The 111,198-nt window shown below is 71.7% G+C and carries 100 protein-coding genes and 1 tRNA gene (1 of these 101 only partly in view); 42 read left to right on the top strand and 59 right to left on the bottom strand.

Annotation, left to right across the window (positions count from 1 at the left end; genetic code table 11):
• Positions 1-476 precede the first annotated feature (476 nt).
• Positions 477-1,910, bottom strand: coding sequence for a cation:dicarboxylate symporter family transporter (locus ACZ7LY_RS07080; protein WP_471623493.1), 1,434 nt, complete (start codon positions 1,908-1,910; stop codon positions 477-479).
• A gap of 227 nt (positions 1,911-2,137) precedes the next feature.
• Here ACZ7LY_RS07080 and ACZ7LY_RS07075 point away from each other — a divergent pair, with 227 nt between their 5' ends.
• From ACZ7LY_RS07075 to ACZ7LY_RS07065, 3 genes are all read left to right on the top strand, one after another.
• Positions 2,138-3,874, top strand: a complete 1,737-nt coding sequence (locus ACZ7LY_RS07075) for a sensor histidine kinase (protein WP_471623492.1) — start codon at positions 2,138-2,140, stop codon at positions 3,872-3,874.
• Entirely contained in the window at positions 3,871-4,560 is a 690-nt protein-coding gene (locus tag ACZ7LY_RS07070) for a response regulator (RefSeq protein ID WP_471623491.1), read from the top strand. Before ACZ7LY_RS07075 ends, ACZ7LY_RS07070 begins: the two co-directional genes overlap by 4 nt.
• Before the next feature lie 157 nt (positions 4,561-4,717).
• Positions 4,718-5,422, top strand: coding sequence for a helix-turn-helix domain-containing protein (locus tag ACZ7LY_RS07065; RefSeq protein ID WP_471623490.1), 705 nt, complete (start codon positions 4,718-4,720; stop codon positions 5,420-5,422).
• Positions 5,423-5,914: 492 nt separating this feature from the next.
• Here the strand turns inward: ACZ7LY_RS07065 and ACZ7LY_RS07060 are convergent, their stop codons facing one another.
• Positions 5,915-6,940 carry a 6-phosphofructokinase gene (locus ACZ7LY_RS07060; protein WP_471623489.1) on the bottom strand — a complete coding sequence of 342 codons (1,026 nt, stop codon included), beginning with the start codon at positions 6,938-6,940 and terminating at the stop codon, positions 5,915-5,917.
• Positions 6,941-7,231: 291 nt separating this feature from the next.
• Between ACZ7LY_RS07060 and pta the strand changes: the two genes are divergently transcribed.
• From pta to pyk, 3 genes are all read left to right on the top strand, one after another.
• Entirely contained in the window at positions 7,232-9,307 is a 2,076-nt protein-coding gene (pta, locus tag ACZ7LY_RS07055; protein ID WP_471623488.1) for a phosphate acetyltransferase, read from the top strand.
• Positions 9,308-9,338: 31 nt separating this feature from the next.
• Positions 9,339-10,553: an acetate kinase gene (locus tag ACZ7LY_RS07050; protein ID WP_471623487.1), complete on the top strand. Its 1,215-nt coding sequence runs from the start codon at positions 9,339-9,341 to the stop codon at positions 10,551-10,553.
• A gap of 74 nt (positions 10,554-10,627) precedes the next feature.
• Entirely contained in the window at positions 10,628-12,058 is a 1,431-nt protein-coding gene (gene pyk / locus ACZ7LY_RS07045; RefSeq protein ID WP_471623486.1) for a pyruvate kinase, read from the top strand.
• A gap of 91 nt (positions 12,059-12,149) precedes the next feature.
• Here the strand turns inward: pyk and ACZ7LY_RS07040 are convergent, their stop codons facing one another.
• From ACZ7LY_RS07040 to ACZ7LY_RS07025, 4 genes are all read right to left on the bottom strand, one after another.
• Positions 12,150-13,376 (bottom strand): hypothetical protein, encoded by a 1,227-nt coding sequence (locus tag ACZ7LY_RS07040; protein WP_471623485.1) that lies wholly within the window; start codon positions 13,374-13,376, stop codon positions 12,150-12,152.
• A gap of 94 nt (positions 13,377-13,470) precedes the next feature.
• Positions 13,471-14,031, bottom strand: a complete 561-nt coding sequence (locus ACZ7LY_RS07035) for a DUF6114 domain-containing protein (protein WP_471623484.1) — start codon at positions 14,029-14,031, stop codon at positions 13,471-13,473.
• A gap of 156 nt (positions 14,032-14,187) precedes the next feature.
• Entirely contained in the window at positions 14,188-14,805 is a 618-nt protein-coding gene (locus tag ACZ7LY_RS07030) for a DUF6230 family protein (RefSeq protein WP_471623483.1), read from the bottom strand.
• A 645-nt stretch (positions 14,806-15,450) separates the two neighbouring features.
• A complete protein-coding gene (locus tag ACZ7LY_RS07025; protein WP_471623482.1) occupies positions 15,451-16,425 on the bottom strand; it encodes a tetratricopeptide repeat protein in 975 nt (324 codons plus the stop codon).
• A gap of 307 nt (positions 16,426-16,732) precedes the next feature.
• Here ACZ7LY_RS07025 and ACZ7LY_RS07020 point away from each other — a divergent pair, with 307 nt between their 5' ends.
• Complete coding sequence (locus ACZ7LY_RS07020) at positions 16,733-17,359, top strand: TetR/AcrR family transcriptional regulator (protein WP_471623481.1); 627 nt, start codon at positions 16,733-16,735, stop codon at positions 17,357-17,359.
• A gap of 232 nt (positions 17,360-17,591) precedes the next feature.
• Here the strand turns inward: ACZ7LY_RS07020 and ACZ7LY_RS07015 are convergent, their stop codons facing one another.
• From ACZ7LY_RS07015 to ACZ7LY_RS06995, 5 genes are all read right to left on the bottom strand, one after another.
• Positions 17,592-19,292, bottom strand: a complete 1,701-nt coding sequence (locus ACZ7LY_RS07015) for an acyl-CoA mutase large subunit family protein (RefSeq protein ID WP_471623480.1) — start codon at positions 19,290-19,292, stop codon at positions 17,592-17,594.
• 74 nt (positions 19,293-19,366) lie between these two features.
• Positions 19,367-19,702: a DUF3817 domain-containing protein gene (locus ACZ7LY_RS07010; protein ID WP_471623479.1), complete on the bottom strand. Its 336-nt coding sequence runs from the start codon at positions 19,700-19,702 to the stop codon at positions 19,367-19,369.
• 61 nt (positions 19,703-19,763) lie between these two features.
• Positions 19,764-20,276: a MarR family winged helix-turn-helix transcriptional regulator gene (locus ACZ7LY_RS07005; protein WP_471623478.1), complete on the bottom strand. Its 513-nt coding sequence runs from the start codon at positions 20,274-20,276 to the stop codon at positions 19,764-19,766.
• A gap of 336 nt (positions 20,277-20,612) precedes the next feature.
• On the bottom strand, positions 20,613-20,906 hold the full coding sequence (locus tag ACZ7LY_RS07000; protein WP_471623477.1) for an MTH1187 family thiamine-binding protein: 294 nt from the start codon (positions 20,904-20,906) through the stop codon (positions 20,613-20,615).
• Positions 20,903-21,247 (bottom strand): DUF3817 domain-containing protein, encoded by a 345-nt coding sequence (locus tag ACZ7LY_RS06995; protein ID WP_471623476.1) that lies wholly within the window; start codon positions 21,245-21,247, stop codon positions 20,903-20,905. The genes ACZ7LY_RS07000 and ACZ7LY_RS06995 overlap by 4 nt, the downstream gene beginning before the upstream one ends.
• A gap of 141 nt (positions 21,248-21,388) precedes the next feature.
• Between ACZ7LY_RS06995 and ACZ7LY_RS06990 the strand changes: the two genes are divergently transcribed.
• The 4 genes from ACZ7LY_RS06990 to ACZ7LY_RS06975 all read left to right on the top strand — a co-directional run bounded on the left by ACZ7LY_RS06990 (position 21,389) and on the right by ACZ7LY_RS06975 (position 24,016).
• Positions 21,389-22,027 carry an AIM24 family protein gene (locus tag ACZ7LY_RS06990; protein WP_471623475.1) on the top strand — a complete coding sequence of 213 codons (639 nt, stop codon included), beginning with the start codon at positions 21,389-21,391 and terminating at the stop codon, positions 22,025-22,027.
• A 1-nt stretch (position 22,028) separates the two neighbouring features.
• The gene (locus ACZ7LY_RS06985) at positions 22,029-22,685 is read left to right on the top strand and encodes an AIM24 family protein (protein WP_471623474.1); all 657 of its coding nucleotides are present in this window, start codon (positions 22,029-22,031) and stop codon (positions 22,683-22,685) included.
• Entirely contained in the window at positions 22,682-23,455 is a 774-nt protein-coding gene (locus ACZ7LY_RS06980; protein ID WP_471623473.1) for an AIM24 family protein, read from the top strand. The genes ACZ7LY_RS06985 and ACZ7LY_RS06980 overlap by 4 nt, the downstream gene beginning before the upstream one ends.
• Positions 23,456-23,539: 84 nt before the next feature.
• A complete protein-coding gene (locus tag ACZ7LY_RS06975) occupies positions 23,540-24,016 on the top strand; it encodes a MarR family winged helix-turn-helix transcriptional regulator (protein ID WP_471623472.1) in 477 nt (158 codons plus the stop codon).
• 22 nt (positions 24,017-24,038) lie between these two features.
• Here ACZ7LY_RS06975 and ACZ7LY_RS06970 read toward each other — a convergent pair whose 3' ends face one another.
• The 3 genes from ACZ7LY_RS06970 to ACZ7LY_RS06960 all read right to left on the bottom strand — a co-directional run bounded on the left by ACZ7LY_RS06970 (position 24,039) and on the right by ACZ7LY_RS06960 (position 27,699).
• The gene (locus ACZ7LY_RS06970; RefSeq protein ID WP_471623471.1) at positions 24,039-25,367 is read right to left on the bottom strand and encodes an MFS transporter; all 1,329 of its coding nucleotides are present in this window, start codon (positions 25,365-25,367) and stop codon (positions 24,039-24,041) included.
• A gap of 141 nt (positions 25,368-25,508) precedes the next feature.
• On the bottom strand, positions 25,509-26,465 hold the full coding sequence (gene meaB / locus ACZ7LY_RS06965) for a methylmalonyl Co-A mutase-associated GTPase MeaB (RefSeq protein ID WP_471623470.1): 957 nt from the start codon (positions 26,463-26,465) through the stop codon (positions 25,509-25,511).
• A 31-nt stretch (positions 26,466-26,496) separates the two neighbouring features.
• The gene (locus ACZ7LY_RS06960) at positions 26,497-27,699 is read right to left on the bottom strand and encodes an acetyl-CoA C-acetyltransferase (protein WP_471623469.1); all 1,203 of its coding nucleotides are present in this window, start codon (positions 27,697-27,699) and stop codon (positions 26,497-26,499) included.
• A 137-nt stretch (positions 27,700-27,836) separates the two neighbouring features.
• Here ACZ7LY_RS06960 and mce point away from each other — a divergent pair, with 137 nt between their 5' ends.
• The 7 genes from mce to ACZ7LY_RS06925 all read left to right on the top strand — a co-directional run bounded on the left by mce (position 27,837) and on the right by ACZ7LY_RS06925 (position 38,088).
• On the top strand, positions 27,837-28,277 hold the full coding sequence (gene mce, locus ACZ7LY_RS06955; protein ID WP_471623468.1) for a methylmalonyl-CoA epimerase: 441 nt from the start codon (positions 27,837-27,839) through the stop codon (positions 28,275-28,277).
• A gap of 280 nt (positions 28,278-28,557) precedes the next feature.
• A complete protein-coding gene (gene scy, locus ACZ7LY_RS06950) occupies positions 28,558-32,739 on the top strand; it encodes a polarized growth protein Scy (protein WP_471623467.1) in 4,182 nt (1,393 codons plus the stop codon).
• 184 nt (positions 32,740-32,923) lie between these two features.
• On the top strand, positions 32,924-33,859 hold the full coding sequence (locus tag ACZ7LY_RS06945; protein WP_471623466.1) for a cellulose-binding protein: 936 nt from the start codon (positions 32,924-32,926) through the stop codon (positions 33,857-33,859).
• Between the two features lie 79 nt (positions 33,860-33,938).
• A complete protein-coding gene (locus ACZ7LY_RS06940; protein WP_471623465.1) occupies positions 33,939-35,000 on the top strand; it encodes an ABC transporter ATP-binding protein in 1,062 nt (353 codons plus the stop codon).
• A gap of 1 nt (position 35,001) precedes the next feature.
• On the top strand, positions 35,002-35,769 hold the full coding sequence (locus ACZ7LY_RS06935) for an ABC transporter permease (RefSeq protein WP_471623464.1): 768 nt from the start codon (positions 35,002-35,004) through the stop codon (positions 35,767-35,769).
• A 184-nt stretch (positions 35,770-35,953) separates the two neighbouring features.
• Positions 35,954-37,243, top strand: coding sequence for an ABC transporter ATP-binding protein (locus tag ACZ7LY_RS06930; RefSeq protein WP_471623463.1), 1,290 nt, complete (start codon positions 35,954-35,956; stop codon positions 37,241-37,243).
• Complete coding sequence (locus ACZ7LY_RS06925; protein ID WP_471623462.1) at positions 37,240-38,088, top strand: ABC transporter permease; 849 nt, start codon at positions 37,240-37,242, stop codon at positions 38,086-38,088. The genes ACZ7LY_RS06930 and ACZ7LY_RS06925 overlap by 4 nt, the downstream gene beginning before the upstream one ends.
• 16 nt (positions 38,089-38,104) lie before the next feature.
• Here ACZ7LY_RS06925 and ACZ7LY_RS06920 read toward each other — a convergent pair whose 3' ends face one another.
• Positions 38,105-38,431 carry an ATP/GTP-binding protein gene (locus ACZ7LY_RS06920; RefSeq protein WP_471623461.1) on the bottom strand — a complete coding sequence of 109 codons (327 nt, stop codon included), beginning with the start codon at positions 38,429-38,431 and terminating at the stop codon, positions 38,105-38,107.
• Positions 38,432-38,640: 209 nt separating this feature from the next.
• Between ACZ7LY_RS06920 and ACZ7LY_RS06915 the strand changes: the two genes are divergently transcribed.
• The gene (locus ACZ7LY_RS06915; RefSeq protein WP_471623460.1) at positions 38,641-39,675 is read left to right on the top strand and encodes an LLM class flavin-dependent oxidoreductase; all 1,035 of its coding nucleotides are present in this window, start codon (positions 38,641-38,643) and stop codon (positions 39,673-39,675) included.
• Between the two features lie 107 nt (positions 39,676-39,782).
• On the opposite strand, the gene ACZ7LY_RS06910 is transcribed toward ACZ7LY_RS06915, so the two are convergent.
• The gene (locus ACZ7LY_RS06910; RefSeq protein ID WP_471623459.1) at positions 39,783-40,175 is read right to left on the bottom strand and encodes an SCO5389 family protein; all 393 of its coding nucleotides are present in this window, start codon (positions 40,173-40,175) and stop codon (positions 39,783-39,785) included.
• A 240-nt stretch (positions 40,176-40,415) separates the two neighbouring features.
• Between ACZ7LY_RS06910 and nucS the strand changes: the two genes are divergently transcribed.
• A complete protein-coding gene (gene nucS / locus ACZ7LY_RS06905; RefSeq protein ID WP_471623458.1) occupies positions 40,416-41,087 on the top strand; it encodes an endonuclease NucS in 672 nt (223 codons plus the stop codon).
• Positions 41,088-41,207: 120 nt separating this feature from the next.
• On the opposite strand, the gene ACZ7LY_RS06900 is transcribed toward nucS, so the two are convergent.
• From ACZ7LY_RS06900 to ACZ7LY_RS06885, 4 genes are all read right to left on the bottom strand, one after another.
• A complete protein-coding gene (locus ACZ7LY_RS06900) occupies positions 41,208-43,937 on the bottom strand; it encodes an ATP-binding protein (protein ID WP_471623457.1) in 2,730 nt (909 codons plus the stop codon).
• A gap of 238 nt (positions 43,938-44,175) precedes the next feature.
• Entirely contained in the window at positions 44,176-44,499 is a 324-nt protein-coding gene (locus tag ACZ7LY_RS06895; protein ID WP_471623456.1) for an STAS domain-containing protein, read from the bottom strand.
• Between the two features lie 248 nt (positions 44,500-44,747).
• Entirely contained in the window at positions 44,748-45,599 is an 852-nt protein-coding gene (locus tag ACZ7LY_RS06890; protein ID WP_471623455.1) for a 3-hydroxyacyl-CoA dehydrogenase family protein, read from the bottom strand.
• Positions 45,600-45,792: 193 nt separating this feature from the next.
• Complete coding sequence (locus tag ACZ7LY_RS06885) at positions 45,793-46,431, bottom strand: TetR/AcrR family transcriptional regulator (RefSeq protein ID WP_471623454.1); 639 nt, start codon at positions 46,429-46,431, stop codon at positions 45,793-45,795.
• 83 nt (positions 46,432-46,514) lie between these two features.
• Here ACZ7LY_RS06885 and ACZ7LY_RS06880 point away from each other — a divergent pair, with 83 nt between their 5' ends.
• Genes ACZ7LY_RS06880 through ACZ7LY_RS06870 form a run of 3 tightly spaced genes read left to right on the top strand, consistent with a single transcriptional unit; the run spans position 46,515 to position 48,713 of the window.
• Positions 46,515-47,297, top strand: coding sequence for an ABC transporter ATP-binding protein (locus ACZ7LY_RS06880; protein ID WP_471623453.1), 783 nt, complete (start codon positions 46,515-46,517; stop codon positions 47,295-47,297).
• A 56-nt stretch (positions 47,298-47,353) separates the two neighbouring features.
• The gene (locus tag ACZ7LY_RS06875) at positions 47,354-48,127 is read left to right on the top strand and encodes an ABC transporter permease (protein ID WP_471623452.1); all 774 of its coding nucleotides are present in this window, start codon (positions 47,354-47,356) and stop codon (positions 48,125-48,127) included.
• Between the two features lie 13 nt (positions 48,128-48,140).
• The gene (locus ACZ7LY_RS06870) at positions 48,141-48,713 is read left to right on the top strand and encodes a cob(I)yrinic acid a,c-diamide adenosyltransferase (protein WP_471623451.1); all 573 of its coding nucleotides are present in this window, start codon (positions 48,141-48,143) and stop codon (positions 48,711-48,713) included.
• A gap of 68 nt (positions 48,714-48,781) precedes the next feature.
• Here the strand turns inward: ACZ7LY_RS06870 and ACZ7LY_RS06865 are convergent, their stop codons facing one another.
• Positions 48,782-49,336 carry a hypothetical protein gene (locus ACZ7LY_RS06865; protein ID WP_471623450.1) on the bottom strand — a complete coding sequence of 185 codons (555 nt, stop codon included), beginning with the start codon at positions 49,334-49,336 and terminating at the stop codon, positions 48,782-48,784.
• A 162-nt stretch (positions 49,337-49,498) separates the two neighbouring features.
• Between ACZ7LY_RS06865 and ACZ7LY_RS06860 the strand changes: the two genes are divergently transcribed.
• The 3 genes from ACZ7LY_RS06860 (at position 49,499) to ACZ7LY_RS06850 (ending at position 53,514) form a co-directional block, all read left to right on the top strand.
• The gene (locus tag ACZ7LY_RS06860) at positions 49,499-50,806 is read left to right on the top strand and encodes a sensor histidine kinase (RefSeq protein WP_471623449.1); all 1,308 of its coding nucleotides are present in this window, start codon (positions 49,499-49,501) and stop codon (positions 50,804-50,806) included.
• Positions 50,803-51,447 carry a response regulator gene (locus tag ACZ7LY_RS06855; protein ID WP_471623448.1) on the top strand — a complete coding sequence of 215 codons (645 nt, stop codon included), beginning with the start codon at positions 50,803-50,805 and terminating at the stop codon, positions 51,445-51,447. The genes ACZ7LY_RS06860 and ACZ7LY_RS06855 overlap by 4 nt, the downstream gene beginning before the upstream one ends.
• Before the next feature lie 204 nt (positions 51,448-51,651).
• Positions 51,652-53,514, top strand: a complete 1,863-nt coding sequence (locus ACZ7LY_RS06850) for a glycosyl hydrolase family 18 protein (protein WP_471623447.1) — start codon at positions 51,652-51,654, stop codon at positions 53,512-53,514.
• Between the two features lie 309 nt (positions 53,515-53,823).
• Here the strand turns inward: ACZ7LY_RS06850 and ACZ7LY_RS06845 are convergent, their stop codons facing one another.
• The 25 genes from ACZ7LY_RS06845 to ACZ7LY_RS06725 form a co-directional block, all read right to left on the bottom strand.
• Entirely contained in the window at positions 53,824-54,279 is a 456-nt protein-coding gene (locus ACZ7LY_RS06845) for a DUF2550 domain-containing protein (protein ID WP_471623446.1), read from the bottom strand.
• Positions 54,280-54,425: 146 nt separating this feature from the next.
• Positions 54,426-54,800 carry a F0F1 ATP synthase subunit epsilon gene (locus ACZ7LY_RS06840; RefSeq protein WP_471623445.1) on the bottom strand — a complete coding sequence of 125 codons (375 nt, stop codon included), beginning with the start codon at positions 54,798-54,800 and terminating at the stop codon, positions 54,426-54,428.
• Between the two features lie 115 nt (positions 54,801-54,915).
• A complete protein-coding gene (gene atpD, locus ACZ7LY_RS06835) occupies positions 54,916-56,352 on the bottom strand; it encodes a F0F1 ATP synthase subunit beta (protein ID WP_471623444.1) in 1,437 nt (478 codons plus the stop codon).
• Positions 56,352-57,269 (bottom strand): F0F1 ATP synthase subunit gamma, encoded by a 918-nt coding sequence (locus ACZ7LY_RS06830; RefSeq protein WP_471623443.1) that lies wholly within the window; start codon positions 57,267-57,269, stop codon positions 56,352-56,354. Before ACZ7LY_RS06830 ends, atpD begins: the two co-directional genes overlap by 1 nt.
• A gap of 21 nt (positions 57,270-57,290) precedes the next feature.
• Positions 57,291-58,886: a F0F1 ATP synthase subunit alpha gene (atpA, locus tag ACZ7LY_RS06825; RefSeq protein WP_471623442.1), complete on the bottom strand. Its 1,596-nt coding sequence runs from the start codon at positions 58,884-58,886 to the stop codon at positions 57,291-57,293.
• A 117-nt stretch (positions 58,887-59,003) separates the two neighbouring features.
• Entirely contained in the window at positions 59,004-59,819 is an 816-nt protein-coding gene (locus ACZ7LY_RS06820) for a F0F1 ATP synthase subunit delta (protein WP_471623514.1), read from the bottom strand.
• 2 nt (positions 59,820-59,821) lie between these two features.
• Positions 59,822-60,367, bottom strand: coding sequence for a F0F1 ATP synthase subunit B (locus tag ACZ7LY_RS06815; RefSeq protein ID WP_471623441.1), 546 nt, complete (start codon positions 60,365-60,367; stop codon positions 59,822-59,824).
• A gap of 42 nt (positions 60,368-60,409) precedes the next feature.
• Complete coding sequence (gene atpE / locus ACZ7LY_RS06810; protein WP_030768902.1) at positions 60,410-60,640, bottom strand: ATP synthase F0 subunit C; 231 nt, start codon at positions 60,638-60,640, stop codon at positions 60,410-60,412.
• A gap of 74 nt (positions 60,641-60,714) precedes the next feature.
• Positions 60,715-61,536, bottom strand: coding sequence for a F0F1 ATP synthase subunit A (gene atpB / locus ACZ7LY_RS06805; protein WP_471623440.1), 822 nt, complete (start codon positions 61,534-61,536; stop codon positions 60,715-60,717).
• Between the two features lie 225 nt (positions 61,537-61,761).
• The gene (locus ACZ7LY_RS06800) at positions 61,762-62,199 is read right to left on the bottom strand and encodes a hypothetical protein (RefSeq protein WP_471623439.1); all 438 of its coding nucleotides are present in this window, start codon (positions 62,197-62,199) and stop codon (positions 61,762-61,764) included.
• A gap of 260 nt (positions 62,200-62,459) precedes the next feature.
• The gene (locus tag ACZ7LY_RS06795) at positions 62,460-63,848 is read right to left on the bottom strand and encodes an MraY family glycosyltransferase (RefSeq protein ID WP_471623438.1); all 1,389 of its coding nucleotides are present in this window, start codon (positions 63,846-63,848) and stop codon (positions 62,460-62,462) included.
• Positions 63,849-63,993: 145 nt separating this feature from the next.
• Positions 63,994-65,238: a serine hydroxymethyltransferase gene (locus ACZ7LY_RS06790; RefSeq protein ID WP_471623437.1), complete on the bottom strand. Its 1,245-nt coding sequence runs from the start codon at positions 65,236-65,238 to the stop codon at positions 63,994-63,996.
• An 85-nt stretch (positions 65,239-65,323) separates the two neighbouring features.
• Positions 65,324-65,995, bottom strand: a complete 672-nt coding sequence (locus ACZ7LY_RS06785) for an arsenate reductase/protein-tyrosine-phosphatase family protein (protein WP_471623436.1) — start codon at positions 65,993-65,995, stop codon at positions 65,324-65,326.
• Entirely contained in the window at positions 65,992-66,639 is a 648-nt protein-coding gene (locus tag ACZ7LY_RS06780; protein ID WP_471623435.1) for an L-threonylcarbamoyladenylate synthase, read from the bottom strand. Before ACZ7LY_RS06780 ends, ACZ7LY_RS06785 begins: the two co-directional genes overlap by 4 nt.
• 56 nt (positions 66,640-66,695) lie before the next feature.
• Entirely contained in the window at positions 66,696-67,535 is an 840-nt protein-coding gene (gene prmC, locus ACZ7LY_RS06775) for a peptide chain release factor N(5)-glutamine methyltransferase (RefSeq protein WP_471623513.1), read from the bottom strand.
• A gap of 94 nt (positions 67,536-67,629) precedes the next feature.
• Positions 67,630-68,706, bottom strand: a complete 1,077-nt coding sequence (gene prfA / locus ACZ7LY_RS06770) for a peptide chain release factor 1 (protein WP_471623434.1) — start codon at positions 68,704-68,706, stop codon at positions 67,630-67,632.
• 107 nt (positions 68,707-68,813) lie between these two features.
• Complete coding sequence (rpmE, locus tag ACZ7LY_RS06765; protein ID WP_471623433.1) at positions 68,814-69,035, bottom strand: 50S ribosomal protein L31; 222 nt, start codon at positions 69,033-69,035, stop codon at positions 68,814-68,816.
• 159 nt (positions 69,036-69,194) lie between these two features.
• Complete coding sequence (locus ACZ7LY_RS06760) at positions 69,195-70,295, bottom strand: LCP family protein (RefSeq protein ID WP_471623432.1); 1,101 nt, start codon at positions 70,293-70,295, stop codon at positions 69,195-69,197.
• Between the two features lie 339 nt (positions 70,296-70,634).
• Positions 70,635-72,680, bottom strand: a complete 2,046-nt coding sequence (gene rho / locus ACZ7LY_RS06755; protein ID WP_471623431.1) for a transcription termination factor Rho — start codon at positions 72,678-72,680, stop codon at positions 70,635-70,637.
• 413 nt (positions 72,681-73,093) lie between these two features.
• Positions 73,094-74,020, bottom strand: coding sequence for a homoserine kinase (thrB, locus tag ACZ7LY_RS06750; protein ID WP_471623430.1), 927 nt, complete (start codon positions 74,018-74,020; stop codon positions 73,094-73,096).
• 354 nt (positions 74,021-74,374) lie between these two features.
• Positions 74,375-75,433, bottom strand: a complete 1,059-nt coding sequence (gene thrC, locus ACZ7LY_RS06745; RefSeq protein ID WP_471623512.1) for a threonine synthase — start codon at positions 75,431-75,433, stop codon at positions 74,375-74,377.
• 14 nt (positions 75,434-75,447) lie between these two features.
• Positions 75,448-76,740: a homoserine dehydrogenase gene (locus ACZ7LY_RS06740; RefSeq protein ID WP_471623429.1), complete on the bottom strand. Its 1,293-nt coding sequence runs from the start codon at positions 76,738-76,740 to the stop codon at positions 75,448-75,450.
• A gap of 138 nt (positions 76,741-76,878) precedes the next feature.
• Positions 76,879-78,270, bottom strand: a complete 1,392-nt coding sequence (lysA, locus tag ACZ7LY_RS06735; protein ID WP_471623428.1) for a diaminopimelate decarboxylase — start codon at positions 78,268-78,270, stop codon at positions 76,879-76,881.
• 25 nt (positions 78,271-78,295) lie between these two features.
• A complete protein-coding gene (gene nrtL, locus ACZ7LY_RS06730) occupies positions 78,296-79,324 on the bottom strand; it encodes an ArgS-related anticodon-binding protein NrtL (protein ID WP_471623427.1) in 1,029 nt (342 codons plus the stop codon).
• 193 nt (positions 79,325-79,517) lie between these two features.
• On the bottom strand, positions 79,518-80,057 hold the full coding sequence (locus tag ACZ7LY_RS06725; RefSeq protein ID WP_471623426.1) for a response regulator: 540 nt from the start codon (positions 80,055-80,057) through the stop codon (positions 79,518-79,520).
• A 153-nt stretch (positions 80,058-80,210) separates the two neighbouring features.
• Between ACZ7LY_RS06725 and ACZ7LY_RS06720 the strand changes: the two genes are divergently transcribed.
• Positions 80,211-80,282, top strand: a tRNA-Arg gene (locus ACZ7LY_RS06720).
• A 703-nt stretch (positions 80,283-80,985) separates the two neighbouring features.
• Here ACZ7LY_RS06720 and ACZ7LY_RS06715 read toward each other — a convergent pair.
• The 3 genes from ACZ7LY_RS06715 to ACZ7LY_RS06705 form a co-directional block, all read right to left on the bottom strand.
• A complete protein-coding gene (locus ACZ7LY_RS06715; protein WP_471623425.1) occupies positions 80,986-82,098 on the bottom strand; it encodes a beta family protein in 1,113 nt (370 codons plus the stop codon).
• Between the two features lie 81 nt (positions 82,099-82,179).
• A complete protein-coding gene (locus tag ACZ7LY_RS06710; protein ID WP_471623424.1) occupies positions 82,180-83,118 on the bottom strand; it encodes a M56 family metallopeptidase in 939 nt (312 codons plus the stop codon).
• Between the two features lie 7 nt (positions 83,119-83,125).
• Entirely contained in the window at positions 83,126-83,479 is a 354-nt protein-coding gene (locus ACZ7LY_RS06705) for a BlaI/MecI/CopY family transcriptional regulator (protein WP_471623511.1), read from the bottom strand.
• A 512-nt stretch (positions 83,480-83,991) separates the two neighbouring features.
• Between ACZ7LY_RS06705 and ACZ7LY_RS06700 the strand changes: the two genes are divergently transcribed.
• Positions 83,992-85,068, top strand: coding sequence for an acyltransferase family protein (locus ACZ7LY_RS06700; protein ID WP_471623510.1), 1,077 nt, complete (start codon positions 83,992-83,994; stop codon positions 85,066-85,068).
• Between the two features lie 240 nt (positions 85,069-85,308).
• On the opposite strand, the gene ku is transcribed toward ACZ7LY_RS06700, so the two are convergent.
• Positions 85,309-86,385, bottom strand: coding sequence for a non-homologous end joining protein Ku (gene ku, locus ACZ7LY_RS06695; protein WP_471623423.1), 1,077 nt, complete (start codon positions 86,383-86,385; stop codon positions 85,309-85,311).
• 82 nt (positions 86,386-86,467) lie between these two features.
• Here ku and ligD point away from each other — a divergent pair, with 82 nt between their 5' ends.
• Positions 86,468-87,352 (top strand): non-homologous end-joining DNA ligase, encoded by an 885-nt coding sequence (gene ligD / locus ACZ7LY_RS06690; protein ID WP_471623422.1) that lies wholly within the window; start codon positions 86,468-86,470, stop codon positions 87,350-87,352.
• Positions 87,349-88,359 carry an ATP-dependent DNA ligase gene (locus ACZ7LY_RS06685; protein ID WP_471623421.1) on the top strand — a complete coding sequence of 337 codons (1,011 nt, stop codon included), beginning with the start codon at positions 87,349-87,351 and terminating at the stop codon, positions 88,357-88,359. The genes ligD and ACZ7LY_RS06685 overlap by 4 nt, the downstream gene beginning before the upstream one ends.
• Positions 88,360-89,197: 838 nt before the next feature.
• Here ACZ7LY_RS06685 and ACZ7LY_RS06680 read toward each other — a convergent pair.
• Positions 89,198-90,001: an NERD domain-containing protein gene (locus ACZ7LY_RS06680; RefSeq protein WP_471623420.1), complete on the bottom strand. Its 804-nt coding sequence runs from the start codon at positions 89,999-90,001 to the stop codon at positions 89,198-89,200.
• Positions 90,002-90,257: 256 nt separating this feature from the next.
• Between ACZ7LY_RS06680 and ACZ7LY_RS06675 the strand changes: the two genes are divergently transcribed.
• The 6 genes from ACZ7LY_RS06675 (at position 90,258) to ACZ7LY_RS06650 (ending at position 96,369) form a co-directional block, all read left to right on the top strand.
• Positions 90,258-90,653: a hypothetical protein gene (locus tag ACZ7LY_RS06675; protein WP_471623419.1), complete on the top strand. Its 396-nt coding sequence runs from the start codon at positions 90,258-90,260 to the stop codon at positions 90,651-90,653.
• 232 nt (positions 90,654-90,885) lie between these two features.
• On the top strand, positions 90,886-91,620 hold the full coding sequence (locus tag ACZ7LY_RS06670) for a hypothetical protein (protein WP_471623418.1): 735 nt from the start codon (positions 90,886-90,888) through the stop codon (positions 91,618-91,620).
• Complete coding sequence (locus tag ACZ7LY_RS06665) at positions 91,617-92,888, top strand: ATP-binding protein (RefSeq protein ID WP_471623417.1); 1,272 nt, start codon at positions 91,617-91,619, stop codon at positions 92,886-92,888. Before ACZ7LY_RS06670 ends, ACZ7LY_RS06665 begins: the two co-directional genes overlap by 4 nt.
• A 222-nt stretch (positions 92,889-93,110) precedes the next feature.
• Complete coding sequence (locus ACZ7LY_RS06660; RefSeq protein WP_471623416.1) at positions 93,111-93,467, top strand: SH3 domain-containing protein; 357 nt, start codon at positions 93,111-93,113, stop codon at positions 93,465-93,467.
• A 41-nt stretch (positions 93,468-93,508) separates the two neighbouring features.
• On the top strand, positions 93,509-94,900 hold the full coding sequence (locus ACZ7LY_RS06655; protein WP_471623415.1) for an FtsW/RodA/SpoVE family cell cycle protein: 1,392 nt from the start codon (positions 93,509-93,511) through the stop codon (positions 94,898-94,900).
• A complete protein-coding gene (locus ACZ7LY_RS06650) occupies positions 94,897-96,369 on the top strand; it encodes a penicillin-binding transpeptidase domain-containing protein (protein WP_471623414.1) in 1,473 nt (490 codons plus the stop codon). The genes ACZ7LY_RS06655 and ACZ7LY_RS06650 overlap by 4 nt, the downstream gene beginning before the upstream one ends.
• A gap of 361 nt (positions 96,370-96,730) precedes the next feature.
• On the opposite strand, the gene ACZ7LY_RS06645 is transcribed toward ACZ7LY_RS06650, so the two are convergent.
• Positions 96,731-97,834 (bottom strand): ferritin-like domain-containing protein, encoded by a 1,104-nt coding sequence (locus ACZ7LY_RS06645; RefSeq protein WP_471623413.1) that lies wholly within the window; start codon positions 97,832-97,834, stop codon positions 96,731-96,733.
• 126 nt (positions 97,835-97,960) lie between these two features.
• Here ACZ7LY_RS06645 and ACZ7LY_RS06640 point away from each other — a divergent pair, with 126 nt between their 5' ends.
• From ACZ7LY_RS06640 to ACZ7LY_RS06625, 4 genes are all read left to right on the top strand, one after another.
• Complete coding sequence (locus tag ACZ7LY_RS06640) at positions 97,961-98,899, top strand: AurF N-oxygenase family protein (protein WP_471623412.1); 939 nt, start codon at positions 97,961-97,963, stop codon at positions 98,897-98,899.
• A 34-nt stretch (positions 98,900-98,933) separates the two neighbouring features.
• Positions 98,934-99,662, top strand: a complete 729-nt coding sequence (locus tag ACZ7LY_RS06635) for a TetR/AcrR family transcriptional regulator (RefSeq protein ID WP_471623411.1) — start codon at positions 98,934-98,936, stop codon at positions 99,660-99,662.
• Positions 99,663-99,692: 30 nt separating this feature from the next.
• On the top strand, positions 99,693-99,968 hold the full coding sequence (locus ACZ7LY_RS06630) for a hypothetical protein (protein ID WP_471623410.1): 276 nt from the start codon (positions 99,693-99,695) through the stop codon (positions 99,966-99,968).
• Between the two features lie 140 nt (positions 99,969-100,108).
• Complete coding sequence (locus tag ACZ7LY_RS06625; RefSeq protein WP_471623409.1) at positions 100,109-101,269, top strand: C40 family peptidase; 1,161 nt, start codon at positions 100,109-100,111, stop codon at positions 101,267-101,269.
• Between the two features lie 4 nt (positions 101,270-101,273).
• Here ACZ7LY_RS06625 and ACZ7LY_RS06620 read toward each other — a convergent pair whose 3' ends face one another.
• Genes ACZ7LY_RS06620 through ACZ7LY_RS06600 form a run of 5 tightly spaced genes read right to left on the bottom strand, consistent with a single transcriptional unit; the run spans position 101,274 to position 107,094 of the window.
• Positions 101,274-102,530, bottom strand: coding sequence for a styrene monooxygenase/indole monooxygenase family protein (locus ACZ7LY_RS06620; RefSeq protein WP_471623408.1), 1,257 nt, complete (start codon positions 102,528-102,530; stop codon positions 101,274-101,276).
• 44 nt (positions 102,531-102,574) lie between these two features.
• Positions 102,575-103,201, bottom strand: a complete 627-nt coding sequence (locus ACZ7LY_RS06615; protein WP_471623407.1) for a GTP-binding protein — start codon at positions 103,199-103,201, stop codon at positions 102,575-102,577.
• Positions 103,182-103,577 (bottom strand): DUF742 domain-containing protein, encoded by a 396-nt coding sequence (locus ACZ7LY_RS06610; RefSeq protein ID WP_471623406.1) that lies wholly within the window; start codon positions 103,575-103,577, stop codon positions 103,182-103,184. Before ACZ7LY_RS06610 ends, ACZ7LY_RS06615 begins: the two co-directional genes overlap by 20 nt.
• Complete coding sequence (locus ACZ7LY_RS06605) at positions 103,574-104,065, bottom strand: roadblock/LC7 domain-containing protein (protein WP_471623405.1); 492 nt, start codon at positions 104,063-104,065, stop codon at positions 103,574-103,576. Before ACZ7LY_RS06605 ends, ACZ7LY_RS06610 begins: the two co-directional genes overlap by 4 nt.
• Positions 104,062-107,094, bottom strand: coding sequence for a sensor histidine kinase (locus ACZ7LY_RS06600; RefSeq protein WP_471623404.1), 3,033 nt, complete (start codon positions 107,092-107,094; stop codon positions 104,062-104,064). The genes ACZ7LY_RS06605 and ACZ7LY_RS06600 overlap by 4 nt, the downstream gene beginning before the upstream one ends.
• A gap of 725 nt (positions 107,095-107,819) precedes the next feature.
• Between ACZ7LY_RS06600 and ACZ7LY_RS06595 the strand changes: the two genes are divergently transcribed.
• Entirely contained in the window at positions 107,820-108,608 is a 789-nt protein-coding gene (locus ACZ7LY_RS06595; RefSeq protein WP_471623403.1) for a protein phosphatase 2C domain-containing protein, read from the top strand.
• A gap of 24 nt (positions 108,609-108,632) precedes the next feature.
• Here ACZ7LY_RS06595 and ACZ7LY_RS06590 read toward each other — a convergent pair whose 3' ends face one another.
• Complete coding sequence (locus ACZ7LY_RS06590) at positions 108,633-109,136, bottom strand: MarR family winged helix-turn-helix transcriptional regulator (protein ID WP_471623509.1); 504 nt, start codon at positions 109,134-109,136, stop codon at positions 108,633-108,635.
• Positions 109,137-109,494: 358 nt separating this feature from the next.
• On the opposite strand from ACZ7LY_RS06590, the gene ACZ7LY_RS06585 reads away from it, so the two are divergent.
• Positions 109,495-110,343 carry a lysozyme gene (locus tag ACZ7LY_RS06585; RefSeq protein ID WP_471623402.1) on the top strand — a complete coding sequence of 283 codons (849 nt, stop codon included), beginning with the start codon at positions 109,495-109,497 and terminating at the stop codon, positions 110,341-110,343.
• Between the two features lie 97 nt (positions 110,344-110,440).
• Here the strand turns inward: ACZ7LY_RS06585 and lon are convergent, their stop codons facing one another.
• Positions 110,441-111,198, bottom strand: the 3' end of a protein-coding gene (gene lon, locus ACZ7LY_RS06580; RefSeq protein ID WP_471623401.1) for an endopeptidase La. The gene runs 1,657 nt beyond the window's last position; only the last 758 of its 2,415 coding nucleotides appear in the window; its start codon lies off the right edge, out of view — the gene reads right to left on this strand; its stop codon occupies positions 110,441-110,443.

Below are 111,198 nucleotides of genomic sequence, written 5' to 3'. Positions count from 1 at the left end.
GTTGACTTTTGGCACGCTGTTGAGTTCTCAAGGAACGGACGCTTCCTTTGTACTCACCCTCTCGGGCTTTCCTCCGGGCGCTTCCCTTCGGTCTTGCTGTCTTGCGTTTCCGACTCTATCAGACCGTTTCACCGGCCGATTTCCTCGGTGTCTTTCCGGCTTTCCAGCTCATTGGCTTTCGGGCCGTTCCGACGTCCCAGACTTTAGCGGATCTTCTCGGCTTCTCCCAAATCCGGGGGCCGAGTCCGTGCGGAATTGAATTCGGACACGCCGAAATCATTCCCGCCAGGGAGATCGTGCTGAAGGTGGGTGCCGCGTGAGCGGCGGAGGTGCCGCCCTGGGCCGTGGTGGTCCGGGGCAACTCGAAGGACTCTACGCCACGATCGCCGGTAGGACAAAAGCGGGGGTGGCCGACAGGTACGGGACCTGCCTGCCACCCCCGCTCACCAGGGCGTAGGGCGTCGAAGCGCTCGCCGTCAGGCGCCCACCGGACCCTTGGTCACGCCGGTGCCCCCGGCGCCGTCCTCCCGGGGCCCCGGCACAACCGTGTCCGTACCGCCGTCCGTACCGCCGCTCGCGGCATCGTCGTCGGCGGTGTCCAGCAGCGTGCGCTCGTCGAAGGGAAGGTCACCCGCGAGGACGCGCCGGACGCGGTCGCGGTCCACCTCGCCGGTCCAGGAGCCGATGAGGAGCGTGGCGACGGCGTTGCCCGCGAAGTTCGTCAGGGCGCGGGCCTCACTCATGAAACGGTCGATGCCGATGATCAGGCCCACGCCGTCGACCAGGCCGGGCTTGTGCGACTGGAGGCCGCTGGCGAGGACGGCGATGCCGGAGCCGGAGACACCGGCCGCGCCCTTCGAGGCCAGCATCATGAACAGGAGCAGGCCGATCTGCTGGCCGATGCTCATGGGCTGGTCCATGGCGTCGGCGATGAACAGGGACGCCATCGTCAGGTAGATCATCGTGCCGTCGAGGTTGAAGGAGTACCCCGTGGGGACGGTGATGCCGACGACCGGGCGGCTGACGCCCAGGTGCTCCATCTTGGCGATGAGGCGGGGCAGCGCCGACTCCGAAGACGACGTCGACAGGATCAGCAGGAACTCGCGGCCCAGGTACTTCAGGAGCACGAAGATGTTGAACCCCGTCGCCAGGCGCAGGACAGCCGCCAGCACGATCCCGATGAACAGGGCGCAGGTGACGTAGAAGCCGATCATGATGGTGGCGAGGGCCTTGAGGGCGTCGACGCCGGTCTCGCCGATGACGGCGGCCATCGCGCCGAAGGCGCCCACGGGCGCGGCCCACATGATCATGCCGAGGACGCGGAAGACGAGCTTCTGGATGTGCTCGATGCCCCGCAGGACCGGTTCGCCGGCGCGGCCCATGGCCTGGAGGGCGAAGCCGATGAGGAGGGCGACGAGCAGGGTCTGGAGGACCTCGCCCTCGGTGAAGGCGGAGACGAGGGTCGTCGGGATGATGCCGAGGACGAAGTCGACGGGCCCCTCGGCGGCGTCCTTCGCGGCGCTCTGGCCGACGCCCTTGGTGGCCTCGGTCAGGTGCATGCCGGTGCCGGGGTCGAGGATGTTGCCGACGATCAGGCCGATGGCGAGGGCGACGCCCGACATGACGATGAAGTAGCCGAGGGCGAGGCCGCCGACCTTGCCGATCTTGGCGGCTTTGCGGACCGAGCCGACGCCGAGCACGATCGTGCAGAAGATAATGGGCGAGATCATCATCTTGATGAGGTTGACGAAGCCCGTGCCGACGGGCTTCAGCTCCTTGGCGAAGTCGGGCCAGATGAACCCGACGGCGATGCCGAGGAGCACCGCGACGATCACGGCGACGTACAGATAGTGGGTGCGGTCCCGCTTGGCGGCGGGTGTGGGCGTGGTCGGTGTCCCGGTGTCGGCCACGGTTCCTCCTGACGACGGCATCGGCGTACTGGAACGCTTCACGCGAGGGTGCGAGCGGGGCACCTCTCGGGTGGCACCTCTCAGGTGCGGGCGGGTCGTGCGGCTCACGGCCCGGCGAGTCCCGGCGACTATCTCCCGGGGCGCCGGGGGCGTCACCCTTCCGTTCATTTAGTTCGCGCTTACACGGCCGGTAGTTCGGTCTTGTACGACCAGGCAGACTGGGCCCCATGCGTCTCCCCCGCCCCCGCAGCCTCGCAGGACAGCTGTTCGCCATGCAGGTGGTGCTGGTGGCGGTGGTGGTCGCGGGGTGCGCGCTGTTCACGTACCTCAGTGACCGGCGGCAGGCCGAGGAGGCGGCGCGGCGGCAGGCGACGGCCGCGGCGACTGCGGTCGCGGACGCCGAGTCCGTACGGGAGGCGGTGACGCGGGCGCCCGATCCGACGAAGCGGCTCCAGCCGTACGCGAGTGAGGTGCAGCGGCACACCGGGGTCGACTTCGTGACGATCATGGACAGACGCGGCATCCGGTGGACGCACCCGGACGTGCGGCGGATCGGGGAGCGCTACCTCGGGCACATCGGGCCCGCTTTGCAGGGGCGGAAGTTCTCGGAGACGTACACGGGGACGCTCGGGCCCTCGGTGCGGGTGGTGGCGCCGGTGTACGGCGAGGACGGGCGCGGGGTCGTCGCCCTGGTCAGCGCGGGCATCACGATCGACGTGATCACCGAGCAGGCGCGGGGGCAGGTGCTCGCGGTGGCGGGGGTGGCGCTGGCGGCGCTGGTGCTGGGCGGCATCGGCACGTACGTGATCAACGCGCGGCTGCGGCGGCACACGCACAACATGAACGCGACGGAGCTGAGCCGGATGCACGCCTATCACCAGGCCGCGTTGCACGCGGTGCGGGAGGGTCTGGTGATGCTGGACGGGCAGCGGCGGGTGGCGTTGATCAACGACGGGGCGCGGGAGTTGCTGGGCGTCGGGGACGAGGCCGTGGGGCGTTCGGTGGCGGAGCTGGGGTTGCCGCAGGCGCTCACGGGGGCGCTGCTGGCGACGGAGTCGCGCGTGGACGAGGTGCATCTGACGGCGGACCGGGTGGTGGTCGTGAACACGTCGCCGGTGGCCAGCGGGGAGCGCAGGGGCACGGTCGTGACGTTGCGGGACCATACGGAACTGCAGGCGGTGATGGGCGAGTTGGACTCGGAGCGGGGGTTCACGCAGGCGCTGCGCTCGCAGGCGCACGAGGCGGCGAACCGGCTGCACACGGTGGTGTCGCTGATCGAGCTGGGGCGGGCCGAGGAGGCGGTGGAGTTCGCCACCGCCGAGCTGGAGCTGGCGCAGGCGCTGACCGATCAGGTGGTCGGCGCGGTGAGTGAGCCGGTGCTCGCGGCGCTGCTGCTGGGGAAGGCGGCGCAGGCCAATGAGCACGGGGTGGAGCTGGTGGTGTCGGCGGACACGCTGATCGACGACCGGCTGCTCGGGGCGCTGCCGGCGCGTGATCTGGTGACGGTGCTGGGCAATCTCGTCGACAACGCGGTGGACGCGGCGCAGGGGGCCGCGCGGGCACGGGTGACGGTGACGGCGCGGGCCGAGGGCGGGGCGCTGCTGCTGCGGGTGGCGGACACCGGGCCCGGGGTGGATCCGGCGCACACGGAGGCGGTGTTCGAGCGGGGCTGGTCGACGAAGCCGGGCGGTCCCGGCGGGCGCGGGCTCGGGCTCGCGCTGGTGCGGCAGGCGGTGCGGCGGGGCGGGGGCACGCTGGAGCTGGCGCGGGCGGAGGGGGGCGGCGCGGTGTTCTCGGTGCGGCTGCCGTTGCCGGGGGCGGAGGCCGAGGCGGGAGCGGGGGCCGAGGCCGGTGCTGGGGCGGAGGCTGCGGCGGGGGCCGGGGTTCCGGGGGCTCGGGGGGCGCTGGAGACTGGAGGGGCGCGGGAGGTGTCCGGGGCGCAGGGTGTGGAGGGAGACGTATGACGGACCAGGAGGAGCGGGCCGTCGTCCGTGTGCTGGTCGTCGAGGACGATCCGGTCGCCGCGGACGCGCACGCGATGTACGTGGACCGGGTGCCGGGGTTCCGTACGGTGGCGCGGGCGCTGTCGGCGGCGCAGGCGCGGCGGGAGCTTGAGCGTACGGCGGTGGATCTCGTCCTGCTGGATCTGCATCTGCCGGACGGCCACGGGCTGGCGCTGGCGCGGTCGTTGCGGGCGGCGGGGCATCGCGCGGACGTGATCGCGGTGACGTCGGCGCGGGATCTGGCGGTGGTGCGGGAGGGGGTCTCGCTGGGAGTGGTGCAGTACGTGCTGAAGCCGTTCACGTTCGCCACGCTGCGGGACCGGCTCGTGCGGTACGCGGAGTATCGCACGTCGAGCGGGGAGGCGGCGGGCCAGGACGAGGTGGACCGGGCGCTGGCGAACCTGCGCTCGCCCGCCCCGGCGGAGCTGCCGAAGGGGCTGAGCGCGCCGACGCTTGAACGGGTGACGGGGGCGCTGCGGGACGCGGGGCCGGCGGGGATGACGGCGGCCGCGGCGGCGGAGCGGGTGGGGATCTCGCGGATCACCGCGCGCCGGTACCTGGAGCATCTGGTGGGGGCGGGGCGCGCGCGGCGGAGTCCGCAGTACGGGCAGGTGGGGCGGCCCGAGCTGGTGTACACGTGGACGTGAGCGCGGGGCTTGCCGGGAGGCGTAGCGGGAGGCTTGCCGGGGAGCGTGGCGGGAGGCTTGCCGGGGAGCGTGCCCAGCGGGCTGTACGTTCCTACGACATGTGACGCAAGACGAACACACCGTAGCCAAGCGGCCCGTTCACCCCTACTTTGTGCCCGTGCAGCACACACCCCCGGCGGAGCAGCCCACCCCGCCGTTCAACGCCCCCGCAGCCCGCCGCCTCCGTGAGGCGCTCGGGATGCTCCCCACTCATGTCGCGCACGGGATGCGTGTCTCGTACGGACTCGCGTACGTGTCGCCGTCGACGGTGATGGCCTGGGAGAGCGGGGACGCGGCTCCGTCGGCCGGTGAACTGACCGCGCTCGCCGGGGCGTTGTGGTGTTCGCCGAGCGAACTCATCGGTGAGGCGCGGACGCTGCGCGAGCATCGGCTGGCGCGGGGGTTGCCGCCGGAGGATGTGGCGCGGGCGGTGGGGGTGGAGATCCACGCGTATCTCCGTATGGAGGAGACCGGGCAGTGGCGGGGCAACGACCGGCAGTCGGCGGCGCTCGCGCGGGTGCTGGCGCTCGGGCCGCGGGCGTTCACGACTGTCACCGGGCGGGACGATCAGCTCGCGGAGCTGTTGCGGTCGGCGGTGACGACGCGGTGGCAGGGGTATGTGCGGCCGTTGACGCGGTTGGTGCCTGTTCGGCGGCGGGAGGCGGAGGATGTGCTGCATGAGATGCATCTGGAGTATCAGGCGTTGATGGCTTCTACGCTGACGTGGGGTGGGGGGGCTTCCCGCGATGCGGGGGGTGCGGGGCGGGACTTTCTTGTGCGGGTACTCGAAGAGTTCTGGTCCCGAACGCCCCCGAGCCCCTAAGTGACCTTCACCTGCGCGCCGGTGGGGTCGTCATTCACCTTTCGCCCGGTGGCGGGCTGGCCGCGCAGTTCCCCGCGCCCCTGACGGGGCGCTGCCCCTGGGCGTGGTTCTTCAACTTTCGGCCGGTGGTGGGCTGGTCGCGCAGTTCCCCGCGCCCCTTCGGTGCGCACTTCGTGCGCTACCTCTATCGGAGGAGGGTGCGGCGAAGCCGCCTCTCCAGGGGCGCGGGGAACTGCGCGACCAGCCACGACGAAAGTCGAGGTCACCCACCGGGCGGAGCCACCCACCCACCTAGGGGCGCGGGGAACTGCGCGAGCAACCACGACGAGAGTCGAGGAAAACCACCGGCCGGAGCCACCCACCCACCTCAGGGGCGCGGGGAACTGCGCGATCAGCCACGACGAGAGTCGAGGTCACCCACCGGGCGGAGCCGGTCGGGCACCCCGGGGCGCCGGGAACCGTACGATCGGCCAGCCACCGGCGGAGCCACCGTCAGAAGACGGATTCCGCCTCGTCCATACGGTCCTTCGGGACGGTCTTGAGTTCCGTCACCGCTTCGGCAAGCGGCACCATCGTCACGTCAGTACCCCGCAGCGCCGTCATCTTCCCGAACTCGGAGCGATGCGCGGCCTCCACCGCATGCCACCCGAACCGCGTCGCCAGCACCCGGTCGTACGCGGTGGGCGTACCACCCCGCTGGACGTGCCCGAGGATGACGGGCCGCGCCTCCTTGCCGAGCCGGCGCTCCAGCTCGTACGCCAGGGCCGTGCCGATGCCCCGGAACCGCTCGTGGCCGAACTGGTCGATCTCGCCCTTGCCGTAGTCCATCGTGCCCTCGGCCGGGTGCGCGCCCTCCGCGACGCAGATGACGGCGAACTTCTTGCCGCGCGCGAAGCGCTCCTCGACCATCGTGACGAGGTCGGCGGGGTCGAAGGGCCGCTCGGGCAGGCAGATGCCGTGGGCGCCGCCGGCCATGCCGGACTCCAGGGCGATCCAGCCGGCGTGCCGGCCCATGACCTCGACGACCATGACGCGCTGGTGCGACTCGGCGGTGGTCTTGAGCCGGTCCATCGCCTCGGTGGCGACGCCGACGGCCGTGTCGAAGCCGAAGGTGCGGTCCGTGGAGGAGATGTCGTTGTCGATGGTCTTGGGGACGCCGACGACGGGCAGCCCGGCGTCCGACAGCATCCGCGCGGCGGTGAGGGTGCCCTCGCCGCCGATGGGGATGAGGACGTCGAAGCCGATCTCCTCGGCGAGCTGCTTGGCGTTGTCGCAGGCCGCGCGGAACTTGTCGCGCTCCAGGCGGGACGAGCCGAGGATGGTGCCGCCGCGGGCGAGGATGCCGCTGACCGCGTTCAGGTCGAGGGGCCGGTAGCGGCCGTCGAGGAGGCCCGCGTAGCCGTCCTCGAAACCGAGCACCTCGTCGCCGTAGTGCGTGACGGCGCGGTGCACGACCGACCGGATCACTGCGTTCAGGCCGGGGCAGTCGCCGCCTGCGGTGAGAACTCCGATGCGCATCGTGCTGTGTCTCCTGCTCGCTTCTGGTACGTGTGAGCCACGCCCGATTCTTCCACGCCGAGCGCTCCGCCGCGTGCTCTCAGGGCCGGTAGAGGAGCTTCGGCAGGGGTGAAAAGGGCACTTGGACCGTGCGGGACAGGGCCTTTGTCCGGCGGGCGACCTAGCCCTGCCCGGAGGTACTGTCAAGGGGGCACCGCTTCCATTACGGACATATTTTCGCCCTGTCGGCTGTACATCCCGCCGACGAGACCACCGCAGGACCGAGACCACCGCAGGAAAGGGAGAGCACGCGTGACGCGCAGCGTGTACGTGACCGGGATCGACCGGGGCGACGGCCGCCAGGTCGTGGAGCTGGGGGTCATGGAGCTCCTGACCCGCCGGGTCGACCGGGTGGGCGTCTTCCGCCCGCTGGTCCACGAGGGCCCGGACCGGCTGTTCGACCTGCTGCGGGCGCGTTACCGCCTGGCGCAGGACCCGGCGAGCGTCTACGGCCTCGACTACCACGAGGCGGCGGCGATCCAGGCGGAGCAGGGCACGGAGGAGCTGCTGTCGCGGCTCGTGGACCGTTTCCACGCGGTGGCCAGGGACTACGACGTGGTCCTGGTCCTCGGTACGGACTTCGCGGACACCCAGCTCCCGGACGAGCTGGCGCTGAACGCGCGCCTGGCGAACGAGTTCGGCGCGTCGGTGCTGCCGGTGGTCGGCGGCCGCAAGCAGACGGCGGAGTCGGTGCGCGCGGAGGTGCGCAACGCGTACCGCGCCTACGACGGCCTCGGCTGCGACGTGCTCGCCATGGTCGTCAACCGGGTGGCCCCGGCGGACCGCGACGAGATCCACGACCGGCTGACGAACCGGCTGACGGTCCCCTGCTACGTCCTGCCCGACGAGCCCGCGCTGTCCGCGCCGACCGTCGCGCAGGTCGCGCACGCGCTCGGCGGCACGGTGCTGCTCGGCGACGAGGCGGGCCTGGCCAGGGACGCCCTCGACTTCGTGTTCGGCGGCGCGATGCTGCCGAACCTGCTGAACGCGCTGACGCCCGGCTGCATGCTGGTCACGCCCGGCGACCGGGCGGACCTCGTGGTCGGCGCGATGGCCGCGCACAGCGCCGGCACCCCGCCGATCGCGGGTGTCGTGCTGACGCTGAACGAGCGGCCCGGCGAGGAGATCCTGCGGCTCGCGGACCGCCTCGCGCCGGGGACGCCGGTGATCGCGGTGTCCGGCGGCTCGTTCCCGACGGCGCAGGAGCTGTTCGCGCTGGAGGGCAAGCTGAACGCGGCGACGCCCCGCAAGGCGGAGACCGCGCTCGGCCTGTTCGAGCGGTACGTGGACACGTCCGGGCTGCTGAAGACGATCCAGGCGCCTTCGACCGACCGGGTCACGCCGATGATGTTCGAGCACAAGCTGCTGGAGCAGGCGCGCGCGGACCGCCGCCGGGTGGTGCTGCCGGAGGGCACCGAGGAGCGGGTGCTGCGGGCGGCGGACGTGCTGCTGCGGCGCGCGGTGTGCGATCTGACGCTGCTCGGGCCGGTGGAGCAGATCCGCAAGAAGGCCGCCGACCTCGGTGTGGACCTCGCGGACTCGCAGCTCATCGACCCGCAGACCTCCGAGCTGCGGGACCGTTTCGCCGCCGCGTACGCACAGCTTCGCGCGCACAAGGGCGTCACGGTGGAGCTGGCGTACGACGTGGTCGCCGACGTGAACTACTTCGGCACGCTGATGGTCCAGGAGGGCCTGGCCGACGGCATGGTGTCGGGCTCGGTGCACTCGACGGCGGCGACGATCCGTCCGGCGTTCGAGATCATCAAGACCAAGCCGGACGCGGCGATCGTCTCGTCCGTGTTCTTCATGTGCCTGACCGACAAGGTCCTCGTGTACGGCGACTGCGCGGTCAACCCCGACCCGAACGCGCAGCAGCTCGCCGACATCGCCGTGCAGTCCGCGCAGACCGCGCGGCGCTTCGGCGTGGAGCCGCGGATCGCCATGCTGTCGTACTCGACGGGCACCTCGGGCTCCGGCGCCGACGTGGACAAGGTGCGCGAGGCGACGGGCCTGGTGCGCGAGAACCGCCCCGACCTGCTGATCGAGGGCCCCATCCAGTACGACGCCGCCGTCGAGCCGTCCGTCGCGGCGACGAAGCTGCCCGGGTCGGCGGTGGCCGGGCAGGCGAGCGTGCTGATCTTCCCCGACCTGAACACCGGCAACAACACGTACAAGGCCGTGCAGCGCTCGGCGGGCGCCATCGCGGTCGGCCCGGTGCTCCAGGGCCTGCGCAAGCCGGTCAACGACCTGTCGCGCGGCGCGCTCGTGCAGGACATCGTGAACACCGTCGCCATCACGGCGATCCAGGCCCAGACACCGGCCAACTGACCCCCTCGTACCCGACCAAAAGGCTTACCCCGTGACTGCGCCCCATGTCCTCGTCCTCAACTCCGGCTCCTCGTCGGTGAAGTACCAACTGCTCGACATGCGCGACAGCTCGCGGCTGGCCGTGGGGCTCGTGGAGCGCATCGGCGAGGAGACCTCCCGGCTGCGGCACACCCCGTTGCTGGCCGGCGGCGAGCCCCGGGAGCAGAACGGGCCGATCGCCGACCACGAGGAGGCCCTCAAGGCGGTCGCCGCCGAGCTGGCCGAGGACGGGCTCGGTCTCGACTCGCCGGAGCTGGCCGCGATCGGGCACCGGGTGGTGCACGGCGGCAAGTTCTTCACCGAGCCCACGGTCATCGACGACGCGGTGCTCAAGGAGGTGGAGCGGCTGATCCCGGTGGCGCCGCTGCACAACCCGGCGAACCTGACGGGTATCCGTACAGCGATGGCGCTGCGGCCCGATCTGCCGCAGGTGGCGGTGTTCGACACGGCGTTCCACACGTCGATGCCTGAGGCCGCGTCGCGGTACGCGATCGACGTGAAGACGGCCGACGAGCACCGGGTGCGGCGCTACGGCTTCCACGGCACCTCGCACGCGTACGTGTCCCGCAAGACGGCCGAGCTGCTGGGGCGGGCGCCGGAGGACGTCAACGTGATCGTGCTGCACCTGGGCAACGGGGCGTCGGCGTCCGCGGTGCGCGGCGGGCGGTGCGTGGACACGTCGATGGGTCTGACGCCGCTTGAGGGCCTCGTGATGGGTACGCGTTCAGGGGATGTCGATCCGGCCGTCATCTTCCACTTGATGCGGGTGGGGAAGATGTCGGCGGACGAGATCGACGTCCTGCTGAACAAGCGCTCGGGCCTGCTGGGTCTGTGCGGTGACAACGACATGCGCGAGATCCGCCGGCGCGTCGACGAGGGTGACGAGGAGGCCGCGCTGGCCTTCGACATCTACGTGCACCGGCTGAAGAAGTACATCGGCGCGTATTACGCGGTGCTCGGCCGGGTGGACGCGGTCGCGTTCACGGCGGGGGTCGGCGAGAACGCGGCGCCGGTGCGGGAAGCTGCGGTCGCGGGCCTGGAGGAGCTGGGTCTGTCGGTGGACGGAGAGCTGAATTCCGTACGTTCCGACGAGGCGCGGATCATCTCGCCCGAGTACGCCCGGGTGGCCGTGGCCGTGGTGCCGACCGACGAGGAGCTGGAGATCGCGCAGCAGACCTACGTCCTCGTCCGCGACCGCAACGACTGAGCGGTCGCCCGCCCATTTGTAGATTCCACCAGACGGAATATTCCGTAGCGAAACAAACCGATAGGATCGCCCCCATGCGCCGTTCCAAAATCGTCTGCACGCTGGGCCCCGCCGTCGACTCCGAAGAGCAGCTCGTCTCGCTGATCGAGGCCGGCATGAACGTGGCCCGCTTCAACTTCAGCCACGGCACCCACGCCGAGCACCAGGGCCGTTACGACCGCGTCCGCGCGGCCGCCGAGAAGACGGGTCGCGCCGTGGGCGTGCTCGCCGACCTCCAAGGCCCCAAGATCCGCCTGGAGACCTTCGCCGAGGGCCCCGTCGAGCTGGTGCGCGGTGACGAGTTCACCATCACCACCGAGGACGTCCCCGGCGACAAGTCGATCTGCGGGACGACGTACAAGGGGCTCCCCGGTGACGTCTCCAAGGGCGACCCGGTCCTCATCAACGACGGCAACGTCGAGCTGAAGGTCGTCGAGGTCGAGGGCCCGCGCGTGAAGACCGTCGTCATCGAGGGCGGTGTCATCTCCGACCACAAGGGCATCAACCTGCCCGGCGCGGCCGTCAACGTACCGGCCCTGTCCGAGAAGGACATCGAGGACCTGCGCTTCGCGCTGCGGATGGGCTGCGACATGGTCGCCCTGTCCTTCGTGCGCGACGCCAACGACGTCAAGGACGTCCACAAGGTGATGGACGAGGAGGGCCGCCGGGTCCCCGTCATCGCCAAGGTGGAGAAGCCGCAGGCCGTCGCCAACATGGAGGGCGTCGTCGCGGCGTTCGACGCGGTGATGGTGGCGCGCGGCGACCTCGCGGTCGAGTACCCGCTGGAGAAGGTCCCGATGGTGCAGAAGCGCCTCGTGGAGATGTGCCGCCGCAACGCCAAGCCCGTCATCGTCGCCACCCAGATGATGGAGTCGATGATCACCAACTCGCGCCCGACGCGCGCCGAGGCGTCCGACGTCGCCAACGCGATCCTCGACGGCGCCGACGCGGTCATGCTGTCGGCCGAGTCCAGCGTGGGCGCGTACCCGATCGAGACCGTCAAGACGATGTCGAAGATCGTCCAGGCGGCCGAGGAGGAGCTGCTGTCCAAGGGGCTCCAGCCGCTCGTCCCGGGCAAGAAGCCGCGGACGCAGGGCGGTTCGGTGGCCCGTGCCGCGTGCGAGATCGCGGACTTCCTCGACGGCAAGGCGCTCATCGCGTTCACCAAGTCCGGTGACACCGCGCGCCGCCTGTCGCGCTACCGCGCCTGCCAGCCGATCCTCGCGTTCACCACGGACGCCGACACCCGCAACCAGCTCACGCTGAGCTGGGGCGTGGAGACGTACGTCGTGCCGCACGTGGACTCCACCGACGCGATGGTCGACCTGGTCGACGCCGAGCTGGTCAAGCTGAACCGGTTCAACGACGGCGACACCGTGATCATCACCGCCGGCTCGCCCCCCGGCGTCCCCGGCACCACCAACATGGTCCGGGTGCACCACCTGGGCGGCGGCGAGCGCGACTGACCCGCGCACGGCCCGCACCTGCGCCGAGGGCGCCTCCTGTACGTACAGGAGGCGCCCTCGGCGTATGGCTACGAGCGGTGGAGCGCGGCGGTCAGCTGTTCTCGACCGTCGTGTGCAGGCCGGGCACGTGCAGCGTCCCGCCGAACTGCGCGGCCTGGGTGACCTTCACGTTGGTGAAGTACAGCAGCGGCAGGTTCAGCGGCGGCGGGCTCTTCGCGTTGAACGTCATGGGGATCAGCCCGAGCAGGTTGCCGGACAGCTCCTCCGTGTACATCGTCGTCTTCCCGCCCCGGATCGTGGACGTGGAGCCCTTGTCCGCGCGGATGTGGAAGAACTTGCCGTCCGGGCCCGGGGCGATCTGGTGCAGGTCGCCGATGTCGGTCCCGTCCGAGATGACGTACTTCATGACGCGCTTGGTCGACCCGTCGGCCATCTGGACGTCTACGAGGCCCTTGTAGTCCGCGCCCTTGAGCAGGAGCGAGCTGGCCTCCAGGCGCCAGGTGGCGCTCGGCAGCCGGGCCGGGGTGTCCTCGTTGGCCCCCTTGGCGTCGGTGGCGACCGGGCAGTTGTCCGGTACCTCGGTGGCGGACGGCGAGGGCGTGGCGGACTTGGCCTCCTCGGCGGCCTTGGCGGCCTCCTCGGTCGCCTTGTCCACCGTGTCCTTGGTGTCCTTGACCGCGTCGCCGGCCTTGCCGGTGGTGTCCTTGACGGCGTCGCCGGCCTTGCCGGTGGTGTCCTTGACGGCGTCGCCGGCCTTGCCGGTGGTGTCCTTGACCGGGTCGCCCGCGTCCTTCGACGCGGACTGCGAGGGGCTCGGGGTCGGGGTGGCCGACTCCTTGTCCTTCGGGGTGAGCAGGTCGCGGAGCTTGTCGCCGACGCCCAGCGGGTCGAGCGGGTTCTTGCTCTGCGAGGGCGAGGGGGACGGCGAGGCCGTCTCCTTGTCCTGCGTCGCGCCCGATCCGGCGGTGGACGACGACGGCTTCGGGTCGGGCGTCGCGCTCTTGTCGCCGGACTTCTCGCCCGCCGTGTCGCCGCCGGCCTTGTCCTTGCTCCCGCTCGCGTCCGGGGTGGCGGACGCGGAGGGCGAGGGCGTGGCGGAGGCGTCCGGCTTCTTGTCGTCCTTCGCCTTGTCCTTGCCGTCGTCGGCCGCGGACTTGCCGTCCCGCTGCGCCTCGACGGCGTCGGCGCACGCCTTGTAGTCCTCCGCCGAGAACTTGGTGGGGTTGTCCTTGGCCGCCGCCAGCGTCGGCGTCAGACCCAGGCCCATGAGCACGGCCGTGGGCATGGCCGCGATGGCGATGGCCTTGCCCGCGGGCATGTGCAGCCGTGTGAACAGATGCTTCCTCGGTGCTGCATGCCGCGGCCCGGTTCTCGCACGGGACTCCCCCGCGGAGTCCTCGTGGTGCACCTCGTCAGCCGGCACGGTGCCTCCCGTTCGTCCCGTCATCCGGGCTCGTCCCTGACACATCGTCGTTTGCGCCCGCGACCCGATAGGTGGCTCCCGTGACCGGCGGCGGCGCGACGGCGCTCTGCGGCGCCGTGTCACCGGCCGGCGCGGCGGGTCCGTCCCCCTGCGGCCTGCCCGGTGCCCAGGAGACGCCGAGGGCGCCGCCGACGAGGGACAGCAGGAAGCCGATGACGAAACCGCCGAAGTTGGAGACCACCAGGGAGACCAGGGCGAGAAGGATCGCCGCCACCCCCGCGAACACCCGGGAGTGCGGCTGGAACCACATCGTCAGGCCGAGCACGACGAGCAGGACACCGATGATGAGCGAACCGGCGCCGGCCGTGGTGGCCATCCGGATCGTCATCGTCCCCAGCGTCAGATTCGCGTACGGGAAGTACATGATGGGGATGCCGCCGAGGATCGACAGCAGACCACCCCAGAATGGGCGCTGACCGCGCCACCCTCGGAACGATTGGCGCATGGAACCCAGCTTGCCGGCGGGTCCTGCGTGCGCTTCGGCGCTCATGTCGTACAGCTCCTCGGGAATGGCGTTGTTCTGTGGTGATGGTGGCTGTCCGGATACGGGCACGGGGACGGCCGCGAGCGTTCCCGTACGCCCCCATGCCCGGCCGATCAGCACATCAGATACCCAGCCCCGAGCCCCAGTGCGGGCCCGTGCGGACTAGTAGCACTCGTGCTTGCCCTTCTGGACCTTCATCTTGAGGCCGGAGAGCTTGAAGGTGCCGGCCGTGGTGGCCCACGCCCGCTGCTGGACCTTCTCGAAGTGCACCGAGTCGGCCTGCTGTGCGAACGAGTTCGGGTCCGCCTTGTCGCCCTGGTGGATACCGGGGCCCTTGGCCGCGGAACCCGCCGCCACACCGATGTCGATGTTCTCGAAGGTCGCGTCGGCCTTCAGGTCATCGGCGTCGATGTAGAGGGTCTTGGCCTCGACCCGGGGACCGCCCGGAGCGCCGGCCGACAGCTTCATCGACACGTCGCCGAAGACCGGGACCGGAACGACCACGGACTGGCAGAGGTTGGTGATCTCCGCCGACTTCATGCCGACGACGGCCACCGGGTGGGCGCCCGACTTACCTGCGTCGATGGCGCCGTACTGGGCGAAGCCCTTGCCATCGAGGGAGTCGGCCGTCACCTTGAACGACTGACCCGAAACGCTGAACGATGCCGCCAACGCGCCCTGGGACAGGGCCACGCCTATCGCGGCGGTCGCCGCGACGCTGGGCACCATGACTACGGCGAACCGCTTCCATCTGGTTCCGCCACGAGCCACGGACTTCATGACTGTTCCTCCTTCTCGGACGTACATCTCCGGCCCTGACTGCCCCTTGAGGCGGCTCAGCCGGGCAGGGATGGGAGAAGTGCTACGTCCTCGGGAAGGAGAGCGCCCGCATCGGAGGCGCGTATACGAGCCGCACCCTGATCACCGGCGATCACCCCCGAGCGACAACCACTGGTCGCACCTGAGCATCACGCGCAACCTGCCGGACAGGCCCAGCCAGGCGGCTGAGACCCCCCTGTCCTGAGGCCGACGGCGCTCCCCATGGTTCGCCGGCGGCCTGCTCGGTGGGGACCCACGGGCCCTTCGCGCCGACTGGCTGCCGTGCGGGGGGTGGTGGACCGAGCGTGCCCGATCGTGGTGCATTCCCGGCGTCGGCACAAGGGGGTTCGTTACTCGCGGGTAACGGACGGATAACCGCGCCGCCACCGCACGGCGTCGAACGGCGACGCAGGGTGCGGTCAAGGGGATTGCTTTTCCATGGCAATCCGGGGCAGAGCCGGGCAGAAGGAGACCCCGGTCTTACTCCAAGTAACAGCGGCCGCGATTACCAAGTTTTGGTAAAGCGCGACCGCTGTGCGCCCTTGCGGGCAGAACTTTCACCCCGGCATCACATGCCGTGACGTTTAGGAACTGGTCACCGGCGGCTCAGAAGAGAACCCGGGCCAGAGCCGTACGGGCCGTGGTCACGCGGGGATCGTCGGCGCCGACGACCTCGAACAGCTCCAGGAGCCGGACCCGCGCCGCGTCCCGGTCGTCACCGGCCGAACGCGCCACCGCGTCGACGAGCCGCCCGAACGCGTCCTCCACATGACCGCCCACCAGATCCAGGTCGGCGGCCGCGATCTGCGCCCGCACGTCCCCCGGATTCTCGGCGGCGTCCTTACGGACCTGCTGCGGGTCCGCGTCCTGCACGCGCTGGAGCAGTTCGGCCTGCGCGAGACCGAGCTTGGCCTCCGTGTTCGCCGGGTCGTCGGACAGGACGTTCTTGTACGCCCGCACCGCGCCCGCGAGGTCCCCGGCGTCCAGCGCCTGCACCGCGGCCTCCAGCAGCGCGTCGTAGGGGCCCGCGGGGGCCTCCTGTACGGGCGGCTGCGCGCCTTGCGCGTCGGGGTCGACGGCGATGCCGGTGAGCCCGAACCGCTCCTCGGCGACCTGGACCAGCTGGTCGAGGGTCTGGCGGATCTGGGCCTCGGGGGCCGCGCCCTGGAAGAGGGGCAGGGCCTGGCCGGCGACGACCGCGAACACAGCCGGGATGCCCTGCACCCCGAACTGCTGCATCAACATCTGGTTGGCGTCTACGTCGATCTTGGCGAGCAGGAAGCGGCCGTTGTACTCGGTGGCCAGCCGCTCCAGGAGCGGGCTGAGCTGCTTGCAGGGCTCGCACCACTCGGCCCAGAAGTCGATGACGACCGGGACCTCGGTGGAACGCTGCAGTACGTCGCGCTCGAAGCCCGCCTCATCGACGTCGATGACCAGGCCGGCCGGGGACACGGCGGCCGGACCGCCACCCTGCCGGGCGGCTTCGGCGCGCGCCTGCTCCGCCTTCGCCTTGGCCTCCTGGGCCGCCTTCACCGCGGCGAGATCGACGACTCCGCTCATGGACATGTTCCGTGGCTGCATGCGTACAGTCTCCCCCTTCCGCGGACGGTTGTGGGCCGGGTCCGCCTCCCTGACCCCCCGCCGGTGTGCGGGGCCGGTGGAGCGGGCTCGGCCGTGCTGCGTGGCTCCGGGTCCCCACCCGGTGCCTGTGGTTGCCGCTCGTCCGGGCGACCGGGGTGCAGAACCGGTGGCGCGGTACGAACATGAGCTTTCGCTACGCCTCGTAGCGTAACTGGCCCGTGCGGCGGGTGGGGCGCGGGTGACCTCCCTCGGGGCGTGATCTGGCTCACGGGAGGCATCGGGCCTACTCGCCGGTATGGTCGCCCTCATGCAAAGCCGCACCCCCGCCCGTACCGGACGCCAGGGACGCCCACGGTCCGCCGCGGCCGACGAGGCGATCCTGGAGGCGACGCGTGCCGGGCTCGTCGAACTGGGCTGGTCGAAGCTGACGCTGGGGGACGTGGCGACGCGGGCGGGGGTCGCCAAGACGACGCTGTACCGGCGGTGGGCCGGGAAGAACGAGCTGGTCGTGGACGCGGTCGCCGTCCTCTTCGACGAGCTGGAACTGCCCGACCGGGGGTCGCTGGCGGCCGACATCGAGGGCGTGGTGCTTCAGTTCGCGGCGATCCTGGACCGGCCGGAGACGAAGACGGCGCTGATGGCCGTCGTCGCGGAGTCCACGCGGGACGCTCCGCTGCGGGAGCGGATCCGGACGTCCATCGTGGAGCGGCAGAAGCGGCTCGTCCTCGAGGGGCGGGCGCGGGCCGAGCGGCGGGGGGAGTTGCCGGTGGCGGCGGACGCGGTGGCCGCGGCCGAGACGGCGGATCTCATCTTCGACGTCGCCGCGGGGGCGGTCGTGCACCGGACGCTTGTCTCTGCCGAGCCGGTGGACGAGAACTGGGTCCGCCGCTTCACCGCGCTGCTCTTGACCGGGCTGGCCTCAGCGTCCACCTGACCGGTGCGGGGCGGTCCCCTGAGGTAAGTGGGTGGCTCCGGCCGGTGGGTGACCTCGACATTCGTCGTGGCTGATCGCGCAGTTCCCCGCGCCCCTGAGGGAGCGGGGCTTCGCCCCAGCTCCCCAGGGGAGGAGGCGGCGACGCAGTCGCCCCGACAGGGGCGCGGGGAACTGCGCGGCCAGCCACCCACCCGGCGAAAGGTGGATGACTGCCCCGGGAACGCCGGGGGCGTCAGAAGCCAGGGGGTTCGGTGTACGTGCCCCATTCCTCGCGGAGCACCCCGCAGATCTCCCCCAGCGTCGCCTCCGCCCGCACCGCCTCCAACATCGGCCCGATCATGTTGACGCCCCCACGGGCCGCCTCCAGCATCGCGCCCAACGCCTCCCGCACGGCGCCCTCGTCCCGCCCGCTCTTGCGCCCGGCAAGAACCCGTACCTGCTCCCGCTCGACCTCGTGGCTGACCCGCAGGATCTCCAGGTCCCCGGTGACGGACCCCTCGTGGACGTTGACGCCGACGACCCGCTTGTCGCCCTTCTCCAGCGCCTGCTGATAGCGGAACGCGGACTCCGCGATCTCCCCGGTGAACCAGCCGTCCTCGATCCCGCGCAGGATGCCGGACGTGATCGGCCCGATGGGGTGCTGCCCGTCCGGGTGCGCCCGCAGGCCCCGCTCCTTGATCTGGTCGAAGATCTTCTCCGCGTCGGCCTCGATGCGGTCGGTGAGCTGCTCGATGTACCAGGAGCCGCCGAGCGGGTCGGCGACGTTGGCGACGCCGGTCTCCTCCATGAGCACCTGCTGCGTGCGCAGGGCGATCTCGGCGGCCTGCTCGCTGGGGAGCGCGAGGGTCTCGTCGAGGGCGTTGGTGTGCAGCGAGTTCGTCCCGCCGAGCACCGCGGCGAGCGCCTCCACGGCGGTGCGTACGACGTTGTTGTACGGCTGCTGCGCGGTGAGCGAGACCCCGGCGGTCTGGGTGTGGAACCGCAGCCATTGCGCCTTCTCGCTGCGCGCCCCGTACACGTCCCGCATCCAGCGCGCCCAGATGCGGCGGGCGGCGCGGAACTTGGCGATCTCCTCGAAGAAGTCGACGTGCGCGTCGAAGAAGAAGGACAGGCCGGGCGCGAACACGTCCACGTCGAGCCCGCGGCTGAGGCCCAGTTCGACGTAGCCGAAGCCGTCGGCGAGCGTGTACGCCAGTTCCTGCGCGGCCGTCGCCCCGGCCTCACGGATGTGGTAGCCGGAGACGGACAGCGGCTTGTAGGCGGGGATGGAGGCGGCGCAGTGCTCCATCAGGTCGCCGATGAGGCGCAGATGGGGCTCGGGCTGGAACAGCCACTCCTTCTGCGCGATGTACTCCTTGAAGATGTCCGTCTGGAGCGTGCCGTTGAGGACGGCGGGGTCCACGCCCTGGCGCTCGGCGGCGACGAGGTACATGCAGAAGACGGGCACGGCCGGCCCGCTGATCGTCATGGACGTGGTCACGTCACCGAGGGGGATGTCCTTGAACAGGACCTCCATGTCGGCGGCGGAGTCGATGGCGACCCCGCAGTGGCCGACCTCGCCGAGGGAGCGCGGGTCGTCGGAGTCGCGGCCCATGAGGGTCGGCATGTCGAAGGCGACGGAGAGCCCGCCGCCGCCGTTGCGCAGGATCATCTTGTAGCGCTCGTTCGTCTGCTCGGCGTTGCCGAAGCCGGCGAACTGGCGGATGGTCCAGGTCCGCCCGCGGTACCCCGTCGCGTGCAGCCCGCGGGTGTACGGGTACTCCCCCGGCCAGCCGATCCGCTCGAAGCCCTCGTACGTGTCGCCGGGGCGCGGCCCGTAGACCGGCTCGACGGAGTCTCCGGAGAGCGTGGTGAAGTCCGCGTCACGCTTGCGGGCCTTGTCGTAACGGGCCTGCCAGCGGCGGCGGCCCTCCTCGATCGCGTCAGCGTCCATACCCTCGAATTTACTAGGACGTCCAAGTAAATGTCGATGGCTGACGGCATCCGAGGGTGTCGGATGCCGTGGGATCAGGCCTTGGCCAGCTCGGTGTCGCCCGCGACCTTCGGCTCCAGCTCGGCGGAGATCTTGCGCTCGACGAAGAACGCGGCGGTCGGGATCGTGCCCGCGATCAGCACCCAGAGCTGCTTGCCGACCGGCCACTTCGCCTTGGAGCCCAGGTCGAAGGCGAAGACGAGGTAGATCACGTAGAGCCAGCCGTGCGCGATGGCGATGACGCGCGTGGCGTCGGCGGCGCCGTTCACGTCGAACACGTACTTGGCGATCATGCCGAGACACAGGAGGACCAGGAGCACACCGGTGACGTAGGCCATGATCCGGTAGCGGGTCAGCACACTTCGCTTCATGGATACGAGCGTAACCGCCCGAAAAATCCCCGCTTCGGCGGGGAGCCGGTAGCCGGACCGGTCAGTCCGTCGCCTCGAAGTCGCGGGCTGCGACGCGCAGCGGGCGGAGCATCGCGAAGATCTCCGCGCACTCCTCGGCGTCGTACGCCCCGAGGCCGAAGTCCATCGCCATCAGGTCGCGGGTGGCGGACTCGACGACCTCGCGGCCCTTGTCGGTGATGGTGGCGAGGGTGCCGCGGCCGTCGTTGGGGTTCGGGCGCTTGGCGACGAGGCCGGACCGGACGAGGCGGTCGACGGTGTTCGTCACGGACGTGGGGTGCACCATCAGGCGCTCGCCGATCTTCGACATCGGCAGTTCGCCGGCCTTCGAGAACGTGAGCAGGACGAGGGCCTCGTAGCGGGCGAAGGTGAGGCCGTACGGCTTGACCACGGCGTCGACCTCGGCGAGCAGGATCTGCTGGGCGCGCATGATCGAGGTGATCGCCACCATGGAGGGGACGGATCCCCAGCGCTGCTTCCAGAGTTCGTCCGCGCGGGCGATGGGGTCGAAGGGGAGGGAAAGGGGCTTCGGCACGGGGTTGACCTTACCGGCCGGTCATATACCGCTCAGCCCCATCTCGCCCTTCGGTCATCCCCCGCGCCTGGGCAGTCGATCACCTGCGGGCCGGTGGTGGCTGTTCGCGCAGTTCCCCGCGCCCCTGGGTAGTCGATCACCATCCGGGCGGTGGGGCTTCTCGCGCAGTTCCCCGCGCCCCTGGAGGGGCGACTGCGTCGCCACCTCCTCCCCTGAGGGAGCTGGGGCGAAGCCCCGCTCCCTCAGGGGCGCGGGGAACTGCGCGACCAGCCACGACGAATGCCGAGGCCGAAGAACCCGCCCGAAGGGGCACTCGCCCGAGTCGGGGAACAGCCGTCAGCCGGACAGATGGCGTTCTACCGTGTCCACCTTCGACGTGAGCCCGTCCGTCACCCCGGGCCGGATGTCCGCCTTGAGGACGAGGGAGACCCGAGGAGCCCGCTCCTCGACCACGGCGACGGCCCGCCGCACGACGGCCATGACCTCGTCCCACTCCCCCTCCACGGACGTGAACATCGCATCGGTCCGATTCGGCAGCCCCGACTCCCGGACCACCCGCACCGCGTCGGCCACGTACTCCCCGACGTCCTCGCCGACCCCGAGCGGAGTCACGGAGAAAGCGACGATCATGCGCCGACCACGCCTTCCTTACGGGCGCGCGACGCGATCACCGCGTCCTCCGCCTCCCGCCGCAGCCGCCGCTCGGCGAAGAACCCGCCGGTCGGCAGGACGGACAGGACGAAGTAGAGCGCCGCGGTGCCAAGGCTCCACTTCGCCCGGTTCCACGCGTCGGCCCAGAAGATCACGTACAGGACGAACAGCACGCCGTGCACCATGCCCATGACCGGCACCGCGTTGAAGTCCGTGGTCCGCTTCAGGATCGAGCAGATCAGCAGCAGGAGGAAGGAGACGGCCTCCGGGGCGGAGGCGAGGCGGAGGCGTCGGAGGGCGGAGGCGGTCTTGATGTCCACGGGTGCACCTTCGGCAGAGCGGCGGGCAGGAGGGATGGATCTTGTGAATGTACGCACAAGCGTGTCCCATTGTGGCACCAGGGCCCCGCGCCCCCGTCGGCGCCCTCCCCCGCTCGGCCCCGCGCCCGCTACCGTCGCTCCGTGGCAACGTTTCGGCTCCAGGGCGGCAAGGTGCTGGCCGTCGACATGACGGGCGACAGCGTCAAGGCGAAGAACGGCTCGATGGTCGCGTACGACGGCCGGATGACGTTCAAGAAGCTCAGCGGGGGTGGCGAGGGGATACGGGGGATGGTGACGCGCCGCATCACGGGCGAGCAGATGACCGTGATGGAGGTGAAGGGCGAGGGCACGTGCTGGTTCGCGGACCGGGCGAGCGAGATCAACCTCGTCGGGCTGCGCGGCGACAAGCTGTACGTGGAGGCGAGCAATCTGCTGTGCACGGACGCCGGCCTGCGCACGGGCACGACGTTCACGGGCATGCGCGGCGCCTCCCAGGGCAACGGCCTGTTCACGACGACCGTCGAGGGCCACGGCCAGGCGGCGATCATGAGCGACGGGCCGGCGGTGGTGCTGCGGGTGAGCCGGGACTGGCCGCTGACGGTGGACCCGGGCGCGTACATCGCGCACCAGGGGGACCTGCGGCAGTCGTTCCAGTCGGGGGTGACCTTCCGCACGTTCCTCGGGGAGGGCGGCGGCGAGGCGTTCCAGATCCTCTTCGAGGGCGACGGGCTCGTGTACGTACAGCCCAGTGAGCGGAACACGATCGCGGGGGACGTGTGAGATGACGGTCGTCTTCGACGAGGTGAACGCGAAGATGGTGCGGGCCCGGCTCGCGCCCGGGGAGCGGGTGTTCAGCCAGCGCGGCGCGATGCTCGCGTACACCGGCGAGGTGGCGTTCACGCCGAACCTCCAGGGCGGGCAGGGCGGGCTGATGTCGATGATCGGGCGGCGGGTCGCGGGCGAGGCGACGCCGCTGATGACGGTCGAGGGCAGCGGCACGGTCCTGTTCGGGCACGGCGGCCACCACGTGCAGGTGATCCATCTGTCCGGCGACACGCTGTACGTGGAGGCGGACCGGCTGCTGGCCTTCGACGGGGCGCTGCGCCAGGGCACGATGTTCATGGGCTCGCAGGGCGGGGTGATGGGCATGGTGCGCGGGCAGGTGACCGGGCAGGGCCTGTTCACGACGACGCTGGCCGGGCACGGCGCGGTCGCGGTGATGGCGCACGGCGGGGTGATCGAGGTGCCGATCACGCCGGGGCGGGCGGTGCACGTGGACCCGCAGGCGTACGTCGCCCACCATGGGGACGTACGGAACAAGCTGTCGGCGGCGCTCGGCTGGCGGGAGATGGTGGGGCGCGGCAGCGGCGAGGCGTTCCAGCTCGAACTGAGCGGGACCGGGACGGTGTTCGTGCAGGCGTCGGAGGAGAAGCTGTGAACCCGGTGGTGCACGATCCGGCGTCGCTGCCGGTGGACGACAACGTCAACGCGTACACGTTCTGTGTGGAGCTGCGCGGCGGGCAGTGGTTCCTGCAGAAGGGGAAGATGATCGCCTACTACGGGCGGATCGACTTCAACGGTGTGGGGCACGGGCGGCTCGACCGGCTGGTGCGGACCTCGTTCCACTCGCCGCTGCACGCGAGCGACTGGGTGGTCGCGGAGGGCAGTGGCAAGATGCTGCTCGCCGACCGGGCCTTCGATGTGAACTCCTACGACCTGGATGACGGCAATCTGACCATCCGGGCGGGCAATCTGCTCGCTTTTCAGCCAAGTCTCGCGCTGAAGCAGTCGATCGTGCCGGGCTTCCTGACGCTCATTGGCACGGGCAAATTCGTCGCCGCGTCGAACGGGCCCGTGGTCTTCATGGAGCCGCCCGTGCGCGTCGATCCGCAGGCGCTGGTCGGCTGGGCGGACTGCCCGTCGCCGTGCCACCACTACGACCACGGCTATCTGACGGGCGTGATCGGCGGTCTACGTGCGATGACGGGGGTCGGCGGGGCGAGCGGCGAGGAGCATCAGTTCGAGTTCGTGGGCGCGGGGACGGTCCTGTTGCAGTCGAGTGAGGCGCTGATGCCGGACCGTTCGGTGGGGCAGCCGCCTCCGCAGGCGGGCGTGCCGGGCGCCGGGGCGGGGCCCGGCGCAGGCCAGCCATCGGCACCGCGCCTTCCCGGACAGCTCGGAGACCTCCAGCGTCGCTTCGGGCTGTGAGCGGTAGTCTGCGGAGGGTGACGTCGAACGCGTGACCACCCCCACTTTCGTTCGCTTTTCAACTTCTTAGGTAGAATCGATTTCATGGAGACCGAAACGGCCACGCAGTGGCTGACCCCGGAGGAGCAGTGCGCCTGGCGCACCCACCTGGAGGTCAACAAGCTGCTCAACTACCAGCTTGAGAAAGACCTCCAGCCGTTCGGCCTGACAATGAACGACTACGAGATCCTGGTCAATCTCTCCGAGGCGGAGGACCGGAGGATGCGGATGAGCGATCTCGCCGCCGCGACCCTCCAGTCCAAGAGCCGCCTCTCGCACCAGATCACCCGCATGGAGAACGCGGGCCTGGTGCGCCGCGAGAACTGCGAGTCCGACCGGCGCGGCCTGTTCACCGTCCTGACCGACGACGGCATGGAGATGATGCGCACGGTCGCGCCGCACCACGTGGCGTCCGTGCGCCGGCACTTCGTCGATCTCGTCGAGCCACTGGAGCTGAGCAACCTCCAGGCGGCCCTGACGCCCATCGCCGAACATCTGCGTTCGCAGCGCGGCAAACCCTGACCCCGGCCTGACCCCGGTCACTTCACCCGGTTCGTCCCTCGCGCGCGGCACCCTCGGCACGGCCGGTTCCCGCCGCGCCGTCCGGGCTCGTACGCGCGTCTGCGTCCCGGCCCGTACGGGGGCCTGCCCGCCGCCCGTCGAGCAGCGGGGCGGTGAGCGCGGCGAGGGCCGGGGGCGCCGCCGCGAGCAGGAGGCAGACGCCCACCGGGGCGTGCGCGAGCAGGGCGCCCGCCCCGGCCGCGCCGAGGGAACTCCCGGCGTTCAGGGCGGTGTTGACCCAGGCCCCGGCCTGGGTGCGCAGCGCCGGATCGACCGCGCCGTCCGCGACGAGGTAGGCCGTCGTCAGCGCCGGTGCGACGAACAGGCCCGCGCAGAGTGCCGCCCCGGCCAGCGTCCCGGGCCCCGGCGCGCGGGAGGCCGCCGCGAGCGAGAGCGCCAGGCCCGCCGCGAACACCGGGAGCCGGGTGCGGGCGGTCAGGCGCCAGTCGACCGCGCCGTTGATCAGGCCGCCCGCGACACTGCCCGCCGAGAGGGCGGCCAGCGTCCAGGCGGCGGCCGAGGCCCGCCCGTGCTCCCCCGCGAACGCCACGATCAGCAGATCCAGCGCGCCGAGCGCCAGACCGACGCCCAGGGTCAGCGCCAGGGTGCGGCGCAGCGGGCCGAACACCCTGCCCCGTACGGCACGACCGGGCGCGGCGGGCTCGGCGGGCTCCTGCGGGCCGGGGACGGCGCCCTGCGGACCCGGCTCGGCGGGCTTCCGCGCGCCGGGCGCGGTGAGCGCCGGGGACGCCGTGAAGGCGAGGGTGCCGGCCGCGACGAGCGCCGCGCTCAGGGCCAGCCCCGACGCGGCGGGCGCGGCCGAGGCGAGCGCGCCGACCAGCAGCGGGCCCGTGACCAGGATCAGTTCCTCGGCGACCCCGTCGAGGCTGTAGGCCCGCTCCAGCAGGCGCGGCTCGGGCAGCAGGCGGGACCACAGCGCGCGCATGGCGGGCCCGAGCGGGGGCGTGGCCGCGCCCGCGCAGCCGGCCAGCGCCACGAGCACCGGGCCGGTGACAGCGGCGTCCCAGGTCACGGCGGCGAGCAGCGCCAGCAGGGCCGCGTACAGCAGGGCCATCGGGACGAGCGCGCGGCGCGGTCCGCGGCGGTCGACGAGGCGGGCACGGACGGGCGCCAGCAGCACGCTCGCGGCGCCGAACACGGCGGTCACCGTCCCGGCGACGGCGTAGGAGCCGGTGGCGTCGCGGGCGGCGAGGGTGAGGGAGAGGCCGACGGTGCCGTACGACAGGCGCCCGAGCAGGGCACCGGCGAAGGCCCGCGAGGCGTGCGGGGTCCGCAGGACAGCGGTGTACATGGGAGGGGTTCCTTCAGACATGCGGGAGACGTCAACGGGCCGCGTCAGCACCGGAGTTCTCTACGCACGAAGGAAGGACACACGCGTACGCTACAGCGCCGGGCCGCACGGAGCGACCCGGCGCCGGCGGGGACGTACCCGCTACTGGCCGGTGAGGCCCTCGACCAGTTCGTCGGCCGCGCGGTACGGGTCGAGGTCGCCCGTGACGATGCGCTCCGCGAGGGCGCCGAGGCGGCGGTCGCCGGAGAGGTCGCCGATGCGCTCGCGCAGCGCGGTCACGGCGATGGTCTCGACCTCGCGGGCGGCGCGGGCGGCCCGGCGCTCGGCCAGCACCCCGTGCTCCTCCATCCACGCGCGGTGCTTCTCCAGCGCCTGGACGACCTCGTCGACGCCCTCGCCGCGCGCGGCGACCGTCTTCACGATGGGCGGCCGCCAGTCGCCGGGGGCGCGGGCCTCGCCGAGCCCCAGCATGTGGTTCAGCTCGCGGGCGGTGGCGTCGGCGCCGTCCCGGTCCGCCTTGTTGACGACGTAGACGTCGCCGATCTCCAGGATGCCCGCCTTGGCGGCCTGGATGCCGTCGCCCATGCCGGGCGCGAGCAGGACGACGCTCGTGTCGGCCTGCGAGGCGATCTCCACCTCGGACTGGCCGACGCCGACGGTCTCGACCAGGACCACGTCGCAGCCGGCCGCGTCGAGGACGCGGATGGCCTGCGGCGCGGCCCAGGCGAGGCCGCCGAGGTGGCCCCGGGTCGCCATGGAGCGGATGTAGACGCCCGGGTCGGAGGCGTGCTCCGACATCCGCACCCGGTCGCCGAGCAGGGCGCCGCCGCTGAACGGCGACGACGGGTCGACGGCGAGCACGCCGACCCGCTTCCCGGCCCGCCGGTACGCGCTGACCAGCGCCGACGTGGAAGTCGACTTGCCGACACCGGGGGATCCGGTGAGGCCGACCACGTACGCGTTGCCGGTGAGCGGGGCGAGGGCGGCCATCACCTCGCGCAGTTGCGGGGACGCCCCCTCCACCAGCGAGATCAGCCGGGCGACCGCGCGCGGCCTGCCCTCCCTCGCCTGCGCGACCAGCGTGGGGACGTCCTGCATCACAGCTCCGTTCACTCGCTCCCGAAAAGGGTTACGCCTTGGGTACCCGCACGATGAGCGCGTCACCCTGACCGCCGCCGCCGCACAGCGCGGCCGCGCCGACGCCGCCGCCGCGCCGCTTCAGCTCCAGCGCGAGATGCAGCACGATACGGGCGCCGGACATCCCGATCGGGTGACCGAGGGCGATGGCGCCGCCGTTGACGTTCACCTTTTCCGAGGACACGCCGAGGTCCTTCATTGACTGCACGGCGACGGCCGCGAACGCCTCGTTGATCTCGATGAGGTCGATGTCCTCGACGCCGATGCCCTCCTTGCCGGCGGCGTGCCGGATGGCGTTGGACGGCTGCGACTGGAGCGAGTTGTCCGGGCCCGCCACGTTGCCGTGGGCGCCGATCTCGGCGATCCACTCCAGGCCCAGCTCCTGCGCCTTGGCCTTGCTCATCACGACCACGGCGGCGGCGCCGTCGGAGATCTGCGAGGAGGTGCCCGCGGTGATCGTGCCGTCCTTGGCGAAGGCCGGGCGGAGCTTCGCGAGCGACTCGGTGGTGGTCTCGGCGCGGATGCCCTCGTCCTGGCTGAACAGGACCGGCTCGCCCTTGCGCTGCGGGATCTCCACGGGCGTGATCTCGGCTTCGAACAGGCCGTTCTTCTGCGCGGCGGCGGCCCGCTGGTGCGAGAGCGCGGCGATCTCGTCCTGCTCGGGGCGGCCGATGCCGAGGCGGGTGTTGTGCTTCTCCGTGGAGGCGCCCATGGCGACGTTCTCGAAGGCGTCGGTCAGGCCGTCGTGCGCCATGGAGTCGAGCATCTCGATGGCGCCGTACTTGTGGCCCTCGCGGGACTTGGGCAGCAGGTGCGGCGCGTTCGTCATCGACTCCTGGCCGCCCGCGACGACGATGTCGAACTCGCCGGCGCGGATGAGCTGGTCGGCGAGCGCGATGGCGTCGAGGCCGGACAGACAGACCTTGTTGACGGTCAGCGCCGGCACGTTCATCGGGATGCCGGCCTTGACGGCGGCCTGGCGGGCCGGGATCTGGCCGGCGCCGGCCTGGAGCACCTGGCCCATGATCACGTACTGGACCTGGTCGCCGCCGATGCCCGCACGGTCGAGGGCGGCCTTGATGGCGAATCCGCCGAGGTCGGCTCCGGAGAAGGACTTGAGCGAGCCCAGCAGACGGCCCATGGGCGTCCGCGCGCCCGCGACGATCACTGAGGTGGTACCGGTCGTTCCAGTCATGAGGCACGGCCCCTAGCAGATGAGGAGTGAACGAGGGTTTACTCGAATGTACTGAGCGGCCCCGCGCACGTCATCGGCACAAAGGTGTGATCGCGCGCACGTTGCGTAACCACTGCGGACCGCGCTGCACTTACGGCATGCTGACGCGAATCGACCACATCGGGATCGCCTGCTTCGACCTCGACACCACTGTCGAGTTCTACCGGGCGACATACGGCTTCGAGGTCTTCCACACCGAGGTCAACGAGGAGCAGGGCGTGCGCGAGGCCATGCTCAAGATCAACGAGACCTCCGACGGCGGCGCCTCCTACCTCCAGCTGCTCGAACCGACCCGCGAGGACTCCGCGGTCGGCAAGTGGCTGGCCAAGAACGGGGAGGGCGTGCACCACATCGCGTTCGGCACGGCCGACGTGGACGGGGACGCCGCGGCCGTGCGGGACAAGGGCGTGCGGGTCCTCTACGACGAGCCCCGCCGGGGTTCGATGGGCTCGCGCATCACGTTCCTGCACCCCAAGGACTGCCACGGCGTGCTCACGGAACTGGTCACCGCCGCGCCCCAGGAGTCGTCCGACCACTGACCTCCCCATACTCGGGCCGGTAGGGTTGGGGGGCGGGCGTCTCGTGCATCGGGCGCCCGTGGGCCGGGGCCTGGGTATCGGGGGCGAGGGTCGGTGCGACAGGGCAGGCGCGCGGGTATCAGCGGGCGGCCCCGACGCGCCGCCGTGCTGGATCTGACACCATTCCCCGGGGGCCCCGTTCGGCGCAAGGACGGGGCTCGTCAGGAAGAGCTTGCGATCAGGAGTGGGGTCTCCCCTGCTCGAGCGAATTCGAGAGCTTGGGGAAGGATGGGACCGCGCAGTGCGGGGCTACGAGAGCCAGGACAGCCGTCGGCCGGCTGAGACCGACCATCTCTCGCGGTTCGAAGCCGAGATGGATCGGCTGAAGACCGAGCGGGAGAAGGCCGTCCAGCACGCCGAGGACCTCGGCTACCAAGTTGAGGTGCTGCGCGCCAAGCTGCACGAGGCGCGCCGCAACCTCGCGTCCCGTCCTGCCTACGACGGCGCCGACATCGGCTACCAGGCCGAGCAGTTGCTGCGCAACGCGCAGATCCAGGCCGAGCAGCTTCGCGCGGACGCCGAGCGGGAGCTGCGGGACGCCCGCGCCCAGACGCAGCGCATCCTCCAGGAGCACGCCGAGCAGCAGGCCCGCCTCCAGGCGGAGCTGCACACCGAGGCGGTCAACCGGCGCCAGCAGCTCGACCAGGAGCTGGCCGAGCGCCGCCGCACGGTCGAGACCCACGTCAACGAGAACGTGCAGTGGGCGGAGCAGTTGCGCGCCCGCACCGAGCAGCAGGCCCGCCGGCTGCTCGACGAGTCCCGCGCCGAGGCCGACCAGGCGCTGGCCACGGCCCGCGCGGAGGCCGAGCGGATCGCCACGGAGGCCCGCCGGCGGCTGACCGGCGAGGCCGAGGCGGCGCGTGCCGAGGCGCAGGCGCTCCTGGCCCGCGCCCGCCAGGACGCCGAGCGCCTGCTCAACGCGGCGTCGGCGCAGGCCCAGGAGGCCACCGACCACGCCGAGCAGTTGCGTACGTCGACGACGGCCGAGTCGGACGCGGCCCGCCAGAAGGCCACCGAGCTGAGCCGCGCCGCCGAGCAGCGCATGAGCGAGGCCGAGTCGGCGCTGCGTGAGGCGCGCGCCGAGGCCGACAAGGTGCTCGCGCAGGCCAAGGAGGCGGCGGCCAAGCAGCTCGCCGGCGCCGAGTCGACGAACGAGCAGCGCACCCGCACCGCCAAGGAGCAGGTCGCCCGGCTCGTGCAGGAGGCCACCAAGGAGGCAGAGGCGGCCCGCTCGGAGGCCGAGCAGGCCGTCGCGGACGCCCGCGCCGAGGCCGAGAAGCTGATCGCGGACGCCAAGGAGAAGGCCCGTACGGTCACCGCGGAGGAGACCGCGGGCGAGCTGGCGAAGGCGGCGCGCACCGCCGAGGACGTGCTCAACAAGGCGTCCCAGGAAGCGAAGTCGACGACGCGGGCGGCCACCGAGGAGGCCGAGCGGATCCGTGCCGAGGCCGAGGCCGAGGCGGACCGGCTGCGCGCGGAGGCGCACGACCTGGCCGAGGAGCTCAAGGGCGCCGCGAAGGACGACACCGAGGAGTACCGCGCCAAGACCGTCGAGCTCCAGGAGGAGGCGCGGCGGCTGCGCGGCGAGGCGGAGTCGCTGCGCGCGGAGGCCGTCGAGGAGGGCGAGCGCATCCGCGCCGAGGCCCGCCGCGAGGCCGTGCAGCAGATCGAGGAGGCGGCCAAGACCGCCGAGGAGCTGCTCGCCAAGGCGAAGGCGGACGCGGACGAGCTGCGTACGTCGGCGACGGCCGAGGCCGAGCGGGTCCGTACCGAGGCCATCGAGCGGGCCACCTCGCTGCGCAAGCAGGCCGAGGAGACGCTGGAGCGCACCCGCGCCGAGGCCGAGCGCTACCGCACGGAGGCCGAGGAGCAGGCCGAGGCCACGAAGGCGGAGGCCGAGCGGGCCGCGCAGGAGCTCAAGGAGGAGACCGAGCGCGCGCTCGACGCCCGCCAGGAGGAGGCGGCCCGCGAGCTGACCCGGCTGCACACCGAGGCCGAGGAGCGGCTGACGGCGGCGCAGACGGCCCTGGACGAGGCCCGCGCCGAGGGCGAGCGGCTGCGCCGGGAGGCGTCGGAGGAGGCGGACCGGCTGCGTGCCGAGGCCGCCGAGCGCGTACGGAGCTTGACCGAGCAGGCGGAGGCGGAGGCCGAGCGGCTGCGGACGGAGGCCGCGTCGGACGCGTCGGCGACCCGTTCCGAGGCCGAGGCGGTCGCCGTACGGCTGCGGACCGAGGCGGCGACGGAGGCGGAGCGGCTCAAGACGGAGGCGCAGGAGTCCGCCGGCCGGATGCGGGCCGAGGCGCAGACCGCCGCCGAGCGGATCTCCGCGGAGGCCGCCGAGACGCTGGCCGCCGCGACCGAGGAGGCGGCCCGGCGCCGCCGCGAGGCCGAGGAGACGCTCGGCAGCGCCCGCGAGGAGGCGGACCGGGAGCGCGAGCGGGCCCGCGAGCAGAGCGACGAGCTGCTGGCCGTGGCCCGGGCGCGGGTCGAGGAGGCGCAGACCGAGGCGGCGCGGCTGGTCGAGGAGGCGGACCGGCGGGCGACCGAGATGGTCACGTCGGCCGAGCAGACCGCGCAGCAGGTGCGGGACTCGGTGGCCGGGCTCCAGGAGCAGGCGCAGGAGGAGATCGCCGGGCTGCGCAGCGCGGCCGAGCACGCGGCGGAGCGTACGAAGCAGGAGGCGCAGGAGGAGGCCGACCGGGTCCGCGCCGACGCGTACGCGGAGCGCGAGCGGGCCACGGAGGACGCCAACCGCACGCGCGGTGAGGCGACCGAGGCGGCGGAGGCCGCGAAGGCGCTCGCCGAGCGGACGGTCTCGGAAGCCATCGCCGAGTCGGAGAAGCTGCGGTCGGACGCCTCGGAGCACGCGCAGCGGGTGCGTACCGAGGTGGCGGACCTGCGGTCGGCGGCCGACCACGACGCGTCGCGGACCCGCGCGGAGGCCCGCGAGGACGCCAACCGCATCCGTTCGGACGCGGCGGCGCAGGCGGACACGCTGATCACGGAGGCGCGCGCCGAGGCGGAGCGCCTGACGACGGAGACGGCCGCGGAGGCGGAGCGGGTCCGTACGGAATCGACCGCGCGCGCCGAGCAGTTGGTGGGCGACGCGACGGCCGAGGCGGAGCGCCTGACCGCCGAGTCGACCGAGGCCGCCGAGAAGCGGCTCGCGGACGCCAAGACCGAGGCCGAGCGGGTCACCGCCGAGTCCACGGAGGCCGCCGAGAAGCGGCTCGCGGACGCCAAGGCCGAGGCCGAGCGGGTCACCGCGGAGTCGACGGCGGCTGCCGAGCAGCGGGTCGCGGAGGCGGCCACCGAGGCGGAGCGCCTGACGGCCGAGTCGACGGCCGCCGCCGAGCAGTTGACGAATGAGACGCTGACCGAGGCCGAGCGGGTGCGCGCGGACGCGGTGGCGAAGGCGGAGAAGCTGGTCGCGGACGCGACGGGCGAGGCGGAGCGGCTGCGCGCCGAGGCGGCGGAGACCGTCGGTTCGGCGCAGGCGCACGCGGAGCGGGTGCGGTCCGACGCCGAGCGCGTGAAGGCGGACGCGGCGGCCGAGGCCGAGCGGCTGCGCTCGGAGGCGCGCGAGGAGTCCGAGCGCACGCTCGACGAGGCCCGCAAGGCCGCCGACAAGCGGCGTTCGGAGGCCGCGGAGCAGGTCGACAAGCTCATCTCGGAGTCCGCGGCCGAGGCCGACAAGCTGACCCGTGAGGCGCAGGAGGCGGCGCAGAAGAAGACCGCCGACGCGGAGGCGCAGGCCGACACGATGGTGGGCGCGGCGCGTACCGAGGCGGAGCGCTTGGTCGCCGAGGCCACGGTCGAGGGCAACGCGCTGGTGGAGAAGGCCCGTACGGACGCGGACGAGCTGCTGGTCGGCGCGCGCCGGGACGCGACGCAGATAAGGGAGCGGGCCGAGGAACTGCGCGACCGGATCACGTCGGAGATCGAGGAGCTGCACGAACACGCGCGCCGCGAGTCGGCGGAGACCATGAAGAACGCGGGCGAGCGGTGCGACGCGCTGGTCAAGGCGGCGGAGGAGCAGTTGGCGGAGGCCCAGGCCAAGGCCAAGGAGCTGCTGAACGACGCGAATTCGGAGGCCGGCAAGGTCCGTATCGCCGCCGTCAAGAAGGCGGAGGGGCTGCTCAAGGAGGCCGAGCAGAAGAGGGCCACGCTCACCCGCGAGGCGGAGAAGATCAAGGCGGACGCCGAGGCCGAGGCCGCCGCGATGGTCGAGAAGGGGCAGCGCGAGCTGGACGTGCTGGTCAGGCGCCGCGAGGACATCAATGCTGAGATCTCCCGTGTCCAGGACGTGTTGGAGGCGTTGGAGAGTTTTGAGGCGCCGTCAGGCGGGGGCAAGGACGGGGGCGTCAAGGCGGGCGCCGCGGCGGGAGCCACACGATCGGGTGGCAAAGGGTCCGAGGACTAGCCAGGAGAGCAACAGTCATGCTTGACATGGGCCTTTGGCCACTTCCTGGCAAGCACTCCGCCCCTACGCCACCCAAAAGGGGTGTCATTCTCCAGATCAAACCCGCATCTGCTCGATGACACGCCGCTTTGGCCCCTAGGATTCCCTCTATCACCTCACACCGGTCTCATTCGACAGGAACCCCATGAGCGACACTTCCCCCTACGGCTTCGAGCTTGTGCGGCGTGGGTACGACCGCGCGCAGGTGGACGAACGAATCTCCAAGCTCGTCTCCGACCGTGACAGCGCTCTTGCCCGTATCACTGCTCTGGAAAAGCGCATCGAGGAACTGCACCTCGAGACGCAGAACGCCCAGGCCCAGGTGAACGACGCGGAGCCGTCGTACGCCGGTCTCGGCGCCCGCGTCGAGAAGATCCTCCGCCTCGCCGAGGAGGAGGCGAAGGACCTGCGCGAGGAGGCCCGCCGCGCCGCCGAGCAGCACCGCGAGCTGGCGGAGACGTCGGCCCAGCAGGTACGTAACGACGCGGAGTCGTTCGCCGCCGAGCGCAAGGCGAAGGCCGAGGACGAGGGCGTCCGGATCGTCGAGAAGGCCAAGGGCGAGGCCACCGCGCTGCGTGCCGAGGCGCAGAAGGACGCGCAGTCCAAGCGCGAGGAGGCGGACGCCCTCTTCGAGGAGACGCGCGCCAAGGCCGCCCAGGCCGCCGCCGACTTCGAGACGAACCTGGCCAAGCGCCGCGAGCAGTCGGAGCGCGACCTGGCCTCGCGTCAGGCCAAGGCCGAGAAGCGTCTCGCGGAGATCGAGCACCGGGCGGAGCAGCTCCGCCTGGAGGCCGAGAAGCTGCGTACGGACGCCGAGCGCCGCGCCCGCCAGACGGTGGAGACGGCTCAGCGCCAGGCCGAGGACATCGTGGCCGACGCGAACGCGAAGGCGGACCGTATCCGCAGCGAATCGGAGCGCGAGCTGGCCGCCCTGACGAACCGTCGTGACTCGATCAACGCGCAGCTCACCAACGTGCGCGAGATGCTGGCCACCCTCACGGGTGCCGCCGTCGCCGCCGCGGGCGCGCCCGCCGACGACGAGTCGATCTCGCGTGGGGTCCCGGCGCAGCAGTCCCGCTGACGCGCGGTTTCCCGATCGTTCAGCAGCCCCCTGCCGCATATGAGTGGCAGGGGGCTGTCGCGCGTTCTACGGTGGCCGCATGATCGAGCTTGAGGGGCTGACGAAGCGGTACGGCGACAAGACGGCGGTGGACGGGCTGACGTTCACCGTCCGGCCGGGCATCGTCACGGGCTTCCTCGGGCCGAACGGCGCGGGCAAGTCCACGACGATGCGGATGATGCTCGGGCTGGACAACCCGACGGCGGGCAGTGTGCGGATCGACGGTCTGCACTACACGCAGCTCAAGGACCCCCTGCGATCGATCGGGGCGCTCCTGGACGCCAAGGCGATGCACGGCGGTCGCAGCGCCTACAACCACCTCCTGTGTCTGGCCCAGTCGAACGGGCTGCCGCGCAGCCGGGTCGACGAGGTCCTGGACACGGTCGGCCTGACGGCGGTGGCGAAGAAGAAGGCGAAGGGCTTCTCGCTCGGCATGGGCCAGCGGCTCGGCATCGCGGGCGCGCTCCTCGGCGACCCGCGCATCCTCATGTTCGACGAGCCGGTCAACGGCCTCGACCCCGAGGGCATCCACTGGATCCGCAACCTCATGAAGTCGCTCGCGGCGGCCGGCCGTACGGTCTTCGTCTCCTCGCACCTGATGAGCGAGATGGCGCTGACGGCGGACCATCTCGTGGTGATCGGTCAGGGCCGGCTCCTCGCGGACACGTCCATGGCGGACTTCATCCGGCAGAACTCACGCTCGTACGTACGACTGCGCTCGCCGCAGCGGGAGCGGCTGCTGGACGTGCTGCACGAGGCGGGCGTCACCGTGATCGAGACGGGCAACGGATCGCTGGAGGTCGACGGGCACTCCGCGGAGGAGCTGGGCGATCTCGCGGGTGCCCATCAGATCGTGCTGCATGAGCTGAGCCCGCAGCAGGCCTCGCTGGAGGAGGCGTTCATGCAGCTCACGGCGGAGTCGGTCGAGTACCACGCCCACACGGACTCCGGGCCGGGCGCAGTGCCGGGCGCGATTCCCGGCGCACCGGGCGCGGTCCCGGGCGCGCCGCCCGTGGGCGGTGAGGCGCCGCTGCTCGACTGGGGCGCGGACTGGCAGCAGCGGCAGGGCGGCAAGCGCCGCGACAAGAAGAAGGGTGCCTGAGATGCCCGCGGCACAGGTCCTGCGGTCCGAGTGGACCAAGATCCGGTCGGTGAACTCGACGCCGCTCACGCTCGGCCTGGCCGTGGTGGTCTCGGTCGGGCTCGGCATGCTGGTCAGCGCGCTGTCCAACAACGAGTTCAAGCACATGTCGGCGGAGCAGCGGCTCACCTTCGACCCGACGTTCATCTCGTTCTCCGGGCTGACGCTCGGGCAGTTGGCGATGGTCGTCTTCGGGGTGCTGGTGGTGTCCGGCGAGTACAGCACGGGCATGATCCGCACCTCGCTCGCGGCGGTCCCGCAGCGGGCCACGTTCCTGTTCTCCAAGGTCGCGGTCGCCGCCGTGCTCGCGCTCGCCGCCGCCCTCGTGACGAGCTTCGCCGCGTTCTTCCTCGGGCAGCTCATGCTGGGCGACCACAGCACGACGCTGGGCGCGACGAACGTGCTGCGGGCGGTCATCGGCGCCGCCGTGTACATGACGCTCCTGGCGATGTTCTCCATGGGCGTCTCCACGATGCTGCGCTCGCCGATGCTCTCGCTCGGCATCCTCATGCCGTTCTTCTTCCTCGTCTCCCCGATCCTCGGCAGCGTCTCGGCGACGAAGAAGGTCGCCCAGTACTTCCCCGACCAGGCCGGCCTGCGGATCATGCAGGTCGTGGACGCGGGCAGCGACGCCCCCTACGGCCCGTGGGGCGGGCTCTGCGTCCTGCTCGCGTGGGTGGCGGCGGCGCTCATCGGCGGATACGTGCTGCTGAAGAAGCGGGACGCGTAGGGCGGCGGACCGAGAAGCGCCGGGGGCGCGGGGCCCAGGCCGCTCCCCCGGAGCGACCCGCACTCTTTACTTTCTCTTGGCCGGAACCGTCAGCGCTCGGATACCCTCCTAACCCTTACGGGGGCGTGTGCCCCGACGTCCTGAACCGTGTCGATACGTTCAGAACTTCCGATGGGTGCGGAGAATGATCGAGGCAGTCGGCCTGACGAAGCGCTACGGCGCGAAGACGGCCGTGTACAACCTTTCCTTCCAGGTACGGCCGGGCACCGTCACGGGCTTCCTCGGGCCGAACGGGTCGGGCAAGTCGACCACGATGCGCATGATCCTCGGCCTCGACCAGCCGACGTCCGGCCACGTGACCATCGGCGGCTACCCGTACGCCAAGCTGCCGAACGCTCCGCGCCAGGTGGGCGCGCTGCTGGACGCCAAGGCCATGCACGGCGGCCGGGCCGCCCGCAACCACCTGCTGTGTCTGGCGCAGCTCGCCGGCATCCCGGCCCGCCGCGTCGACGAGGTGCTCGGTGTCGTCGGCCTCCAGGACGTGGCGAAGCGGCGCTCCAAGGGCTTCTCGCTCGGCATGGGGCAGCGGCTCGGCATCGCGGCGGCGCTCCTCGGCGACCCGCAGGTCCTCCTCTTCGACGAGCCGGTCAACGGCCTGGACCCCGAGGGCATCCTCTGGGTGCGGAACCTGATGAAGACGCTTGCCGCCGAGGGCCGTACGGTCTTCGTCTCCTCGCACCTGATGAGCGAGATGGCGCTGACGGCCGAGCACCTGATCGTGATCGGGCGCGGCCAGCTGCTCGCGGACATGTCCGTCACGGACTTCATCTCGCAGAACTCCGCGGACTTCGCGCGCGTACGCACCCCGGACAGCGAGCCGCAGCAGCGCGAGAAGCTGAGCGCCACGCTGACCGAGGCGGGCGGCCAGGTGCTGCCCGAGCCGGACGGCGCGCTGCGGGTGACGGGCCTCGCGCTGCCCCGGATCAGCGACCTCGCGCACGACGCGGACGTGCGGCTGTGGGAGCTGTCGCCGCACCGGGCGTCGCTGGAGGAGGCGTACATGCGGATGACGCAGGGCGCCGTGGACTACCGCTCGACCGCCGACCAGCTGGCGGGGTTCCAGCCGCCGCCGGGGCCGGGCATGGCGCCGCCGCAGCAGATGCCGGTGCCGGGCCAGGGGCAGCCGGGCTGGTACGCCCCGCCGCCGCCCGGACAGCAGCACCCGCAGGCGCCGGGCGGCCCGTTCGCGCCGGCCCCGGGTCAGCACGGCCAGCCCGGCCAGCCCGGCCAGGCGCCGCTGCCGGCCGGCGCGAACCCGTACGCCGCTCCCCCGCAGGCGCCCCAGCCCCAGCCGCAGGCGCACGCCCCGGCCGCGCAGCCGCAGTCTCAGGCCCCGCAGCCGTCGCAGGCCCCCGTCCAGCCCCCGGCCGCGCCGCCCGCCGCCCCGACCACCGACAAGGACACCACCCGATGAGCACGCCGCCCCCGTCCTACGCCCCGCCGGCGGGCCTGCCCGGAGCCGGTTACCACTCCCCCATCCCGGTGCGCCGCGCCACACTGGCGGACGCGCTGCGCTCGGAGTGGACGAAGATCCGTACCGTGCGCTCCACCATGTGGACGCTCGGCGTGATGGTCGCGCTCATGGTCGGGCTCGGCCTCGGGTCCGCCGCGATCGTCGCCACCGCCGACAACCTCGGCATGGGCGGTGACGACGTCCTGAGCCTCGGCTTCTTCGGCGTCCTGCTCGGCAGCATCTGCGTGATCACGCTCGGCGTCCTGACGATCGGCTCCGAGTACGGCACGGGCATGATCCGTACGACGATGACGGCCTGCTCCAGCCGCAGCCGGGTGCTCACCGCCAAGGCCATCGTCTTCTTCGCGCTGGTCTTCGTGCTGGTGACGGTCGTCTCCGCGGTGGTCGGCGCGCTCCAGGTGGGAATCGTCGGCGTCGGCTCGCCGAGCGGCTCGATGTGGTTCCGGGGCACCGTCGGGGTCGGCCTCGTCGTGGCGCTGCTCGGGCTGCTCGGGCTCGCGGTCGGCACGCTCGTGCGGCACTCGGCGGGTGCGATCACCATCATGATCGGCCTGGTGCTGCTGCCGCTGGTGCTGGCCATGTTCATGTTCGCCGAGTCCCTGCGCGGGCTCCAGAAGGCCCTGTTCGAGTACTCGGTCCCGAGCCAGCTCGCCGCGCTCTACGGCGACTCCGTCGGCGGCGGGGACTCCGGCCCGGCGGGCTGGGACCCGCTGTGGATCATCGGCCTGGTCACGGCCGTCGCGCTCGGCGCCGCCTTCGCCGTGCTCAACAGCCGGGACGTGTGAGGCGCCGTACGGCTCCTCAGTAGCGCGGTGCGTTACGGGACCGCTGCACCTTCGTGGTGCGGCGGTCCTTCGCGTTCCAGCAGGCCTTGTGCCAGTGGCGCCGGTCGTCCACGCCCCCGTACTCCGGCCACGCCACGACATGCGCGACGCCGGAGGCGATCTCCTGGTCGCAGCCCGGGCAGCGGTAGGTCTTGCCCGCGGCGCTCGCCCCCGCGACGTGCCGTACGCTCCACTCCTCGCCCTGCCAGCTCTCGCTGGACTGGAACCCGCCGTAGCGCCTCCCCGCGTCCTCGCTGCTGCTGAACGATCCGCCGGCCTTGGGGCGGTTGCGACGCGGGGACACGGCTCACCTCACGGGGTGTCTGTACGGGGCAGGAGTCCAGCGTACGCCGCGCCGGGACGGGTACCCGGCGGTCGTCAACACCCGCGCCCCCAGCGGACTCTCCGGACAATCTGCCAATCTTCCCGCCAGGCCGTGCCCTTGGCACTTGTCAGCCGTTATTGCCCTCAGGGGGAGTGCCCGCGTCGGCGCCAAGGAAGGCAAGGATTGCGATGCGCGTAGGAACGTTTGTACTGGCCGCCCAGTTCCCCGGCCAGGGCCAGGGGGAGGCGCTGCACCGGGCGGTGCGGTCGGCCGAGGCCGCCGAGGAGGCCGGCCTGGACTCCGTGTGGCTCGCCGAGCACCACTTCGTGCCGTACGGGACCTGCCCCTCGGCGGTGACGCTGGCGGCGCTGCTGCTCGGGCGCACCCGCAGACTGCGCGTGGGGACGGCGGTGAGCGTGCTGCCGACGGCGCATCCGGTGGCCCTCGGCGAGCAGGCGGCGCTGCTGCATCTGACGTCCGGCGGCCGGTTCACGCTCGGGGTGGGGCGCGGCGGGCCCTGGGTGGACCTGGAGGTGTTCGGCGCGGGCCTCGCCGCGTACGAGACGGGCTTCCCCGACGCGCTCGACCTGCTGCTGCGCTGGCTGCGTGACGCGGAGGTGGAGGGGCCCGGCGGCCGGTTCGCGTTCCGTCCGGTGCCGGTGGTGCCGCGCCCGGCGGAGGCGATAGGCGGCACCGACCCGGCGGGCCCGGAGGTCGTCGTGGCCTGTACGTCGCCGAAGACCGTGCGGCTGGCGGCGGCGCGCGGCCTGCCGATGCTGCTCGGCATGCACGTGGGCGACGAGGAGAAGGCCGAGATGATCGGCATGTGGCGGCGCTGCGCCCGGGAAGCGGGCCGCGACGGCGACGAGATCCTCGCGGCGCCGCATGTGTCGGCGGGCGTCGCGCAGGTCGCCGACCGGGGCCCGCAGGCGGCGGAGACACTGCTGAAGGCCATGCCGGGCTGGCTCAAGCAGGGCCTGGACGCCCATGTGACGGTCGACGGGCGGCCGCGCTCGATGCGCGACCCGTACGCGTACACGGAGTTGCTGTGCCGGCTGCATCCCGTGGGCACGCCGCGGCAGTGCGCGGACCGGCTCGCCGCCACCGCCGAGCGCACCGGCATCACGCGGTTCGCGCTGCTCGCGGAGGGCTCGGGCGACCTGGCGGCCACCGAGGAGAACGTGCGCAGGCTCGGCGCCGACGTGCTGCCCCGGCTGGCCTGACCCGGCTGTTCCGACCCGGCGAGGAGTCGGCGCCGGGCGCCTGCCTCCCCGTACAGAAGCACCTCCCGCGTACGGGTGGCAGGCGGTCCGGAGCGCGGCAACAGCCGTCAGCAGTCGCGCAGTTCGGGCGACTGGTTGAGCAACTGGTTGCGGGCCGAGGTGAAGCGGGCCAGCGTGTCGTCCACCGCCGGGTCGAGCGGGAAGACCGCGACCCGGTGGCAGTTCTGGAACGCCAGGCGCACACCGAAGTGCCGCTGCAGCGCGCCGCGTATCGCATCGCTCGCAAGGGCGCGCAGCAGTTGGCCGCGCGCCTGCTCGTCCGGCGGCGGCGTCAGGTTGTCGGCGAACTCTCCGCCGTCCACCTTCAGTCGGGCCACCAGGGAGCTGATCATCTCCCACGCGTAGGGCAGGGAGGTCCGGACGCAGTCGACGAATTGATCGTCGTCGACCTCGCCTCGCTCGGCCTGTTCCAACAGAGCCGGTGAGACGTCGAGCGACATGGGTACTCCTCTCGCACCCCCGGGGAGCGGGGGTTGACGGACAGGCCGGGAGGACGGACGCGCAGGTCGAGCAGACACGCAGCGTGCACGCGCCGCGACCTCCTGCTTCTACGGTATGCAACGTGTCCGGGCGGCAACAGGGCGTAGCGCGCACGGTTCGCACACAACCGGCCAATAACGAACTCGGCATTACCGGGGCGAAGTGCGTCGGACCGGGGGTGTGAAGTAGCGTTGCCGACCATGCGTCTCGTCATCGCCCGCTGCTCCGTGGACTACGCGGGCAGGCTCACCGCCCATCTCCCCTCGGCCCCCCGCCTTATCCTCGTGAAGGCGGACGGCAGCGTCTCCATCCACGCGGACGACCGTGCCTACAAGCCCCTCAACTGGATGTCGCCGCCGTGCACCCTCAAGGAGGGCAGCGGCGACGACGCGGGCGTGTGGACCGTGATCAACAAGGCGGGCGAGAAACTGATCATCACGATGGAGGAGATCCTCCACGACTCCTCGCACGAACTCGGTGTGGACCCCGGTCTCATCAAGGACGGCGTGGAAGCGCACCTCCAGGAGCTGCTCGCCGACCGTATCGAGACGCTCGGCGAGGGCTACACGCTGATCCGGCGCGAGTACATGACGGCGATCGGCCCGGTCGACATCCTGTGCCGGGACGCCGAGGGGCAGACCGTCGCCGTGGAGATCAAGCGGCGCGGCGAGATCGACGGCGTGGAGCAACTGACGCGCTATCTGGAGCTGTTGAACCGCGACCCGCATCTGGCTCCGGTGCGCGGGGTGTTCGCCGCGCAGGAGATCAAGCCGCAGGCCCGCGTCCTCGCCACCGACCGGGGCATCGGCTGCACGGTCCTCGACTACAACGCGCTGCGCGGCATCGAGGACGACAAGCTCCGCCTGTTCTGACCCCGCCCCGTACGGGAGAAGCGGCTGCGCCCGCCTCGACCCCGTACGCGAACAACGCCGTACGCGAACGAAGGGCCCCGGACCACATGCGGTCCGGGGCCCTTCGCGTGCCGTACGGGGTCAGATGACGGGCCCGCCGCTGTCCGACGCGGCGGCCTCGCTCGGGGAGCCGGCCGCGCTGGGCGTGCCCGCGATGGGGCTGCGGGCGGTGTCGGAGGTGCCCGGGTCGCTGGGCTCGGTCGGCGGGGGCGTCGACGGGTCCGGCGGGGTGGAACTGGGCGGCGGGGTCGTCGGCGGGCGGGACGTGGGCGGCCGGGACGACGGCGGCCTGCTGGTCGGCCGCGTCGGCGACTTCGACGGCGAGGTGCTCGTCGAGGGCGTCGGGTCGTCGGGCGAGGAGGAACCGGAGGGGCTCTGCGAGGGCTCCCCGCTGTCGCTCGTGGACGGCGAGGGGTCGTCGGCGGTGCCGAGGACCCCGTCGGCGCCCGTGCCGGAGGGCGCCGAGGTGGAACCGCCGGCGGCGCCGTCCTCGGCGGAGTCGGCGCCCGTGTCGCCGCCGCTCTCCCCCGCGGTCGCCGAGGGGTGCGTGCCGACCTTGTCGGAGGACGGGTCGTCGTTGTCCGAGGTCGCGCCGAGGGTGACGACCGTGCCGAGGACGGCGACGAGGAGGGCGCCCGCGCCGGCCGCGACGAGGTTACGCCGGGTGCCCCGGGTGACGGCGGCCCGCGAGGGGCCCTTGCCGCCGCTCCTGCCCGCGGCGGCCGTGCTCGCGGAGGCGCCGCCGATGACGGTCGGGGCGGTCCGCGCGGCCCCGGCGCCCGGGCCGGTCCTGGGCGTCTTCAGGGTCGCCGGGACGGCCGGCACCTCGGCGGTGGTGACGCCGTCAGGGTCGGCGGGCGCGGCGGGGGCCGGGTAGGCGGCGGGCGCCGGGTACGCGGCGGCGGGCCGGTACGGGGACGCGGCCACGGGCGCCCCGGTGGGCGGCGGATACGGACCCTCGTACGAGGAGACCGGCGCGGGGGCGGCGGGCGCGTCCGGGGTCGCGGTGGCGGGGCGGACGCCGGGCAGGGCGGTGCCGGAGCGGTCCGCGACCAGGGCGAGGGCGCGCCGGCCCGCGATGGTGCCGCGCTTGTCGGCGAGAGCGCCGCGCAGTCCGATGGAGGACTCCAGCTCGGCGCGGGCCCGGTCGAACTGCCCGCCGAGCAGCGCCAGGATGCCCAACTCGTGGTGGAAGTACGCCTCTTCGGCCACGTCACCGGCGAGCCGTGCGGCCTCCTGTCCGGCGCGCAGGGCCCGCTCCCAGGAGCTCCAGGCGAGGGCGGCGGCGAAGGCGGGCGCGGCGGCGCGGGCCAGTTCGACGGCGGCGGGGCCCTCCTCGTCGGTGCCGGGCGCGGTGGCGGGGACGAGGACGGTGAGCGCGGCGAGCAGCGCGTCGGCCTCGGCGGCGACCCGCTCGGGCCCGACCGAGGGGTGGGCGGCCCACCAGGCGTAGTGCCGGGCGGCGGTGGTGGCGTGCCCGGTGAGGTCGGCGGCGTACCCGGCGGCCTCCAACTGCGTCTGCACGTTCGCCGCGAGGCGGTACCGGGCGCCGACGGCGGTGACGAGCGCGCAGGCGACCAGTTCGGCGAGGGCGGCGTCGGCGTGGGTGTCGCCGACGAGTGCGGGCAGGTGCGCCTGGTGCGGGATCTCGCCGCCGAGGGCGACACCGAAGCGCAGGGTGGCGCGGGCGGACGGGCTGAGCCGGGAGGCGAGCAGCGCGGCGGGCGCGGCGCCCTCGGCGAGGGTGGGCAGCGGTACGTCGTCGGCGGGCTCGAAGGGCGCGTCGGCGGGGGCGGCGGGCTCGTAGCCGTGGGCGTCGAAGACGCTGGGGTCGGCCCGGAGCTGGTCGCGCTGGCGCAGCAGGGCGCCGGCCTGGGCGAAGCGCAGGGGCAGGCCCTCGGACTCGAACCAGAGGTCGGCCGCCCACTGGGCCTCGTCGTCGGTCAGCACCCGGCCGACGGCGCGCTCCAGCAGCTCCAGACAGGCGCCCCGGCCGAGCCCGCCGAGCGGTACGTCCTCGATCAGCGCGTCCACCGAGGGCGCGGGCACCTCGGGCGTCGCGGCGAGCAGGTAGGCGCATTCGGGCGTGGCGTCGAGGAGTTCGTCGAGGGCGGCGCCGCCGAGTTCGGTGTCGTCGAGGATGACGACGGCGCCGATCTCGTGGACGAGTTCGCGCAGCAGGGCGCGGTCGGGCCGGTGCCCGGGCGCCTTGTGGACGGCGGCGAACAGGTCGTACAGGAGGTCGGTGGCGGTGCGGCGGTAGCCGTTGAGCCGGATCACGCCGTCGGGCGCGAGGTCGAGACAGTCCTCGGCGACCTGGTCGAGCAGCGCGGTGCGTCCCGAGCCCGGGGAGCCGGTGAGCCGTACGGAACGGCCGCGCGCGAGGGACCGTACGAGCCGTTCCCGTTCGTCCTGGCGCTCCAGCAGCGGGAGCCTCGGCAGCGCGGGGCCCGCGGGCTGCGGGGGCCGGGCGGCGCGGGCGATGCCGGCGCGCTCGGCGGCGGTGTGCTTGGCGGGGGCGCCGGGGTGCTCGGCGGGCGGGCAGGGCTCGATCTCGCTGCCGTCGACGGGGTTGACGGTGAGCAGGAAGTCGCCGGAGACGACCTGGGCGGTGCGGGCGGGGGCGGGCGCGCTCTGGCCCAGTTCGGGCGCGGCGGGGCCGCCTCGGGGCGCGCGGGGGCCGCCGGCCGGGGTGGGGCCCGCGGCGGGGTGCGGCTGGTCGGCGCGGTCCGTGTCGCCGGCCGGTCCGTCGTGCCGGTCGTGGCGCCGGTCATGGCCGAAATCGTGCGGTCCCCGGTTCATCGGGTCCATGGTGAAAGCCCCCCAAAAGCGTGGTGTGCCGCTGCCCCTCCCGGCCTGTGCACACTGCGCTGTCGCTTCTGGTCCGGTGCCCGCGCGGCGGGTTCGTCATACCGCGGGCGACCGAACCCTAGACCTCGCCCAGTATTGCCGAACGGCCGGGGTCCCGCGCCGCCCGAGACGTCACAGTCTCATGAGGATTGCAGCGCTTCCCACGGTAACGAAATGATTCGCGCCGCGGCGTGGCCGGTCAGACGCGGGGCAGCGATTCGAGGCCGATGCCGCCCTCGATGGCCAGGATGCGATGCAGCCGCGTGGCGACCAGGAGCCGCTGCATCTGGGGCGGGACGCCACGCAGCACGAGCCGGCGTCCGCAGCGGCCCGCGCGGCGGTGGGCGCCCATGATGACGCCGAGTCCTGTCGCGTCCCAGGAGTCGAGTTCGGACAGGTCGAGCACCAAGTCACCGAAGCCGTCGTCGACGGCCGTGTGCAGGACCGTACGGGCGTCCGCCGCGCTGCGGACGTCGAGGCGGCCCCCGACGACCAGCTCGGCGTGGTCGCCCCTGATGTGCATATGCGCTCCCCGTGCGATCAATGGAGACGAGAGTGGTCCATGTGATGTCGGTGATGTAGGTGATGTGGGTGATGTGGGTCGTCCGGGCGGGCGGACGGGTGCAGGTGTACGCGGGTGCGCCCTGGGACGGGATGTGCCACTGGGACTGGTTGTGTCACTAGAACTGACTGGCCGAGGCGGCCAGAAGTTGCCGTCTGTGAGCGAACCGATACCTAATTCACCCTGAGGGGTGACGTGGCGTCAGCCGTTCAGTCGTGCTTGTAGAACCCTTGCCCGCTCTTGCGTCCGATGTCCCCGGCGTCCACCATCCGGCGCATCAGCTCCGGCGGCGCGAACTTCTCGTCCTGGGACTCGGTGTAGATGTTGCTCGTGGCGTGCAGCAGGATGTCGACGCCGGTCAGGTCGGCCGTGGCCAGCGGGCCCATGGCGTGGCCGAAGCCCAGCTTGCAGGCGATGTCGATGTCCTCGGCGGTGGCGATGCCCGACTCGTACAGCTTCGCGGCCTCGACGACGAGGGCGGAGATGAGCCGGGTGGTCACGAAGCCGGCCACGTCACGGTTGACGACGATGCAGGTCTTGCCGACCGACTCGGCGAACTCCCGCGTGGTGGCGAGCGTTTCGTCGCTCGTCTTGTAGCCGCGGACCAGCTCACAGAGCTGCATCATCGGCACCGGCGAGAAGAAGTGCGCGCCGACCACGCGCTCGGGGCGCTCGGTCACGGCGGCGATCTTGGTGATCGGGATCGCGGAGGTGTTCGACGCGAGCACGGCGTCCTCGCGCACGATCTTGTCGAGCGCGCGGAAGATCTCGTGCTTGACGTCGAGCTTCTCGAAGACGGCCTCGACGACGATGTCCGCGTCGGCGACCGCGTCGAGGTCGGTGGTGGTGGTGATGCGGCCGAGGGCCGCCGCGGCGTCCGCCTCGGCCAGCTTCCCCTTGCTCACGAACTTGTCGTACGACTTCTTGATGCCGTCCGTGCCGCGCTCGAGGGCTTCGTCGGTGACGTCGCGCAGGACGACGTCCCAACCCGCCTGCGCGGAGACCTGGGCGATGCCCGATCCCATGAGACCGGCTCCGATGACGGCGAGCTTCCCTGCCACGTGCGACTCCCCTAACCGCTAACCCGCGTACCCGCGTACCACTGACCCGCGTACCGCTCGACCACTGTTCACGTTGCTCTTTTGCGGACCTTAGCGCCCGGGGAAGGTCATCGGGACGCATAGAGATGCGCGTCACGTCTCGAATGACGGACATCACACCGGGACGGGCCAGTGATCGATCAACGGGCAGTCATCAGGCGTCCCGTACGGCGTACTTGAGCACCTTCTCGCTCAGCAGCTCCTCGATGTCGTCGAGCACGTCGAGCATCTCGCGGGACGCCTCGGCGGGGGTGGCTCCGGCGAGCATGCGGCGGCCGATGCCGGCCATGACGGTCTGGTGCGCCCAGGCGATCTGGCCCGCGACGAGTTCGGGCAGGGGGTCGTCCGGGTCCGCGCCGGTCTGCTCGCGCAGGGTGGCGGTGAGGTCGTCGTGGACCTCCTGCTGGATCGCCCACAGGCGCGAACGCAGGGCGGGGGCGTCCTGGATGACGCGCATGAAGTCGCTGTAGCCCGTCATCAGTCCGACGCGCGGCGAGACCGTCTCGACCTCCTCGCGCAGTTCGCGCAGGACGGCCGCGGCGGCGGACTCCCCCGCCGCCCGCCCGCGCACCCAGCGCGACATGCGGTCGACGACGCCCTTGGAACGGTCGAGGAAGAGGTCCTCCTTGGCCGGGAAGTAGTTGTAGACGGTGTTGACCGACACGTTCGCCGCGTCCGCGATCTCCGCGACCGTCACCGCGTCGAAGCCCCGCTCGACGAACAGCCCCGTGGCGACATCGGAGATGTACTGCCTGGTCTGGCGCTTCTTCCGCTCCCTGAGCCCTTCTGCCATGCCGTCGAGCCTACTCGGGTTCTGACCTGACTGAAATTTTGGAGACGTTGCAAAATTTCAGTGACTCTGTTTTTCTGTGCCGCATGGCAGTCATCAGCGCGTCCGGCCTCGCCCGGACCTTCTCCACGCCCCGCGGGCCCGTCGAGGCGGTCCGCGGCATCGACCTGCGCGTCGGCAGCGGCGAGATCCTCGGCTTCCTCGGGCCGAACGGGGCGGGCAAGACCACGACCCTGCGCATGCTCACCACGCTCCTCGCGCCCACCGGCGGCGCGGCCACCGTCGCGGGCCACGACCTGGCCGGCGACCCGGCGGGCGTGCGCCGCGCGGTCGGCTACGTCGCCCAGTCCGGCGGGGTCGATCCGGGCATCTCCGTACGCGAGGAGCTGGTCACCCAGGGCCGGCTGCACCGCATGACCAGGCGTCAGGCCGCTCAGCGTGCGGAGGAGTTGGCGCACGACCTCGGGCTCGCCGCCCTCCTCGACCGGCCGTCGGGCGCCCTGTCCGGCGGTCAGCGGCGGCGCCTGGACATCGCGCTCGGCCTCGCGCACCGGCCCGTCGTCCTCTTCCTCGACGAGCCGACGACCGGGCTCGACCCGGGCAGCCGCGCCGACCTGTGGGCGCTGGTGCGCCGGCTGCGCGACGAGCACGGCACGACCGTCTTCCTCACCACGCACTACCTCGACGAGGCGGACGCGCTCGCGGACCGGATCGTCGTCGTGGACAAGGGCGTCGTCGCCGCCGAGGGCACACCGGGCGCTCTGAAACTGGCGTACGGCGGCTCGCTCGACGCGACGCTCCAGGACGCCTTCCTGGCGATCACCGGGCGCGGCCCCGTGCCCGCCGACGCGACCCCGGTGGCGGTGTGAACAGCATGCGGACCTCCCCCTCGGCCTCCCCCTCGCCCCTCCCCTCGACCTCCCCCGTGACCTTCCCGGCGGCCTTCTCCGCGACCTGTTCCGACATCGGGCTCGTCTTCGGCCGCTACGCGCGCCAGACGCTCCGCTCCCGCTTCCAGATCCTGTTCGGCATCCTCATGCCGCTGCTGTACCTACTGTTCTTCGGGCCGCTGCTGACGCGGCTGCCGCTCGGGCGCGCGGGCAGTTCCTGGCAGGTCCTCGTCCCCGGGCTGCTGCTCCAGCTCGCCCTGTTCGGCGCCGCGTTCTGCGGGTTCGGGATCATCCTGGAGAAGAACCACGGCGTGGTGGAGCGGCTGCGCGTCACCCCGGTCAGCCGGCTCGCGCTGCTGCTCGGCCGGGTCCTGCGCGACACCGCCCTGTTCCTCTTCCAGGCGGTGCTGCTGGTCCTGGTCGCGCTGGCGATGGGGCTGCGCGCGCCGCTCGCGGGCGTCCTCGTCGGCTTCGGCTTCGTCGTGCTGCTCACGGTGGCCATGGCGTCCTTGTCGTACGCGCTGGCCCTGCGGGTGGACACGCCCCACGCGTTCGGCCCGGTCGTCAACTCCGTGACCATGCCGTCGATGCTGCTGTCCGGCCTGATGCTCCCGATGGCGCTGGCCCCCGGATGGCTGGACGTCCTCTCGCACGTCATGCCGCTGCGCTATCTCGTCGACGCGATGCGGGACGCGTACGTGGGCCACTACGCGACGGCGCACATGCTGTACGGGGTCCTGGTCGCCGTCGCCCTCGCGGCGCTCTCCGTGACACTGGGCACACGCGGCTTCCGGCGGGCGGCGGCCTAACTACGCTGGCCGCATGGTCAATCTGACGCGCATCTACACCCGTACCGGAGACAAGGGCACCACCGCCCTCGGCGACATGAGCCGCACCGCCAAGACCGATCTGCGGATCTCGGCGTACGCGGACGCCAACGAGGCCAACGCCGTCATCGGCACGGCGATCGCCCTCGGCGGGCTCGACGAGGAGGTGGTGACGGTCCTCACGCGCGTGCAGAACGACCTGTTCGACGTGGGCGCCGACCTCGCCACGCCGGTCGTCGAGGACCCGGAGTACCCGCCGCTGCGCGTCGAGCAGTTCTACGTGGACAAGCTGGAGGCGGACTGCGACCGGTTCAACGGCGAGCTGGAGAAGCTGCGCTCGTTCATCCTGCCGGGCGGCACTCCGGGCGCGGCCCTGCTGCACCAGGCGTGCACGGTGGTCCGCCGCGCCGAGCGCTCGACGTGGGCGGCGCTCGACGTCCACGGCGACACGATGAACCCACTCACGGCGACGTACCTGAACCGCCTCTCGGACCTGCTGTTCATCCTGGCCCGTACGGCGAACAAGGCCACCGGCGACGTGCTCTGGGTGCCGGGCGGCGAGCGCTAGCGGGCGCGTCGGCCATGTCACCCGCGCCTTGACATCACCCGCGCTCCGATGCCACCCGCGCTCCGAAGTCACCCGCATTCCCTGGTCAGGGGCGCGGGCGCCTTCTTGGGGAAGACCGTGTAGCTGACGGCGATGACGATGTTGAGCGCGATGACGAACAGCATCCGCTGCTGCCAGGCGACCAGCGAGCCCGTGCGGGCCGGGTCGCCGACGTACAGGACGGCGGCTTGGAGCAGGCCGATGGCGATGAGTGAGGCCAGCGTCCAGCGGGCGGCGGTCTTCCACTCGTGGACCGCGCGGGCCTTGCCGTACTTGGGCGCCGAGGGCGGCGGGCCGCCGGCGAAGCGGTGCGCGACGCGGACGTCGACCCAGGCGATGGTGGAGCGGCCGAGCGCCAGCGAGAAGCCGATGTAGACGGCGGCCAGGCCGTGCTTCCAGTCGGGCTCCGCGCCGTTCTTCAAGTCGACGGCGGTCACCACGAACAGCACGATCTCCAGCAGCGGCTCGCACAGCAGCACCGCGACGCTCGCCCGGGGCATCCGCGCCCAGTAGCGCAGGGCGAGACCGGCGGCGAGCAGCACCCAGAAGGCGATCTCGCAGGCGACGATCAGCGTGACGATCACGGCGGGCTCCTCTCGTTCCCGTCTCCAGCCTGTCGCCCGCACCGGCCCGGGGCGTCGTCGCCGATGACGAGGATGGACTGCATCTTTCGATGTAGCGGGCCCTCGGAGAAGGTCCACCCCGGGGTCCGTGCCCGGCCCGGCGCCCGCGTGTTGGATGGGGGCATGCGCCTCTTCACCGGGGCAGGCACCCGCCTCGCCCCGCTCCGCCCGCACCGCGACGACGTCAGGATCGCCGCGGTCGGACTGCTGGGCGGCCTGGCCCTGTGGGGCATCGGCCTCCCGATGAACGGCGGGCGTCCGCTCGGCGGGGCCTGGGTGCTGCTGCCGCTGGCGCTGATGGCGGGCCTTGAGCTGCTGCGCAGGACCCGTCCGGGTGGCGCGGCGATCCTCGGCACGCTGGCCCTGGTCGCCGACCAGTTCACCCCGGGCAGTCTCGCCACGCTCCTGATGTACACGGACCTGATGTACGCGGCGGCCCTGTACGGCGGCGCCGCCACCGCCCGCCGGCTCCCGGTGGTCTCGGGACTGGTGACCGTGGGGGTGACGCTGGGCTTCCTGGCCTGGTGGCAGCGGTCCGAGGCGATCCTGATCGGGGTGGCGCTGGGTCTCGTCACCTTCGCGCCCGCCGCGACCGGGCTGCTGGTGCGCGGGCACCGGGAGCGGGCCGCCGCCGAGCGGCTGCGGGCCGAGCAGACCGCGCTGCTCGCCGAGATGGACCGCGTGCAGGCGGTGACGGCCGAGCGCGCCCGGATGGCCCGCGAGCTGCACGACATGGTCGCCAACCATCTGTCGGCCATCGCCATCCACTCCACCGCCGCGCTCTCCCTGGACGACGCGGCGACCACCCGCACGGCCCTGGAGACCATCCGGGAGAACAGTGTGGACGGGCTGGCCGAGATGCGCCGCCTGATCGGACTGCTGCGGGACGCGGGAGGGGACGCGGAGCCGGTCGCCGCGCCCACCCTCGAAGGGCTCGGCGCGCTCGTCGCGGGCGCCCGCGCCAATGGTCTGGACGTCGATCTGAAGACCTCCGGCGCCCTGGCGGAGCTGCCGGCGCCGGTGGAGCTGGCCGCGTACCGCATCGTGCAGGAGTCCTTGACGAACGCGCTCAAGCACGCGGCGCCCGGCCGGGTCACGGTCACCGTCGACCGCTCGGCCGACCGCGTCGAGGTGGAGGTCACGAGCCCCGCCGGGACGCATGAGGGCCCGCGCGCTCCTGGCTCGGGCGCCGGGCTCGTCGGGATGCGGGAGCGGGCGGCGCTGCTCGGCGGGGAGTTCGCCGCGGGCCCCGCCGAGGACCGCATACCCGGCGGTGAGAGCCTCTGGCGGGTGCGGGCCGCGCTGCCGCTGGCCGGCGCCGACGCCACCGGGCGGCGGCAGGCCGCCGGGCGCGCAGAGCGGCAGGACGAGCGCAGAGCGCGGACGGAGCGGACAGAGCACAGCGAGCGGACCGAGGGGGATGCACGGTGATCCGCGTACTGGTGGCAGAGGATCAGCGGGCCGTACGGGCGGGACTCGTCCTCATCCTGGGCAGCGCCCCGGACATCGAGGTCGTCGGGGAGGCGGAGGACGGCGAGCGTGCGGTGGCGCTCGCCCGCGAACTGCGCCCGGACCTCGTGCTGATGGACGTCCAGATGCCCCGCCTGGACGGGGTTTCGGCCACCCGCGCGATCGTGGCGGAGGGGCTGGCGGATGTGCTGGTGCTGACCACGTTCGACCTGGACGAGTACGTCTTCGGGGCGCTGCGCGCGGGCGCGGCCGGGTTCCTCCTGAAGAACACGGAGGCGCGGGATCTGATCGAGGCCGTGCGGACGGTGGCGGGCGGCGAGGGCCTGATCGCCCCGGCGGTGACGCGGAAGCTGATCACGGAGTTCGCGGCGGGCCCGCGCAGACCGGTCGCGGGAGAGCCCCCGGCGGGCCTCGCGGAGCTGACGCGCCGTGAGCGGGAGGTCCTCGGCTGCCTGGGGCGGGGCCTGTCCAACGCGGAGATCGCCGAGCGGCTGGACATGGCGGAGGCGACGGTGAAGACGCACGTCAGCCGCCTGCTCGGCAAGTTGGAGCTGCGCAGCCGGGTACAAGCGGCGGTGCTGGCACAGGAGTTGGGGATGTGACGGGCGCGCGGGCGCGGACCCGCCGGAAGAGGGAGGCGCGGCGGAGGTTGGCCGAAACCGATAATTGGTTTAGACCTTGACCGCTGGTCCAGACCTTTCTATTCTCGCCGCACTGCGGTGAGCACAGCACCCTCCCCACGTGCTCACGGGCGTCGCAGGGTTCCACCCCCCATCAAGGACCCCGGAACACCCGAGGAGCACCTCATGCGCTCAACCGACGTACCCCGCAAACGGCTTCGGCACAGAGCTACAGCGGGCCTGGCCACGCTCGTGCTGCCCGCCGCCGCTCTCGTCGGCCTCGCCACCCCCTCCCAGGCGGCCACCGCGGCGACCGCCGTCACCGCCACGTACGCCAAGACCCAGGACTGGGGCAACGGCTTCGAGGGCAAGTGGACGATCAAGAACTCCGGTACCACCGCGGTCAGTTCGTGGACCGTCGAGTGGGACTTCCCGGCCGGCACCAAGGTCACCTCGGCCTGGGACGCCACCGTCACCAACTCCGCCGACCACTGGACCGCGAAGAACCTCTCGTGGAACGGGTCGCTCGCCCCCGGCGCCTCGGTCTCCTTCGGGTTCAACGGCTCGGGCTCCGGCGCCCCCACGGGCTGCAAGCTCAACGGCGCCTCCTGCGACGGCGGTGACGTACCCGGCGACGCGGCACCCTCCGCACCCGGCACCCCGACCGCGTCCGGTGTCACCGACACCTCCGTGAAGCTCGCCTGGACGGCCGCCACCGACGACAAGGGCGTCAAGAACTACGACGTCCTGCGCGACGGCGCGAAGGTCGCCACCGTCACCGGCACCTCGTACACCGACACCGGTCTGACCGCCGGCACCGACTACTCCTACTCCGTGCAGGCCCGCGACACCGCCGACCAGACCGGCCCGGTCTCCGGCTCCGTCAAGGTCCACACGACGGGCGGCGGCACCGACCCCGGCAACCCGGGCACCGGCGGCAAGGTCAAGATGGGGTACTTCACCGACTGGGGCGTCTACGGCCGCCAGTACTTCCCGAAGAACCTGGAGACCTCCGGGTCCGCCGCCAAGGTCACCCACATCAACTACGCCTTCGGCAACGTGCAGAACGGCCAGTGCACGATGGGCGACTCCTACGCCGACACGGACATGGCGTACACCGCGGCCAACTCCGTCTCGGGGCAGGCCGACACGTGGGACCAGCCGCTGCGCGGCGCGTTCAACCAGCTGCGCCAGCTCAAGGCCAAGCACCCGAACCTGAAGATCCTGTGGTCCTTCGGCGGCTGGACCTGGTCCGGCGGCTTCGGCCAGGCCGCGCAGAACCCGGCGGCGTTCGCCGACTCCTGCTACAAGCTGGTCGAGGACCCGCGCTGGGCCGATGTCTTCGACGGCATCGACATCGACTGGGAGTACCCCAACGCCTGCGGCCTGTCCTGTGACACCTCCGGGCAGGACGCGCTGAAGAAGCTGACGACCGCGCTGCGCGCCAAGTTCGGCTCGAACAACCTCGTCACCGCCGCGATCACCGCGGACGCCTCGGCCGGCGGCAAGATCGAGAAGAACGACTACGCGGGCGCGGCCCAGTCCCTCGACTGGTACAACGTCATGACGTACGACTTCTTCGGCGCCTGGGACGCCAAGGGTCCGACGGCCCCGCACTCCCCGCTGACCTCGTACACCGGCATCCCGCAGCAGGGCTTCGACTCCGCGGACGCCATCGCCAAGCTCAAGGCGCAGGGCGTGCCCGCGTCCAAGCTGCTGCTCGGCATCGGCTTCTACGGGCGCGGCTGGACCGGCGTCACGCAGAAGGAGCCGGGCGGCACGGCGACGGGGCCGGCGGCCGGTACGTACGAGCAGGGCATCGAGGACTACAAGGTCCTCAAGACGAAGTGCCCGTCGAACGGGACGGTGGCCGGGACGGCGTACGCGTACTGCGGTTCCGACTGGTGGTCCTACGACACGCCCGCGACCATCGGGTCGAAGATGAGCTGGGCCAAGGGGCAGGGGCTCGGCGGGGCGTTCTTCTGGGAGTTCTCGGGCGACACGAGTAATGGGGAGCTGGTCTCCGCGATCGACTCCAGCCTGAAGTAGCCTCCCCCTCGATCGAAGCCGGGTTTCAGGGAACGCCCCCCTGGAGCCCGGCTTCTTCCATGGCGCGCCGGCGTTCTCTGGGTTGTCGGTCGGCTGACGGCCGGTGGGGCTTCTCGCGCAGTTCCCCGCGCCCCTGAAGCCTGCACTGCGTGCGGCTTCCCTGGGGAAGCTGGGGCGAAGCCCCGCTTCCAGGGGCGCGGGGAACTGCGCGACCAGCCACGACGCGACCGTCAGACGAAGACCGCACCCAAAGAAGCGCACCCCCCGCAAAGACCCCCGCCCGACGCAGTCCCCCCGCGTTCGGCGAGATCAGGCCACATTGACCCGCTGCCCAGGCGGCGCAGCCTCGAGCCAGGCCAGAAACCCGGTCAGCGCGTCCTCGCTCATGGCCAGCTCGAGCCGGACCCCCCGATGCGTACACGCGAGCACGATCGCATCGGAGAGCAACGCCAGTTCTTCCTCACCCCGCGGCTCCCGCCGCCCGGTGACCTCGATCGCCGCCCGCTCCAGAACGCGCCGCGGCCGGGGCGCGTACGAGAACACCCGGAACCACTCGATGCGGTCCCCGTTGTAGCGGGCGATGCCGTAGCCCCACCCCTTGCCGGCGGTGTCCCCGGCATCCGGCGCGGGCGCGTCCCACCGCAGGGAGCAGTCGAACGTGCCCCCCGACCGCTGGATCAGCCGGCGCCGCAGTCCGAAGACGAACAGCCCCAGCAGTACGAGTACGACGACCGCGACTACGCACAGCACGAGAACGAGGACCATCTGCACCGACCTCCTCGCTTCTCGACCGATCAAACGCCTGACAAAAGAAAAGCAAAAACAGTTGTAGATCGCCTCAGCCGCGACCCGGTCCGGAGATCATCTCCGGCCTGGGCCGCGGCTGAGGTGTGTCACAGGGCTCGCTGGATTCAGCGGGCCGCCACCGCACGCAGACGGACGTCGGCGCGCCGCTCGGCGGACGCGTCCGCGTCCGACTTCGCGCGCTCCAGCGCCCGCTCCGCCCGCTGGACGTCGATCTCGTCCGAAAGCTCGGCGATCTCGGCCAGCAGCGACAGCTTGTTGTCGGCGAAGGAGATGAAGCCGCCGTGGACCGCGGCCACGATCGTCCCTCCGTCGCTCGTACGGATCGTCACAGGGCCCGACTCCAGCACACCGAGCAGCGGCTGGTGACCGGGCATGACGCCGATGTCGCCGGACGTGGTGCGCGCGACGACCAGGGTGGCCTCGCCGGACCAGACACTGCGGTCCGCGGCGACGAGCTCGACGTGCAGCTCAGCAGCCAAGGTGGGCTCCTCGGGTCACCACCCGGCAACGCTCGCTGCCGGGTGTTGGGTCAAAGTCTAGTGGGCGTTGCGGGAGGGCCGGGACACACCCCGGCCCTCCCATGAGCTACGGGGCTCAGGAGACGCCGAGCTCCTTGGCGTTGGCCTTGAGGTCCTCGAGGCCACCGCACATGAAGAACGCCTGCTCCGGGAAGTGGTCGTACTCGCCGTCGCAGATCGCGTTGAAGGCCGCGATCGACTCGTCCAGCGGGACGTCCGACCCGTCGACGCCGGTGAACTGCTTGGCGACGTGGGTGTTCTGGGACAGGAAGCGCTCCACGCGACGGGCACGGTGGACGACGAGCTTGTCCTCCTCGCCGAGCTCGTCGATACCGAGGATCGCGATGATGTCCTGGAGGTCCTTGTACTTCTGCAGGATGTTCTTCACCCGCATCGCCGCGTCGTAGTGCTCACGGGCGATGTAGCGCGGGTCCAGGATGCGGGACGTGGAGTCCAGCGGGTCCACGGCCGGGTAGATGCCCTTCTCGGAGATCGGACGGGAGAGCACCGTCGTCGCGTCGAGGTGGGCGAACGTGGTGGCCGGGGCCGGGTCGGTCAGGTCGTCCGCGGGGACGTAGATCGCCTGCATCGAGGTGATCGAGTGACCGCGGGTCGAGGTGATGCGCTCCTGGAGGAGACCCATCTCGTCGGCCAGGTTCGGCTGGTAGCCCACCGCGGAGGGCATACGGCCGAGCAGGGTCGAGACCTCGGAACCGGCCTGCGTGAAGCGGAAGATGTTGTCGATGAAGAACAGCACGTCCTGCTTCTGCACATCGCGGAAGTACTCCGCCATGGTCAGACCCGCGAGGGCCACGCGCAGACGGGTGCCCGGCGGCTCGTCCATCTGACCGAAGACCAGCGCGGTCTTGTCGATGACGCCCGACTCGGACATCTCCTCGATGAGGTCGTTGCCCTCACGGGTGCGCTCACCGACACCGGCGAACACGGAGACACCGTCGTGGTTGTTGGCGACGCGGTAGATCATCTCCTGGATGAGCACCGTCTTGCCGACGCCGGCACCGCCGAACAGACCGATCTTTCCACCCTTGACGTACGGGGTGAGAAGGTCGATGACCTTGACGCCGGTCTCGAACATCTCGGTCTTCGACTCGAGCTCGTCGAAGTTCGGGGCCTTGCGGTGGATGCCCCAGCGCTCGCCCGTGTACTGCTCGTCGACGTTCAGGACCTCGCCGAGGGTGTTGAACACCTTGCCCTTGGTGAAGTCACCGACGGGAACGGTGATCGAGGCACCGGTGTCGGTCACCGGGGCCTGGCGGACCAGGCCGTCGGTGGGCTGCATCGAGATCGCGCGGATCAGACCGTCGCCGAGGTGCTGCGCGACCTCGAGCGTCAGGATCTTCTTGGCGCCGTCCTGCGCCGGGTCGGCGACCTCGACGTGCAGGGCGTTGTAGATCTCCGGCATCGCGTCGACGGGGAACTCCACGTCGACGACCGGGCCGATGACCCGCGCGACGCGGCCCGCCGCCGTGGCCGTCTCAACAGTGGTGGTCATTACTTGTCACTCCCCGCGGTCGCGTCGGCCAGGGCGCTCGCGCCACCGACGATCTCGCTGATTTCCTGGGTGATTTCGGCCTGGCGGGCCGCGTTGGCAAGTCGGGAGAGCGTGTTGATCAGCTCGCCCGCGTTGTCGGTGGCCGACTTCATCGCGCGGCGCGTGGCGGCGTGCTTGGAGGCAGCCGACTGGAGCATCGCGTTGTAGATACGGCTTTCGACGTACCGCGGCAGCAGGGCGTCGAGGACGTCCTCCGCCGACGGCTCGAAGTCGTACAGCGGAAGCAGCTCGTCCTTGGACGAGGACTCCTCCGCGACCGCTTCGAGGCTGAGCGGCAGCAGGCGGCCGTCGACCGCCGTCTGCGTCATCATCGAGACGAACTCGGTGTAGACGATGTGGAGTTCATCCACGCCGCCCTCGGCCGTGTCCTTCTCGATGGCCTCGATGAGCGGGCCTGCGACCTTCTTGGCGTCCGCGTACGTCGGCTCGTCCGTGAAGCCGGTCCACTGATCCACGACCTTGCGCTCGCGGAAGTTGTAGTGGGCCACACCGCGACGGCCGACGATGTACGTGTCGACCTGCTTGCCCTCGGCCTCCAGGCGCGCGGTGAGCTGCTCCGCGGCCTTGATGGCGTTCGAGTTGAAGGCGCCGGCCAGACCGCGGTCGCTGGTGAGCAGCAGAACCGCGGAACGGGTCGCCGTCTCCGCCTCGGTCGTCAGCGGGTGCTTGGTGTTCGACCCGGTCCCCACCGCCGTGACCGCGCGCGTGAGCTCGGTCGCGTACGGCGTGGAGGCCGCCACCTTGCGCTGCGCCTTGACGACGCGCGAGGCGGCGATCATCTCCATCGCCTTGGTGATCTTCTTGGTCGCGGTGACGGATCGGATGCGACGCTTGTAGACCCGGAGCTGGGCTCCCATGAGTCAGGTCCCTTCCTTACGTCACTTGGAGACGTTGACGGCCGTGGCGTCCTCGCCGAGAAGCTTGCCGTCCGAGGTCTCGAACTGCTTCTTGAACTCCGCGATGGCGTCGGCGACGGCGGACAGCGTGTCGTCCGACATCTTGCCGCCCTCCTTGATGGAGGTCATCAGGCCCTGCTCCTTGCGGTGCAGGTACTCGAGGAGCTCCTTCTCGAAGCGGCGGATGTCGGTGACCGGGACGTCGTCCATCTTGCCGGTGGTACCGGCCCACACGGAGACGACCTGGTCCTCGGTCGACATCGGCTGGTACTGAGCCTGCTTGAGCAGCTCGACCATCCGCTGACCGCGCTCGAGCTGCGACTTCGACGCGGCGTCCAGGTCGGAACCGAAGGCGGCGAACGCCTCCAGCTCACGGAACTGGGCGAGGTCCACGCGCAGTCGGCCGGAGACCTGCTTCATCGCCTTGTGCTGCGCGGAACCACCGACTCGGGAGACGGAGATACCGACGTTCAGCGCGGGGCGCTGACCGGCGTTGAAGAGGTCCGACTCCAGGAAGCACTGGCCGTCGGTGATGGAGATGACGTTGGTCGGGATGAACGCCGAGACGTCGTTGGCCTTCGTCTCGACGATCGGCAGACCGGTCATCGAGCCCGCGCCCATCTCGTCGGAGAGCTTCGCGCAGCGCTCCAGCAGACGGGAGTGCAGGTAGAAGACGTCACCGGGGTAGGCCTCGCGCCCCGGCGGACGGCGGAGCAGCAGGGACACGGCGCGGTAGGCGTCGGCCTGCTTCGAGAGGTCGTCGAAGATGATGAGGACGTGCTTGCCCTCGTACATCCACTGCTGGCCGATGGCCGAACCGGTGTACGGCGCCAGGTACTTGAAGCCGGCCGGGTCGGACGCCGGGGCGGCGACGATGGTCGTGTACTCCAGCGCGCCGGCCTCTTCGAGGGCACCGCGCACGGAGGCGATGGTGGAGCCCTTCTGACCGATGGCGACGTAGATGCAGCGGACCTGCTTCGACGGGTCGCCGGTGCGCCAGTTGTCGCGCTGGTTGATGATCGTGTCGACGGCCAGGGCGGTCTTGCCGGTCTGGCGGTCGCCGATGATGAGCTGACGCTGACCGCGGCCGATCGGCGTCATCGCGTCGACGGCCTTGTAGCCGGTCTCCATCGGCTCGTGCACCGACTTGCGCTGCATGACCGTGGGGGCCTGCAGTTCAAGGGCGCGGCGGCCGGACGTCTCGATCTCGCCGAGGCCGTCGATCGGGTTGCCGAGCGGGTCGACGACGCGGCCGAGGTAGCCCTCGCCGACCGCGACGGAGAGGACCTCACCGGTGCGCTGCACCGGCTGACCCTCCTCGATGCCGCTGAACTCACCGAGGACGATGGCGCCGATCTCGCGCTCTTCCAGGTTGAGCGCGAGGCCGAGGGTGCCGTCCTCGAACTTCAGCAGTTCGTTGGCCATGGCCGAGGGGAGGCCCTCGACCTTCGCGATGCCGTCGCCGGCAAGGGTGACCGTACCGACCTCCTCGCGCGAGGCCGCGTCCGGCTTGTACGCCTGGACAAAGTTCTCCAGCGCGTCCCGGATCTCCTCCGGCCGGATCGTGAGCTCCGCCATCTGGGTTCCCTGCTCTCCTTGTTGGGCCCGAAGTGTTCTTGGGGGGTCTGGGGTCAGCCCCCAGGAATCCTCTGCACGGCCCAACTAGGGCCGTAGTCGTACGTGTTGAGCTGTGTCTCAGCCGGCCATGCGGCGGCTGGCGTCCTCGATGCGGTCCGCGATGGAGCCGTTGATGATCTCGTCGCCCACCTGCACCTTGATCCCGCCGAGGACCTCGGGGTCCACGTCCAGGTTGAGGTGCATCTCGCGGCCGTAGAGCTTGGCCAGGGACGAGCCCAGGCGCTGCTTCTGCGGGTCGCTCAGCGGCACCGCGGTGGTGACGATCGCCACCATGCGCGAGCGGCGCTCGGCGGCGAGCTTGGAGAGGGCCTCCAGGCCCCCTTCCAGGCTACGTCCCCGGGGAGCGGTCACAAGACGCTCGACGAGACGCTCGGTGGTGGGCCGCGCCCGGCCGCCGAGAAGCTGCTTCACCAGCTCGCCCTTGGCCTTGCCCGAGGCGCCCTTGTCGGTCAGGGCGGCACGGAGCTGAGGGTTGGAGCCGACGATCCGGCCGAACCGGAACAGCTCGTCCTCGACGTCGTCGAGTTCACCGGACTGCTGCGCCGCGGCGAGGTCCGCGGTGGCGGTCAGCTCCTCCAGGGAGTCGACCAGATCACGCGAGGCGGACCACCGGGAGCGGACCAGACCGGCCACCAGGTCGACGGCTTCGCCGCCGACCTGCCCGCCGAGCAGGCGGCTCGCCAGCTCGGCCTTGGCGTCGCCGGACTGCGCCGGGTCGGTCAGGACCCGACGCAGCGAGACCTCGCGGTCGAGCAGCGCGGTGACCGCGGCCAGGTCGCCGGCGAGCGCCTTGGCGTCGACCGACGTCGAGTCGGTCAGCGCGTCCAGACGCCCGCGTGCGGCGGCGAGGGCCTCGCGGCTCGCTCCGTGGATGGTCATCGAGCAGCCTCTGCCTTCTCCTCGAGCTCGTCGAGGAAGCGGTCGATCGTGCGCGACTGCCGGGCGTGGTCCTCGAGGGACTCGCCGACCAGCTTGCCGGCCAGGTCGGTGGCCAGCTGGCCCACGTCCTGACGCAGCGCCTGAGCGGCGGCCTTGCGGTCGGCCTCGATCTGGGCGTGACCCGCGGCGATGATCTCCTCACGCTGCCGCTGGCCTTCCGCACGCATCTCGGCGATGAGAGCGGCGCCCTGCTCCTGCGCCTCCTGGCGCAGGCGCGCGGCCTCGTGACGGGCCTCGGCGAGCTGAGCCTTGTACTGCTCAAGAACGCTCTGTGCCTCGGTCTGGGCGGCCTCCGCCTTCTCGATCCCGCCTTCGATGGCCTCGCGGCGCTCTTCCAGAACCTTGTTGATGTTCGGGAGGAGCTTCTTGGCGAGGAAGCCGAAGACGATGACGAAGGCGATCAGGCCGATGACAAGCTCGGGGATCGGCGGGACGAGGGGATTCTCCATCTCCTCGGCCGCAACCGTGAGCAGCGGGCTCATGTCAGTGCCTTTCGTCTAGTCAGCGGTTCGTGAAGCCGTCGATCACGGGCCGTAGACGAACGGCATGACCAGACCGATGAGGGCGAGCGCCTCACAGAAGGCGAAGCCGAGGATCTGGTTGGCGCGGATCAGGCCGGCAGCCTCGGGCTGACGGGCCAGGGCCTGCGTGCCGTTACCGAAGATGATGCCGACGCCGACGCCGGGGCCGATGGCAGCAAGGCCGTAGCCGATGGAGCCGAGCGAGCCGGTAACAGCGGCAAGGGTCTGGGACATGCCAGTGATTCCTTTTCTGTGCGAACCGGTGGGGGTTGGCCACCGGACGTCTAGGGGTTCGTGGTGCGGGGCGCTCAGTGGTGCTCGGCGAGCGCGCCCTGGATGTAGGTGCACGTCAGAAGCACGAAGACGTACGCCTGAAGCGCCTGGATGAAGAGCTCGAAGGCCGTCATGACGAGCGTCATGACGAAGCTGACGCCGGCGTAGGCGATACCGATGCCGTTCAGCAGGTACCAGCTGGCGATCGTGAACAGGAGCAGCAGGGTGTGGCCCGCGAACATGTTCGCGAACAGTCGCACCGCGTGCGTGAAGGGGCGCACGATCAGGTTCGAGAAGAACTCGATCACCATGGCGAGCGGCAGCACCGGGCCGAGCGACTTGTCGTAGCCGGTGACGTTCTTGAAGAAGCCGACGAAGCCGTGGCGCTTGAAGGTCAGCGCGACCCACAGGACGTAGACGATCGCCGCGAGCACCGCGGGGTAGGCGATGATCGACGTCACGGGGAACTGCGCGACCGGGATGATCGACCAGAGGTTCATCATCCAGACGAAGAAGAACAGCGAGACGACCAGCGGGACGTACTTCTCGCCCTCGCGCTTGCCGATGGTCTCGTAGACGACACCGCGCCGGATGAAGTCGTAGCCCGCTTCGGCCACCATCTGGAGCTTGCCCGGGACGACCTTCGGCTTGCCGAAGGCCATCCAGAAGAAGCCCACGATGATGATCGAGCCGAGCAGCGCCAGCAACATCGGCTTGTTGAAGTACAGGTTGCTGTTCGCGTCGCCCCACAGGGGCTCGAACAGGAACGAGTGCAGGCCGGGAGCCGGGAAGCCACACCCGTCGAAAATGTGGCAGTCGGTCTCGAAGGCGAGCACCTGCGTCGGGTCAGCACTCACCGCGGGCTCCTTCAGCGTGGCGCATAGGTACGGCAACCTCGTTGTGTCGGCGCGGCGCAGGGCCGCAGTTCGGCACGGGACTGGTGTTACGGATGTGGGGGCGGCAGTTGGGCATCGAGCCTCGCGTACGTGCAGGCGTCAGCTCAGATGCCCGCGCCCGCGATGCCGCAGTTGGCACCGGACGATAGCAGGGTCGCGCACCTGCACTTATCCCGCCCCTACGCTTCACGACTTGGACCCCGTCTTCTCGGGCTTGTCGCCCTTCTGGGAGTCCGGATCGACGTAGAGGATCTTGGCCTTCATGTGGGCGCGCGTCTGCGCGGCGATCCACGTCAAGGTTGCGGCGACGAGGGTCAGAGCGAACGCCTTCGGATGGAAAAGCGTCGTGTCTTTGAAGAGTGCGACGAAGACGACCATGAGCAGCAACTGCGCGGCGTACAGCAGGAGTCCCATCATCTGGAACAACTGCGGAAGCGATTTCGCAGTGCGCTCGAGGACCACGAGCCCGAGGCCCATGAGGACGATGACCACCAGGGTGCCGACGACCGCTCCGAGCGCGCCCTTGCCCCCCGCGACCACAGCGCTGATCACGGCGGCGATGGCGCCGACGGCAGCAGTGGGCACAGCGATCTGGGCAAGGTTCCGTGCGTCGAAAGACGGCATGGCGGCAACTCCGCTTTTCGGTGGTGGCAGGTGTCGTCATGGACGAGCGTAGACCCGGACCGAGACGAAGCTGCGGGCCAAGGGACCGTCGCACTACGGTCATTCGGCTCTATCCCCGGGACTCGTGAACGGTATCACAAACTATTTGATGCGGTCTTTACCTAGATGGTGTGCCAACCGTCACACGTGAGAGCGAACCTGCGCGTCTGTGCACGCGCAGGGGTAACTTGTCTGGTATTGGAGCCGTTTGAGTCTGAGCGTCAGCGCGACGTTCCGGCCTTACGCCGATCAGTGAAGCGCGATCGGGCGCCGATGGCGGTCGCTCCGTTGACGCCGGCCGGGACAGCGACCGGGGACTCCCCCGCGCCCTCCGCACCCGCCTCGGCGCCCGTCTCCGCGTCCGCCTCTGCGCCCGCGTCCGCTTCCGGGCCCGCTTCCGCTTCGGCGTCCGCGCCCCCGCCCCTGCGGTGCCGGTAGCGCGGCGGCACCAGGCGCTCGGCCCAACTCGGCGTGTGGGGTGTGAATCGCGGCAGCAGGAGCAGCACGAGCCCGACGAAGCTCAGGGCGACGATGACAAGCATCACCCACGTCCCCGACGCCGAGTGCACCGAGTACGCGACCGCGCCGAAGGCGATGAGCGCCGACCAGAAGTACATGATCAGCACCGCGCGCGAGTGCGAGTGCCCGATCTCCAGGAGCCGGTGGTGCAGATGGCCCCGGTCGGCGGCGAACGGCGACTGCCCGTTCCACGTGCGGCGCACGATGGCGAGGACGAGGTCAGCGAACGGGATGGCGATGATCGTCAGCGGCATCAGCAGCGGGATGAAGACGGGCAGCATCGCGTGCGTGGCGTCGCGGCCGCTGCCGCCCAGATTGAGCTTGAGGGCGTCCGGGTCGACCTGCCCGGTGATCGAGATGGCGCCCGCCGCGAGGACCAGGCCGATGAGCATCGAGCCCGAGTCGCCCATGAAGATCCGCGCGGGGTGCATGTTGTGCGGCAGGAAGCCGAGGCACATGCCGATGAGGATCGCCGCGAACAGGGTGGCGGGGGCGGCGGCCTCGATCCCGTACCCGTACCAGATGCGGTAGGCGTACAGGAAGAACGCGGCGGCGGCGATGCACACCATGCCGGCCGCGAGCCCGTCGAGGCCGTCCACGAAGTTCACCGCGTTGATCGTGATGACGACGAGGGCGACCGTCAGGAGCGTGCCCTGCCACTGGGTCAGGGAGACCTGCCCGACGCCCGGGATCGGCAGCCACAGGATCGTCAGACCCTGCATGACCATGACGCCGGCCGCGATCATCTGGCCGCCGAGCTTGATCAGCGCGTCGATCTCGAACTTGTCGTCCAGGACGCCGATCAGCCAGATCAGCGCCGCCCCGGACAGCAGCGCCCGCGGCTCGTTCGACGAGTCGAAGACCTTGTCCAGGTTGGTCAGGTGGTCGGCGACCAGCAGACCGGCGCAGAGCCCGAAGAACATGGCGATACCGCCGAGCCGCGGCGTGGGTTCCCGGTGCACGTCACGTGCCCGGATCTCCGGCATCGCGCCGGCCACGATCGCGAACTTCCGCACCGGGCCTGTGAGCAGATAGGTCACCGCGGCCGTGATGCAGAGCGTCAGCAGGTATTCACGCACGGGCTTCCCCACAGGTATCGCTGGCCATCTCAGCCCCACACCCTAGCTTCGAGTGCTTAGGACTGAAGACTTCCGGGTAGCGACGATGGTTGCACGAGTGACGGCCCGTGACCCTCCGCAGGGGTGGCCGCGAGTGTCCCGGAGGCCCGCCTACCCGTTATCCGGCGGGGTACGGGGGGTGCGCGCGGGTCAGCTCACGGACCTCCTCGCGCACCCGGCGGGGGTCGGCCTCGCCGCGTACGACACCCGCCAGGAGCACCGCGACACGCGCCATGTCCGCCTCGCCCATGCCCTGGGTGGTGACGGCGGCCGTGCCCAGACGCAGGCCGCGAGCCTCCCCGTACGGCAGTGCGCACGTGTCGACCGCCATTCCGGCGAGGGCCAGACGGGCGCGGGCCGTTCGGCTCTGGACGCCCAGCGGTGCCGGGTCCACAGTGACGAGGTGAGTGTCCGTGCCGCCGGTGGTGACGCCGAAGCCCTCGGCCGCGAGGGCGCCGGCGAGCACGCGCGCGTTGGCGACGACCTGATGGGCGTACGCGGTGTACGCCGGGGTCGCGGCCTCGCCGAACGCGACGGCCTTCGCGGCGATCGTGTGCATCTGCGCACCGCCCTGCGTGAACGGGAACACCGCGCGGTCCACCCGGTCCGCCAGCTCCGCCCCGCACAGCAGCATCCCGCCGCGCGGCCCGCGCAGCACCTTGTGCGTGGTGGCGCAGACGAGATCCGCGTACGGGACCGGGTTCGGCGCCGCTCCCCCGGCCACGAGCCCGATGGGGTGGGCGGCGTCCGCGACGAGGTAGGCGCCCACCTCGTCGGCGACGGCGCGGAAGCCCGCGTAGTCGAGGTGGCGGGGGTAGGAGATCGAGCCGCAGACGATGGCCTTGGGCCGGTGCTCGCGGGCCAGGGCGCGCACCTCGTCGAGGTCGACGAGGCCGCTCACCGGGTCCACGCCGTAGGGCACGAAGTGGAACCAGCGGCCGGAGAAGTTCGCCGGGGAGCCGTGCGTGAGGTGGCCGCCCGCCGACAGGCCCATGGCGAGCACGGTGTCGCCGGGGCGCAGCAGGACGGCGTACGCGGCGAGCACGGCGGAGGAGCCACTGTGCGGCTGCACATTCACGTGCTCGGCGCCGAACAGGGCGCGGGCCCGGTCGACGGCGATGCGCTCGGCGACGTCGACGAGTTCGCAGCCGCCGTGGTGGCGGGCGCCGGGGTAGCCCTCGGCGTACTTGTTGGCCAGCGGGGAGCCGAGGGCCGCGAGGACGGCGGGCGAGGTGAAGTTCTCGGCGGCGATGAGCTGGAGGGTGTCGGCCTGGCGGGCACTCTCCGCGAGGACGAGCTCCGCCAGTTCGGGGTCCTGGCGGCGCAGCGCTTCGAGCGCGGCGGGTTCTGTGGTGACCGGCATCTTCGGCTCCGGGCCTCGCGGAGGGAGGGGGTGCTTCCAATGTAGGCCGGGGACGCGCGGGGCGCCCGGGCTCAGCGCGAGCGGGTCACTTCTCGACGCCGGTCAGCGCCGTGACGACCGGGTCGAGCGCCTCGTGGATCTCGCCGCCCACCGAACGGAAGAACGGCAGCGGGGCCCCGTACGGGTCGTACACCTCGTCGGCCTCGACGCTCGGCGCGAGCAGCCACCCGCGCAGCGCCGCCGCGGCCCGCACCAGGGCCCGTGCGCGCTCCACCACGCCGCCCGCGGGGTACTCCCGGGGGTCGGGCAGGGTCGCGGGGTCTATGGCCTGTACGAGCCGCGTGAACTCCTTCAGCGTGAACGTGCGCAGACCCGCGCTGTGGCCCATGGAGATGACCTGGGCGCGGTGGTCGCGGGTCGCGGTGAGGACGAGGTCGGCTCTGATGACGTGGTCGTCGAGCAGTTCGCGGCCGGTGAAGCCGGAGGCGTCCGCGCCGAAGTCGGCCAGCACCTGTTCGGCGTTGGCCTCCATGGGGGCGCCCTCGTGGCCCCAGGTGCCCGCGCTCTCCACGACGAGGCCGCCGGCGAGCGGGTCGTCGAGGCGGACGGCGAGGGCGTGCCGGGTCAGCCGCTCGGTGATCGGCGAGCGGCACACGTTGCCGGTGCTGACGTGGAGGATGCGGAAGGAGTCGCCGGGCACCACCGGCTGCTCCGCGTACCCGGTGCCTATGCCACGCCCCGTCTGCGGGGCGGTCAATTCGCCACCTCGAGATCGGGTACCACCTTGCGCAGTTCGTCGGCGCTCAGGGCGCCCGCGCGCAGCAGCACGGGGACCTTGCCGGTGACGTCGACGATCGAGGAGGGCACGATGCCGGGGGTGGGGCCGCCGTCGAGGTAGACGGAGACGGAGTCGCCGAGCATGTCCTGGGCGGCGTCGCAGTCCTCGGGGGCGGGGTGCCCGGAGAGGTTGGCGGAGGAGACGGCCATCGGGCCGGCCTCGGTGAGCAGTTCGATGGCGACCGGGTGCAGCGGCATGCGGATGGCGACCGTGCCGCGGCTCTCCCCGAGGTCCCACTGGAGGGAGGGCTGGTGCCGGGCGACGAGGGTCAGGGCGCCGGGCCAGAACGCGTCGACCAGCTCCCAGGCCGTCTCGGAGAAGTCCGTGACGAGGCCGTGCAGCGTGTTCGGCGAGCCGATGAGCACCGGGGTGGGCATGCCGCGGCCGCGGCCCTTGGCCTCCAGGAGGTCACCGACGGCCTCGGCGGAGAACGCGTCCGCGCCGATGCCGTAGACCGTGTCGGTGGGCAGCACGACCAGTTCGCCGCGGCGGACGGCGGACGCGGCCTCACGCAGACCGGTAGCGCGGTCGGTCGCGTCGTTGGTGTCGTAACGCCGTGCCATTCAGCGGGCCTCCTGCTCGAACTGCTCGTACTCGTATACGTGACGCCGGCGGCCGGTCACGGCAGCGCCTTGCGGGCGGTGGCGAACCGGGGCCGGTTGTTCAGGTCGGGGTGATCGGCGGCGTCGGCCCAGCCCCGCTCCTCGGTGAAGATCCACGGGACCTGGCCGCCCTGGGTGTCGGCGTGCTCGATGACGACGACGCCGCCGGGCCGCAGCAGCCGGTGGGCGGTGCGCTCGATGCCGCGGATCAGGTCGAGGCCGTCCTCGCCGGAGAACAGGGCCATGCCGGGGTCGTAGTCGCGGGCCTCGGGCGCCACGTACTCCCACTCGGTGAGCGGGATGTAGGGCGGGTTGGAGACGACGAGGTCGACCTGCCCGTCGAGGTCGGGGAAGGCGGTGAGGGCGTCGCCCTGGCGCAGATCGACCCTGGACCCCTCGACGTTCTTACGGGTCCACTTCAGGGCGTCCTCGGACAGCTCCACGGCGTGCACGCGCGAGCGCGGGACCTCCTGGGCGAGGGCGAGCGCGATGGCGCCGGAGCCGGTGCACAGGTCGACGATGAGCGGTTCGACGACGTCCATGGCCCGTACGGCGTCTATGGCCCAGCCGACGACCGACTCGGTCTCCGGGCGCGGTACGAAGACGCCGGGGCCGACCTGGAGCTCCAGATAGCGGAAGTAGGCGAGCCCGGTGATGTGCTGGAGCGGCTCGCGGGCCTCGCGGCGGGCGATGGCCTCCCAGTACCGGGCGTCGAAGTCGGCGTCCTTGACGGTGTGCAGGGCGCCGCGCTTGACGCCGTGCACCCAGGCGGCCAGTTCCTCGGCGTCGTTGCGCGGGGAGGGGACGCCGGCGTCGGCGAGGCGCTGGGTGGCCTGGGCGACTTCCGCGAGCAGCACGCTGCGGGGGTTCTGGGGCCGCCCCCCAAGATGTTGCTGCACGCTGGTCCTCCGGGCTGAGCTGGCTTACGGGCGTACGGGTCGGTCGGGCGCCTTACGCGGCGGCGAGCTTGGCCGCCGAGTCCGCGTCGACGCAGGCCTGGATCACGGAGTCGAGGTCGCCGTCGAGCACCTGGTCCAAGTTGTACGCCTTGAAGCCGACGCGGTGGTCCGAGATGCGGTTCTCCGGATAGTTGTACGTACGGATCTTCTCGGAGCGGTCGACGGTACGGACCTGGCTGCGGCGGGCGTCGGCGGCCTCGGCCTCGGCCTTCTCCTGGGCCGCGGCGAGGAGCCTGGAGCGCAGGATACGCATGGCCTGCTCCTTGTTCTGGAGCTGGCTCTTCTCGTTCTGGCAGGAGGCGACGACGCCGGTGGGCAGGTGCGTGATGCGGACGGCGGAGTCCGTGGTGTTGACGGACTGCCCGCCGGGGCCCGAGGACCGGTACACGTCGATGCGCAGGTCGTTCGGGTTGATCTCGACGTCGATCTCCTCGGCCTCGGGCGTGACGAGGACGCCGGCGGCGGAGGTGTGGATGCGGCCCTGCGACTCGGTCGCGGGCACGCGCTGGACGCGGTGCACACCGCCCTCGTACTTCAGGCGGGCCCAGACGCCCTGGCCGGGCTCGGTCGCGCCGCCTCCGCCCTTGGTCTTCACGGCGACCTGGACGTCCTTGTAGCCGCCGAGCTCGGACTCGGTGGCGTCGATGATCTCGGTCTTCCAGCCGACGCGCTCCGCGTAGCGCAGGTACATGCGCAGCAGGTCCCCGGCGAACAGCGCCGACTCGTCGCCGCCCGCGCCGGCCTTGATCTCCAGGATCACGTCCTTGTCGTCGGACGGGTCGCGGGGCACGAGCAGCAGGCGCAGCTTCTCGGTGATCTCCTCGCGCTGCTTCTCCAGCTCCTTGACCTCGGCCGCGAAGTCCGGGTCGTCGGCGCCCAGTTCGCGGGCCGTCTCGATGTCGTCGCCGGTCTGCTTCCAGGAGCGGTACGTCGAGACGATCGGCGTCAGCTCGGCGTAGCGCTTGTTGAGCTTGCGCGCGTTCGCCTGGTCGGCGTGGACCGACGGGTCCGCGAGCTTCTTCTCCAGATCGGCGTGCTCACCGATCAGGTCCTCGACGGCCTCGAACATCTCCGGCTCCTGCTGGTACGGGGGTCAAAAAAAGGGGGCTGCACCGCAAAGCGCCGGTCCCGGTGCCCCCACGTACAGGGGCACCGGAGACCGGCGCTGGAGCCTCGCTACTTCTTGGCAGCGGCAGCCTTGCCGAAGCGGGCCTCGAAGCGGGCCACGCGGCCACCGGTGTCGAGGATCTTCTGCTTGCCCGTGTAGAACGGGTGGCACTCGGAGCAGACCTCAGCACGGATGGTGCCGGACTGGATCGTGCTGCGGGTGGTGAACGACGCGCCGCAGGTGCAAGAGACCTGCGTGTCGACGTACTCGGGGTGGATGTCGCGCTTCAAGGTGTCTCCTAGGTTCGGGAGGGCGCCGGGTCGCTGACGCGGATTGCGGGAGCGTGAACCGGAGCCGACGTACCAGTCTGCCAGGACTGGCCGCATCCCCCAAAACCGGGGTCGGGCCGGAACTATTCCCGGCCTCTCCCCCACGGCTTTGACCTGCGGTTACTTCACGACTCCCGCGGCGGAGCCGCTGGCGGTGTGCTCGGTGGCCGCGCGGGGCACGGGCCGGTCGGCGCGCAGCGCCTTCCACACGAGGTCCGCCTTGGGCTTGTCGACGAGGACGCGGTTGGCGTCGGCGGTGTCGTACTGCACCGGCATCGTGACCATGTGCATGTCGCCCGAGCCGAGGCCCTTGAGCCCGTTGGCGAACGACGTGAGGTCCTGCACCGAGGCCAGGTCGGAGTCGGTCGTCACGGACTTGGTGGCGGTGTCGGCGAGGTCGTACAGCTTCTTGGGGTTGCCGAAGACGCCGACGTGCTTGATCTGGTCCATGAGCGCCTTTATGAACGCCTGCTGGAGCTGGATGCGGCCGAGGTCGCTGCCGTCGCCGACGCCGTGCCGGGTGCGCACGAGACCGAGGGCCTGCTTGCCGTCGAGGGTGTGGCGGCCCGCGGCGAGCTTGAGGTGGCTGTCGGGGTCGTCGATCGCCTTGCTGGTGGTGATGTCGACGCCGCCGAGGTCGTCGATCAGCTCCTGGAAGCCGCTGAAGTCGACCTCGACGTAGTGGTCCATGCGGATGCCGCTGAGCGACTCGACGGTCTTGACCGCGCAGGCCGCGCCGCCCGTGGAGTACGCCGAGTTGAACATGACGCCGGACTGCGCGGGGTGCTCGGTGCCGTCCTTGTCGGTGCAGGACGGGCGGTCGATCAGGGTGTCGCGCGGGATGGAGACGATGCTCGCCTTCTTGTGCCCCTTGTACAGGTGCACGACCATCGCGGTGTCCGAGCGGGCCGAGCCCTCGTCCTGGCCGCCGCCGACCTTCTTGTTCTTGCCGGCGCGGCTGTCGGAGCCCAGGACGAGGATGTCCTGCGAGCCGTTGTCGACGTTCTTCGGGCGGTCGGTGCCGAGCGCCGCGTTGATGTCGACGCTCTTGATGTTGCCGTCGAGCTTGAAGTACACGTACCCGAGCCCGGTGCCGCCGAGGACGACGACGCCCGCGGCGCCCCACGCCGCGTAGCGCAGCGCCTTGCTGCCGGCGCTCCGCGGCTTGCGGCGCCTGCCCTTGGCGCGGCGGCGCCCGGGCTTGCTGTCATGGTCCGGCATGTGCTCCTCGCAGGTTCTCTCTTCGAATCGCCCTGAAGGGTTACACAACAGGCTGTGCCCGCTCAGGCGCACCGCCGTCACGCATGGTGACCGCCCCTCCCGTCTCCCCTGCCCTCACCTGCGCTTTTGGGCCCTTGTGCCGCTTCCTTCACAGAGGGCTCCGATCCTGGCGCGTGTGGTGAAGGTCTCCGGGTACGGATGCCCCGCGCGGGGCGCCGTGAACGGTCCGGGGACGCCCGCGGACACGCGAAAGCCGCGGTCGCCTCCACCTGAGTAGATGCGACCGCGGCTTTCCGGGTTGCCTGGCGCGCGGACGCGCTACGGCTGTGACGTACGGCGTCAGTCGTTGCCGTTGCCCGGGGCGGGCGTCGTCTTCTGGATCTGGAGCAGGAACTCCGCGTTGGACTTCGTCTGCTTCATCTTGTCGAGGAGCAGCTCGATGGCCTGCTGCTGGTCGAGCGCGTGCAGCACCCGGCGCAGCTTCCAGACGATCGCCAGCTCGTCGCTGCCGAGCAGGATCTCTTCCTTGCGGGTGCCGGACGCGTCGACGTCCACCGCCGGGAAGATGCGCTTGTCGGCGAGCTTGCGGTCGAGCTTGAGCTCCATGTTGCCGGTGCCCTTGAACTCCTCGAAGATCACCTCGTCCATGCGGGACCCGGTGTCGACGAGCGCGGTGGCGAGGATGGTCAGCGAGCCGCCGTCCTCGATGTTGCGCGCGGCGCCGAAGAAACGCTTCGGGGGGTACAGGGCCGTCGAGTCGACACCACCGGACAGGATGCGTCCGGAGGCCGGGGCGGCGAGGTTGTACGCGCGGCCCAGGCGGGTGATCGAGTCGAGCAGGACGACGACGTCGTGACCCAGCTCCACGAGGCGCTTGGCGCGCTCGATGGCCAGCTCGGCGACCGTGGTGTGGTCCTCGGCCGGGCGGTCGAAGGTCGAGGAGATGACCTCGCCCTTGACCGACCGCTGCATGTCGGTGACCTCTTCGGGCCGCTCGTCGACGAGGACGACCATGAGGTGGCACTCGGGGTTGTTGTGCGTGATCGCGTTGGCCACGGCCTGCATGATCATGGTCTTGCCGGTCTTCGGCGGGGCCACGATCAGACCGCGCTGGCCCTTGCCGATGGGCGAGACGAGGTCGATGATGCGGGTCGTCAGCACCCCCGGGTCGGTCTCCAGGCGGAGCCGGTCCTGCGGGTACAGCGGCGTCAGCTTGTTGAACTCCGGGCGCCCGCGCCCGGATTCGGGCGCCATGCCGTTGACGGAGTCGAGGCGGACCAGCGCGTTGAACTTCTCGCGGCGCTCGCCTTCCTTCGGCTGGCGCACGGCACCGGTGACGTGGTCGCCCTTGCGCAGGCCGTTCTTGCGGACCTGGGCGAGGGAGACGTAGACGTCGTTGGGACCGGGCAGGTAGCCCGAGGTACGGATGAAGGCGTAGTTGTCGAGGATGTCGAGGATGCCCGCGACGGGGATCAGGACGTCGTCCTCGGAGACCTGCGGCTCGTTGCCGAAGTCCTCGCGCCCGCGACGGCCCCGGCGGTCGCGGTAGCGGCCCCGGCGCCCGCGGCGGCCGCCGCCGTCGTCGTCGTAGCCGTCGTCCTGCTGCTGCTGGCGTCCGCCGCCCTGCTGCTGGCGGCCACCCTGGTCCTTGTTGCCGGCGTTGCCGCCGTTGCCGCCGCCCTGGTCGTCGCCCTTGCCGCGGCGGTCGCGGTCGCGGCCCCCGCGGTCCCGGCGGTCGCGGCGCTCACGGCGGCCCTCGTTGCCGTTGTCGTCGCCGCGGTTGTCGTTGCCGCCGCCCTGGGACTGGCCGCCCTGCTGAGCGTCCTGCTGCTTGTCCTGCTTGGGCTCGGCCTTGGCCTCACCGGCCGTCTCCGGGCTGCCCGCCTCGGCGGTGGCGCGCCGGCGGCGGCGCTCGCCGCCCGGCTGCTCGTCGCCCGCGCCCTGGCCCGGGATCTCGATCTGCTGCTGGGCCGCGGCCTTGGCCTCGGCCGCGTCGGCCTTGCCGGACTTGGCCTCGGCCTTCGTCGCCTGCGCCCCGGCGTCGGCGGCGCCCTCGTCACCCGTACGGGCCTTGGAGGTGGCCCGGCGCTTGGGCTTGGTCTCGGCGCCCTCGGCGTTCTTCGCGGACGCACCGCCGCCCGCCTGAGCCTCCTTGATGACCTCGATCAACTGGCTCTTGCGCATCCGCGCGGTGCCCTTGATGCCGAGGCCCGATGCGACCTGCTGCAGCTCGGCCAGCACCATGCCGTCAAGGCCGGTGCCGCGGCGCCGCCGGGAGCCCGAAGCACCGGCGGCGGGCGCGGCGGAGGCGTCCGCAGAGGACGCGGCGGGCGCGGCAGCGGAGCTGTCGGCAGTCACGCCCATCAGATCGGTGGTGTCGCTCACGAAGGGTCCTTCCCTGGAGCGGACGTCGGCCTGTCTGGCTCGGCGACCGGTTGTGCTGTCCGGCGGTGGTCCTGCCTGTAAGGACCGTGCCGGGGCGGTTGTCCGCCGATGAGGCGGAAGAATTCATTGGTGACGGCGATTCCCGATTCCGCGGGTGCACTCGATTTCTGTGTCACGCGGCTGGGTCACGCCGATTCCGGAGCATGCTCGCCTGCATTCAGCACCGTGCCCCGGCGTACAAGGGCGAAGTGCGGAATTGCTGGGGAGGCTCCCGGAAGAAAGGTTGTCCCGGACGGGGACACACAGCACCTCGCCATGGTGAGGTCGGGTGCAGACTTGAGGTTAACACTACCGGAGCCAACAAACATTCCCCCTCTCGTGATCCGGCGACCGGATTGTTTTCTTTCAGACGCTCAGACGCTCTGGGTGCCGAGTGGCAGCACGCTCGCCCCGTCCGCGTCGAGGGCGAGGCGGTTGGCCGCCCAGCCCTCTCCGGCCAGCCGGGCGACCTTGTCGGCCGTGCCGTCCTCCACCAGGGCGATGACCGTGGGGCCCGCCCCGGAGATCATGGCGGGGATCCCGTCGGCGCGCAGGCGCTCCACCAGGGCGGCGCTCTCCGGCATCGCGGGCGCCCGGTACTCCTGGTGCAGCCGGTCCTCGGTGGCCGGCAGCAGCAGCTCGGGGCGGCGCGTGAGGGCCTCGACGAGCAGGGCGGCGCGGCCCGCGTTGGCGGCGGCGTCGACGTGCGGGACCGTACGGGGAAGCAGGCTGCGGGCCATCTCGGTCAGCACGGGCCGGCCGGGGACGAAGACCACCGGAACGACGGACGGGGCCGCGTCCAGACGGACGGCACGGCCCGCGCCGCCCTCGGTCCAGGCGATGGTGAAGCCGCCGAGCAGGCAGGGCGCCACATTGTCGGGGTGGCCCTCGATCTCGGAGGCCAGCTCCAGCAGCGCCGCGTCGTCGAGCCGGGCGTCGCCGCCGGTGGTGACGGCGCGGGCGGCGACGATGCCGGCGCAGATGGCGGCGGAGGAGGAGCCGAGGCCGCGCCCGTGCGGGATGCGGTTGGCGCAGACGATCTCCAGGCCGCGCGGCTGCCCGCCGAGCAGGTCGAAGGCGGTACGCAGGGACCGTACGAGCAGGTGGGACTCGTCGCGGGGCAGGGTCTCGGCGCCCTCACCCGCGATGTCGATGTGCAGCCCGGAGTCGGCGACCCTGACGACGACGTCGTCGTAGAGCCCCAGCGCGAGGCCCAGGGAGTCGAAACCCGGGCCGAGGTTGGCGCTGGTGGCGGGGACGCGCACCCTGACGGCGGCGGCGCGGAACGCGGGACCGGCCATCGCTCGATGACTCTCCTTGAGCTGCGGGATGTTTCGGGAAACTTCCGATGTCTTGTGAGGCGCACGCCACAGCCGGGCCGTCGAACGACGGAACCACGGCGGTGATGCGCGGAAAACGACGGAACGGCGGCGGCACCGCGGAAAATGCGGTGAGCGGGCTCGGTACAGCCTATCGAAGGAAGGTTCTGTGGCGACATAGGGCGCACAGGAGGCGCACGATGCGTGTCGTAAGCCCCCCTGTGCACCCCCTGTACGGATACGCCCAGTTGACGCGCGGTCAGCCCGGCGCGAAAACGGCTCGCGGGCCGCACGCGGGGCGCGTCGCCAGGCGCTCCGTCAGGCGCGTCGCGTCGCTCAGGCCAGGCCCAGGCGCTCGGCGGCGGCCGCCGCGTCGACCGGCACGGTGACCGGCTGCGGGGCGCCGGCGACGGCCCAGTCCGGGTCCTTCAGACCGTTGCCCGTGACCGTGCAGACGATCTTCTGGCCGGGGTCGACCTTGCCCTGCTCGGCCGCCTTCAGCAGACCGGCGACGGACGCGGCCGACGCGGGCTCGACGAAGACACCCTCCTGGGACGCCAACAGCTTGTAGGCGCGCAGGATCTCACGGTCCGTCACCTCGTCGATGAAGCCGCCGGACTCGTCCCGGGCGGCCAGCGCGAAGTCCCAGGACGCGGGGTTGCCGATGCGGATCGCGGTGGCGATCGTCGAGGGGTCCTTGACGACCTCGCCGCGCACGATCGGCGCCGAGCCGGACGCCTGGAAGCCCCACATGCGCGGGGTACGCGACGACACCGAGTCGGCCGCGTACTCCTTGTAGCCCTTCCAGTAGGCCGTGATGTTGCCCGCGTTGCCGACCGGCAGGACGTGGATGTCGGGGGCGTCGCCGAGGGCGTCCACGATCTCGAACGAGGCGGTCTTCTGACCCTCGATACGGAACGGGTTCACCGAGTTGACCAGCGCCACCGGGTAGTTCTCCGACAGGCCGCGCGCGAGGTTCAGGCAGTCGTCGAAGTTGCCGTCGACCTGGAGGATCTTCGAGCCGTAGACGAGCGCCTGGCCCATCTTGCCGAGCGCGATCTTGCCGCGCGGCACGAGCACCGCGCAGACCATGCCGGCGCGCACGGCGTACGCGGCGGCCGACGCCGAGGTGTTGCCGGTGGAGGCGCAGATGACGGCCTGCGCGCCTTCCTCCTTGGCCTTGGTGATGGCCATGGTCATGCCGCGGTCCTTGAAGGAGCCGGTCGGGTTCGCGCCCTCGACCTTCAGGTGGACCTCGCAGCCCGTGCGCTCGGAGAGCAGCTGGGCGGGCACGAGCGGCGTGCCGCCCTCGCGCAGCGTCACGACCGGCGTGGTGGTGGACACCGGGAGCCGGTCCCGGTACTCCTCGATGATGCCGCGCCACTGGTGGGTCATTCCGGTCATCCCTGCTACTCCCCTTCAACACGCATGATGCTGGCGACACCGCGCACGGTGTCGAGCTGACGCAGCGCGTCCACGGTCCCGGTGAGGGCCGCGTCCGCCGCGCGATGGGTGACGACGACGAGGGACGCCTCGCCGTCCTTCCCCGACTGGCGCACGGTGTCGATGGAGACGCCGTGCTCGGCGAAGACCGTCGCCACCTGCGCGAGAACGCCGGGCTTGTCGGCCACGTCGAGGCTGATGTGGTACCGCGTGACGACGTCCCCCATCGGGGAGACGGGCAGCTGCGTGTACGCGGAGTCGCCGGGGCCCGTCGCGCCGCCGAGGCGGTTGCGGCAGACGGCGACGAGGTCGCCGAGGACGGCGGAGGCGGTGGGTGAGCCGCCCGCGCCGGGCCCGTAGAACATGAGCTGGCCCGCGGCCTCGGCCTCGACGAACACGGCGTTGTACGCGCCGCGCACGGAGGCCAGCGGGTGGGTCAGCGGGATCATCGCCGGGTGGACGCGGGCGGTGACGGAGCGGCCGTCGGCGGCGCGCTCGCAGATGGCGAGGAGCTTGATGGTGCAGCCCATCTCCTTCGCGGAGGCGAAGTCGGCGGCGGTCACCTCGGTCATGCCCTCGCGGTAGACGTCGTCGAGGCGCACGCGCGTGTGGAAGGCGATCCCCGCGAGGATGGCGGCCTTGGCGGCGGCGTCGAAGCCCTCGACGTCGGCGGTCGGGTCGGCCTCCGCGTAACCGAGCGCGGTGGCCTCGTCCAGGGCCTCCTGGTAGCCGGCGCCGGTGGTGTCCATCTTGTCGAGGATGAAGTTCGTCGTGCCGTTGACGATGCCGAGCACGCGGTTGACCTTGTCGCCGGCCAGCGATTCGCGCAGCGGGCGGATCAGCGGGATGGCGCCGGCGACGGCGGCCTCGTAGTACAGGTCGCGGCCGTGCTCGACGGCGGCGGCGTGCAGGGACTCGCCGTCCTGGGCGAGCAGCGCCTTGTTCGCCGAGACGACCGAAGCGCCGTGCTCGAACGCGGTGCTGATCAGGGTGCGGGCGGGCTCGATCCCTCCGATGACTTCGACGACCACGTCGATGTCGCCGCGTTTGACGAGGGCGGTGGCGTCGGTGGTGACGAGCGCCGGGTCGATGCCCTCGCGGACCCGGTCGGGGCGCCGGACGGCGACGCCGGCCAGCTCGACGGGGGCACCGATGCGGGCGGCGAGGTCCTCGGCGTGCGTCGTCATGATGCGCGCCACCTCTGAGCCGACAACCCCACAGCCCAGCAGCGCCACCTTCAGCGGACGCGTACGCATCATCCGACCTCGTTTCCCTCTGCTACCGCGCCGCGTGTCACGGCGTGTCTCGTATCTCTACGGTTGTCTACGGTGGAACCAGTCTCACCCACCGGACCGGGCTTTCTGCCCCCGGTCCGGATGATGAGACAGATATTTCATTTATCCGACGTCGAGACGCAGAAGATCTTCCTCCGTCTCGCGCCGGACGATCACCCGCGCCGCGCCGTCGCGGACGGCGACGACGGGCGGGCGGAGCGCGTGGTTGTAGTTGCTGGCCATGGAGCGGCAGTACGCGCCGGTGGCCGGGACCGCGATCAGGTCGCCCGGCGCGACGTCCGCCGGCAGGAACGCGTCCTTGACCACGATGTCCCCGCTCTCGCAGTGCTTGCCGACGACGCGCACGAGCATCGGCTCGGCGTCGGAGCGGCGGGAGACGAGGGCGACGGTGTACTCGGCGTCGTAGAGCGCCGTACGGATGTTGTCGGACATGCCGCCGTCCACGGAGACGTACGTCCGCAGCCCGTCGAGCGGCTTGACCGTACCGACCGTGTACAGGGTGAAGGCGGTCGGGCCGACGATGGCGCGGCCGGGCTCGACGGAGATGCGCGGCGTGCGCAGGTCGGCGGCCTCGCACTCGCGGGTGACGATCTCGGTGAGCGCCTTGGCGATCTCGTGCGGCTCGCGCGGGTCGTCGTCGCTGGTGTACGCGATGCCGAGGCCGCCGCCGAGGTCGATCTCGGGCAGTTCGACGCCGTGCTCGTCGCGGACCTCGGCGAGCAGGCCGACGACGCGGCGGGCGGCGACCTCGAAGCCGGCCATGTCGAAGATCTGCGAGCCGATGTGTGAGTGGATGCCGATGAGTTCGAGGCCGTCGAGCTTGAGGGCCCGCCGCACGGCTTCGGCGGCCTGTCCCCCGGCCAGCGCGATCCCGAACTTCTGGTCCTCGTGGGCCGTGGCGATGAACTCGTGGGTGTGCGCCTCGACGCCGACCGTCACGCGGATCTGTACGCGCTGCCGCCTGCCGAGCCGGTCGGCGATGTGGGCGACGCGGACGATCTCCTGGAAGGAGTCGAGGACGATCCGCCCGACGCCCGCCTCGACGGCCCGCTCGATCTCGTCCTCGGTCTTGTTGTTGCCGTGGAAGGCGATGCGCTCGGCGGGCATCCCGGCGGACAGCGCGGTGGCGAGTTCGCCGCCGGAGCACACGTCGAGGTTGAGGCCCTCCTCGTGCAGCCAGCGCACGACGGCCCGGCTCAGGAACGCCTTGCCCGCGTAGAACACGTCGGCGTCCGCGCCGAACGCGTCGCGCCACGCGGCGCACCGGGCGCGGAAGTCGGCCTCGTCCATGAAGTAGGCGGGCGTGCCGAACTCCTCGGCGAGCCGGGCGACTTCGATGCCGCCGACGCGCACCGTGCCGTCGGCGGCGCGCTCCACGGTCCGCGACCAGACCTTCGGGTCGAGGGCGTTGAGGTCGGCGGGCGGCGCGCTGTAGTGGCCCTCGGGCAGGACGTCGGCGTGGCGGGGGCCTGCGGGGTGTGCGGAACGGCTCATGGCTTCGGGGCGCTCACTTCTGTGCTTAGAGATGTGCGGGGGCGTCGATACCGAGCAGGGTCAGGCCGCCGGCCAGCACCGTCCCGGCGGCTTCGGCGAGCGCGAGCCGGGCGCGGTGGGCGGCCGAGGGTTTCTCGTCACCGAGGGGCAGCACGGTCGGGTGCAGCGTGGTGAGGAAGGTGTCGGCCACGTCGACGAGGTGCCGGGCGAGCCGGTCGGGCGCGCGGTGCCGGGCGGCGGCGAGCAGCACGCGGGGGTGGTCCTCCAGGGGCCGCAGCAGGGGGTGACCGGGCACCTGTCCGGCCGCGTCGAAGCCGAGCCGCTCCGCCTCCCGCGTGAGCGCGCGGGTGCGGGCGTGGGCGTACCGGACGCGGAAGAGGGGGTTGCTCTCGCGCTGGGCGAGGTGCGCGGCCCGCTCGTCGGCGGTGGCGGTACGGGCGTGGTCGTGCCCGGCGGGGTACAGCAGCGCCCACCGTCCGGCGTCGCGCCCGAGCCCGGCGGGGTCGGCGGGGACGGGCCGCACGGTCGCCTCGTCCGGTCGTCCGGCGTACGTGACGTGCGCGTCGGCGCCCTGGGAGCGGGCGATGCGGGCGAGCGCGTCGGCGGTGATCTCGGCGCGGGGTTCGCGGGGGACGCGCAGGTCGAGGCGGGTGCCGCGCAGGGCGTCGCCGTGTCCGTAGGCGGGGCCCCGGGTGCGGATGAGGGTGACGAGGTCGCCGGTGCCGCCAGTGCCGCCGTCGGGGTCGGTGACGGGGTCGAGGGTGAGGTTGAGGAAGCCGGGCCCGGTGACGTCGACGACGGCGACGCCGGGTCCGGCGGTGAGCAGCCTGGCCAGTACCTCGGCGACCTCGCGCGGGGGGCGTCCGGCGGGGCCGGCGAGCTGGAGGGCGACGTTGGTGGCGTAGTCGCCGCGTCCGCCGGGCCGGGGCCGCTCCACGACGATCCGGGCCCCGCCCCCGTCGACGGCGGCCCGCGCCCCCTCCCCCAGCTCCCCGTCGTCGACCGCACGCCGAACGGCGCACAGGACGGTACGGGAGAGCTCTGCGGGGGTCACGGGACAAGCGTAGGCGAGGAGGGGGGTGGGTATGCGACCCGGTTTCCGGGGGTCCCGGCATGTGGACGAGCGGGGGCGGCTTTCTTGCGGGGGGCCGGCTTCCTTGGGAGGGGCCGACGTCCCGATCACCCGGGGCGGACCGGTGGAAACGGGAAGGCAACGGGCAGGACGCCTACTGCTAGGCGAAGGATGCCTACTGCTCGGCAGGGTCCGACCCCGGGTACGGGCCGGGGTCACTCTCGTGGGCGGGGTCGCTGGGGCGCGGGCCGGGACCGGGGCCGGGCCCCGGTCCCGGGGGGTTGGGCTCGCCGGCGTGGGGCTCCCCGGCGGCGACGAGCCTGACCGGCACGGCGGCCCGCCCGTTCTCCCGCAACTCCTTGACGACCCGCACGAGTTCACCCGGTTCGAACGGTTTGGAGAGGAAGGCGTCCACCCCGACATCGACGCCGCTCTCGACCTCGTACTGGGTGCATGCGCTGACGACGACGATGGGCAGCCCCTGGGTCCGCTCGTCGTCCCGCAGCCGGGCGGCGGTCCGCAGCCCGTCCAGCCTCGGCATGACCACGTCCAACGTGACCACATCGGGCCGCACCTCATGTACGACGTCGAGACATTCGGCACCATCAGCCGCGGTCACGACCTCGAAGCCCTCCAGCTCGAGATTGACCCTGATCAGTTGCCGGATCGCCCTGCTGTCATCGACGACAAGGACCCGGCCGGACGCGCCTGGCACACGTTGAGAGTAGGTCGACCGGTGCCACCGCGTCCGGGTTTTCCCCACTTCCACCCCGTACAGGTGACCCGGCCCTTGCCCCACCGATATCCGTACCTGACCACCCCGCATGAGCTGGTAGGGTTCTACCCGTCGCCAGCACGAAGCGACGACGCCCCCGTAGCTCAGGGGATAGAGCAACGGCCTCCGGAGCCGTGTGCGCAGGTTCGAATCCTGCCGGGGGCACTCCAGCTCGGACAGCGTGATCAAGCCGCTGACCTGCTGAAGTGCCAAGCACGAAGACCCGGACTCAGTCCTACTGAGTCCGGGTCTTCGTCGTTATGTGTCACCGATCGCGAGTGAGTGGCGAGTGAGGATGCAGCGCTGCTCTAGCGAGAAGCACCCCGCGCCACGGACCTCTCCTGACGCGAATAACTCGCGCGCCAACGCGGCGCGTCTCCCCGATGGGCCCGCCGGGGACCCGCCGCCTACATGTACCTCCCGCGTTCAGCCAGTTCGTGATGCAGGTGTGCCGCAGGTCGTATGGGCGATGGGAAGCGGGGACTCCACCTTGTCTGGCGGAAGGGCGATCGGCCATCCGCATCTTAGCCAAACGGCCCTACTGTCCGCGGTCGATCAGAGGGATAGGAGGGTCACTCCGCAGCCCTCGACGCGCGTATCGTCAACGCGCGGCGGACTCGCCCGACTCACCTGCCAGCGACCGGTTGTGCTGCGTCACTCCGCTACTGGTCAACTACGGGCGAGCTGGCGATCGCGGCGTCCTGTCCGGAACCGTGTGCGCAGGTTCTGGCGGTCAAGCAGCTTGAGTCGGGCTCTGACCAGGGCGGATACTGGAAGATGAGGGTGGGGTCAAGCTGGGTCTCAGCCTCTATTCTTTGGTGACGCGGGGTCGCCTATGGGCAGCCCTCCACGTGCAAGCGCTTGGTTACTACGGCCAAGTGGTGTGAGGTGGCCCAGGCACGCCACTCCGTTCCCCTCCTGCCCTCGCTCGGCGGCGCAGCGCGCACTCCTGCAAGAGTTCGTCCCCCCAGGACGTGGCGGAGCCGGCCTCGGGCCAGTAGGGCGAGCTGACCAAAGCTGCACACAGGTCGAAGAACGCGTCGTTCCCCCTTCCAGCTCTGGGATACACAAAGACCTGCCAGTCCGTTCCGGTGGTGTAGCGGACATTGGGGCGGGGGCCTATGCGCCCCTCGGGAGGAAGCCTGGGGCTCGCCACCCCGAAGTCGCCGAAGTTCAACTCCTTGCCTTGCCACTTCTCCGCGACGTCCAGCCAGAGCCGCGCATCCTCTCGCCTGACGCGCGTAACCGTTCCTGAGCGGAACCCCGTCAGGTCGGCAGGAAAAGCTCCTGAAGCCAGGCTGAGGGTCCTCCATGGCCACCGGGACATATGTTTCAGGGCGGCGAGCACACTGCCTCTGAGCCGCTCCCGCACCCCACGGGTCGGCACGGGACCGGCATCGACCAGCAGATCGATTTCACCTGGGTCCAGGTATACGGCGGTGAGCAGATCACGTATACGCCTGCCATCCGGAAGGCGCTCAGTACCGTTTCCGGAGAGAGGGATCCTCAGGCACGCCCCTTGCCCATGGTCCGCAGACGCGTGCGCGATCTCGCTCAGCAGTTCGTCACTGTCATCGCATCGGAACACCGGACACATCGGTCGATCCCTCAAACCCAGTGACTCGCTCAGGCGTGCCACGGGTCCCCCGATATCGCCTTCGAGTACGCGGGTATGGGGCAGCGCACTGCAGTCCACCGTGAGGACCATGTTGTTCGGTACGCGTTGCATTGCGCGGTCACAGAACGTTTCCAGCAGGTCCCGCACTCTCTCCGCGGGCACGATTTCCATCACGGGACGAATGGCCGCCTGCACGCTCTCCGACGTGTGCTCCAGGGCGTAGAACTCACCGGCTCTGCCCTTGAGGATCGGGACGTAGAACACGAACACCCCCGTACTGCCACTTGCCGAGACCGCCGCTTTCAACAGGGTGCCGAACAGGGAAAGGAGCAGAAAGGGTGCTGTTCTGGCCAGACGACTCAAAGGTGGTGTCTGCCGAGTTGGCCGGGAGAGGTCGCCCCATCCTGGCCGTTGGACGAGTGCCGAGAGCGGACGGCATCTGCCTCAGAACAGTGGGGTTGCTGTGTTCAGGGTTGTGGCCAGGGTCAGGGTTGCGTTGGCTGAGGACATGGCTGAGGTCATCGTGCCTGCCAGTGCCGTCCACGTGGCCGCGCCGGGGGCCGTGAAGAGTGGGGGCCAGGGAGGTGGGGGTGGGGTCAGGAGGGCTTTTACGCGGCGGGGGATCGGGCCCGTCGGGGTGTGGGGGGACGCGAAGGGGAGGGGTGGTGGGGAGGCGTGGGTGAGGAGGGCTGCTTTGGCTACTGCTCTTGCTGTGAGGGGGCGGTCGTTCAGGGTGCGGGCCGCTTCCTCGTCCGCCCAGCGTTCGACCGTGTAGGTGAGGGCCGTGCGCAGGGGGCGCAGGAACGGGTTGGCGCGGGCCGCCAGTTGGGCGAGGAGCAGGTGGCGGTGGTGGCCGGCTGTCGCGTGGGCGCGTTCGTGGGCGAACAGGGCCCGGCGTTCGGGCGCGGTGAGGCCCGCGAGCATGGCGGTGGAGACGACGACGCGGCCCGTGGGGAGGGTGTGGGCGTAGGGCGTGTCGTCCGGGAGTACGGCGATCCGGTGGTTCCGGCGGTGGGGCGGGAGCGGGGCCAGCGCGCGGTGGGCGCGGCGGAGCCGGACGCGGCGGCGGATCAGGAACGTACCCATCGAGGCCAGGGCCGCTGCCAGTGCCGCCAGTGCCGCGCGGCCGGTCAGTTCGTCGTGCGGGACCGCGGCTCGTACTTCCGGGGCGGCCCAGCCGTCGGGCAGCGGGTTGCCGGGGAGTTGGGCCGTGCCGACGATCGCCAGCAGGCCGAGGCAGAGTGTGCTGCACAGGGCGAGGACGCAGCTCAGGGCCGTCAGGAGCAGGGTCGCGGGGCGCGGGTGGAGGCGGCGTTCGGCGAGGCGGGCCACCGGCCAGGCCGTCAGCGGCAGAATCAGCGGGAGGAAGACGAAGACGCCCATGGGTCGCTCAGCCGGCCTCGGGGGTGTGCGGTGGGGTGTCGTCGGTCAGAAGCGTACGCAGGAGCTGTTCGTCGTGGGCCGAGAGGCTGGAGACGAAACTGGCGAGGACGGCGGCCCGGTCGCTCTCGGCGTCGAGGACGCGGCGCATGCGGTGGGCGGCGAGGCCGGCTTCGTCGGAGGCGGCGGTCCAGGTGAAGGAGCGGCCGGCGCGTTCGCGGGTGACGGCGCCCTTGGCCTTGAGGCGGGTGAGGATGGTGATGACGGTGGTGTGGGCGAGGGTGCCGCCGAGGTGGGCGCGTACCCAGCCGGCCGTCGCGGGGCCCGGGGCGGCGCGGAGGGCGGCGAGTACCTGGCCCTCCAGTTCGCCTTGCCCGCGCCGGCGGGTGGCGGAGGTGTCGGGGCGGCGCGTGGCGGAGGTGTCGGGTCCGCGGGCGCCGGAGGCATCGGGTTTGCGGGCGCGGTCGCGCCCCCGTCGGCGTCCGCCGTCGTCCTGGCCCCCCGTCACGTGCCTCGCCTCCTCCGGTCGCCGGGCCGACGTGGCGCTCGTCGTCCGACGCGGCGCTCGTCGTCGGACGTGGCGCTCGCCGTCCGACGTGGTCCGGATCGCCGCCGCGTCGCCCGCGGCATTCATCGTAGTGAAATGTCCGCCTCCGGTGGTGCTTGGTTGTGAGAGCCGCCACCCGGGACCTGTCCAGGTTTACGTGTGCGGCGGTCGGTGACTACGGTGCGTGGGATGTCGCGCAGCCACTTGAACCTCGCAAACCTGGGAAGACGAGTTTTCGGGAGTCGAGGTTCCATACGGGAGGGATCGTGAGCGAACCGGTAAGGCTGGCGGCGCACCGGACACCGTTGCCCGAGCAGCACGTGGCCACCGTGCCTCCCCCCGCGCGCTCCTCGGCGCCCGCGGCGGCGAAGGCGGCGGCACCGGCGAAGAAGCGGGACGCGTTCTTCGACAACGCCAAGTACCTGGCCATCGTGCTGGTGGCGATGGGTCACGCGTGGGAGCCGCTGCGCGGGGACAGCAGGGCGGCGGCGGCGCTGTACATCACGGTGTACACGTTCCACATGCCGGCGTTCATCATCATCTCCGGTTTCTTCTCGCGCTCGTTCGACGCGAGTCCCGGGCGGCTGAAGCGGCTGATCACGGGTGTGGCGGTGCCGTACGTGGTCTTCGAGGTCGCGTACACGATGTTCAAGCGCACGGCGGGCGGCGATCCTGACTATCCGATCAGTCTGCTCGACCCCTGGTATCTGACGTGGTTCCTGATCGCGCTGTTCGTGTGGCGGCTGTCGACGCCGCTGTGGAAGGTCGTGCGGTGGCCGCTGCCGCTGTCGCTGGCCGTCGCGGCGCTCGCCTCCGTCTCCCCCGACATCGGCGACGACCTGGACCTCCAACGCGTCCTGCAGTTCCTGCCGTTCTTCGTCCTGGGCCTGTGTCTGAAGCCGGAGCACTTCAAGCTGGTGCGCCGCAAGGAGGTCCGGCTGCTGGCGGTGCCGGTGTTCGCGTCGGCGCTGCTGTTCGCGTACTGGGCGGCCCCGCGCATGAACGCGGCCTGGTTCTACCGGCGCGACAGCGCACAGGAGTTGGGCGCTCCGGGGTGGACCGGCGCGGTGATGACACTGGCGATGTTCGGCTGCTCGGTGATCCTCGCCGCGTGCTTCTTCGCGTGGGTGCCGGGGCGCAAGCTGTGGTTCACGGCGCTGGGCGCGGGCACGCTGTACGGCTATCTGCTGCACGGCTTCCTCGCCAAGGGCTCCCGCTTCTGGGACTGGTACGAGGTCGACTGGGTGCACACACCGTGGGGCGAGATCGTGGTGACGCTGGCCGCGATGACCGTGATCACCGTGTTGTGCACGCCGCCGGTGCAGCGCATGTTCCGGTTCGTGATGGAGCCGAAGATGGAGTGGGCGTTCAAGCGGGACGCGGCGCAGGTCGCACGCGGGCGCTGAGGGCGCCGGTCCGGCGGCGGTGAGTGCACGCCGGGGCGTTCGTGAGAGTGGGGCGCGGGTCCGTTCGTACGGGCCCGCGCCCCACGCGTGTGTGCGGGCGGGGTCGTTATCCGGGGCTCGTGGCTCGCGGCTCGTGGCTCGGCGGGCGGGGGGCTCGTACTCGTACGCCTACATGCGGAGTCGTACGTACGGGCTTGTGCGCGGGGCCTGTTGAAGTCCAGGGGGGCGGGGCGTGCGGGGTCAGGCCGAGGCGCGTTTGCGGGGGGCCGCCTTCTTCGCCGGGGCGGCCTTCTTCGCCTTGGCCGACTTCGAGGTCGTCGACGAGGACGACGAGGAGGACGTCTTCTTCGCCGTCGCCTTCTTCTTGGTGCCGCCGGACGAACTCCCCGACGCCTTCGACGTGGACGTACCGGAGGACCGAGAGGTGCCCGAACTCGATTTCGCCGTACGGGACTTCGCCGGCGTCGCCTTCTTGCGCTGGCGGCCGGAGAGGTGGGTGACCTCGGCGACGTCCTCCTCCCCCTCGCCGGACGCGCCGCGTGCCTCCTTCGCCGCCCGCACACTGCTCTCCAGCGCCGCCATGAGGTCGATGACCTTGCCACCGCCGGACTTGGCCGCCGCCGGCGCCTCCTCCAGCTCCCCGCCGGAGGTCTTGGCGGCGATGAGCTCCTCGACGGCCGTGCGGTAGTCGTCGTGCAGGGAGTCCATGTCGACGTCGCCGAGGGTGTCCATGAGGGCGTCCGCGAGATCCAACTCGGCGTCGCGCACGGTGACATGCGTGTCCGGGGCGACGTCCTCGGGCGCGCGGATCTCGTCGGGCCACAGCAGGCCGTGCATGGCGATGACGTCGTCGACGACGCGCAGCATGCCGAGCCGTTCCCGCCCGCGCAGGGCGAACTTGGCGATGGCGACCTTCTTGCTGCGCTTCAGCGCCTCCCGCAGCAGCGTGTACGGCTTGGCGGCCGGCACCCCGTTCGCCGCGAGGTAGTACGCCGTGTCCATCTGGAGCGGGTCGATCCGGTCCGCCGGGACGAACGCCACGATCTCGATGGTCTTGGCCGTCGGGATGGGCAGCGCGGCGAGGTCGTCCTCCGTGATGGGGATGATCGACCCGTCGGCGTCCTCGTACCCCTTGCCGATCTCGGCGGTGGGGACTTCCTTCTCCTCCAGTTCGCACACCTTGCGGTAGCGGATACGCCCGCCGTCCTCCAGATGGATCTGGCGGAAGGAGATGTTGTGGTTCTCGGTGGCGTTGACCAGCTTGATCGGAATGCTGACCAGGCCGAAGGAAATGGCGCCGTTCCATATGGAGCGCACGGGGGACCTCCCGTTTGGTCAGTATGAGGCAGGATCGTTCAGGTTTCGTACGTGTTCGTGCAGATTGCCAGAGTATTACCGTATGACGCCGATCACAGAAGTGGAGGGCCGGCGGCTGGCGCTGAGCAACCTGGAGAAGGTGCTGTATCCGGCCACCGGGTTCACCAAGGGCGAGCTGCTGCACTACTACGCGACGGTCGCGCCGGTGCTGCTGCCGCATCTGCGGGACCGTCCGCTGTCGTTCCTGCGCTATCCGGACGGGCCCGGGGGGCAGCGGTTCTTCGCCAAGAACGTGCCGCCGGGGACACCCGCCTGGGTGAACACGGCGGAGGTGACCCGTTCGGACGGCGTATCGCGGCAGATCCTCGTACAGGACCTGGCGACGCTGATGTGGGCGGCGAACCTCGTCACGGAGTTCCACACCCCGCAGTGGCGGGTGAGCGCCCCGGCGCGGGCGGACCGGCTGGTGTTCGACCTGGACCCGGGGGCGCCCGCGGACATCGTGCAGTGCTGCGAGGTGGCGCTGTGGCTGCGCGAGCGGCTGGCGGCGGACGGGCTCGACGCGTACGCGAAGACCTCGGGGTCGAAGGGGCTGCATCTGCTGGTGCCGCTGACGCCGACCCCTTCGGAGCAGGTCAGCGCGTACGCCAAGGCCCTCGCCCAGGAGGCGGAGGCGGCGCTGCCGAGGCTGGTGGTGCACCGGATGGCGCGGGAACTGCGGCCCTCGAAGGTGTTCGTCGACCACAGCCAGAACGCGGCGGCGAAGACCACCGCCGCCCCCTACACCCTGCGCGCCCGCCCCGAGCCGACCGTTTCCGCGCCGGTCACCTGGGACGAGGTCGACGCCTGCGAGGACGCCTCTGACCTGGTGTTCTACGCCGAAGCCGTCACCGAGCGGCTGGCCGGACACGGCGACCTCCTCGCCCCGCTGAACGACCCGGCGCGCGCGGGCGCCCTCCCCTCATGAACGCGGCCGACGCCTGGCTCCCGCTGCCCACGCCCGTCGAGGTGGCGCTCGCGGAGTCGGTGGACGCGCTGCCGCCGGGGGGCGGGTGGGCGTACGAGCCGAAGTTCGACGGCCATCGCATGGTCGTACTGCGCGGTCCCGGGGAGGAGGTGCGGCTCCAGGCCCGTTCGGGCCGTACGGTGACGCGCGCGTTCCCCGACCTGGTGGCGGCGGCGCGGCGGCTGCCGGCGGGCGTGGTGCTCGACGGCGAGGTCGTCGTCTGGCACGAGGGGCGTACGGACTTCGCGGCCGTGCAGCGGCGGGCCGCGGCGGCGTCGGCCGCCCGGGCGCGGGCGCTGGCGCGTGAGCTGCCCGCGTCGTACGCGGCGTTCGACGTGCTCGCCGAGGGCGGCGCCGATGTGCGCCGTGAGCCGTATGCGCGGCGGCGGGAGCGGCTGGTGCGGCTGCTGGGGGCGGTGGGGCCGCCGTTGCAGGCGGTGCCGTCGACGAGTGACCGGGCGGAGGCGCTGGTCTGGTACGAGTCGCTGACGGCGGCCGGGGTGGAGGGTCTGGTCGTCAAACGGCTCGACGGCCCCTACCCGGGCGGGCGGCGCACCTGGCTGAAACTGCGGCACAGCGACACCCGGGACGCGCGGGTCATCGGTTACACGGGGTCGGCGGAGGCGCCGCGGGCCCTGGTGATCGCGCTGCCGGGTGACGGCTCCCCTGTGCTGACCTCACCCCTGCCGAGGGGGCTGCGGGCGCAGGCGGGGCGGTTGTTGCGGGGGGTGGCGGGGGTGCCGGGGGCGGGCGGGGCGCCGGGAACGGGAGGTACGCCGGGGGCGGCTGGGGCGGGGGGTGCGCCCGGGGCGGGGGGTGTTGCTGGTGAACGGGCGGTTGTCACGGCGGTGGGCGTGGGTGAGGTGCCGTACGAGGTGCTGCCGCCGGACAACGGGCTGGTGCTTGAGGTCACCCAGCGGTCCACTCGGCATGGGGCGTTCTCGGCGGAGGCGGTTCGGTTTCGGTGAGTTTCGGTGTGGGCGGGCCCTTGGGGCGGGGAGGGAGAGCACTGCTCCGGAGCAAGAGGGTTGCTCCGGTACGAGAGCGCTGCTCCGGAGCGAGAGGGGTGCTCCGGTACGAGAGCGCTGCTCCGAGTTGCCACAGATACAGCGTGCTCGCCGGTGGGAGTGGGCTGCCCGGAGGTAAGAGCGCCGCTCTGGGACGGGAGCAGCTCGCGCGGGCGAGAGCAGTGCATCACGGCGAGAGTGCTCTGCTCCGTGACGAGAGCACGGCTCCGTAACGAGAGCACCGCTCCGAACTGGGAGCGGCGCAACCGGTCCGGTGCGGCCGACCGCGCCCAGAGCACCGCTCCGGCCGGCCCGGGGGGCAGATCGCGTCGGCGAGAGCAGCGCATCACGGCGAGAGCACCGCTCCGAAACGAGAGCGGTGCAAGCGGCGGCGGGAGTTGGCCGGCCGAGGCGAGAGCACCGCTCTCGGGTGAGAACGCCCCGCACCGTGACAGCGGCCCGGCACCAGAGCGCCACCCCAGGCCATGAGCACCGCCCCCAGGCCGACAGCACCGCTCCAGCGCGAGAGCATCGCTCCCGACCAAGAGCGCCACTCCAGCGCGAGAGCACCGCTCCAGTGCGAGAGCAACGCTCCCGACCCAGAACACCGCTCCAAACCGAGGGCACCGCTCCCCACCTCCCCCACCCCGCGGCGCCCCCCTCCCGCTGGGCCCACCGGCCCGCCGGCCCACCGGCTCGACCGCCCGCTGGCTCCACGTCCCGCCGGCCCGCCGGCCCGCCGGCCCGCCGGCCCACGGCTCGACGGCCCGCTGGCTCCGCGGCTCGGCGGCTCGCCGGGCTACACGCCCCTCCACGTCGAGCGGTCGCGGGCCATCGCGTGGAGGGCTTCTACGTCCGCTGGTTTCAGGTGGCCCGCGTTGCGGCCGAGGGTGGAGACGTCCGTGGCGGTCAGGATGCGTATGTCCGTCGGGGCGCGGACCAGTTCGACGGAGGCGGGCCCGACGAGGACGAGTACGGGCCGGATCTCGGCGGTGAGCGCGGCGCAGGCGCGGGCCGCGTCCGCTCGCACCCGGCGCAGCAGCGGTCCCGCCGTGCCCCGGCCCACGGCGACGACGGGGTCCGCGACGCGGACGCGGGCGCGGTGGGCGGCGACGGTGTGCAGGGCGTACAGGCCGCCGGGCCCGATCAGCAGGTGGTGCAGCGTGTCGCCCCCCGGCAGGGGCACCGCGTGCAGGACGCGCCAGCCGCCCCCTTCGAGCCCGTCCAGCACCTCGCCGACCCGGGCCTGCGCGGCGAGCGCCCGGCGCCGCGGGTCCCGGCGCAGCACGCGCGGCGGGCCGGGGTCGCGGGCGAGGGCGACGAGGAGCGCCTCGCCGGGCCGGTTGGGCGCGAGGTCGTCGTCGGGGTGGAGGGTGAGCCGGGCCAGCTCGGCCGGGGTCGGCGCGGGCGGCGGCCCCACCGTGACCGGTCCGGTGACGAACGGGCGCAGGGCCGCGAGCACCGCCTCCCGATGGTCCTCGCTGAACAGGTCGATCCGGCCGGTGTCCCGGTCGTACCAGGCCAGGTTCCGGCCGTCCTCCGCGCAGACGCAGAGCCGTTCGCGGCCGTGGCGCCAGGTCGGGACGACACGCAGTCCGTTCATGCCCCATCACCCCCCATGACCATGGGAGCAGCAAGCCGCGTCGCAGGCAAGGAGCGGGCGGCCGGTGCGCGGGCGCGGACACTGGCGCACTGGCGCCGGCGGACAGTGAGGGCGCTTTGTTACACAGCTGCCGAATCTCCGTGATGCCGGACTTCTACGGTGAACGGGTCGATCAGGTTGACCTGGAACCGTTCCGGTCGTGTCGCGGCCGCCCTCGGGGGGCGCGCGGGGCGTCCCCGTACCGCAAGGAGCTTCCGTGCGCCCCGCTCTCCTGCGCAGCGCCGTCGTCGGTGTGGTGCTGACCGCCGCGGCGGCGGCTCCGGCGGCCGCGTTCGCCGAGACGGTCGCGGACGCGGTGACCCATCCGCACGCGAGCGCGCCGCAGGCCCCCGCGATGCCCCAGGCCCCCGTCGGGCAGCAGCTCCCCGACCAGCAACAACACCAGCATCAGGGACAGCCACAGCAGGCCCCCGCCGAGCAGCCGCAGGCCCCGGCGCAGCACCCGCAGGCGTCCCCGTTGCCCGGCGAGGGCGACGGCGTGGAGGACGTGGCGACCAACCCGTACTACGTGGTGACGGGTGGCGTGCTGGCACTCGCGGGCGCCGCCGGTCTCGTGTACTCCTCGGTCCGCCGCTCCCGTTCGGACACCTGAGCGCATGCCCTCGGCCCCCGCTCGGGGCACCTGAGTACTGGCCTCGGCCCCCGCTCCGGCCCCCGCCCAGGGCCCGCTCGGGGCACCTGACCTCATGCCCGGCCCCCGCCCAGGGCCCGGTCCGGCCCCCCGCCCAGGGCCCGCCCGGCAGGTCGGCGGCGCGGACTTCGCCAAGAATAGGGTGGACGAAGCCGTCCCCCCGCGTGGAACGACCGCGCAGAACAGGAGCGCAGTGACACCCAGGCGCGTGCTCCCCGCCGCCCTCGCCGTATCCGCCGCCGCCCTGCTGCTGGCCGGCTGCGGCGACTCGGGCGGGCTGCGGAGCGCGGGCCCGACGCCGACGGCGGTGGGCCCGCGTGTGCTGTGGCCCGGGCGCCCGCCGGCGACGGAGGCGACCGACGATTACACGGCGGGCGACACGCACGTGATCAAGGGTGTTCCGGTGCCCGGCGGCGATCTGCGCAAGGTGAATCCGGTGACGGTGGTGCGGGCCCGTATCGAGGCGGACCCGGGCTCGTACAAGGACGTGGTGAAGGAGTTGCCCCGGTGCGGCGATCCGGGCTCGCCGCGCCCGGGCTGCCCGGTGCTGCGCGCCTACTACCCGGATCTGACGGGCGACGGCAAGGCCGATCTGCTGATCGCGGTCCGCGCCCCGCACGGCAAGCTCTACACGCAGGTGTACATGTACGCGGGCGGCAAGCTGACGCAGATCATGGACGACAGCGACGCGGTGATCAACGTCCAGCTCGCCCGGCGCAACGTGGTCGTGCGGGCGGTCGCGGACCTGCCCGGGTACGAGTACCGCACGTCCTGGTCGTACGACACGCACCAGAAGGCGATGCTGCCGACGCGGGACGAGATCATCCGCACCGGCCCGCCCGGGACGCCGACGCCGCGCGGCTCCACCCGTACGCCCGCGCCCGCCTCCCCCTCCGCGACGCCCTCGCCTTCCCCGGGGCTGTCGTGAGGCGCCGGCCCCGGCTGCCCGCGTGGACGGCGTCGCTGACGTGGAAGGCGGCGGCGTTCATCGCGGTCATCTGCTGCGCGCTGGCCGCGCTGCTCGGCGTCCTCGTGCACGTCTCCGTGACGAACCAGACGGTCGGGCAGGCCCGTGAGCGCGCGCTGTCGCTGCTCGGGGACGCGTCGGTGCGTTACGAGGCGGGCAACCGGCTGCCGCCCGGCGCGGGCGTGGACCCCGAGGGGCTGCCCGCGTCGCTGCGGACCCTCGCGGCGCACGGGCAGCGCGGCACGATGGTCGGCGATCAGCACGGCAGCCCGACGATGTGGGCGGCGGCCCCGGCGGCGGGCGGCCGGGCACTCGCCGTACGGATCGACTACACGCAGGGCGTCCGCACGATCGACGGCCTGGACAACGCGATCCTCGGCTCGTCGGTGCTCGCCATCTCGGCGACGCTGCTGGTCGGCGCGTTCGCCGTGACGCGCGTGACGCGGCGGCTGCACACGACCGCGCGCGTGGCCCGCAAGATCAGCGCGGGCGAGCTGGACGTGCGGGTGAACGATCCGCGGGCCGACCATCCGCACCGCCACCAGGACGAGGTCGCGGACGTGGCCGGCGCCCTGGACAGCATGGCGTCGTCGTTGCAGGCCCGCATCCTCACCGAGCAGCGCTTCACGGCGGACGTCGCCCATGAGCTGCGTACGCCGTTGACGGGACTGCACGCGGCGGCCGAGCTGCTGCCGCCGGGCCGGCCGACGGAGCTGGTGCGGGACCGGGTGGCGGCGCTGCGCACGCTGACGGAGGACCTGCTGGAGATCTCCCGGCTGGACGCGCGCAGCGAGCGGGCGGAGCTGGACGACACCTGGCTCGGGCCGGTCGCGGAGCGGGTGGTGCGGGCGTCGGGGACGAAGACGGAGGTGGTCGTCGTACGGGACGTCTGCGTGCTGACCGAGCGGCGGCGCCTGGAGCGGGTCCTCGGCAACCTCGTGGGCAACGCGCACCGGCACGGCGCGGCGCCGGTGACGCTGACGGTGGACGGGCCGGTGCTCACCGTCCGCGACCACGGCGGCGGCTTCCCGGACTATCTGGTGGAGCACGGGCCGCAGCGGTTCCGTACGGACGCGGGTTCGCGGGGGCACGGGCTCGGGCTGACGATCGCGCTCGGGCAGGCAGAAGTGCTGGGCGCGCGGCTGACGTTCACGAACGCGCCGGACGGCGGGGCGGTGGCGACGCTGACCCTCCCTCACGACGACACGCAGCCGCCCCGCCCGGCGTGAGACATGGGGTCTCCGCCCCGGCCGGCCTGAGGAAAAGGGGCGCGCTCCGGCCGGCCTGAGAAACCGGGGCCCGCCCCCGCCCGGCCGGAGAAACGGGGCCCGCCCCGCCCGGGGCCTCACCCCACCGGCGTCCGCCGCCGTGCGGGGCGGGGGCAGGCGCCGTTAGCTGGGTGGTGGGCCCGCTCGGGCCCGTCCCCACTCCCCCGTCCCGAAGGATGCTCCATGAGCGCTCGGACCCTCTCCACCCGTCTCGCCATCGGCGTCGCCGCCGCCGCGACACTCGCCGCCACGGCCACCCCCGCCCTCGCCTCGGCCGGCGCCGCCGGCGACAACCACCGTGCGCCGGTCTACAAGGGCCGCGTCATCGCCAAGACCGGTCTGCTGCTGCGCGAGTCCCCGACGCGCGGCGGCAAGGTCGTGCGCAGCGAGCGCTACCACGCGATCGTGCCGATCTTCTGCAAGACCCGCGGCGACAACGTGGGCGGCAACCACCTCTGGTACCTGCTGACCGACGGCACCTGGGCGTGGGGTTCGGCGAAGTACATCGAGAACATCGGCGCGGCGCCCCGCTGGTGCTGACATAACCGGAGATCGCGGACATTGCTTGCTACGTTCCCGGCATGACCGGTTCAAGGGGCTCCGGCGCACGGAGCCCGGCAGGAACGCCAGCACCGTCCGCGGTCCCCGCCGTGCGGGTGCCCCGGCGCCGGGGCACCGAACTCGCGCTGCTCGTCCTCGCCGTACTGCTGAGCGTGTACGGGTACTGCGATGTCGGCCTCGCCAAGCACGGCACCGTCCCGCCCGGCGCCGCCGGTTACGGCGCCGGGCTCGGCGTGCTCGCGCTGCTCGCGCATCTCGCGGTGCGGCTGCGGGCCCCGTACGCCGATCCGCTGCTGCTGCCGATCGCGGTGCTGCTCAACGGGATCGGCCTGGTGCTCATCTACCGGCTCGACCTCCAGACGCCCAGCGACGAGGCGGCGCCCACGCAGCTCGTGTGGTCGACGCTGGGGGTGGGCCTGTTCATCGTGTGCGTGGTGTTCCTGCGCGATCACCGGGTGCTCCAGCGGTACGCGTATCTGTCGGTGGTCGCCGCGCTGGCCCTGATGATCCTGCCGATCTTCTTCCCGGCGGTGAACGGGGCGCGGATCTGGATCAGGATCGGCGCGTTCTCCATCCAGCCGGGCGAGTTCGCCAAGATCCTGCTCGCGGTCTTCTTCGCCAGCTATCTCGCCGCGAACCGTACGGCCCTGCGCTACACCGGCAAGCGGCTGTGGCGGCTGCATCTGCCGACGATGCGGGTGCTCGCGCCGATCCTCGCCATCTGGCTGATCAGCGTGGGCGTCCTCGTCCTGGAGACCGATCTCGGTACGTCCCTGCTGTTCTTCGGCCTGTTCATCGTCATGCTGTACGTGGCGACCGGGCGGGGGAGCTGGATCGCCATCGGGGTGCTGATGGCGGCGGCGGGCGCGTTCGTCGTGGCGTCGTTCGAACCGCATGTGCACAGCCGGGTCCAGGACTGGCTGCATCCGTTCGCGTCGATCGACGCGGGCGACGGGCCGGGCCAACTCGCCCAGTCCCTCTTCGCGTTCGCGGCCGGCGGGATGCTCGGTACGGGGCTCGGGCTCGGGCACTCCATCCTCATCGGGTTCGCCGCGAAGTCCGACTTCATCCTGGGGACGGCCGGCGAGGAACTGGGCCTGACCGGGCTGACCGCGATCTTCCTGTTGTACGCGCTGCTCGTGGAGCGGGGATACCGGGCGGGGCTCGCGCTGCGCGACGCGTTCGGGCGGCTGCTCGCGGTGGGCCTCGCGTCGATCGTGGCGCTCCAGGTGTTCGTCATCGCGGGCGGGGTGATGGGCCTGATCCCGCTGACCGGTATGGCGATGCCGTTCCTCGCGCAGGGCGGCTCGTCGCTCGTCACCAACTGGATCATCGTCGCGCTCCTGGTGCGGATCAGCGACCGCGCCCGCGCCGCGCTCGTACCCCCGGACGCCGTGGAGGGCGCCCCGTGACCAAGTACATCCGCCGCGCCTCCGCGTTCTGCCTGGTGCTGCTGATCGCGCTGCTCGTCAACGCGGCCCGCGTCCAGGTCTTCGAGGCGGGCTCCCTCGACGACAACTCCGCGAACCGGCGCACCACCATCCAGCGGTACGGGCAGCCGCGCGGCGACATCCTGGTGCAGGGGCACACGGTCACCGGCGCCAAGGACACCAAGGAGGCGCTGCGCTACGAACGCACGTACAAGGACGGCCCGTTGTACGCGCCCGTCACCGGGTATGCGTCGCAGACGTACGGGACGACGTTCGTGGAGAGCGCCGAGGACGAACTCCTCTCGGGGACGGATCCGATGCTGTCGGCGATCCCGTTCTGGCACGAGATCTCGCGTACGCAGGAACCCGGCGGCAACGTCGTCACGACGGTGAACGCCGCCGCGCAGCGGGCCGCGTACGAGGGCCTCGGCAGCCGCAAGGGCGCCGTCGCCGCCGTCGACCCGACGACCGGCGCGATCCTCGCCCTCGTCTCCACGCCGTCCTACGATCCCGGGGTCATCGCCGGTACGGGGCCCCGGGCGACGCGGGCCTGGTCGCGGCTGACCGGCGATCCGGACCAGCCGATGCTCAACCGGGCGATCCGGCAGACGTATCCGCCGGGCTCCACGTTCAAGGTCGTCACGGCGGCGGCAGCGCTGGAACACGGGGTGGTCGACGGCATCGACTCCCCCACGCGGACGCCCTCCCCGTACACGCTGCCCGGCACGCGCACCACCCTGAGCAACGAGTCGTCCTCCGCCGCCTGCGAGAACGCCTCCCTCGACTACGCCCTCACCGTCTCCTGCAACACCGTCTTCGCCAACCTCGGCGTGCGCGTGGGCCTGCCCGACATGATCCGCACGGCCCAGAACTTCGGCTTCAACGACGGTTCCCTGCGCGTCCCGATGACGGCCGCGCGCTCCAACTTCGACACCGTCATGAACAAGTCGCAGCTCGCGCTCTCCTCCATCGGGCAGTACGACACAGCGGCGACGCCGTTGCAGATGGCGATGGTGGCGGCGGCCGTCGCCAACGGCGGCACGGTGATGCAGCCGCACCTCGTCGACCGGACCACCGATCACGCGGGCAACACGGTGTCCACGACGGGCAGTCGTACGTACAAGCAGGCCATGTCCCCTTACACGGCTACGCAGTTGCAGCAGATGATGGTCGATGTCGTCGAGAAGGGCACGGGGACGAACGCGCGGATTCCCGGGGCGGTGGTGGGCGGCAAGACGGGCACGGCCCAGAACGGGGTCGGCAACGAGGGCGTTCCCTATGCCTGGTTCCTGTCGTACGCGCAGGGGGACAAGGCGGGGGCTCCGCAGGTCGCGGTGGCGGTGGTGGTGGAGGATGCGGAGGCGGATCGGGCGGATGTCAGTGGGGGCGGTAGTGCGGCGCCGATCGCTCGCGCGGTCATGCAGGCGGTGCTCCACACCAGCACGGGGTAGCTGCCGCTCCGGAACGGCCCCTCAGGCAGACGTTCACCTGTGGGTGGGCGGGGGCTGACCGCGCAGTTCCCCGCGCCCCTATCGGGGCGGACCTGTGCGTCGTCGTCTGCGGGTGCGTGGGGCTTCTCGCGCAGTCCCCCGCGCCCCTGAAGCATGCACTTCGTGCAGCTCCCCCTTGGGGAAGCGGGGCTTCGCCCCAGCTTCCCCAAGGGGGAGGGTGCGACGCAGTCGCCCCTCCAGGGGCGCGGGGAACTGCGCGACCAGCCACGACGAAAGTCGAGGACGAGAGACCACGGGCAGGCCCACCTTCCTGCCAAGGAACGCGGGGCACTGGCTGAGCCGGCTGTAACAACCACCCCCGTCAAGCCCCACCCTCCGCAATCGTCGCCGCCACCTCCTCCACCCGCCCCGCCTCCTCAGAGGCAAACCGCTCAGCGTCCAGCCGCTCCGCGACCTCCTCGTCCTGCGCCATCAGCAGATCGAGATTGGAGTCCCCCATCTCGAACACCCCCATGTCCACGTACGCCTGCTGCAACCGCTTCCCCCACAGCCCGATGTCCTTGACGCACGGCACGATCCGCGAGAACAGCAACTGCCGGAACAGCGCGAGGAATTCGGACTGCTCGGTGTACTCCTCGGCCTGAGCCGGCGGGATCCCGAAGTCCTCCAGGACCTCGACCCCCCGCAACCGGTCCCGCATCAGATAGCACCCCTCGATGACGAACTCCTCGCGCTCCCGCAGCTCCGCGTCGGTGAGCTGCTTGTAGTAGTCGCGCAGGGCCATCCGCCCGAAGGCGACGTGCCGGGCCTCGTCCTGCATCACGTAGGCGAGGATCTGCTTGGGCAGCGGCTTGTCCGTGGTGTCGCGGATCATGCCGAACGCGGCGAGCGCGAGCCCTTCGATGAGGACCTGCATGCCGAGGTAGGGCATGTCCCAGCGGGAGTCGCGCAGGGTGTCGCCGAGGAGGGCCTGGAGGTTGTCGTTGATGGGGTAGAGCAGGCCGATCTTCTCGTGCAGGAAGCGCCCGTAGATCTCGGCGTGCCGGGCCTCGTCCATGGTCTGGGTGGCGGAGTAGAACTTGGCGTCGAGGTCGGGGACGGACTCCACGATGCGCGCCGCGCACACCATCGCGCCCTGCTCGCCGTGGAGGAACTGGCTGAACTGCCAGGAGGCGTAACTCCTGCGCAGTTCGGCCTTGTTCTTCTCGGTCATCTTGGCCCAGTGGGGGGTGCCGTACAGGGACATCGCCTCGTCGGGCGTGCCGAGCGGATCGTACGGGTCCACCTCCAGGTCCCAGTCGATGCGCTTGGCGCCGTCCCACTGCTTGTCCTTGCCCTTCTGGTAGAGGGCGAGCAGGCGGTCGCGCCCGTCGTCGTACTCCCAACTGAAGCACGCCGAACTGGCGGACGGTACCTGCCAGTTGGACTCGCCCGGTGCCCTGGTGTACAGCTCATGCGTCGCCATGACGGCAGGCTCACACGCCGCCTGACGCCCGGTCAACGAGTCGTGCGCGAGGGATTGACGCCTTTACTGACGCGCAGTCTCATAAAGAGTGACCGTCGGTAACTCACACAGAAGCGGGTTCGAGCCATGACGACCATGACGCGGGACGAGGCACTGGACGGCCCCCGGGACGCCCTCGGCCTGCTCAAGGACCGCGAGCAGGTGGCCGAGCGACTGCTTGAGTCCTCCGCGCGGCACTCCTTCGACCCGGACAAGGAGCTGGACTGGGAGGCGCCGTTCGAGGACGGCAAGTGGTTCTGGCCGCCGGAGCTGGTCTCGCTGTACGGCACGCCGATGTGGGAGCGGATGAGCGAGGAGCAGCGGATCGACCTCTCCCGCCACGAGGCCGCCGCGCTGGCCTCGCTCGGCATCTGGTTCGAGCTGATCCTGATGCAACTGCTCGTACGGCACGTCTACGACAAGCCCGCGACCAGCGCGCATGTGCGCTACGCGCTCACCGAGATCGAGGACGAGTGCCGGCACTCGAAGATGTTCGCGCGGCTGATCCAGCGCGGCGCGACCCCGCACTATCCGGTGGCCCGCGCCCATCACCATCTGGGACGGCTGTTCAAGACGATCTCGACGACGCCGGGTTCGTTCACGGCGACGCTGCTCGGGGAGGAGATCCTCGACTGGATGCAGCGCCTGACGTTCCCCGACGAGCGAGTGCAGCCGCTGATCCGGGGCGTGACGCGCATTCATGTGGTCGAGGAGGCCCGTCATGTGCGGTACGCGCGTGAGGAGTTGCGGCGCCAGATGGTGTCGGCGCCGCGCTGGTCGCGGGAGTTCACGCGGCTGACGTCCGGGGAGTTCGCGCGGGTCTTCTCCGTGGCCTTCATCAACCCCGAGGTCTACACGAACGTGGGGCTGGATCGGCGGCAGGCGATGGCGCAGGTCAGGGCGAGCGCGCACCGGCGGGAGATCATGCGGACGGGCGCGAAGCGGCTCACGGACTTCCTGGACGACATCGGCGTACTGCGCGGCCCTGGCCGGAAGTTGTGGCAGTCGTCCGGTTTGCTGGCCTGACGGGAGACGGGGGGTGACGGCTACTGTGCCGGGCATGACCTCGGCCACCGGCACGCCCCCGCCCAGACGGCTCCGCGTCGAGGTGCGGCGCGCCCAACTCCTCGACACGGCCCTGGGTCTGTTCGCGCACCGGGCGCCCGAGGACGTGACGCTCGACGACGTGGCGGAGGCGGCGGGGGTGTCCCGGCCGCTCGTCTACCGCTACTTCCCGGGCGGCAAGCAGCAGTTGTACGAGGCGGCGCTGCGTTCGGCGGCCGACGAGCTGAAGCTGTGCTTCGCCGTCCCGGCGCAGGGGCCGCTGACCGCGCGGCTCGCGGGGGCGCTGGACCGGTATCTGGCGTTCGTGGACGGGCACGACCGGGGGTTCGCGGCGCTGCTGCGGGGCGGCAGCGTGGTGGAGACGGGCCGGACGAGCGCGATCGTGGACGAGGTCCGCCGGTCGGCCGCGGCGCACGTCCTGAGCCATCTCGCGGTGACCGACGCGGGCCCGCGCCTGCGGATGACGGTCCGTATGTGGATCACGGCGGTGGAGGCGGCGTCCCTGATCTGGCTGGACGAGCACAAGCGGCCGCCGCTGCACGAACTGCGCGACATGCTCGTCGACCAGTTCGTCGCGGCCCTGGCCGTCACCGCCTCCCGCGACCCCGAGTCGGCCGCCCTCGCCCGCCGGGCCCTCCTGCTCGAACCCACCGACGGACCGGTCGCCCGACTGGCCCGCCGCACCCTCACCGCGCTGGAGGGGCCGGTCCACGGGAGACACTGACCCGGTGAAGAGTCAGGAGACACTGACCCGGTGAAGAGTGAAGAGATCCCGTTCGTCGGAGGGCCGCTCGACGGGCGCGTACTGGACGTACTGGCGACCGCCACCGGCAATCCGCCCAAGGTGTACCGCGTGCCCGTCCCCGGCACGGACGGCGGCGAGGCGGGCACCGTCCTCGTGTACGAGCGGGAGCCCGTGCCCGGGCGGCGCGCGGTGGGGCTCGTCCGGTGGCGGTACGTGTTCCGGCCCGACGGAAAAGCCGGCCGCAGCGTGCGCTGGCCCTGGTCGAAGGGGCGGCCGGAGAAGTAAAGGGGGCGCGCCGGGGGCCACCGGGAGGGGTGGCCGGGTTGGGCCGTTTCGCGGAGTCGTCCGCGCGCGGCGGCCCGGTCGGTGCTGGGGTTCACGGTGCGGGACCGGGCCGGCCGGTCGCCCGCACCGGAGGTGGACAGGTGTCAGGCAAGCTCGTGCGGTGGGTGTGCACGGCGGCCGTCGCGGGCGCCCTGCTCGCGCCGGAACCGGCGGGCGCCGCACCCGGACCCGGCCCCGGGCCCGAGGGGGAGCAGTCGGTGGCCGCCCTCCTCACCGATCTGCGGACGCTGTACCAGCAGGCCGAGGAGGCCACGGAGACGTACAACGCGACGGCGGAGGAGCTGCGGCGCAGACGCGCGGAGGCCGACCGGCTCGGGACGCGGCTGGCGAGCGCCCGCGGCGCGCTGTACCGCAGCCGGGAGGCGGCCGGGCGGCTGGCGCGGGAGCAGTACCAGGGCCGCAGCGACATCTCCCCGTACGTACGGCTGCTGCTGGCCCGCGATCCGCAGCACGCGCTCGACCAGGGGCATGTGCTGCTGCGGGCGGCGAAGGAGCGGCAGGCGGCGGTGGACCGGCTCGCGGGGCGCGAGAAGAAGGCCGACGACCTGGCGACGAAGGCGCGGGCCGCGCTGGACGACCAGCTCCAGCTGGCGCAGCGGCGGAAGAAGGACCGGGACGCGGTGCAGAACCGGCTGCGGGACGTCGAGGGGCTGCTCGCGTCGCTGACCCCGGACCAGCTCACGGCGGTGAACGCGCTGGCGGACGCCGACACGGCCGACGCGCAGCGCCGCCTGGTGACCTCGGGCGCGCTGGGCAAGGCGGCGCGCTCCCCGTCGCGGGAGGGCGCGGCAGCGGTGGAGTTCGCGCTGGCGCAGGTCGGCAAGCCGTACGTGTGGGGCGCCGAGGGCCCGGACACGTACGACTGCTCGGGGCTGACCTCGCAGGCGTGGGCGCACGCGGGCCGGCCGATCGCCCGCACCTCGCAGGAGCAGTGGGCGACACTGCCGCGCGTGCCGCTGAACGAGCTGCGGCCGGGCGACCTGGTCGTGTACTTCCCGAAGGCGACGCACGTGGCGCTCTACCTCGGCGACGGCCTCGTCGTCCAGGCCCCGCGCCCCGGGGCGACGGTCAAGGTCTCCCCCATCGCGGCGAACCCCCTGCTCGGCGCGGTCCGCCCGGACCCCACCGCTCCCCCGCTCCCCGACTACGACCCCCCGCTGCTCCCCCCGAACGCGACGAACGGCGACGACACCGGGTACGCGGACCCCGGTGCGCCGCCGTCCTCGGACGAGAGGCCGTGAGGCGCTACTGCTGCGTCACCGACGCGAGGTACGCCTCCGTCTTGGCCGGGTCGTAGAAGAAGTTCTCGAAGTCGGCCGGGTTGTTGAAGCCGTTGGCGAAGCGGTCGGCGACGGGCTGGAGCTGGCCGGCCGCGCCGATGAGGTTGAGGACGTGCTCGGGCGGGGCCTGGAGCATCGTGTTGGTCCACTTGGTGACGTGCTGGGCGGTGTCCCAGTAGCGGTCGAACGTGGACTGCATCCACTCCTCGTCGAAGGGCTTGTCGCCGTGTTCGACGATGGAGGCGAGGTAGGCGGCGGCGCACTTGGACGCCGAGTTGGAGCCCTGGCCGGTGACCGGGTCGTTGGCGACGACGACGTCCGCGACGCCGAGGACCGCGCCGCCCGAGGGGAGGCGGCCGATGGGGTTGCGCACGGTCGGGGCGTAGCGGCCGGCGAGGGTGCCGCCCGCGTCGGTCAGTTCGACCTTGGTGGCGCGGGCGTACTCCCAGGGGGTGAACTTCTCCATCAGCTCCAGCGTCAGCGCCAGGTGCTCGGAGGGGTCCTTGATGCCCTTGAACGCGTCGACGGGCCCGCCGGGGATGCCCTCCCAGAACAGGATGTCGGCGCGGCCGGACGTGGTGAGCGTCGGCATGATGAACAGCTCGCCGACGCCGGGTACGAGGTTGCAGCGTACGGCGTCGAAGTCGGGGTGCTCGGGGCGGACGCCGAGGCCGTGGACGTAGGCGACGGCCAGCGCGCGCTGCGGCTCGGTGTACGGGGAGCGGGACGCGTCGCGGCCGAACATCGACACCAGTTCGCCCTTGCCGGCGGAGACCAGCACGAGGTCGTAGGTGCGGGAGAAGTAGTCGAGGTCGGAGACGGCGGCGCCGTGGATGACGAGCTGCCCGCCGCGCTGGGCGAAGGTCTCCATCCAGCCGGCCATCTTCACGCGCTGGTCGACGGACTGGGCGTACCCGTCGAGCTTGCCGACCCAGTCGATGGCGCGCTGGGTGGGGCCCGGGTCGTGGGAGCCGGGGGCGGCGACGGAGACGCCGAGGCCCTCGATGCGCGGGGCCTGGGACTCCCAGAAGTTGAGCTGGAGGTCGCGCTCGTGCTGGAGCGCGGTGTGGAACATGCACTGCGTCGACATGACCCGGCCGGAGCGGATCTCGTCGGCGGTGCGGTTGGACATCAGGGTGACTTCGTAGCCGTGGGACTGCAGGCCCAGGGCGAGCTGGAGACCGGACTGGCCGGCTCCGACGACGAGTATCTTGCGCGACATGATCGTGCCTCTAACTGATGACTTGCGTGACGGCAGGGGGGTGGCTATTCGGGCGTGACGTCCAGGGCGTGGCCGACCAGCGACAGCAGGGTCTCGACGACCGATATGCGGCGCCGCGCGTCCATGATCAGCACCGGTACGTGCGGGGGCACGGTCAGCGCCTCGCGCACGTCGTCGGCGTCGAACTCCTCGGACCCGTCGAAGTGGTTGACGGCGACCACGTACGGCAGTCCGCAGCTCTCGAAGTAGTCGAGCGCGGGGAAGCAGTCGGGCAGCCGGCGCGTGTCGGCGAGGACGACCGCGCCGATCGCGCCGCGCACGAGGTCGTCCCACATGAACCAGAACCGCTGCTGGCCCGGCGTGCCGAACAGGTACAGGACCAGGTCGTCGTCGAGCGTGATGCGGCCGAAGTCCATGGCGACCGTGGTGGTCGTCTTGTCGGGCGTGGCGGTGAGGTCGTCGGTGTCCTCGCTCGCCGTCGTCATCAGCGCCTCCGTCTGGAGGGGCTGGATCTCCGACACGGCGGTCACCAGGGTGGTCTTGCCGACGCCGAAGCCGCCCGCCACGACGATCTTCGTGGCGATGGGGGCCCGGGTCCGGTCCGTCTGCCAGGCCTGCAACTGCTCCTCTTCGTCGAGGAGTCCCGTGACGTCAGAGACGGCGGAGTCCACTCAGCACCCTTTCGAGCAGCGCCCGGTCCGGCTGTCCCGGGCCGTGACCGGTTCCGTACACGCGGATCTTTCCCTGGTCGGCGAGGTCGCTCAGCAGGACGCGGACCACACCGAGGGGCATCTTGAGGAGGGCGGCGATCTCGGCGACCGTGCGCATACGGCGGCACAGTTCGACGATGGCGCGCATCTCCGGCATCACACCCGCGAGCGTTCCCTTGCCTATTTCTAGGCGCTCGTCGGGGGCTTCGAGGGCGGCGACGAACGTCTCGACGAGCAGCACGTGCCCGAAGCGGGTACGGCCGCCGGTCAGGGAGTAGGGGCGTACGCGGGCGGGTTTGCGGTCGCCGCCGCGTACGGGAAGTTTCGCACTGGTCACCGTGTGCTCTCCATGGAGTGGCGCAGTTCGCTGCGGAGTTCGGGCGTCAGGACGTGCCCGGCACGGCCGACGAAGAGCGCCATGTGGTAGGCGACGACGCTCATGTCGCAGTCCGGGGTGGCGTGCACGCCGAGCAGGGAGCCGTCGCTGATGGCCATGACGAAGAGGCTGCCCTCTTCCATGGCGACCATGGTCTGCTTGACGCCCCCGCCGTCCATCAGCTTGGCGGCGCCGATGGTGAGGGAGCCGACGCCGGACACGATGGTGGCCAGGTCGGCGCTGGAGCCCTTGGGTCCGCCGGTGCGGTCGACAGGGGCCTGATTGTCCCTTCCGGGGTCGGAGGAGAGCAGGAGCAGCCCGTCCGACGAGACGACGGCGACGGAGAGCAGCCCTGGCACCTCCTCGACCAGGTTGGTCAGCAGCCAGTGCAGATTGCGGGCTGCGGAACTCAGTGCTGGGTTGTTGAGTGCAGGGGTGGGCGCAGTCAACTGCTTGCCTCCTCGGCTGTGTCCCCCTTGGCTTCTCCGATACGTGCTGGGTTGTCGGCGAGTTCGGCCTCGACCTCGCGGCGGCCCTCCTGGGCGCCCCGGTGGAAGCCGCCGAGCCTGCGCCGCAGCGCCTCCGCGTCGACGGAACCGGCGCGCGGCTTCGCGGCGGGCGCCGGTGCGGCGATCTTCGGGGTGCGCTTGGGCAGGCCCTTGTCGGTGACGCGGTCCCAGGCGGGCGCGTCCGGCCCGGACCGCTGCGCCGGTACGTCGGCGCTCGCACCGGTACCCGTCTCGGCGGTGGTCGGCGCGTCGACGGGGGTCTGGGGGGCCGCGGCCGGCTCCGGCGCGGTGCGGCCGGGCACGCCCTGGCCGGGCACGATCCGCTCGGGCAGCGGGCCCGGGGACGGCTCGGGGCCACTGGGGCCGCTGGGGCTGCCGAGTGCGGCGGCCGGCGGTGCCGTGTGGCCGCGCGTGGGCTCGGCCGCGCCGGGGTCGGGCGTCCGCTCGTGCGCGTCCGCGTCCGCGTCGGGCTCCGGCTCGGGCGTGCGCTCCGGCGCGGGCTCGGCGGCGGTCCGCGCGGGCAGGGGCGGGACGGGCGGGGCGACCAGCTCCATGGTCGTCTCGGACTCGGACTCGCGCGGGGTGTACGGGTCAGGGGTGTACGGGTCCGGGGTGGCCCGGGTGCCGTACGGGTCGGCGCTGTCCTCGGGGTCGTACGCGCCGGGGGTGCCGGCGGTGTCGTACGGCTCCGGGTCGGCGTCGGTGGCCGGGTCGTCGGTGGCCGGGGCGGCGCTCGTGTCCGCGTCGGCGTCGGCGCCCGGGCCCGTGGCCGGGTCGGCGGGGGGCGCGGCGGCTTCGCGTACCGCCTGCTCGGCCGCCTCGATGAGCGGGTCGCCCTCGGGGGCGGCGGGGCCCGGACGGCCGTCGAGGACGTTGGAGTTGGCCTCCGCCTCGGAGCCGGGCAGGTGCACGGCCGGGGCGCCGCCCGGTACGGGGACGGCCGGGGGCGCGGACACGGCGGGCGGGGCGGCGAGCAGCGCGGTGGGCAGGACGGCGACGGCCGCGATGCCGCCCTGCTTCTGCTCGCGCAGCCTGACGCGTACGCCGTGCCTGGCGGCGAGGCGGGCGACGACGTACAGGCCGAGGCCGAGGCCGTCGCTGTCCTCGGGGTCGTGGGCCTGCTCGGCGTCGAAGGAGGACAGGCGGGCGTTCAGCTCGCGCATGCGGTCCTCGGCCATGCCGATGCCCTCGTCCTGGACGGAGAGCATGACCTCGCCGTTCTCCAGGAGCCAGCCGGAGACCTCGACGGCGGCGTCGGGCGGCGAGAACGACGTCGCGTTCTCCAGGAGTTCGGCGATGAGGTGGCTGAGGTCGTCGGCGGCGAACCCGGCGATGTGCGCGTGCGGCGGCAGCGCGGCGATACGGACCCGCTCGTAGCGCTCGATCTCGGAGACGGCGGCGCGGGCGACGTCCACCAGGGGGACGGACCCGGCGTGCTGCTGGCCGTGCTCGGCACCGGCGAGGACCAGCAGGTTCTCGCTGTGGCGGCGCATGACGGTGGCGAAGTGGTCGAGCTTGAACAGCGTGGCCAGGCGCTCGGGGTCCTGCTCGCGCTCCTCCAGGTTCTCGATGACGCCGAGTTGGCGCTCGACGAGCCCGAGGGTGCGCAGGGCGAGGTTGACGAACGTGCTGTGGATGGAGTGCCGTACGCGCTCCAACTGGGCGCCCGCCTCGGCCAGTTCGGCGCGCAGCGCGTCGCGGTCGTCGGCCATGCGCTGCCGCTCGCCGATGAGGTGCTTGCGGTCGGACTCCAGGGTGCCGACGCGGTCGGTGAGGGCGACGGCGTGGGCGTGCAGCGCGTTGACCGAGCGGACGACCTGGGCGAACTCGTCATTGCGGCCGGTGAACTTGACCGGTTCCTCACTGGCCGGGGCGGCGCTGACGCGGGCGGCGCCGATGCGCAGCGCGGCGAGCGGGCGGGTGAGGGAGCGGGCGGCGCCCATGGCGACGCCGAGCGCGGCCAGCAGGCAGACGCCGACGAGGGCGATGCGGATCTCCAGGGCGGTGACGTCGTCGTCGCGCAGGTGCTCCAGCGACTTGACGCGCTGGTCGCCGAGGGCGGACTCGGCGCCGCGCATCAGGTCGATGCGGGAGGTCAGCGCGGCCTGGACGCTCTTCTTGCTGAGGCCGAGGTCGTCGTCGCCGAGGGTGGGCGCGTCGGTGAGCCGCTTGAGGTAGCTCTCGGCCTTCGCGGCGTCGGTGCCGGTGACGGTCGCGTCGTAGGCGGCGACGGAACGGGCGGGGGCGGAGTCGCGGAAGTCGTTCAGCGCGGCCTGTTCGCGGACGCGGGCCTGCTGGGCGGCGGCGCTGAGCGCGTCCTGCTGCTTGCGGTCGGAGCTGCCCTCCCCGACGACCGTGCGGGGCAGCCCGGTGACCGGGTCGACGGTCGTCGTGGTGTCGGTGGAGCGCGGTACGGAGAAGGCCGCGAGGAGCAGACCCCGGGCGGCCGAAGCCTGCTCGACGGCGCGGTCGAGGTCGGCGAGGGCGTGGGCGCCGGCACCCGCGCGGGCGGGCATGCGGTCGGCCAGCCGCTCGGTGAGCCGGTGCAGGGCGGTGACGGCCTCGGAGTAGGCGGCGTGGGCGTCGAGCGCGCTCTCCTTGCCGGTGAGGGCGGCGCGGCGGACGGCCGTGATGTCGTCGATGGTGGCGCGCAGCGAACCGGTGGCGTCCTGGCGCAACTCGGTGACCTGGCGGTCGACGCGCCCGCTGCGCTCCTCGCTGAGGCCCTGGCCCTTGGGGCGGCCGGCGGCGATGTAGGCGGTGACCTCGTCGCGTTCGTCGGCGAGGGCGTGCGAGAGGGCGACGGCGCGCTGGGTGCGGGTGGCGTCGTCGACGAGGCTCTGGGACTCGCTGACGGCGGAGGAGGCGGTGAGGATCGCGGGGGCGCCCGCTCCGGCGACGGCGGCGGCGACGACGGCCACGGCGATGATCAGCCGGGACCGCACCCGGACCCGCTTGCCCTTGCCCACGGGGGGCGCGGCGGGGGCCGAGGAGGCGGCGGGGCCGGGGCCGGTGGAGCCGGGGCCACTGGGACCTGAGCCCGAGCCGGCGGGGCCCGAGCCGGCGGAGCCGACGGCGGCAGAACCGGCGGGCGCGGGCGCACCGGAAGACAGAGGAGATCCGGAAGGCATGGGGGACCCGGAGGACATGGGGGACCCGGCAGCCGTAGAAGACCCGGAGGACGCGGGAGATCCGGAAGGCGCGGGGGCCGGGGTCATGGGATCACCCGGTACGGGGCCGCGCGCCCAGGGCGCCGCACTCGCTCCCGCCTCACCGGCACCGTCCGCCCCAGCAGGTCCGACGACCTTGTCACCACCGGAGGTCTTCCGCACGATCTGGCGCTCGCAATCCTGACTCGTCCTACCCATGGGCCCGGATGACGGTCCGTCAACACGCGCGCCCCCCTGGCATGGCTCCCGACCCTTCCAGCGCGGGTGGGCAGGGGGCGTACATCGTCCGGCCCGCCACCCGAAGGAGTGAACATCGAGCGGGAGTTGGGGGGCAAGTTCCCCGGGCACGGTCACATCATGCACACAGCGCGCCGGTTGGACGTCTCCCGCAGGCTTTGGCAGGATGCCCCGCCACGCGCCGACGGAAGTGATCATTCCGTCCCAAACCAGGCCCCTCACCAGCGGGTACAGGCCACCTCGCGGCTTTCGGCCAGTCTTGTGAAGGGGTCGTGCAGACTGGCCAGATGCGCATCGATCTGACCACCGACCCCGGTGATGCTGCCCGCCCGAACGAGGACTACGCATCCGTCGCGGTACCGGCGTACGGACAGGGCGGGACGCTGGTCGTCCTGGACGGCGTCACTCCGCTGCTCACGGACGTGGGCTGCCGTCACTCGGTCCCGTGGTTCACGGCCCGGCTGGGCGGCGCGCTGGCCGAACTGTCCGCTTCACGCCGGGATATGACGTTGCGTGACATCCTCGCGGCCGCCATCGCCCGCACCGCCGACGCTCACCGCGAAACGTGTGACCTTTCTCACCCGCGTACGCCTCAGGCGACCGTCGTCGTGGCCCGCTGGGACGAGGAGCACGTCGAGCATCTGGTGCTGTCGGACTCCGCGCTCCTGGTGGAGTCGCCGCAGGGCCGCGTCACCGCGCACCTCGACGACCGGCTGGCCCGCGTGCCGCGCGCCGCCCTCGTCTCGAACGAGGTCGCCGACGCCACCGTACGCAACAAGGAGGGCGGCTTCTTCACGGCCGCCGCCGACCCGGGGGTCGCCGCCCGCGCCGTCACCGGCGCACTCCCCCGCGCCGAGGCCCGCGCGCTCGCCGCGCTGACGGACGGGGTGAGCCGCTGGGTGGAGACGTTCGGCGAGGGCGACTGGGCCGACCTGTTCACGCTCGTACGCAAGGAGGGCGCGGAGGCGACGGTGGCGCGGGTGCGGGCCCTCGAGGACGCGGACGCGCACTCCCGTACGTATCTGCGGGGCAGCAAGACGCACGACGACGCGACGCTCGCGTACGTGGAGCTGTGAGACACCGCCGTGTGGCCGGCCGGCTCAGCCCTCGGCGGATTCGTTCAACTGGTGGAGCAGTCGCGCCAGTTCCGCGACCTCGGCGCGGTCCCAGTCGGCGAGCTGGCGCACGTACCGCATCCGGCGCGCGTCGCGCACGCGGCGGAAGTGGCTCTGCCCGCGCGCGGTGAGCGAGATGAGCCAGGCACGCCCGTCGGCCGGGTCGGGCTCGCGGGCGACGAACCCGAGGTCCTCCAGGGCGCGCAGCTGCCGGCTCATGGTGGCCTTGCCGACGCCGACGTACCCGGCGAGTTCGGTGGCGCGCTGCGCGCCGCAGTCCTCCAGGCGGGCGAGCAGCCCGTACGCGGCCGGTTCCAGGTCGGGGTGGACCTCGCGGGCCATCTCGCCGGAGGAGGCCCGGGCGCGGCGCAGGAAGACGGTCAACTCCCGCTCCAGCGCCAGGAATTCGTGGTCCACACCAGCCGGCACGGCAGCGGATTTCGTATCGAATTCCGCATTCCGCCGCGCGCTGTTCCCGTCTTCGTGCACGTCAGCACCCATGGCTTGAGTTTCCCCGGGTTTCCCGAATCTGAAAGTTTTCGCCAATCGCCGCCATCTGCGCAGCTCCGCCAGTATTTCGCAGGAGTAGACCAACGGCAGCATCCAGACCCTCTTCCCACGCTCGGGTCTACATGCGTAGCGTCAGTCCTGGCATGTTCATTGCAGCGCCCCATCGCCGGGACATGCCACACGGCACAGGCCGTACCGCACACGCGGTACAAGCACAGGTCGTACCGCACCGGCCGTACAGCACCGCCGTACAAGCACAGGTCGTACCGCACAGGTCATCCCAGCACAGGTCCCCGATCAGCACGCTGATCCCCCACGAGGCCTCCGGAGGCATCCCATGCCCGTGCACAGACCCAGCTCCCCCAGCTCCTCCCCCCGCCGCCGCTTCGGCCGCACCCGCGCCGGCGCGGCGGGCGCTCTGCTCGCGGCGTTCTCCCTCTTCCTCTCCCTGCCGGGCACCGCCCAGGCGGCCGACGTCCCGGCGCGCGGTGAGGCGTACATGGGCATCGGCGTCGCCGCCCACGACGGTGACACCGGCAAGCCGCCCATGACCCGCGCCGTGCAGACCGAGGGCGTCGACGTCAGCGGCCACCAGGGCAACGTCGCCTGGCCCACCCTGTGGAGCAGCGGCGTCAAGTGGGCCTACGTCAAGGCCACCGAGGGCACGTACTACACGAACCCGTACTTCGCCCAGCAGTACAACGGCTCGTACAACGTGGGCATGATCCGCGGCTCGTACCACTTCGCCACCCCGGACACCACGAGCGGCGCCACCCAGGCCAACTACTTCGTGGACCACGGCGGCGGCTGGTCCCGCGACGGCAAGACGCTGCCGGGCGCGCTCGACATCGAGTGGAACCCGTACGGCGACGCCTGCTACGGCAAGACGCAGAGCGCGATGGTGACCTGGATCCGGGACTTCCTGAACCAGTACAAGGCGCGCACCGGCCGCGACGCCGTCATCTACACGGCGACGAGCTGGTGGACGCAGTGCACCGGCAACTACGGCGGCTTCGCGGTGAACAACCCGCTGTGGATCGCCCGCTACGCCTCCGACGTCGGCACCCTGCCGGCCGGCTGGGGCTTCTACACGATGTGGCAGTACACCTCGTCCGGCCCGACGGTCGGCGACCATGACAAGTTCAACGGCGCGCTCGACCGCGTCCAGGCACTCGCCAACGGCTGATCCGTCTCCCGTACGCGCCGAGGGCCCGGTCCGCGACTCGCGGACCGGGCCCTCACCCGTCCCCTTCCGTTCCCGTACGGGAGCGGGGGCGCCGGCGTCAGGCGGCGACCGGCAGCTCCCGCTCGGCGCCCGCCTCGGCCGGGGTCAGGGCCAGCTCCAGGACCTGGCGCACGTCCGAGACCGGGTGCACGTCGAGCTTGTCGAGGACCTCGGCGGGGACTTCGTCGAGATCCGGCTCGTTGCGCTTGGGGATGATCACGGTCGTGATGCCGGCCCGGTGCGCGGCGAGCAGCTTCTGCTTGACGCCGCCGATGGGCAGCACGCGCCCGGTCAGCGACACCTCGCCGGTCATCGCCACGTCGGTGCGGACCAGCCGCCCGCTGAGCAGCGAGGCGAGGGCCGTCGTCATGGTCACGCCCGCGCTCGGTCCGTCCTTGGGGACCGCGCCGGCCGGGAAGTGGATGTGCACGCCGCGCTCCTTCAGGTCCGCGACGGGCAGCTCCAGCTCCGCGCCGTGCGAGCGCAGGAAGGAGAGCGCGATCTGCGCGGACTCCTTCATCACGTCACCGAGCTGACCGGTCAGGGTCAGCCCCGCCGCGCCCGTCTCGGGGTCGGCGAGCGACGCCTCGACGTACAGCACGTCGCCGCCCGCGCCGGTGACCGCGAGACCGGTCGCCACGCCCGGTACGGAGGTGCGCCGCTCGGCGGGCTCCTGCGCGGACTCGGGGACGTGGTGCGGGCGCCCGATCAGCGGACGCAGATCGTCGGCGGTGACGGTGAACGGCAGTTCCCGCTCGCCCAGTTCGTGCTGGGCCGCGACCTTGCGCAGGACGCGGGTGACGGACCGCTCCAGGT

Source organism: Streptomyces sp. NPDC107550 (assembly GCF_055639095.1).
Note: the sequence above shows the minus strand (reverse complement) of the source record. Positions and strands in the feature narration are given on the sequence as shown.

Coding starts and splice junctions, on each gene's coding strand:
- meaB (WP_471623470.1), bottom strand. CDS start 26,465: ATGCAGGACGTCCCCACGCTGGTCGCGCAGGCGAGGGAGGGCAGGCCG.
- ACZ7LY_RS06635 (WP_471623411.1), top strand. CDS start 98,934: ATGACCTCGGCCACCGGCACGCCCCCGCCCAGACGGCTCCGCGTCGAG.
- ACZ7LY_RS06655 (WP_471623415.1), top strand. CDS start 93,509: ATGACCGGTTCAAGGGGCTCCGGCGCACGGAGCCCGGCAGGAACGCCA.
- atpE (WP_030768902.1), bottom strand. CDS start 60,640: ATGTCCCAGACCCTTGCCGCTGTTACCGGCTCGCTCGGCTCCATCGGC.
- ACZ7LY_RS06740 (WP_471623429.1), bottom strand. CDS start 76,740: ATGATGCGTACGCGTCCGCTGAAGGTGGCGCTGCTGGGCTGTGGGGTT.
- ACZ7LY_RS06985 (WP_471623474.1), top strand. CDS start 22,029: ATGACGGTCGTCTTCGACGAGGTGAACGCGAAGATGGTGCGGGCCCGG.
- ACZ7LY_RS06710 (WP_471623424.1), bottom strand. CDS start 83,118: ATGGGCGTCTTCGTCTTCCTCCCGCTGATTCTGCCGCTGACGGCCTGG.
- thrB (WP_471623430.1), bottom strand. CDS start 74,020: ATGGCCGGTCCCGCGTTCCGCGCCGCCGCCGTCAGGGTGCGCGTCCCC.
- ACZ7LY_RS06595 (WP_471623403.1), top strand. CDS start 107,820: ATGCGCATCGATCTGACCACCGACCCCGGTGATGCTGCCCGCCCGAAC.
- ACZ7LY_RS06945 (WP_471623466.1), top strand. CDS start 32,924: ATGAGCGACACTTCCCCCTACGGCTTCGAGCTTGTGCGGCGTGGGTAC.
- ACZ7LY_RS06780 (WP_471623435.1), bottom strand. CDS start 66,639: ATGGCACGGCGTTACGACACCAACGACGCGACCGACCGCGCTACCGGT.
- ACZ7LY_RS06790 (WP_471623437.1), bottom strand. CDS start 65,238: ATGCCGGTCACCACAGAACCCGCCGCGCTCGAAGCGCTGCGCCGCCAG.
- lysA (WP_471623428.1), bottom strand. CDS start 78,270: ATGAGCCGTTCCGCACACCCCGCAGGCCCCCGCCACGCCGACGTCCTG.
- ACZ7LY_RS07000 (WP_471623477.1), bottom strand. CDS start 20,906: ATGATCGTCGCTTTCTCCGTGACTCCGCTCGGGGTCGGCGAGGACGTC.
- ACZ7LY_RS06915 (WP_471623460.1), top strand. CDS start 38,641: ATGCGCGTAGGAACGTTTGTACTGGCCGCCCAGTTCCCCGGCCAGGGC.
- ACZ7LY_RS07035 (WP_471623484.1), bottom strand. CDS start 14,031: ATGAGCGCCGAAGCGCACGCAGGACCCGCCGGCAAGCTGGGTTCCATG.
- ligD (WP_471623422.1), top strand. CDS start 86,468: ATGACGCCGATCACAGAAGTGGAGGGCCGGCGGCTGGCGCTGAGCAAC.
- ACZ7LY_RS06970 (WP_471623471.1), bottom strand. CDS start 25,367: ATGTACACCGCTGTCCTGCGGACCCCGCACGCCTCGCGGGCCTTCGCC.
- atpA (WP_471623442.1), bottom strand. CDS start 58,886: ATGGCGGAGCTCACGATCCGGCCGGAGGAGATCCGGGACGCGCTGGAG.
- ACZ7LY_RS06910 (WP_471623459.1), bottom strand. CDS start 40,175: ATGTCGCTCGACGTCTCACCGGCTCTGTTGGAACAGGCCGAGCGAGGC.
- ACZ7LY_RS06760 (WP_471623432.1), bottom strand. CDS start 70,295: ATGCCGGACCATGACAGCAAGCCCGGGCGCCGCCGCGCCAAGGGCAGG.
- ACZ7LY_RS07040 (WP_471623485.1), bottom strand. CDS start 13,376: ATGCCCGCGGGCAAGGCCATCGCCATCGCGGCCATGCCCACGGCCGTG.
- thrC (WP_471623512.1), bottom strand. CDS start 75,433: ATGACCCACCAGTGGCGCGGCATCATCGAGGAGTACCGGGACCGGCTC.
- ACZ7LY_RS06940 (WP_471623465.1), top strand. CDS start 33,939: ATGATCGAGCTTGAGGGGCTGACGAAGCGGTACGGCGACAAGACGGCG.
- ACZ7LY_RS06935 (WP_471623464.1), top strand. CDS start 35,002: ATGCCCGCGGCACAGGTCCTGCGGTCCGAGTGGACCAAGATCCGGTCG.
- ACZ7LY_RS06845 (WP_471623446.1), bottom strand. CDS start 54,279: ATGGTCCTCGTTCTCGTGCTGTGCGTAGTCGCGGTCGTCGTACTCGTA.
- ACZ7LY_RS06860 (WP_471623449.1), top strand. CDS start 49,499: ATGCGCCTCTTCACCGGGGCAGGCACCCGCCTCGCCCCGCTCCGCCCG.
- ACZ7LY_RS06960 (WP_471623469.1), bottom strand. CDS start 27,699: ATGACTGGAACGACCGGTACCACCTCAGTGATCGTCGCGGGCGCGCGG.
- ACZ7LY_RS07015 (WP_471623480.1), bottom strand. CDS start 19,292: ATGGACGCTGACGCGATCGAGGAGGGCCGCCGCCGCTGGCAGGCCCGT.
- ACZ7LY_RS07075 (WP_471623492.1), top strand. CDS start 2,138: ATGCGTCTCCCCCGCCCCCGCAGCCTCGCAGGACAGCTGTTCGCCATG.
- ACZ7LY_RS06680 (WP_471623420.1), bottom strand. CDS start 90,001: ATGAACGGACTGCGTGTCGTCCCGACCTGGCGCCACGGCCGCGAACGG.
- ACZ7LY_RS06640 (WP_471623412.1), top strand. CDS start 97,961: ATGACGACCATGACGCGGGACGAGGCACTGGACGGCCCCCGGGACGCC.
- pyk (WP_471623486.1), top strand. CDS start 10,628: ATGCGCCGTTCCAAAATCGTCTGCACGCTGGGCCCCGCCGTCGACTCC.
- ACZ7LY_RS06800 (WP_471623439.1), bottom strand. CDS start 62,199: ATGCCGTCTTTCGACGCACGGAACCTTGCCCAGATCGCTGTGCCCACT.
- ACZ7LY_RS06645 (WP_471623413.1), bottom strand. CDS start 97,834: ATGGCGACGCATGAGCTGTACACCAGGGCACCGGGCGAGTCCAACTGG.
- nucS (WP_471623458.1), top strand. CDS start 40,416: ATGCGTCTCGTCATCGCCCGCTGCTCCGTGGACTACGCGGGCAGGCTC.
- ACZ7LY_RS06930 (WP_471623463.1), top strand. CDS start 35,954: ATGATCGAGGCAGTCGGCCTGACGAAGCGCTACGGCGCGAAGACGGCC.
- ACZ7LY_RS06895 (WP_471623456.1), bottom strand. CDS start 44,499: ATGCACATCAGGGGCGACCACGCCGAGCTGGTCGTCGGGGGCCGCCTC.
- ACZ7LY_RS07020 (WP_471623481.1), top strand. CDS start 16,733: ATGCAAAGCCGCACCCCCGCCCGTACCGGACGCCAGGGACGCCCACGG.
- ACZ7LY_RS06660 (WP_471623416.1), top strand. CDS start 93,111: ATGAGCGCTCGGACCCTCTCCACCCGTCTCGCCATCGGCGTCGCCGCC.
- ACZ7LY_RS06620 (WP_471623408.1), bottom strand. CDS start 102,530: ATGTCGCGCAAGATACTCGTCGTCGGAGCCGGCCAGTCCGGTCTCCAG.
- ACZ7LY_RS06585 (WP_471623402.1), top strand. CDS start 109,495: ATGCCCGTGCACAGACCCAGCTCCCCCAGCTCCTCCCCCCGCCGCCGC.
- ACZ7LY_RS07010 (WP_471623479.1), bottom strand. CDS start 19,702: ATGAAGCGAAGTGTGCTGACCCGCTACCGGATCATGGCCTACGTCACC.
- ACZ7LY_RS06850 (WP_471623447.1), top strand. CDS start 51,652: ATGCGCTCAACCGACGTACCCCGCAAACGGCTTCGGCACAGAGCTACA.
- atpD (WP_471623444.1), bottom strand. CDS start 56,352: ATGACCACCACTGTTGAGACGGCCACGGCGGCGGGCCGCGTCGCGCGG.
- ACZ7LY_RS07070 (WP_471623491.1), top strand. CDS start 3,871: ATGACGGACCAGGAGGAGCGGGCCGTCGTCCGTGTGCTGGTCGTCGAG.
- ACZ7LY_RS06900 (WP_471623457.1), bottom strand. CDS start 43,937: ATGGACCCGATGAACCGGGGACCGCACGATTTCGGCCATGACCGGCGC.
- prfA (WP_471623434.1), bottom strand. CDS start 68,706: ATGTTCGAGGCCGTCGAGGACCTGATCGGTGAGCACGCCGATCTGGAG.
- ACZ7LY_RS06815 (WP_471623441.1), bottom strand. CDS start 60,367: ATGAGCCCGCTGCTCACGGTTGCGGCCGAGGAGATGGAGAATCCCCTC.
- ACZ7LY_RS06870 (WP_471623451.1), top strand. CDS start 48,141: ATGGTCAATCTGACGCGCATCTACACCCGTACCGGAGACAAGGGCACC.
- ACZ7LY_RS06925 (WP_471623462.1), top strand. CDS start 37,240: ATGAGCACGCCGCCCCCGTCCTACGCCCCGCCGGCGGGCCTGCCCGGA.
- ACZ7LY_RS06830 (WP_471623443.1), bottom strand. CDS start 57,269: ATGGGAGCCCAGCTCCGGGTCTACAAGCGTCGCATCCGATCCGTCACC.
- ACZ7LY_RS07025 (WP_471623482.1), bottom strand. CDS start 16,425: ATGCAGCCACGGAACATGTCCATGAGCGGAGTCGTCGATCTCGCCGCG.
- ACZ7LY_RS07030 (WP_471623483.1), bottom strand. CDS start 14,805: ATGAAGTCCGTGGCTCGTGGCGGAACCAGATGGAAGCGGTTCGCCGTA.
- ACZ7LY_RS06880 (WP_471623453.1), top strand. CDS start 46,515: ATGGCAGTCATCAGCGCGTCCGGCCTCGCCCGGACCTTCTCCACGCCC.
- ACZ7LY_RS06885 (WP_471623454.1), bottom strand. CDS start 46,431: ATGGCAGAAGGGCTCAGGGAGCGGAAGAAGCGCCAGACCAGGCAGTAC.
- mce (WP_471623468.1), top strand. CDS start 27,837: ATGCTGACGCGAATCGACCACATCGGGATCGCCTGCTTCGACCTCGAC.
- ACZ7LY_RS06685 (WP_471623421.1), top strand. CDS start 87,349: ATGAACGCGGCCGACGCCTGGCTCCCGCTGCCCACGCCCGTCGAGGTG.
- ACZ7LY_RS07060 (WP_471623489.1), bottom strand. CDS start 6,940: ATGCGCATCGGAGTTCTCACCGCAGGCGGCGACTGCCCCGGCCTGAAC.
- ACZ7LY_RS06975 (WP_471623472.1), top strand. CDS start 23,540: ATGGAGACCGAAACGGCCACGCAGTGGCTGACCCCGGAGGAGCAGTGC.